Origin of the sequence: Cellvibrio sp. PSBB006 (genome assembly GCF_002162135.1) — a bacterium.
Lineage (GTDB): Bacteria > Pseudomonadota > Gammaproteobacteria > Pseudomonadales > Cellvibrionaceae > Cellvibrio.
In genome coordinates this window covers 4,131,228-4,246,570 of the sequence record NZ_CP021382.1, presented here as the reverse complement: position 1 = coordinate 4,246,570, position 115,343 = coordinate 4,131,228, and the positions used below count along the sequence as shown (strand labels likewise).

Sequence of the window (115,343 nt, the reverse complement as noted above, 5' to 3'; positions counted from 1 at the left end):
CGGCCTGATCGCACAGAATTATTTTGCGGATCTGGTGCTGTTCAACATCGACCGCATCAAAGACACGGCGACCTTTGAACGGCCACAACAAAGCGCTGCCGGTATTGAAAAAGTATGGGTTAATGGTCACTTGTCTTACAGCAGTGGCCAACTCAGTGCGCAACGTGCCGGCAAATTTCTCGCGCGCGCCGTGCAATCTCCGTCAACATCATCGTTAGTTTTATGTGAGGAAACCTTATGAGCATTACTCGTTTCGGTGCCGCAGGCGGCGTTGGCACCGGTGGTCAGCATTTGCCTTTTTCCAGCGCGGTAGCCGCCGGTGGTTGGTTGTATGTATCCGGTCAGACTCCCATGACCGATGGTGAAGTCGTGGAAGGCGGTATCGTTGAGCAATCGCGTCTCGCCATCAACAATTGCCTGAAAATTATGGAAAGTGCCGGTTACGGTTTGGCCGATGTGGTTCACGTTACCGTGATCCTCACCGATGCACGTTATTTTCAATCCTTTAACAAAGTTTTTCGTGAAGTCTTCGGCGAGCACCCGCCCGCTCGCATCTGCTCCGTTTGTGATCTGGTAGTAGACTGTAAAGTAGAGGTCGGCGTGGTTTGCTACAAAGATCCTGCAAAATAATGCACATCTCCCGGCGGCAATCCCCTGTCGCCGCGCAATAACATTCCCGTAAAAATAATTATGAGATTCCTATGAACAGCCAGGCTTTCTTAATTGCATTCACAGTATATGTATTGTTTTTAATTTGGCTGGGCTGGGCTGTTTCGCGCAAGCAAAAAGACGGTGATGATTTTTTATTGGCAGGCCGCAGTTTGCCGCTGCTGCTGACCATGGGGACCACGGTGGCCACCATGGTCGGCACCGGTTCTTCCATGGGTGCGGTGGGTTTTGGTTATGCCAATGGTTGGGCCGGCGCGCTCTATGGTATCGGTGGGGCCATCGGCATTTTGTTAACCGCCTGGTGGTTTGCGCCCACGCGCGATCTGCAATTTATGACCATGAGTGAAGAACTTTCGTATTATGTGGGAGCAAATCGCGCGGTAAAAAATATTGTCGGTGTGCTGATTTTTCTCGCGTGCATTGGCTGGCTGGGCGCCCATATTCTCGGCGGTGGCATGTACCTGGCGTGGATTGCCGATATTGATGCAACCACCGCCAAGATTATTATTGCCGTGGGTTTCAGTATTTATGTGGTGATCGGCGGTTACAGCGCCGTGGTCTGGACCGATACGATTCAGGCCATTATTTTATTTTTCGGTTTTATCCTGATGGCTTTGTTCGCCATCGACAAAGTCGGCAGTTGGGATGCCATGATGACCGCGCAACCCGCCGCCAATATCAGCTTTCTCGCGATTGATAAAGTCGGTGCATTACACGCGCTGTCACTGATGATGGTGGTCGCGGTCGGTGTACTCGCTACACCGTCATTTCGCCAACGGATTTATTCCGGCGCCAGCGTCAGTTCGGTGCGGAAATCTTTTATTATGTCCGGCGGTTTGTATTTGTTTTTTTCGTTTATCCCCGCGTTGATCGGCATGGCCGCCTTTGCACTCAATCCGGAATTGGATAATCGCAACTTTGCGTTTCCATTTCTCGCACTGGAAGTGCTGCCGTTGTATATCGGCATTATTGTATTGATTGCCGGCTTGTCCGCCACCATGTCCAGCGCCAGCTCGGATGCAATCGCAGGTGTAGCGATTTTATTACGTGATATTTTTATTATCGTGACCGGGCGTTCGCCAGCCAAAGAAAAGATGATTGGTTATTCGCGTATCGGTGTCGTGTTTGTCACCGGGCTTGCATTAAGTTTTGCCCTGGCGTCGGACGATATTATTACCTACATCACCAATATGATTTCTACAGTGATGTCCGGTATGTTTGCCTGCGGTGTATTGGGAAAATTCTGGCCGCGTTATACCTGGCAGGGTGCAATAGCGTCACTGGTGGGTGCGTCGGGAACATCATTTGCCATCATGCTGACGCCGGCGGCGATGAGCGCATTAGGCAATCCTATCCTGCCGTCGGTCAGTGTTGCCTTGTTAGCTGGCATCATCGCCAGCTTGATCACGCCGCGCAACACGACTTCACCGAGCGAAGCATTAGCCCTGCTCGCTGAACAGCGCGATAAAACCAACAAACAACCCGCCGGCAATCCCGCCACAGAATCCTGAAGATTTCGTAGGTCGGATTAGCGCAGCGTAATCCGACAAAACTCTTTCCGAATGAGATCGCGTCGGATTACGCTGCGCTAATCCGACCTACAAAAATTACCAGTCCAAATCAGCGCGCAAACGATTAATCAAGGCTTGTGCGGAACGTTGTTGCGTAATGGTGTTGGGGTGGTAATCGCAACCGTAACCATCAGCCTGTTCAATTTTTCCCAGATCCAGCATATGCACATGCTGTTCTTCCATGGCTGTTAACCGGGCTTTTTGATCATCGCGCGCGGCACCGGTCAACATGGGGCTGACGATTAGATAGATTGGCGTGTCGGGATAATCGCGCTGAATCCGATCAATCAAACTGATCATACTCAGTTGATATTCATCCGTGACCGACCCCTGCCAATAATCGTTGGTGCCGATGGCAATGGTGATTGCGTCAGGTTGATAACGGGTGATGTCCCATTGCGATTCAGGATCGTCAGCGAGCGTGCGGGAATAACGTTCAAGTATCGTGGGGTTAGCCGGCTTCTCCTCGCCGTATGAGCGCCAGGCGCCGATCCCCGACCAGGCAATGGTGTGCAGATCTGCATTCAACTCTTCCGCCGCCAACGCCGCGTAGGTTAATTGTTGATTGCTGGTCTCCGGCGCGTAAGGACAGGCTTGGCTATCACCTTCTACACCGTAACCGGCGGTAATGGAATCACCCACCGCGAGTATACGGCGCGAGGGTGCCGCCGGTGGCAGCAACAATTTTCCATCGGTGTGTGGATCAGTGGTAAAGCGAGTCACCACCGAAAAAGATTCCGTCAAGCGCGTAAGGCGCAACTGATGAACGCCGGGTTCCAAACCGGATGCGAGCGTGTAGTACGCTTCACCGTCCTTAACCCATAAATCTGAAACAACACCATCAACATCCACTTCAAAACGGGTGCGGCCATTGCTGGCGATAGTAATACCGGCTTCCGTTCCCTCAAAGCGAAATTCCAGAGCCGAACCCGGCCAGGTGAAAGCAGCTTCGCCATCGTTATGTTGCGCGAAACGCCCGATCATTCGAACCTGCTCGCCGGAAAAAACATCAGCAGGAGCGGAATTTGACGAGTGATGTGCACAACCCGCCACGGCATAGAGAGCCAGAATTAACAATGCGCTTTTAAACATAGAAACCTCAATACTCATTTATTTTTAGCGAACAATCACAGGCTCATCTTACTCACTTCATTTTTAATCGCATCGTGCTCAGCTTCCTGTTTACGCACCAGTTCCCGTCGCCGTTTTGCCTCTTCAAAGCGTCGTTTTTCTTCTTCGGTTTCCGGTATCAGCGGTTCTATGGAGATGGGCTTGCCATCATCGTCCAACGCAACCATGGTGAAATAACAGCTGTTGGTATGACGCACCACTTTCGAGCGAATATCTTCAGTAATGACTTTAATGCCCACTTCCATCGACGTGTTGCCGGTGTAATTTACTGATGCCAGAAAAGTCACCAGTTCACCCACATTAATCGCCTGGCGAAAGATGACCCGATCCACTGACAAGGTCACCACATAGCGCCCGGCATACCGGCTCGCGCAGGCGTAGGCGACTTTATCGAGCCAGGATAATAATTCGCCGCCGTGTACCTTGCCGGAAAAATTGGCCATGTCCGGAGTCATCAGCACACTCATGCTGAGGCGATGTTCATTGGATTCCATAAAGCAAACCTTTTATCTGCATGGTGTGTCGATCGATTCTATTGAAATGAACTGCAATTACCACACCATGCCGTGTGAAATTAACGTCGCCGCTTTATGGTTTTTTCGCCCACTTTCCATTGACCTGAATATAGTGGCCCGTCTGGGTTTTTTCGATGGCCTTTAAACCAGCCATAGCTTCAACATCCGGCAGTGCAAGATTATTGTCTTTGGCCAAACGCTGATACTGCTCGCGCCGTGCGCTGTTAATCAATTTCACAATCTCGGCAGCATCACCGGACGCACTCACCACGCCCAGATAACCATCCGGCTGCTCACCAACCAGCCCCTGTTCTTTGGCGGTACCCAGGTTGCTCATCGCCTGTTGCAGGTTCATGGCCATCAGCGGCAGAGACACGAGTAACAAACCACATAAGCTCAGTTTTATTAAAGATACTATTTTCATCGTAAACTCCTTGCGCTCTTCGATGGGTTAAAACAAACCGCTGGAATCACTGAACAGTTCATCCAGCTGTTTGTCCACCTTGATATAAATTTCGTGCTGAATCTTGACGTTAAGATTGATATTGATCGGCTCATTCGGCACCGCTACCTGCACGGTGGGCGTACAAGCCACCAGTGCGAGAAGCAATGTGAAAAAACCACTGCGGATGATGAACATAATGTCGTCCTTTGTTGAGCGTAATCGTTAACGGGTGGATCGTTTCTGTAGATGTTCCTGCAAACGCTTTTTTACCACATCGCTGATCTGACTGCTTAACTGAATACTGGTGATCATCGCGGGTAAATCTTCTTCCAGAGTAATATTGAAATGAACCGGCCGGCCATTCTCCAGCGCCGGGTTTCGGCCCTCAAGGCGTAAACCCAACAACAGTTTTCCCTCTTCATCGTAACTGACCTCACTGGCCAGGACAGTGTAATGGAAATCCTCCAGGGCATCGGTGATCAATTTCATGCTCGGTTGCGATTTGGCCAGTGCCTCTGCGCGGTCGGAATGAAGTTGCAATTGCCCACCCGGCGGGCGGGCCGCCACCATGCCTTTGGGTATGCTTACGCCGGTGGCGGTAATCTCGATCGGTACAGTGCCTGAGATTCTGCCACTGCCAGAGAGTTCAGTGGAAGGATGCTGCTGCAACAGCAAGCCCAGGTCAATATTATCCAGCGTTAACATCAGGTATTGTTTGCTTTGGGAAAGATCAAACACCTGTGCTGGTGTGGTGACGCTACCGCCAATAACATCCATATGAAAACCTTGCAGTGAAAGTTTCCCGCCGACTGGCTTTTGCCATTCGGATGTATAACCACCGGAAGCCGTGAGTGGACCCAACACAAAACCTTTATTAATCTGTTTAACGCGCAGTTCATCAGTATTCAAGGTGAACACTTGCGGCCCGGCAGATAGCGACAGGTTTGTCGTTAGTCCCTGAAAGGTCGTCGTATCGTAGATGCCGGAAATGTCATTCATCACCAATGATGCGCTCGCTTTTTTCAGGATATTTTTCTCAAGGTCAAAACCGATTCGGCCCTCGCCCTTAACTTTACCCTGCGTAAGGGATAACAAGGGTGGCCATGCTTTGATGAGATCGGCAAATGAATTGCCAGCCAGCAGAAAACTATCCTGCAACTGCCAGTCAATCTGAACCTCATCAGGGTTACGTTTCAACTGATGAGAAATGATCAGTGCATTATTAATGGTTAATTCACCGTCTGCGGAAAATTTTTCCCAGCCACCTTGCATACTCCCCTGCCATTGCCAGGGCTTGGTATGTAATTGCGGGTGCTGCACGTGCGCGTTCATTTTTATTTCAGGTAAACGCACGGTTTTAGCAAGAGTATTTACCGATCCAGCCATAGTGATGTTTATGTGTGACTCGCCGACCGTTTTAATGGCAAGCTCTACCGGCAAATCAGCAAAGCTGACATGGGTAGATTGGGATTGCGTGTGAATATCCAGGCGTTCTATGTCCAGCCCCAAGGGCTGCAAAGCGGCCGGCAAGACAGGTTCTATCACCGTTACATCTGCGGACATATCGTAAGCTTCCAGCGTGCCGTTAACAGCATTGATGCGTAATGCGGCATCGCCAGAAAATTTGCCGACTCCCTCCACAGCAATGGGTGATTTAACCTCAACATCCAGTTCGGCGTAACCGTTTATTAGCTTATGCCAGGGTGATGTATCAATACGCAATAAAGGCTCAACATCCAACTGCCACTGCGCGCGAAGAGCCATGGGCTGGTTGATTGTCTGCCATTGATTATCGAAGCTGATATGCCAATCTGCCAACGCCGTCAACAACCAGGCATCCGGATAACGGGCTGTCGCAGTTAACCGGCTCGACCAGCTCAGCGCTCCAGCATTCATTAATTGTGTCTGTAGCAGTGCGTGAATACCGTCTCCGGCAGCCATGTGCAAATTCAATGTGGGCAATTGTTGGTTCAGTTGGTAATCAGCGGTTATATCAATATAGTGCTGATGAAAACTTTTTCCCGGTGAAAATTTCCCGTGTGCATTTACCTTATTGTCTTCGCGCTGAACATCAAGATTGCCCGTCAGATAACATTCACCAACCGGGCAAGGCAAAACCAGATGCGCGCTTCGAATATGCGTACTTGCAGGAAGAACATCCGGAATTGACCAATCTGCGGGTAAGGTGAAGGGTGAGCTCGCCGTGGCAACCGGTATGTCGTCATCCCGCTGCATGTGCCAATGCAGGCGCTCAATATCAAGAGATAATACCTGCGGTGTAAACGCGGCTGGCCATTCCCACTGAAGTGCGAGGTCTTCTGCGCTTACCTGATGATGAATATTTGCCGCGTCGTATCGAAAAGAGAGCCGGGAGAATTGCACTGAATAAAAGGTAAGCGTTGCAATGCGATAATCCAGTGACTGCACGCCTAACCCGGTTGCCAATCGATGGATTTGCCACATGCAAACCAGACCGATAAGCGCCAGCAGTAAAGCAGCGTAGGTCAACACGGCAAGGATTTTTTGTAACAGGGATTTCATCACAGATCTTTCTTCTCAGGTTTTTTCACACAGCTTCCGAGTCAACCGATATGAAAATAGGATCTGCAAATAGTCGGGCAGTTCAATCGCTATGGCAATGCCTTCCGGCATTGATTTAAACCCTGCTGCAACCAGACAACCAATTCATCGGCCGGTAAGGGACGCGAAAAGTAAAAGCCTTGTACCTGATCGACACCCAACTCGCTCAGCACCAGAAAATCCTCCAGGGTCTCTACACCTTCCGCCACCGTAGAGAGTTTCAGGTTGCGGGCAAGATCCACCGTACTGGCCAGGATGGTCCGCTGTTGCGGACGAGATGCTACACGGTCGACGAGGGATCGATCCAGTTTTAATTCAGTTGCCGGCACACGCGATAACTGCTGGGCGTTGGCGAACCCGGTGCCATAGTCATCAATGGCAATATTGAAACCTTTCAAGCGCAAGCGCGCCAGGGTTTGAATGGCGCAAGCCAACTCACCGAGCAATGCATTTTCTGTCACTTCCAGCGTGAGATCCGCAGGATGAATATCATGATCCACAGCCAGTTGCGTCATCCAGTCTGCCATGTGCGGGTCCGCCAATGACAGCGGTGATAAGTTAAACGCAAGGTGAAAACGCAAACCATGCTGCTGCCACATCTGTTTCTGTTTTAATGCTTTTAACAACAAGTGGCGAGTCAATACATCAATAATGCCATGACGCTCCGCCAGGGGAATGAAATGACCGGGAGAGATAGCGCCTTTTTCCGGATGATGCCAACGCGCCAGGGCTTCAACGCCGCGCAACAACAACCCTTGTACCGTTAATTTCGGTTGATAAGCCAAACTCAACTCATTGCGCTCCAACGCCTGACTTAATTCTACTGCCGTCACCTCTGGTAACGCCGTGTCCTGTACCGCTTTTTGTTGCGTGCGACTATCCTGCAAAAAGCGCAACAAACTGCACTTCAATAATTCAGACTGCATCGGTTTATGAAAAGTACCCAGCACGTATAAGCCATCGGCTTCTGCCATGGTACCGACACTGGAGATCAGTACGGGATCTTTTGAACTGAGAATGATGACGCTTTTGGCTAACTGTTGTTGTGCGATAGAGCGAATTAATTCCACTCCATCCATGACCGGCATTTCCAGATCAATAACCGCCACATCAACTTGCTCTTGCTGCAGCACCCTTAACGCATCCGCACCATCAGACGCACCGAGTATCGCCGTCACGCCCAATTGTTGCGCGAGACCTTGTGCATGTTGCCGCTGCACATTGCTGTCATCGACCACCAGCAAGCGAATATCTTCAATGTGTTCTATCATTTTCAGCTCTCCAGCACGGTGGGGATTTTCCACAGCGGTAATATATCTTTGGCAGCGCCCATCTGAATCGCCTCTTTCGGCATACCAAACACCACACAGGTCGCTTCATCCTGTGCAACGGTGCGCGCGCCTGCGTTGCGCAATTCCAACAAGCCACGGGCACCGTCATCGCCCATGCCGGTCAATAACACGCCCGTAGCATTGCGTCCCGCTGCACGGGCTGCGGAACGAAACAGCACATCAACCGAAGGACAGTGGCGATTCACGGCCGGGCCACGAAACACTTTGGTAATGTATTGCGCACCGGAACGTTGCACTTCCATATGAAAACCACCCGGCGCAATCAGCACCCGACCGGCAATTAAACGGTCACCAGTTTCAGCTTCTTTTACCTCAACCTCACATAACCCATCAAGCCGTCGGGCAAATGCCGCCGTAAATTTCTCGGGCATATGTTGCACCACAGCAATACCGGGACAGGTGCGCGGAATCGCCGACAATATTTGTTCAAGCGCCTGGGTGCCACCGGTCGACGTACCCACCACCGTAATTCTGTCTGTGGTTGCCGTCATCTTGACCAAATCAACGACGGCCGGTGCTGGCGAAGATGGCAGGTTTTCATGGCGTCGCCGTGAAATGCGTGCGCCGGCTGCGCCGCGAATCAATTGCCACAAACGCTGTTTGGTTTCCAGCAAAAAATCTTTTACGCCTAATTGCGGTTTGGTCACAATATCGATAGCGCCGGCGGACAAAGCCTGCAAGGAAAGTTCCGCGCCCTTCTCCGCTAACGAAGAACAAATAATTACCGGCGTCGGCTTCTCGGCCATTAATTTGCGCAGGAATGTCAGCCCATCCATTCGCGGCATTTCAATATCCAGCACAATGACATCCGGCCAACGTTTTTGCATTTGCATTTGCGCAAAGATAGGATCAGAGGCCGTGGCATAGACGTTGATGTCCGGCGCCTCATTCAGGACTGCCGTCAACACTTGTCGCACGACGGCAGAATCATCGACAACCAGCACCGCTATTGCCATAACAACCTCATCAAAAAAGCGATTTTCAACAACATGCCTCAGGCTCTGTTGGCCGGGCGGGTGTTGTATTGTTTTATATGAATTTCGCCGGTTTGCAGGTAAAACGTCAGCGAGCGCGACACCGTTCCGCCCACATCTGTCCGCTGTACGGCCAACCGCTCCCGCGCCAGCCATTGCTGAGCATAATCAATATTTTTTTCGCCAATCGCAGAAGGCCCGGAAGGCGTAAACATGTCACCACCACCGAACAGGCCAATTAAAAAATGACGCAACTCACCGTAGCGCAGCATGGATTGCTTCATGGTTAACAATGCAGATTCAGCATAGCGGCAATCCAGCACAGCGGTTTGAGGTCGCGTCGGTGGTGTCGGCAATAAAAAATGGCACATCCCCCCCAACTTAAGTGTCGGATGCCAAACCGTGAGTGCAACACAAGAACCCAGCACGGTACGCAGGCGGCTGTATTCGTTACCGAAATACCAGTCTCCCGGGTGAATACTTAACAATTTGCCCGCAGGCATAGGTCATACCTTCGGATTACTCCGTTGAGGTTCGAGGTTACGGTGTCCGACAATCGCACCATATCTTTTCTGTTCCTGTGTAAATTCTGTCTGGCCTACTTTGCCCGACGGTAAATGGCCGGCTTTACCGGCAAGAAACGCTCCGTAATTCCGTGCAAACTTTCTGAATGCCCCACGAATAACACACCGTCCGGTTTGAGTTTACCGGCTATACGTTCCAGCACCTTCTGTTTGGTTTCATTCTCAAAATAGATCAGCACGTTGCGTAAAAAAATCAAATCAAATTGGCCAATGTCAGCAAATGTTTCATGCAGGTTGAGCGTAAAAAAATCAACTCGATCACGCAGCTCTGCCACCACGCGAATGTTGCCTTGCTCCGGACCAACCCCCTTGCGGCAAAACCGCCGTAAATAGCCTTCAGGAATACTGCGCGCGCGCATCTCCGGGTAGATACCGGTTTTGGCCTGTTCGATAACAGTTGCGTTTACATCGGAGCACAACAGTTCCCACTCCGTCGGGCAGCGGTCGCGCAGAACCATCGCAATACTGTAGGGTTCTTCGCCCGTCGATGCCGCCGCACTCCACACCCGGAAAACCTCGCCCTTTCGGCAGCGCGGCAATATGTCATCACGCAAATAATCAAAGTGCTTGGGCTCGCGAAAAAAATAAGTTTCATTGGTGGTGATCAATTCCAGTGCTTTATTTAATTCTTCGCGCCCCTGGGGACTGATGATGAAACGATAGTAATCTTCAAACCGTTCAAGCTGGCACGCGAGCAACCGCTTCCACAAGCGGTTGCTGAGCAAGGCTTTTTTTTGTACGGGCAGATGAATCCCCAAACGCTGGAAGATCAACTGCTGAAACAAATAAAATTCCTTATCATTGGGTATCTGATTCATAGATAACGCACATTCACCACATCAATCAAAGCGAACAAAATTCTTGTCGAGTTCGTCATTGCTCAAGGATGCTTTGTTGGGGGTATTGCCAGATCGGCTTGACTCCTGGGTGTATTCCCTACGAGGAGAAAAATTCTGGTAACTGCCACCCTTGTTATCCCCGGAGAGGCGGAAATAAGTCATGGACTCCTGCAACCGCAACGCCTGCGCACTCATTTCTTCAGCCGTCGAGCTCAACTCTTCCGATGCGGCTGCGTTTTGCTGCATGGTTTGGCTGACCTGGCCGATTGCGCCATTGATTTGATTTACGCCCGATGTTTGCTCGGAAGATGCGGCTGCAATTTCCTGCACCAGATCTGCTGTCTTACGAATGGACGGCACCATTTCCTGTAACAGATTACCGGCCAGGTCAGCGCGCTTGACACTTTCCGTCGCCAGGGCACCAATTTCCTGAGCCGCGACCTGACTGCGCTCAGCCAATTTACGCACTTCCGATGCGACGACGGCAAAACCGCGCCCGTGTTCGCCGGCACGTCCGGCTTCGATAGCGGCGTTCAATGCGAGCAAATTGGTTTGGTAGGCGATGTCATCAATCACGCTGATGCGCTCGGCAATTTTTTGCATCGCATCAACGGTTGCCGACACCGCTTCACCACCACTGACCGCATCTTTTGCAGCTTTTTGGGCAATCCCATCCGTGACGCTGGCGTTCTCGTTATTCTGTGCGATGGAGGCTGACATTTCCTCCATGGATGCAGAGGTTTCTTCCACACTGGCAGCTTGCACCGACGCGCCTTTTGCCAGCGATTGTGCCGTTGCATTGACTTCTTCCGACGCAGAAGACAGTGCATCTGCCGAGCTACGTACCTCGGCAATAATTTGTGATAGCTGTTGCCGCATTTGTGCGATGGTAGCGAGCAATGATGCCTTATCGTTATGTTTTAACTGAATGTCGACCGCCAGGTTACCCTGCGCCACTTCGCTGACAACGTCAGCGGTATAGGCCGGCTCGCCACCCAGCATGCGGAACAGATCGTAAAAAATCAGGACCATGATAGTGAGGATAATCAACAGAGCCACAACAATAATGATGATCATCTCTCTCAGAGCTTCGCTGTAAAGTGATTCAACATGGCTGTCTGTTTCCTTGATAAAGGTGGCAAAATTTTCAGCCATTGTTTCTGCCAACTCCAGCATATGCTGACTGGCTGCACGGTCCATCCCGGCCACCAGGTTGTCCACTTTTTTACCCGCTTCCGGGTCGGCATGATCAAACGACTTTAAGGCTTCACGATAGTTAGCCCCCATTTCGCGATGATCATTAAGCAATACCTCAAAGTCAGCGTACTCGTGATTGTCTTCTTTCTGTCGACGAATACCGCTTTGCAGATATTCCTGTACCGCTTTTTCCTGTTCAGCGAAACTCTGGTAATAGCGGTCATACAAAGCCTCATCGTTGCCGCGCAGGAGAATGTTTTTCCATTCCTGTACTTGCATGCGAAAGCTGACGCTGGCTTTTTCAACATCTGCCAACGCGTCTGAGCGCCGTTGAATTTTTATCAGGCTGTCATCCACAATCGCGTTGTAAGCTTGCATCTGCGTGATAGCGGCTAAACCCAGCCCAAGTAGACCTGCGACGATCAGCGCACTCAGTACGATGATCTTCAGTTTCAATGAAAGGTTGCGTAACATATTTTTCTCCCTACCGTTTAACCGCTACTGTAATTGTGCTTCAACCAGATGAGCCAACTCCCGGATAGAGAGCGTGTTATCGGCATTCAACAGCACAATAAATTGTTCACCTTGCTTGGCGATGCCCAGAATAAATTCCGCGCGAATATTTGCACCGAATGACGGCGCTTCTTCAATACTGGTTTCATCCAGCTCAATCACTTCACTGACCGCATCGGCGAGCAGACCCAGTACGTGGTTCTGTTCCTGACTGGTCAACTCAACCACAATGATGCAAGTCCGCCGCTGTACGCTGATGGGTTTTCTGCCAAGGCGTACCGCAAGATCAATCACCGGCACAACGTCGCCGCGCAAATTAATGACCCCGCGCAGGAAGTTGGGCATTAATGGAATTTCAGTAATACCACCGTACTCAATAATTTCACGCGTCTGCGACAGCTCCAGACCATAGTTTTCATGACCAATCCGAAAGGTGAGGAATTGTTTGGCTACAATGCCCGGACTGCTTTTTTTTTGCCTGAGTAAATCATTCATCATTAAACTCCTGAATATCCTTTGCTGCGGCTCGATTTACAGGTTGCCCGCAGGGCCGAGCGAGAGGACATTGTTACGTCGATGCTCCACATTCACGGCAAAACCGATCAGCTGCGGCACGTCCAGAATCAGTGCTACCGCCCCGGTGCCCAACAAACTGGAACCACCAATACCTTTCAAGGCATGAAAGATCGGTCCCATAGGTTTTACCACGGTTTGAATTTCACCATGCAGATCGTCCACCACAATGCCCGCACGGTTTTCACCGAACTGGACCACCACCAATTTTTCGCGCACGTCATTTTTTCTTGCTAAGTGAAATAATTCCTGCAAGCGAATATAAGGTACCTGCTCACCGCGCAAGTTGACGCAATGCTGGCCTTCAACCTGGGGGAGTGACGGCAAATCAACACACTCAAGGATAGTATTTTGCGGCACGATAAAATCGATTCCACCGGCATCAACATGAAAGCCATCGATGATAGCCAGCGTCAACGGCAGACGTATGGTGAACCGGGTACCGATTCCCAATTCGCTGTCTATTTCAATTCCGCCTTGCAAGGCTTCGATATTGCGTTTGACAACATCCATACCCACGCCGCGACCGGACAAGTTAGTCACCTGCTCCGCCGTCGATAAACCGGGGTGAAAGATCAGCTGATAAAGTTCCTGGGTGGTGAAGGTGTCCGCTTCTTCAATGACGCCATTGGCAATCGCTTTTTTTCGAATTTTTTCCAGATCCAATCCGCCACCATCATCAGCAATGCGAATGACAATATTGCCGGCGTCATGATAGGCCGACAGGGAAATAACACCGGCTTCGGGTTTGTTACGCTCGCGTCGCACGGCAATAGGTTCTATGCCATGGTCCATGGCATTACGGACAATATGCGTCAAGGGATCGGTAAGTTTCTCGACCATGGAGCGATCCAACTCAGTCTCAGCACCGCTGATATCAAGCTGAATGTCTTTTCCCAACTCCTTGGCGGTATCGCGCACGACACGCTTGAAGCGTTGAAAGGTGTCGCCGATCGGCACCATGCGCAGTGTCAAAGCCGCATCGCGAATCTGCTCGGTAAAATTGCCCATGGAATTAACAGCTTCGATCAAACTGCTGTTGCCCAGTTTCCCGGCCAGCAAATCGACGCGCTGGCGATTGATAACCAACTCACCGATCAAGTTGATCAAATGATCCAGGCGCTCGGCATCCACGCGAATAAATTTATTTTCCTGGCTGCCGGCTTTTTCGGCATTTTTTTTCTGTTTATCCAACGCGGCGTTGACCAGTGCGGGCGCTACCGCCTGGTCGCGCACTAAAATATCACCCAATAACGCGACCGGCTCCAATTCCTTGGCTTGTTGTTTTTGGGTCGATAAAGCCTGTTCCAATTCCTGATACGTCACCGCGTGACTCTTCACCAGAATTTCACCGAGACGATGGGTATTCTCCGGCAGACTTTTGATCAGATTAATGTAGGCATCAGTATGACTGCGCGGCGGAATTATCTGAATCCTGGAGTCTTCGCGCACAAACATAAATGCATCTTCAATCGCACCTTGGTCTGCATCGCTGTACAAGGTGATTTCAAAACCCAGATACAGGGTTTCCGGATCAAAGGCCTCCAATGGCGGCAGGTTATCCGTCAGGGTGGTGATATGCGTGATGTCGCCCAAGGTGCGCAGATAACGCAGGATTGATAGCGGGTCCATTCCGTTGCGCAACAAATCCGGACCCAGGCGCACAGAAATATGCCAGGCACTTTTATCAAATGTCGGTGTTGCTTCGGCGGCATTTCCCGGTAATGCGGTTGCGGCTGGTTTTTGTTTTATGCTGTCATCCAACCAGGGCTCAAGCGCCGCCAATAATTCCTTACCTTTGGCCAGGCACGTTGCGTCAGTGTCGCGCTGATTCATCACATCATCCACCAATGTGGCAATGTGATCGCGACAGGGCAGCAGCGCGCTCAATAACGCGCTATTGATTTCAACCTTGCCGTCGCGGACACGATCCAGCACATTCTCAAGAATATGCGTAAAACTGACGATGTTATCCAGGCCGAATAAACCAGCAGAACCTTTAATAGTATGGGCGGCACGAAATACGGCGTTTAATGTTTCGGCGTCCGTATTACCTTCTTCCATGCTCAACAGGCCGGACTCCATAGCCTGTAGCAGTTCCTCTGCTTCGGCAAAAAATGTTTGTAGAGCTCCATCGAGATTCATGGCCGGGGTCCATTGGTCAGTCGGCTAGGCCGACAGGTTATACATCAAAGGCAAAGTAGCCATTCAGGTCGAGCGCCTGGAAAATCTGCTCGACGTCGTCATTCATTCGCGCGATATAAACAACCACGGAACGTTCCGCCAGTGTCTTCTGCAGCAACAATAAAATCTGTAACCCGGCGGTATCTATTTCAGTAACGGCGTATAAATCCAGAACCACTTTTGCGGGAAAATTTTCGTGGTCGGTGAAGAGATCGTGTTTAAGTTGTGCGGCGTTATAAATTGTCATTTCACCGATCAGCTTGATCAGCGTATGATCTTTATTTTTTTTGCGGCTGATATTCATGATCAGATCAACATAGAAACGGCTTGCAGCATTTGTTCCGGCTTGAAGGGTTTAACCACCCAGGCTTTGGCACCTGCCGCCTGACCTTCCTTTTTCTTTTCGTCAGAACCTTCTGTTGTCAACATAATCACCGGCGTAAATTTGTAATTAGCTTTTTGCTTCATTTCTTTTACAAAACTGATCCCATCCATATTTGGCATATTGACGTCGGAGATGACCAGGTTAACTTTTTGTCCATCCAGTTTCGTTAAAGCATCTTTTCCGTCTACGGCTTCGATAACGCTGTAACCGGCACTTTTCAAGGTGATGCTGACCACCTGACGGATACTGGCAGAATCATCGACAACCAGGATCGTTTTAGACATGTATAACTCCTAGAAAAAAGTAATTTGTGATTCTTCGGGTTTCTTGACGTTGGCTTGTCCCTGGTGGACAGCAACCTGTTCGAGGGTGGTATATGACTTGCGCACATCGTTAAGCCAGGCGTTGACATCAATGGCCTGGATATTGTCACCGCGCGCCAGGCTGGCCTGCTGTTCGCGGAGCATGCTGACAAACTTTTCCATATCTGCCGTAACGTGACTCAGAATCTGATTGACCCGATCCTGGAATTGCAGGTTAACCATGACTTCTTCCACATTATGCTGAACGACGGCGCTCTCTTCTTCCAGCGCGCGGGCCGAATCCATAATGCGTTCACCGGAATGGCGGAATTGATTTAATACTTCCTGAACGGCACTTTCGGACTGCGCCAAACGTGCATCATCCTGCTTGGCAAATTCAGCGGTTCGATCAAGGGTTTTTTGCAGCGTAGCGTTCGCTTGTTCGATGCGTTTGCCAATACGCGAACCGGTTTCGCCGGAGCGACTTGATAAGGTGCGCACTTCGTCGGCAACGACGGCAAAACCGCGACCGTATTCACCGGCACGAGCGGCTTCGATGGCGGCATTCAGGGCGAGTAGATTTGTCTGCGATGCAATACCTGCCACCTCGGAACCCATGCTGCGCAACTCATCGGTAATTTTTGAAAGTTCGGTGATTTCGCGCAGCAGTTCGTCGCGATGTTGAATAGCCTTGCTCAAGGTTTGCAGCATTTGCCCCAGTTCACTATCCGCAAACTGAATCACACCACCCAAGCCACCACTCCCCTGCATATCTCCAGCCGTCGCGCGCGATGCACCTACAGCATTTTGCAGGCGCTCGTGAATGCTGGAAAAACGATTTACCAGTTCATTAACACTCTCTTCCAGTTGATGTGTCGCCAGCTCAGTCTGGCGACGCCAGAGCGGCAACAATTCCTGTAGTAATTGCTGGTAATTATTGTTAACCAGGGTCAACCGGCTGATGTGTTCACGCTCGGATTGTTGTACCACCAGTTGCTGTTCCAGATGCTGCCGAACCTGCACATGCTTGCGTACCTGGATAATGCCAACCACCAGCAATGCAACAGCAACCAGACTCGCCAACCAGCGCCACAATTGAGATTCAAGTGCAGCAAAAGCAACAACAATAGCCAGGAAAGCCAACAGAAGCTGCACACCGACAGCAATCAACAAGAAGTTTTTGGAGTCAGCATCAGCGGACCCAAAGGAGGTTTTGTTGCGGGAAAAATCCGAATCCATACCCAGGCTACTCAGTCCAACACACGTAATATGCTGTGCTGCGTGCAGCACCTTGGCCCCAGCGTATTTCAGGGGTTCTTAACTTATAGACGTGGTTTAAATAAGTGTCAAAGATGTGGCGGTGAAATACTGGTTGTGCAGGAATCTGGTGCGAATAAACGAATCAGGTAAAACAAATCCCGGTTGCACAAGGCAACCGGGATGCAAAACATCAACCGGTATTGCGCATGCCCGCCGCAATACCCGCCATGGTCACTTTCAACGCCCGTTCCAGGTCGGGGCTGATGGCATCACTGCTGCGGTAACGCTTCAGCAACTCGGCCTGCAAGTAGTTCAAGGGATCAACATAAGGTTTGCGCACGCTGAGCGATTGCCGCAACAGGGGTTCGTCGCTGAGTAAATCCTTTTGTTGCTTGATGCGATTCATCAACACTTCCAGCGCAGCCAGGTCAGCGCGCAACTGTTGACCCAAACCGTGATATTCCGCCGGCACCAACTGCTGTTCGTAGTAGGCGCAAATCGGGCCGTCCGCTTTACCGATGACCATCTCCAGCAAGTCGAGGAAACTGGAGAAGAACGGCCAGTTGCTGACCATGTCAGCCAGTATGGTCGGGTGGTCGTTCAGCGCATATTCGAGCGCCTGACGAGTACCTAACCACGCGGGAAGATTCAAGCGCACTTGCGTCCAGGCGAAAACCCAGGGAATAGCGCGCAGACTTTCCACACCCCCGGTCGCCTTACGTTTGGCAGGACGGCTGCCCAATGCGAGCAAGCCCAATTCCTGTTCCGGCGTCAGGCTGCGGAAGTAAGGCACAAAGTGCGGATGGCCGCGCACCACACTGCGGTAGGCTTCGAGGCTCTGGAAGGCCATGCGCTCGATCATGTCACGCCACTCTTGCGCTGGTGCCGCATGGGGCGACAAGGTCGAGCGCAAGGTTGCCGCCACATAAATGGACAGATTATTGAATGCCTGACGTGGCAATCCGAACTTGTAACGGATCATCTCGCCCTGTTCAGTCACGCGGATTTTGCCTTTGACCGAACCCGGTGGTTGGGATGCCATGGCTTTTTCTACCGGGCCGCCGCCACGGCCGATGGTGCCGCCACGGCCATGGAACAACACCAGTTTGGTTTCGTATTTTTCAGCCAGGGCGACCAGTTTTTCCTGGGCTTTGTATTGCGCCCAGGTCGCCGACAATTTACCGGCATCCTTGGCAGAGTCGGAGTAACCGATCATGACGGTTTGCTTGTTGCCGCAATATTCACGGTACCAGGGCAATTGCCAGAGTTGCTCCATTACGACCGGCGCACGATCCAGGTCGTCGAGGGTTTCAAACAAGGGCACGATGGGCATGGCCCACTGCATGCCACATTCTTTTAGTAACAAGGCCACCACCAACACATCCGATGGCTGCTGTGCCATGGAGATCACGTAGTGAGACAGGATCTCTTCCGGCTCATTGGCCACCACACGGCAGGTGGCAAGCACTTCGGCCGTTTCGTCGCTCATCGGCCATTTGGCTGGCAATAGCGGGCGCTTGCTGGTCAGTTGCTCCAACAGGAAAGTCTGACGCTGCTCTTCAGACCATTCGCGATAGCTGCCCAGGTCCAGGTACTGTGTGAGTTCATCGATGGCTTTTACGTGGCGCTCGCCATCCTGACGAATATCCAGCGGCACCAGGTTAATACCAAAGGCATGGATGCGGCGGATGGTGTCCATCACCGGCCCATTGGCGATGTGCGGCAAGCCCACATCTTTCAGTGAGCGGTAGCAAAGCAATAAAGGTTCGAGCAAGTCGTTGCGGCTGACGATCAGATCCGCTGGCGCCTCCACCGAACGGCCTTGAAAGCGGGCCTGCGCCCATTCACCAGTGGCGAGGATGCGCTTGCGCAGGTCAGCCATCAGGTCGCGGTAGGGGGTTACGCTGTCGGGGTAACGGCTGCGCAGCTCGTCATTGGCTTCGTACATGCTCAGGTCGCCGCCCAGACTCTGGGTGTCGCGCGCGTACAGTTCTGCGGCCATGGAACGGCCCAGCAGCAGGACTTCGCGGGTAACCTTGTGCGTGACGTTGGGGTTGCCGTCGCGGTCGCCGCCCATCCAGGAGTAAAAGCGGAACGGCTGCAAGTCGATGGGCAGACATTGATCCAGGTGACGACAGCAGAGGCGATCCAGGTGACGAATAAAATCCGGCAGCGCCTGCCATAAACTGTTTTCAATCACCGCGAAGCCCCACTTGGCTTCATCGATCGCCGTGGGGCGCTCGGTACGGATTTCGTCAGTGCTCCAGATCTCTTCCACCAGCCGGTGCAGACGGCCGCGCAACTTATCCTGCTCAAAAGTCAGCAGGTTGCCGCGCTGACGGTCAGCCAGAGTGTTAACGATCTGGTCGTATTTACGGATAAGGGTACGGCGGGTAACTTCGGTAGGGTGAGCGGTGAGTACCAATTCAATGCGCAGGTCACGGATAACATCGGCCAGGCGATCTTTGCCGTGGCTGGCGGAAAACTCCAGGAGCATGGCCTTGAGGCCGTCCTCGCGTTCGGATTCCGCGCTGGAGAAATACTCCAGGTCAGCGATATTGGCGAGGTTCAGGAACTGGTTAAAACCGCGCACAATCGGCAGGATATCTTTATCGTCCAATTCGCCCAGCATGGTCACCAACGGAGCAGAATCACCGTTTTGCGCACTGTTAATCGCCTTGCCCAATTGGCGGATGCTCTCTACCTTGGCAAAGACTTCCGGCCCTTCGTGGTCATGAATGGTTTCGCCCAGTAATTCGCCCAACAGGCGCACATTCTCGCGCAGGGTTTCTGGCAGCTTTGACATCGGGTCCCCCCAAGTGAATCTATGTGAAACAACAGCCGACCGCTTTTTAGCGACGCAATGAGGCGGCTATTCTACGTCATGAAGGTAGAAATGTGACCCGGCAGGCTCGAATAAAAACCGCCAGCGGTTCAGGCGGGGGAGGTTTTGAACTGAACCGCAACCGGTATTGATCATCGCAGCAGGAAGGTGGGGTCCACCACCGCCTGGTCGCGAGTGACTTCAAAATGGAGGTGATCCGTGCGCGGTGTTGCGCCCACACTGGCAAAGGGTTGGCCAGCACGGATCTGGTCGCCTTTGCGCACCCAGACTTCATCTAGGCGGGCGTAGGCAGACACAAAACCGCCGGCGTGTTTAATGCGCACCAGCTTGCCAACATAAGCTGGCAGCGTTGTCACACTGATAACCCGACCATCGACAAACGCCACCACGGGCGCACTGCCACCGAGGGGTTGCAGGTCAATACCGCTATGATATTGATCGCGATGAGGCATGAAGCATCCCATCGGCCTGAGTATGTCGACACCACTGATCAACACACCATCAGGCAGAGGCGACACCGGTTGAAGATGCACCAGCGCCGCGCGCGCCTGCTGCATCTCAGTGATGTGCGCGGGCGTCTGGTTTATACCGCCAAAGACTGTGCTCACGCCAGTCAGCCCCAACAGCGTCAATGCGATTGGCAACCAGCTTTTGCGTTTGCCCGGCAACTGCACCAATGACCGGATACGCACATGGATATCGCGTGACAGGAACCCGGCAACCGGTGCAGCAACCAGCGCCGGCTGCCGAAAATATTCCACAACCCTGAGCAGGGCATGGCCGTAATCACGGGGTGGGATGCGGCATTGGTTAACGGCCATATGATCGCAACACATCTCGCGAGACTCCGACAACTGGCGATCGGCATAGCGAATCAACGGATTGAAAAAAAATATCGCGCCGAAAATATGTTGCAAAAGAATATACAGATCATCGCGTCGCTTGATGTGTGCCAACTCATGGGCAAGTACTACCATCAAGGTGCTGCGATCCAGCTGGTTGAGCATGGTTTGCGGTAAAAATATTACCGGACGCCAAAAACCTATGGTGAAAGGCGCGGGGTATTCATCCGAAGAGACCAGCCGAACATTTCTCGTCAAGCCGTAGGCTGCTCGCTGGGCCAGCAATAAAGATTGCAGGTCAGTCGTCGTCAGCGTGCAGGCACGGTGTATCAAACGAACAAATTCCCAGCGCTTAAGCGCAAGGCGCAGCAATAGAAAACTGGCTATGGCAAACCACAATAGAAACAATGTGACCTTGGTATTAAAGAAAGGCGCAAAAGGCAGGATGGTGTTTCCCAGTCGCTCAATCGGCAAGGCCGCACAGGGATCACTTAAGCTGAAATCCTGCAAGCCCATATGGGCGAGCCACCCCTGGGGCAGAGACGGCATTAACGGTGCTGAAGCGGGAATCAGCCACACCAGATACAACAGCCAGATAAATGCCATCCGGTGCGGATGCAGACGAAAGGTTCTGGCAATCAACAACACCAACAACAAACCGGCTGCGGAAAATAAAATAAATCGTTGCGCAACTGACAACACCAGAAAACTGTAATCAACCAGCAGATAACCCAGGTATTCAGGCACGATTTATTCCCCGATAAAAAGGAAGCATTATTCCTTGCGGGATTTTTCATCCTCAGCCAAGAGCGCTCGCAGCTCGGCAATTTCTTCATCATTGTAGGTCTTGCGTTTTGCAAACAGATTAACCACTTCAGCGGGCTCCAGTTCAAATACCTTGTCGGCAATAAAGCGCACCCAATGGGCCAGCCCCGCTGCACGTCCGATAGCCGGACGATACACATTCACACCGTGCATTGCTTCGCGGTGCAACATGTTTTTGCTCACCAGACGATCCAGTACTGTCTTGGTTGTGGTGTAAGCCCAATCGTTATCCAGGCGCTCATGAATCTCACGCACGGAAAGCGGTTGCTTCTTCCATAACACATGCAGCAAGGAAAACTCCGCTTTGGATAATTCAGGTAACTTGGTATTTGCCACACATCCTCCGACGTCTTACCGCACTCAAAAGCGACAGATTACGAGCCGTGTATGACATTTTTGTAACAAGTTAGTGACAACTCAATGAATCTTCTACAAAAGCATTTACGTGTTACTTGTTAATAAAATTACTACAAAATAGTAACTCACTTGTCACATTTTTCTTCTAGGTTGTAGCCCAACATTGAGTCAGGTTATTCCTTGAGGATTATTGGTAATGTGTTCAGTTTTCTATCAGAAAAAAATTTTCAACCGCAATTTATTAGCGCTGTGTTGTGCCAGCTTACCCACGCTCGCTGCAGCACAAACTATTCAGGCACCGACGCTGGAAGAGATGTTGGTGACTGGTACGCCCATCAAGGACAGCCAGGCCGAATCCATCCTGCGTCAGCGCAATGCCACGAATGTGGTGAACGTTATCGCCGCCGATGACATAGGTCGCTTCCCCGATCAAACCGCTGCGGCGGCGCTGGCCCGTTTACCGGCTGTGGCCGTGCAACGCGACCAGGGGCAAGAACGTTATATCCAGGTGCGCGGCGCACCCGCGCGCTGGACCAGCGTGGCCTTTGATGGCATCAATGTATTAGGTGCAGAAGAGCGCATCTTCCGCTTTGATTCAGTGCCGGCGGCGGTGATGAACTCCGTTGAAATCAGCAAAACCCTCACGCCGGACATGCCCGCCGAAGCACTCGCCGGACGCGTGGATATCCAAACCTATTCACCTTTATCCAAAGCCGGCTTCAGCGCGGATCTTGACTTGGGTTTAGGCACGATGGAATTGGGCGATGGCGATCAGGAACGTTACGCCGCACGCCTGGCCTGGGGTGGTGAGACCTTTGGTGCGGTAGTGGCGGTGTCGAGCTTTTCCATGGAGCAGGTCACTGACAACAATGAAATGGACTACAACGAAAATAATGCGCCGACGCTGTTTGATTTTCGCAGCTATCAATTAACACGCGAAACCAATTCCGCTATGGCGAAGTTTGAATTCAAACCGAGCGAAGATCATCTTTATACTTTCTCATCGCTGTACACCGAATTCCTCGATCACGAATTGCGCAACATGTATCAACTGCATCTGGAAGATGCAATCTCCGGCACTCGCGGCACTGACAGTGGTGAGCTGGTCGGCGTACCGGTACAGGGTTGGTTGCAGGATGGTGATTATGAAAACTCCACCTTCACCAACACCCTCGGTGGCGATCATCAGTTGACCCATTGGAAAATTGATTGGCGATTAAATTACACCAAGACTGAATCATCCACCGAGCTGCCGATTATTCTCAGCAGCCAGACAGATCCATTGCAATTTCATTCGCTCAGCTACGACACGAGCGATCGCAATTTACCGCGCGTGCAATTGTACTCCACCATCGAAGACGCAACGGCAGGTTACACCCGTGGCGCCGCCACGGATATGCTTAACCAAACCGGTTTCGGTTTTGATGGCCTGGTGAATTACCTGATGAAATCGGAAACTGAATCCTACACCGCTAAAGTGGATGTAAGCCGCGACTGGCAAGTGGGCAACACCGATATGAACATTAAATTCGGTGTGCAATACGATGACCGCGAAGCGAATTCACCCGGCAGCAGCTCGGCCTTCGTTGCCGTCGGCCCCATGGCGCAAGCCATAGGTGCAGAATGGACACCTGCCGAATTTGTTACCGACAATGCCTGGGACACAAATTTTTCGCGCGGCTTTACCGCCACCTATGTCGACAACGGCGGTCTGCGCCGACAGCTCGACAACGCCATGGATGATTTGATTGCTGCCGATCTGGTTGATCCCGCTGATTTTTTTCCGCCCGAAACCCGCTACACCATCACCGAAGAAGTCACCAGTGCTTACGCTATGAATACCTGGACCTGGGATAAGCAACAATTATTGCTCGGCGTGCGCCTCGAACACGTGGCATTGGTGAGCAATGGATTTATTAACCAGGGTGTCGATGAAACCAGCGGTGATGCCATGATTGTGCCAGCCAGTGTCGATAGCAGTGAAACCGAATTTTTCCCCAGCATCCACTGGAACATGGACCTGCGTAATGATGTGAAATTACGCCTCGCCGCCGTCACCGGCACCAGTCGACCCAACTTTACGCAAATGCGCGCCGGCGCCAATGTCAGTGATGCGGGCCAAACGGTGTCCGGTGGTAACCCGGAAGTAAAAGCGGAAATGGCCCAAGGTTTTGATGCATCGCTGGAGTGGTATTTCACCGAAGCCGCATTGGCTTCCATCAGCACCTTCTATCGCGATGTCGATGATGTGTTGTTCGATTCAGTGACCACGGTTGAGGATGATCGTTTTGACAGCCCGGATTTTGATCGCACCGGTTATGACTATGCCACCACACTGAACGGCAGCGACGGAAAATTATCCGGCGTGGAGCTGGCCTATCTGCACCAATGGGATTTTTTGCCCACGGCCCTGCAAGGTTTCGGTATGCAAACCAACGTGGCATTTCTGGATGGCGAATTCACTACCCCCGATGGCCGCACCACTGCATTCCCCGGCACCTCGGATCAAGTCATCAACGCCTCATTGTTTTATGAAAATTTCGGTTGGTCGGTGCGCCTGAATTGGCAGTGGCGCGACGCCTGGCTGGACGATATCTCACCGGATTCCAGCGGCGATTATTATTGGCAGGAAACTGAACGCCTGGATTTATCGGTGCGTTACCAGCTTACCGAAACCATTGGCTTTTACTTCGATGCTAATAACCTGACTGACGAAATGGGTGTGCGCTACCAGGGCACCACCGAACGCCCCGTTGAAGTGGAAGGTTTTGGCAGCCGTTATCTTGTCGGCGTACGCGCCAGTTTCTAAGGAAAAAAAATGATGAAAAATATTATTCAGAGTTACAAAACTATCGCGCTGTCATCGCTGCTTTTTATCAGCGCCTGCAACTCACCCCTGGAGCAGACGCAGCAACAGACACAACAACAGCCGGCGTCACTGAGTGAGTTGACACTGGTTGCGCAGGAACAACCTTTTCTTCAGGATTCGTTATTAGTCTCCTGGTCATTTGCTGAAGGCAACACCCCGGTAGATATTTTTATCGCAGATGCGCCGGATGCCAGTGCTAAAAAATTAATCGCACGCGGTATAACCGGCAACAGTTATTTGTTAGCACGCGATACAGACCAACGCCAATATGTATTTGTGCAACCGCAACAGGGCGAAGGCCATTGGGTCGGCGAGCGAGTATTGCCCTTGCAAGGCGGATTTAACTTTCGCGACCTCGGTGGTTACGCCACCACTGACGGCAAGCACGTGAAGTGGGGCAAGATTTATCGCAGCGGCACCATGGTGGATTTGACCACTGACGATTACGCCTACCTTGGTAAACTTAACCTGAGCGTGATGTGTGATTTTCGTTCTCGCGAAGAACTGCAACACGAACCGACTGCCTGGCAATCCTTCGCACCACAAGCTAAATATCTGGTAGTGGATTATTCCATGCGCGATTTGATTTCCGCCGAGGGCGCCCTGCGTTTTGATCAGGTAAAAACAACGGCGGACGCGCAAGCCATGTTCAAGGAATTTTATCGCCAGGGCCCATACCGCTTTAAAGGACAGTTAAGTGAAATGTTCGACGACCTCGCCGCCGGCAAAGCGCCCTTGGCCTTTAATTGTTCCGCAGGAAAAGACCGCACCGGCATGGCCGCTGCATTGATTCTTACCGCCCTGGATGTGCCGCGCAACGTCGTGGTAGAGGACTATGCCCTCACTGAAAAAGTGGCAGACTTCGGTGCGCGGGAGCAAATGCGCAACGCGCGCAACAAACCCAACATCAGTGATGACAAACAAGCCCCCCACGCTGGTATAGCTGCCATGCCGGTTGAAGCCCGCCAGGTATTTATGGGCTCGGACCCGATGTTTATTGAGGCCATGTTTGCCGAACTGGAAAAAAATCACGGCTCCGCGATGAATTTTATTCGCGAAGAACTGGCAGTGAGTGAAACAGAATTGCAGCGCTTGCGTGAGTTGTATGTAACGAATTAATCCGTGTTGAAAAGTGGTGTCGGATTACGCCTGTGGCTAATCCGACCTACGCCATATCCTACTGATACTACCGCTTATAGATTACAGATCGTTCTTTTTATGACGCTTAAAATGCTCAATGGCTTTTTCAGAAAAATATACCTTGCTACTCACCAGACCCAAGCCGTGTCCTTCAGATTTCAAAATAGTGACAGGAATAGTTAATTTTTTCTTCTCTACCATTTTTTTAAACGCTTCAGGCTGATCCTTGGGGATGATGGTATCCAACTCTCCGTGAAAAACTAATAAAGGCACCTTAATTTCTTCCATTCGATGAAGCGGAGATAGAGATTTAATGTGGTCTTTACCTTTCGTTTTTAAGCCGATGACGTCACTCCAGAACTCATAGGCAAACCAATGATCTTCTTTCTTGTGATACTTAAGCTGGGCGACCAGATCAAGAGGGGCAGAATAGGATACTGCAGCACTGTACAGATCAGGATATTTGAGCGCACTCATAATGGCTGCATAACCGCCATAACTAAAACCAAGGATATAAACTTGACCTGGGTCTATTGTTCCTTGCGCTATTAAAGCACGCGCACCATCTGCCATATCACTTAACATCAGGTTCGCGATTTCATGCTTTCCAGAAACCAGATGCGTTTTCCCCAACCCCACCGACCCCCGATAATTGGGTTCAATTACCGCGAAGCCACGACTTGAGAAATACTGCACGAAACCATCATATGTATATTCGCTCCGTACAAAAGGCCCGCCGTGAGGCAGCACAATGAGCGGAAGCTTGCCTTTTTTATCTTTTTCCGGAAGGGTTAGATAAGACCGAATAACAGTACCGTCTTGTGCTGGATAGGTATAAATTTCTTTATCAGCTAATGCATACTGATCAAGATCAGTGGAAAAGTGACTTTGCAGGATAAAGCGATTGGACTCAGGTTCAAATATGATGATCTTGCCTCTGGATCTTGCACTCCAACTATACACAAGAAGTCGGTCAGCATTTTCACTCCAATCAAAGATCTCGTTAATGCGCCCCACATATTGCGCATCCAGACGCCGCTGGTACTCCTTAAATCGCTCATCAAACCAGATTGTTTTAGGTTTGTCCGCTTGGTAGGAAATGCCGACAAGCTTCTTTTCCTTGTGGAAAAACATGAGGTCTACATGTTCATTAACAGTTCCTACATCATAAATTTCATCATTGGCAATGACGTCATGTTGATTGGTAACATAGTTATATTTTACTAATCTGAACCGATCCCCGGTAACATTCTCCGACAGGTAGATAACATCCTTCTCATAACCAAAGCCGTTAACAATCACCTGCCTGGCCAGATAAGATTTGGCGTCATAACTGAGATCATATACCTGATTGGCAATATCGATACTGGCAAGCATAGGCTTGTCATTCTTGCTAGTAGTGAGTTTGTAAAATTCACGAACCTCTTTTTTAACTTTCTCAGCCAATAAAACATTGCCATTTCTATCGGTATAAAGGCGACCAGCCTTGAGTTCCCTGGCCACATATAGATCTTCTTTGTCTCCCGTAAAGACATTAATACGATGAATGTTGGCGTAACCATTTTTATCATATGAAGAAACCAGTATTTCGTCAGGATTGTCGGCCAGTGAATCCATTAGCGACCAATAACGAAAATTGTTAACCAAAGATCTATAACTATTTATATTCTCGGGCTCGTAGAGATGACTGATAAGAACTCGAAGATCGGTTCCATCAAGATTGACTGAATTGATGGCGCCATTAACGCCAAAGATCAGCCGACGGTTACTAATCCATGTGAGATTGCTTGGCGATTTATAGCTAATAGCGAAGTTGTGGATGACCTCCAGCTTTTCAAGATCCGTTATTGTCAGCGTGTACGCATTAGTTGTTTCATTGAAAAATGCTAGATATTTTCCATCAGGTGATAAACGAAAATTTCTTTCATTAATAGGGGTAAAAAAATCCTCTGCCAGAATAGCTGCCGGATCTCTTTTTTCTTTCGCTATTTTTGTTGGTGTTTCAGCGTTTGTCGCATTTGCAAAAAGGAGTACAACGGCCAAGCAAAATCGTCCCAGCATAATCATCTATCCCGCAATAATGTTAATCTCAAATAACAGTATTAAATAATGACTGTCAGAATATCCGCCATCTACTGTTCGTAAAATCAGCTATCTTTAATTAGCCGCTCAGTACAGCTGTCCCGGAGAACGCCCTATGCACCAGCTTAAAAATAATTGCCTTTGATGACAATAATTTAATAATTCAAGTTTTGGGAGCAAACATAATAATTGCCATCCCCGTTAACGCGACCATTGACCCCACCACATCCCACACGCCGGGGCGAATGCCATCTACGCCCCACAGCCAGAGAATGGCGACAAAGATATAGACTCCCCCGTAAGCAGCATATACACGACCTGCTGCTGTGGGATGCAAGGACAATAACCAGGCAAATAATCCCAGGGAAACCGCCGCCGGTAATAACAGCCAGATGCTTTTGCCCTGCTTCAACCACAAATACGGCAAGTAGCACCCGACAATTTCAGCAATGGCCGTCAGCACAAACAAACCAAACGTCTTCAATATATCCACAATCACCCATCCATCCGTTCAATCAATCAATCAATCAAAAAATATTCTTCAGTTTTCCCTAAAACCCCAACGGATACACCAACAACACAAAGTGCAAACTATTCACCGCCATATGCGTCAACACCGCGGATTCAACGCGCCCACCTTGCCGATAAACCCAGGCGTATGCCACACCCGCTGCCGCGATCACCGTGAACGGCCGCCACAATTCCACACTCACCGGTACCACATGAGCCAAGGCAAATAGCAGGCCCACCACTAACAAAATCCACCAGGCTTTACCAAACCGCTGCTCCAATGGCTGTTGAAAAAATGTGCGGAAAAATGCTTCTTCCGGCAGTACGGTAAACAGGGTATTAAAAAGAATAAACAACGGTGTCCACCACAGGTATTTCACATCCACCGCGAGCCCCAATAACCAGGCAACCAGTATCACGATAACGGCTGGCGGCAACCACTGTTGCCAACGCAAAGCCAGGCGCCCTACCGCAGACCATGATGGGCAACGCGATGCGAGCCAACCGAGCACCAACAAACCGGCGATGGGTTTGGCCAGGCCGATGCGCAAACCGTATGGCGTTGCTCCGTTCCCGATCAACATCGGTTCAATCAAGGTGACGCGCGCAAACCCAGGCAGTACCCCTAATCCCATAGCAAACAGATAAACCGCCAATGGAATCATTACCCAGGGCGCGTGCCGCTGCGCCCAATAACAACCCGCCACGCCTATGCTTATCCACACCAATGCCAGGGGTGTTAATAAGTGCGCGGGCAAAGCCAGAAGCACGGTAAAGATCAGCAGCCAGAACCACAGTGGCTGGCGATAAAAACGCCAGGGCGACCAGACCGCGATAAAAGACAATGCCATGCATACGCAGGCGAGGTAGGTAAACCAGATAGACATGCCGGAGAGTCCTTGTCGGTGTGCAGAAAGTCAGCAGAATGATCAAGTAAAGGTCGCTGTTGATCAAGTCATCAACAGTGATTATCCACAGAAGCTGTGCATAAAGTTGTGTATGAACTTTTGGTAACTGCATCACAGTGAGTGCTGGTGCGGGTTTGCTTCAGGTGTTTAATTGCTGGACAGCGTCATTAGTCGCCGGAACCTTCAGGGTTAGTTTTTTACTAACCCTGAAGTATCTACCAAGCAGGTTGCACTCAAAAAAAACGAATAAAAATCGCGCAGATCAAAAGTCATTATTGAAGCGAAATTTCTCTAACTCTTTCGCCAGCATCTTTTGATAGATCGGAATACCAAACCAGGAATACAGTACCAGCCCAAGCCAACCGAAGGTAACCATGCTGCCGAGCGCCGGGTAACCCATATGGCTTAAAAACACAGAGCCAAGGTTAAATAATAAATAACCAAGAATTAATATCCACCCCGCACGCAAATGACTCATGCCGGACAGTGCGGAATTAAAGCGCCACCACAATCCCATTAACCAATTCTCACGCATCTTGATGTTGCACATCAGCAACAATGCATTTTCGTTATCCGGGTTATAGCGAATCACGTAGCCTGCATGATAGTGCGCTTCTCTGGTGTCTTTTGCTTTCAAGGCGAGTTCGCCAGCCAGCAGATGCGCAGACTCATCTTCCGGGCTGATGGCCAATGCTTGCTGCACATAATCCTGCGCCGCTGGCAGGTTGTTAGCTGCCAGATGATATTCTCCATAAGCTACCAGCGTTTCAACCGATTCCGGATCGAGTTGCAAGGCTTTATCCAACAAGGCCTGATGTGCTTTTTTATCACCCAGCGCGTTGTGAATGCGCGCGCACAACAGGATGGCAGAAAGATATTCAGGATTGATCTGTAAGGCCGTCAAGCACGCGGCGAGCGCTTTTTTGGGTTGGTTGCGATTAAGTAAAACCGCCGCCGAGACGTAATGCGAATACGCACTGGCCGGATCGAGACGCAAGGCTTCAGCAGATTCAATCTCTGCCGCATAAATTCTTTTTGCATCCATCAGGCACAAGGCAAGCGTCGCGTGATAGAGGGATTGATTGGGATCATTGCCCAATAATTCCCGCAGACCTTCGATAGCCAGTTTAATCTGGCCATGATGCAGATAGCGCAGAACCTGTTCGTAACGGTGTTGGTTGGAAACGTTTGTTATATCGGACATGACGTGAATCCCTGTTAATCCTGTTCGGTTTGCCAATATTTAAAGATCGCGTAAGACTGACTCTGCACGAAGATCGCCCAGTACAAAAAGAAGTAGCAAATACCGCGATAGATGATGGAAAAATAACGCGGCGCCTCTTCAACACCCGCAAAATATCCGGCACCCAATAACGACCCCAGACCGACGAGGTAACCGTATGCCAGTGCAGAACCCAATGCGAGGATGCCAACCTCTTTCCATAAGGTGCGCGAGCCGAGCAGGACGCTATTAACAATTAACCACAGCACCGCCCAATAGGGGTTAAGGAAAAATGCCACCAACAGGATAACGATCGGCGGCACAATTAAATAAGAAAGCGCTTTCGGTTTTGGTTCATCAACAATCTGGTACATAGTTTTCATTTTCCATGCTTCCGCAAAAAGGCCACAACGTCGTCATAGCGACCGCCATCGTTGGCGTAACGCGCATAATTACGCGCGGTGGTTAACCACTCCAGGGTCGTCGCACGGGATTCCGACAGTGCTTGCACCAAATGTTGCTGGTTAATATTTTTTTCTTCACCACTCGCCAGCGAATCATCAATCGCCTCATCGGCGGCCATATCAATAATATTGGCAAGGTCGGCTCCGGAATAACCGGAGGTCTTCGCGGCGATGGCTTCCAGGTTCAGATGATTATCGATCGGTCGATCTTTTAAATGGTGCTGGAGTATTTCAAGTCGCGCTTCTTTATCCGGCGGCGGAATAAAGAACATGCGATCAAAACGACCGGGGCGCAGGAAGGCGGGATCAATCGCCCAAGGCACGTTGGTGGATGCAAGGATCAACACTCCCTGGTTATTCTGCGAGAAGCCATCCAGCTCTGACAAAAATTGGCTTACCAGTTTCGCCGATGAATTGTCGCGGGCATGTTCGCGCTTACCGGCCAATGCTTCAATTTCGTCAAAAAATATTACCGACGGCGTTTGCTCGCGGGCTTTCTCGAAAATCGCGTGCAATTTGTTTTCTGATTCGCCGATATACATATCCAGCACATCAGAGATCGCTACATTGTAAAACTGGGCATTGCATTCGCCTGCCGTTGCGCGCGCGATCAACGTCTTGCCACAACCCGGCGGACCATACAGCAAAACGCCCCCACCGATTTTTTTGCGGAATTTCTGAAATAGCGACGGCTTTTGAAACGGCATGATGATACGTTTGTTAACCTGCTTCTTTACGTCTTCCAGACCCACCACATCGGCAAAATTGGTGGTTTTTTCACGGTAGGCAATGATCTCACTCAGGTCGTGAACCTTGGCTTTTTCAACAACCTTCAACAAGGGCCGTCGATCCTGTTGCTGCGCATTGAGATCCTGCTCCGCGTCCAATGCAAAATCCTGATTGAGTTCACGGGTTTCCAACTCAGGCTGTAACGCTAACGCCTGCAAATACAGGCTTTTCCCTTCGGCGGTACGCCCCTGCTTCAGACGCCAGCGAGCGAGCGTTATCAATTGCGCGGGGGATTCTCGGTCAATAAGGCTGGCCAGCCACTCATCGCCATCGGTTTGCGGTGCATGGGTAGCGAGCTCACGAATTTGCTCATCGTCAAGGGAATGCGCCAGCGCCTGTAGGTAAATCCCGGCTCCTGCAAGATCGTTTTTCCTGACCAATGTTTGCAGAAGAATAAAAGCCAGTTCTTTGGAGGGCGCCGCTTGATAGGCCTTTTTAAGGTTGTCGAGAGCACTTTCATCAAACATGAAGCTTGTCCTTATTCCATAAATGCACAAAAATTAAAAAAGCTTACTGAGTTAACGCGTATGCAGCATACCCGAAACGATCTGCATAATAGCAGTATTAATAGCTATGCCAGTAGCCGCTCGCTAGCCACACTAAAAAATTGCTTGAAAAAACGTGCAACGCTAGCGATAGTTAGCCTCCTTTACGCCTATCGCAGTGGATCGCGCACGCTATGCTGATTATCCCCATCGAAAATAAACCGGAATGGTCCAAACCGCCGGTTATTACTATCGCCCTTATCCTGCTGAATCTGCTGATCTTTCTGTTATACCAGGGCAACGACAATGCGATTGCCCAGGAAGCAGCGCGTATCTATCAGCAACATAAATTGCTGGAACGGGAACGGGAATATTTTCTCGATTACAGCAGAACCGCCTACCCCGAGTTGCAGGATGAGCTGGCCGAACTGAAGAGCGCTGCCGAGCGCGACGCTTACGTGATGCAAGGGATTTTCTTTGATCGTGGTTTTGATCATTACCTGCATGAAGGCTGGCGGGATTTTCGCATCACCATACCGGAAGAGCATGCAGATTGGCCGGAACATCGGCGGGCATTTGAAGAGCAGCGCAACCGTCTGAGCAGCATTGAAGGTGGTATGACGCCAGCGGAAGCCAAACCCTTTACGTTTATCTCCAGCCAATTTTTACACGGCGGCTGGGACCATTTGTTTGGTAATATGGTGTTCCTGTTTTTATTCGGCTTTACCTTGGAAACCGTGTTGCGACCCCATGTGTATTTGGGTATGTATCTCGCGTCCGGGTTAGCCGCTAATGTTTTACATCTTGCTTTTAATCATGATTCCTATGTTCCTGTGGTAGGCGCCTCCGGAGCTATCTCCGGGCTGATGGGCATGTACCTCGCGCTCTATCGCCTGCGTAAGATTCGTTTCTTCTATACGGTATTTGTTTACTTCGGCGAATTCCGCGCACCGGCGTTATTTATTCTGCCGCTGTGGTTGGCCAAAGAGTTGTACGGACACTTTTTTACCGAAACCAATATTGCCTATTGGGCGCATATCGGGGGTTTGTTGGCCGGAGCAGGCATGATGCTATTGGCCCGTAAAACCCAGCAGGAATTTTCGGAAGTGCAGGAAGAAAAAATTCAGGATGATGTCAACGAACAAAAACTAAAACGTATCCAGCAAGCTATGACCGCGCTGGATTTTCCCAAGGCAAAGATGCTGGCACGGCAAGCCTGCGAACAGCAACCTCTCGACCCGCGCCCCTGGCGGTTGCGCTACGACCTGGCGAAAAGTCAGCCGCAAAGTAAGGAATTCCATGAAACGGTATTTGCGGTGTTGAAACAGTTTGTTGCCAAAGAAACACCCTATGCCGCATGGAAAGCGATGATTGATGAGGTTCTGCAACAATATCGCCAACTCCACGCGCAAACACCGGCGTTAACCGGCAACATCTCGCTGGCGCTGGCTTATAAATACTGGCAAGCCAACGCAATCAAACCCGCCGAAACATTTTTGCTGCGCGCCCAACAGCAAGGTGTAAACAACCCGGCACTGACCAAACTGCTTCAGCAAATGGCTCAATACTACCAACGAAACCAGCAACTGGAAAAAGCCAAAACCTTCGCTGACATGACCCGTAGGTCGGATTAGCGCCAGCGTAATCCGACCTACAGAAGCACTCTACCTAACCTGGCAACGCCGTCTTATCAATCGATTCAAGAATCTGCAACAACTGCGCTTTCTGCGCAGCGTGGGGATACTTCTTCAACAAAAATTCCACCAGCGCTTTTGCCTTGGCATCATCGTTTAAATATTCATGAAAAATCTTCGCCACAATTAAATAGGCCGCGGGCAGATGCGGGTCTTCGCCTTTGGTTTTATGCAGGTTATGAAACAACCGCACCACCGCGCGGTGCTTACCCTGTTGCTGCAGCAAGCGCGCCAGATCCAATCCCAGCTTGGTACTTTCCAATTGAAAACCCGGCACACGGGTTTGTATATCCAGCACTATCGGCACAGCCTTGCTTAACATATTTTTCCGCTGCGTCAGCTCGATAAAAAATTGGGCGTGATTGGTTAAGGCATTATCGTCGTCCAGCAGCATCAATAATTTGTGATAGCTTTGGTGCAGCTCGATATCATCGCGCACCACATCCAGCGCTTTACGCAGACTGGTACGCGCGCGAATGTAATCGCCCTCTTTGATCAATACCGCCACTTCGCCCAGGGCTTTGGCTTTTTCAAATTCATCGGCTTCCATCGGCTCTTCATCCACTGCCGATTCAAAGCCCAATTCATGTTGGTATTCAAACAAGACATAACCCAACATGGTGTACAACACAAAGGTGAAGTACACACTGATCGCCACCAGCAGCGGCATTAACAAAATATCCGGCAAACTGCCGCTCAGCAATTCAAAACCGTAATAGGGCCCGGCAGAAATAATCTGCACGCAAAACCATAACAATAAATAGGGCCAACCCACAGCGGTCATCAATGACAATTGGGCGAGAGGATTCAAGGCGCGCCCAACCGACTTCTCCACCGCCAACAACATGGTGCTGGCGGGCATCGCCAACGTAATAAATCCGCCTACCAAAATCCCCACTAACTCTCCAACCTGATACGCCAGACCGACGATGACACCCATCAAAAACAGCACCGCCATCTGTTTTAAAAACAGGTGATCCTGATCGCTGCTCAACACTTCTCCCACACCCGGCGGGGTGGAGGCACCGCTGCCGCGCTGTTCGATGATGGCAAAGCTGTATTTGATCATCACCGCTAACCCGAAGAGCACCAGAAACAGCGTAAACAATCCACCCCCGAGTAACAGGCTGCCCAGCGCCAGTCCGACAATCACAATCAGGCTATTCATATGCAGCGGATAATGAAAAAAGTGCGGCAGCATTTGCCAAAAGGGCTTGGCGCCGGTGGCGCTACCAAGATAACGCAGTTCGGTGTTACACAGGATACAGCGCGGGCCTCTTCGCCCCCAGTGCGCACTGTGGCCGGCGGGAATGCAGCGCTCGCTGTATTGCGCATGGCAGTGGTTACACAGCCAACTCGCGGGCAGGTCGGGGAAATAATTACAGTACAGCTTTGCCATGAGGGCTCCTTGCTAGATGAAGGCAGGTCGGGAGATGGCTCATTCTGCCCCAATGATTGGTGCGACACCAGTGCAGCCATTCCAAACCTGCATCCGCCGGCATTGGCTGCTACACTGCACAAGTCGTTTTTTCAAAAAACGACTGAGAGAGCTGGAGCGCGATCCATGACGCACTCCTGATAACAAGCCGCCACAATATCAACCATCGATCGGGCCTCGCACCGCCGAGGCGGCAAAAAAACCAAAGGTACACATCCATGAAAAAACTCCCGTTGTTTCTGGCCGGGCTGCTTAGCCTCGCCGGTGTTTACGCTTGCACATCATCCTCCCCATCCGCTACCGATGCCGCCCAAGGTCAGCTCGACATGAGCGAGTACCGCGCGCGCTCCGCACACTGGAAGAAAGTGGATGACAAATTTATACAGGCCGAGTTGGCCGCGCAGGGATTAGAAGAACCCAAAACCCCGGCTTATACCAAAGAATTCGGTTTCGATCCGAAGCAATCCGTGGACTGGTTCAAGACAGCCGAAGGCCAACGCATTGCCGACATTCTGGTGTCCTTCCAGACGCCCTCTGGCGGTTGGTCCAAGCGCACCGATATGAGCCAGCAACCGCGTCAGCCCGGTGAAGCGTTTGGCGTTGAAGCGCATTACATTCCCACCTTTGATAACGCAGCCACCAGCACGCAACTGGATTTACTGGCCAAGGCTTACACTGCCACCGGAAAACCAACATATGCCGATGCGTTTTATAAAGGCATCAATTTGATACTGGATGCGCAATACCCTAACGGCGGCTGGCCACAAAATTATCCGCTGGTGGGCGGCTATCACGATCACATCACCTATAACGATGCCTTGATGCGCGACATCATGGTGTTATTGGACCATGTGAATAAGGGCGAAGGCGCCTTCGCGTTTGTGTCGCCTGACGTGAAGGAAAAAACCACGGCAGCGCTCGACAAGGCCATCGATTGCGTATTGAAAACACAGGTACGTCAAGGGGAAAAACTGAGCATCTGGGGCGCACAACACGATGCGGTAACTTTGGAGCCGGCCCAGGCCCGCGCTTATGAAATGGCTGCGCTGTCCACAGCGGAAAGCGTCGCCATGTTGGAATTTTTAATGGGAGTTGAAAACCCCTCGGCAGAATTGGTTAACGCTATTCATTCCGCTGCGGCCTGGTATAAAGCGAACGACATTATTGGCTACACCTGGAAGCGCGGCGACAAAGTGCTGACCGCCGATGCCAACGCCGAACCCATGTGGTCACGCTTTGTCGATCTCGAATCCAATCGCCCGGTTTTCGGTGATCGCGACGGGTCCGTGTATTACGACATCGGGCAGGTTTCGCAAGAGCGCCTCGACGGCTACGCCTGGTTTACCACCGCGCCCAACAAAGTGTTAAAGAAATACGCGAAGTGGGCAAAAAAGCACCCACAATAACCCAAACCACATTTCACTTGTAGGTCGGATTAGCCGCAAGGCGTAATCCGACAATACACTCGCAAGTACAGAAAATTTTCGCATGGAAAGGGCGTGGTGTCGGATTACGCCTTTGGCTAATCCGACCTACGTGTGCTGATGGTTTTGGCGGTGTCGTTGGCGTAGATTTGTAAAATTAATTCTGTGGTTAATCGCGCGGATTCTGCGCTGGCCAGTGGTTCACTGCCCGTACGTGCAGCCATTTCAAAATCCCGGATAATTGTTTCGTGTGCCGTTGTATCGGTAACAGCAGCGCTGGTTGCACCATCGTGCGCGTAACTGAATTGTGTATCGGCGGGATTACTGATACCGGTGATATCCCAAAAAGTAATGCGATCATCAGTCAGGGTAAAACTGCCTTTCTCACAATGCACCTCCAGGCGAGCAGCAAAGCCGGGCCGCGCGGCGGTAGACGCGATGATAGTCCCGATCATGCCGTTACTGTGCTGCAAGATCGCCGCACCGTGATCTTCCGCTTCCATCTCATGGGCAAAGCGCCCGAGTACGCTACTCACCTTCGCCGGTAAACCAAAAAACCAGGTGTAGATATCGATGTTATGACACGCCTGCTGCATAAACGGACCACCGCCATCCACTGCCCAGGTACCGCGATAAGCGCCGCTATCGTAATAAGCCTGATCGCGAAAAAATTTCGCCGATAAATCAGCCGCAAAGATTTTGCCGAACGCGTTTTGCGCGAGCAATTTTTTAATGGTTTGATTATCCGGGCTGGTACGTCGCTGGTAGCACACCGCTAATATCACACCGGCTGAGGCGCATGCGGCGATCATCTCGTCCATGGCTGCGCGGGAGATATCCAGAGGTTTTTCCGTCAGCACATGTTTGCCTAAAGCCGCCGCCTGCAATGCGCCTTGGTGATGCAAGCCGTTGGGCGTAGCAAGAATTACCGCATCAAATGCCTGATCCACGTCCGCCAGACTTTTCCATATCGGTAACCCAGGCGCCGTGCGTAAGGGTCGCTCCGAGCGGGAGACGGCGCCGATCAATTCGCTACCGGATAATTTTTGCAGCGCCGCCACATAGGTATTGCTGATATTACCCGTGCCCACAATGATGTATCGCATAAGGCTTCCTCTCCGCTTCTCGTCCGCTTATTCAATCTTGCCCGCGTTCTCACTGCTCCAGACTTTCATGGTCTGGACCGACAGCAATTTGCATTGGTCTTTTACCGCAACATAGGTGCGCATAAAACGGTAGCGAGAGGTGCGGAAGGTTTTGCCATCGGGATTGTATTTATCAACAGAACTCAGGCCGCTCAATACCACCGTGTCGGCCAAACCATGCAAGGTAATGTCGTGACTGTTGCGCGCTTTGGCAATGTCCTGCTCGGCTTTCAGACGCGTGAGCAGGCCGGATTTATTTTCGATATCCGCCTCCAGGTTATGCACCCACACAAAATCATCAGCCAGTAACGTATTCAGGAATTTGACATCACCGACGCGCACAGCTTCTTCATATTGCGCATCCAGAGCCTTCAAGCGAGACGGCTGCAAGCATTCGGCAGCCAACAGATTTGCAGAGGAAAACCAGCACAGCAAAATACACAGACGAAACAACATACTCTCACTCTCCACATGATCCGCACCCGTGTCTTTTAATAAACCAGTGTGCGGTTATTTTTGATGTGGCGTGATTATATGCTGGAATGGAAGTCGCGCGAAGTGAAGAGTTGTAGGAAAAAGCGAAGCGGCTATAACCGAAATATCGGCTATAGCCCACAATTAATCCAGTTTACGGCGTTTGCCAGTCACCATAGACAAGGGCAAATTTTCTTTCAGGCGATAGCTTTCAAACAAGGCCGCGAATACATGGATAATCACCAGAGCAAGCAGGCTGTTAGCGATCCACCCATGCAGCTCCTCAACCCAATCCTCACCCCAGAAATAATCTATCTCCTGCATCATATAACCGGTGATCCCCAAACTCAGGATACACAGCATCATGAGGATCATCACCAGCCCGCCAAGCGGCGAGTGGCCCATGCGGTGATAAGCTTCGCCGCGTACCAGAGCGCGAATATGAATTGAAAGACGCGCGGGCGTCGGAAAAAAATCCGCCCAACGCGCCGCACCGCGACCGAAAAATCCCCAGACAAATCGCACCACCAACCACGCGACCGCCGCATAGCCCAGCCACTGGTGCCAATCATCTCCCTCTTCATTAAAGAAATAATTGGCAAAAAAGATAAATACCAATGACCAGTGAAACAAACGGACCAAAGGGTCCCAGAGTTTTTCGGTTGCTGCGTTCATCAGTCTTCGATTTCCTCTTTAACTACCGCACCGGTTACCGGGTTGTAGTAAATCTCAACCTTTTGCTTGTCCTTATTCCAGCCGTAAATCTCGTAACAGTTACCTGAGGTAACCTTGAACTTCTTGATATCGTAACCTTGAGCCTTGAGATTCTCCTGGAATTGATCCTTATCCTGCCACTCCGCCTTATCGGCAGTCGTACACTCAGGACCAGCAAACGCCACAGGACTCAGGGCAATCAAAGCAGTTAACAGCAACTTACGCATAAAAACCTCCATTAAAGTTAATACATTATTGTTGACCGAGGAGTGATTAAAAATTAATCGCGGGGAATATACAAGGTGGGGAGGGTTAAGAAAATTAAATGGTGCGCATTTTGATGATTCTTGCACATTCAGTGTTGTTCGTATTTTTACTGATAATAAGCGGCATCATCAATCCCGAGGGCTGACAAGGGTTAGCCGCCCAGGTATAGTCCATCGCCATACCTGCCCGTAAACCCTGAATTTCTCAAGAGAAAGACAAATGGATATTGAACTCACCACAACGCCATCGCCCGAAGATGACGCCGCGCTACTGAAGAGACTGATAGATTACAACAACGCGCAAAATCCTGAGCTACAAAAAGAACCCAGCACCAAACTGTTTTTATTTGTGCGCAATACCACAAAAGAGATCATCGGCGGCCTGCGCGCTTCCGGTTACTGGAATACGCTGCATGTTGAAATAGTATGGTTGGATGAGACGCACCGAAAACAGGGGATAGGGACAGAACTCATGAAGAAAGCAGAAGCCTTTGCAATTGAAAAGCGCTACAGCAACATCTTTTTGGACACCACCAGCTGGCAAGCCAAAGGCTTTTATGAAAAGCTGGGTTACGAGCTTATGGCGACTATCCCTGACAGGCCCAAGGGGTGTGCGACTTATTATTTTAGTAAAAGGCTTTAAATCTCGTTTAAAAGATTCAGAAGAGCGGCAAGAATCGGACTATGTGAAGCAGATTTAACTTTTAGATTTATTGTGCGGTAAAGTAAATCCTTATAAAAGTCACTCAATGGATGATGATATGAACTCTATGTCTCGCGCTCATAGACAGGATCTGAAAACCTGCAAGACTGAAACAATTTCCAATTGCGGCCTAACCGTAGCCCAACTTGAAAATTTGGTTGGCAAACCCGCAGGCATCACGAAACCAGATACAGCCAACCCTGCCTTTAAGAATAAGGTGGTTTTTTCGAACGGCAAATTGACGATAAGCCTAGCCTACATTCTCACTGGCAATATCTACCGAGCAGAGATTGGACTAAAAAATATTAAAGAGGTCTACGCAAAGACTGGCATAACAATTAACTTCTCTCCGAATGCTTCAAAATTTGATATCAGAATTCATGGCGCCACGCTGGCAGAAATAGTCCAAGGCTTGAAGCTATGCTCATGTGAGGCGGGACTATACATAGGCGGCTGGGCACCAGCGCCAACACATTACAAATGGGGCAATGCCTTACTGCTCGGTTCCACACCACCTCGGAGCACTTGGAAACTAACCGATGCACATGAATTTGGGCATAAACTGGGACTAAAACATCGTTCAGATTTAGGAATTATGGATTACCCACCAAAGCCAGGAAAGAGGGATCGGCGCAAGTTTACTGCCAGTGATCGCCAGCGGATTATCGATCTGTACAAATAGGTATCCATGCAATCTCTGGTTATAGGAATATATATGAACGCAATACCGCGCACAGCAATTTTCATTGCACTACTCACAGCCTGCTCGACAACCACAGTAAAAGAGCCTGACACCTCGCCATGGGATGCTTTTGGTTATCGCGGCATGGCAGGGGAAGTAAATCGTCTGGCGGGCGAAGGATCATTAAATTGCGGCATACATAACCATCTTGATGTGAACGACCCAGTCAATAATCACATGACCATCGCGGATTCCCGAGCCTGCATTAAAAGTGCTATCGGCACTCAAACTCCCTTCAGATACGGATCTGTTCGTATACCGGTAGATTCCTATTTATTTGACGCATTGGTTTTAACTGCCTCAGGCGAATACTGGAGCATCAAATATGACTCCATGCTGGATGGATCAGATGCTCAACGTTTTGTCGAGCGTTGTGACGACGTAAAAATTGATTACAAATCACTGCAGTATGAGGGGATTGGTTGCGAGATTATTAAAGAGGATGAGTGGCAAGATGCCGTAAAAAACATATGAATAAGTAAGGTTATCAGAAATACCGCACCCTTTATTTAGGCGTTTTTTGAAATACACACGGGAGTAGTTACATGAAGAACACAGGGAAGATATTAATGATTTTGATGGGGTTTTCGGGCCTGCTATTTTTATTTTGGGCCGGTTCCGATCTGGTTATCGAAAGGCGGCACGGAGGCGATATTTATTTCGGTGAAAATCCCACCGCGTTTATTTTTTGGTTTATAGGCCCAGGATTGGTTTCCCTCGGTGTTATCGTGTTGGGATTGTGGGGCATGCTTAATAACAATAAAGCTTCAGCCCATGCCAAACATATCAACGATATAGAAAAGAAACTCCTTAACGAAATCGCACTGTCGAACCAAGCGCTGGAATCCATGGAGAAGGAACTGCTCAAAGCCAAGCCTTCAAGCAAAAGCTCCTCCCCGAGAGAAGTCCCCACAACAACAAAAAGCCCCTGACCATCCAACGGACAATCAGGGGCTTTTGCGGGATTCTGGTCGGAGCGAGAGGATTCGAACCCCTTTTGATCATGCCACATTAGTCCGCTATGCTTCCCAAAGGCCCAAATTACGGGCCTCTATATCACCTTCCTTGCCTCATTGATCCACTATTGGCCGCATTGATTTCGACATATTTTCGACATTTTTGCCTTTTCCTCCTCCGGGACAATTAACTCCTCGCTATTAATAGGACATTTCAGTCCATTGGATTTCTGGCGTCTTGCTGATTCCGCATCTATACTTTGACGCCATGGGCTATGCTCTAATGATATTTAACTATGGTTAAAGCCCCTGTTTAAGGCTTATAAGTTTATCGTGTTAACTATGGCTTTCGATCGAAATTAAAGGATTGCAAATGGCAGATAAGAAAATTAAATGCGTTGCCGACTTAATTAAAAATCTTAATGTCGATAAGGTTCAAAATGGAGGGGCTGTTTGGTATCGGGGTCATGCCGACTCCTCCTGGAAGCTTGAATCAGCTTATGAACGCTTGAAAAAACCTCCCAAAGAGACATCATTAGTTAATGAGTTTCGGCAAAATGCTAATTATCTCTTAGATAAACATACCCCTAAGACTGATTTTGACTGGTTAATTTTAATGCAGCATTATGGCGTTCCTACCAGACTTTTAGACTGGTCCGAAAGTCCATTGGTAGCATTGTATTTTGCTGTAGATCCAGGTGAGGCCAAATTAAATAGGAAGAAGGAAGGGGCGCTTTGGGTTCTTGACCCTGGAAAACTCAATACCAATACGAATGTTAAACGGGACTCATATATTCCTGCTTTTGAAGAAGGTGATTATATGAGTGACTTCGAAACAATAAAATTTGATATGCAAAATAGTGCTGGATTGATGCCTATTGCAGCAATAGCAACTAGAAATAACCCGAGGATACAGGCCCAACTCGGTGCTTTCACGATTAGCAGAAGTAAAACGCCAATCGAGGAGGTCGGAGACAGGTCTCATGTGCGCAAATATATTATTCCTGCAGACTCTAAATCCGTGATTGCAGAAGAATTAAAGCTTCTTGGGCTGGGAAGGTTTCAAATATTTCCGGAGCTTGCGAGCATTGGTCAAAAAATCAGAGGGAGTTATAGATGAGTCATTTTGAGGTCAATCATCTTACATACGGCAACTCGGTATATTCTAGTTATACAATTAGAGACGAAATAGATGTCGCTCCCGAGTACCAGAGAAATGGGGATGTATGGAGTTTATCTAAAAAGCAGTTGTTAATGGATTCCCTTATCAATAGATATGATCTTCCGAAAATATACTTTCATAAACTGAGAAATGATGCTGAGGGTCGTGACTACGCCATCATTGATGGAAGGCAAAGATTAGAAGCAATTTGGCAATTTATAGATGGTGATTACTCTCTTGGCGAGGATATTGACTATCTTAAGGATAAATCAATTGACCTCCGGGGGATGACCTACAATGATTTAGCAAAAAATCATCCTAAAATTAAGAATCAATTTGATGGAACTTTGCTACCAATAATGGTTGTGGACACAGATGACTTAGACCTTATTGAAGATATGTTTAGTCGACTCAATGAGGCTGTGCCACTTAATGCTGCAGAAAAGCGTAATGCGATTAGGGGTCATTGTATAGAAGCGGTTACTAAGCTATCTAAGCAGAACCTATTCACGAAGAAGGTTAGATTTTCCAACAGAAGATATCAACATAGAGAAGCCGCTATAAAACTATTGTATCTGGAACATTGCTTATCTACGGATGGAAAAATCATCGACATTAAAAAGGTTTATTTAGATGGTTTTGCTAAGAAATTTAAAAAATCAAATAGATCTCATATAGAAACTATTCTGCATTCGGTAGGTGGCATCACCAAATATTTAGCCTCCATATTTACAGATAAAGATAAGCTTTTGACAGCACAGGCGTCGTTGCCAGTTTATTTTTTAGTGGCTAGGCATCAGCTTCATTCTGATGGCCAGATAACCTTAACAAGAAAGCAGATTGAAGATTTTCAAGATAGAAGACGCGACAATAGGATTGTGGCTGAAGATAGCATTGAGAGCGCTGAGTTTGAGCTGCTTGAATATGATCGTATGTCTCAGCAGGGCACCAATGATGCAAGCTCTCTTAAGGAGAGAACCAGAATCATGTTAGATTACATTTGATCAAATGTAAGAGTTTTTAGTTGTGGGCAGATAATCGCTATTTGGGCTTTTCTTTTTAAGCTTATTCAAGTTGAGCCGCGCAAAGCGCACGGCTCTTCCCTTTTTTTTTATTCTTCCAGTTCGCCTCGCACTATTTCCACATCATCAGGTGCGGTGATTCCGATTTTTACCTGATTATCATGAATTCTGGTTACCATAATTTCTATATCGCCATCGCTGGTATAGATGTTTATGGTTTCCTGTTCGCGCCTGCCTAGTACTAGCATTTTAAGCTCCTTCTTTGGTTGGTATTTTAGAACACTGTAAATTTATCCGGCCCTTCATTCGCCCTCTTCAACATGCCTAAAAGTCAAATTAATTCGAGGCCCGCACTTGACATTCTCTTTATTAATTCCGTGAACCCAATTTTTTTGGGTATCCCCTTTCATTAGCAGCAAGCTTCCTGATGAAAGTTTTAATGAAATATTTTTTATCTTTTTATTCTTCTTGCTCTTGAAGATAAAAGTTCTAATTTCTCCGTAGCTAACAGATGCAATTACTGGTGCATTTCCTAACTCCTTTTCATCATCACTATGAAATCCTATGCTATCTTTCTCGCTTCTATAATAATTAAGAAGCACGCTATTGAATTCGTAATTGCATAGCTTTTCGACATGAAGTTTTATTTCCTTAAGAAGCTCTGTCCAAGGATTAGGGTTTAGTTTTATTCCAGAGTAAGAATAGTTTTTTTTATCATCGTCGCCGTACCAAGCTATCAGCCGAGGTTGCTTGTGTCTTTTTCCATATAAGAATATTTCTTCATCTTTCCATTTGGTTTCGTCAATCAGCCTTCGCATTACTACATCATCCGGAATATCGAAACCCATATTTTGCATATAAAAAACTTCAGCATCCGGAATGTTTAGCCTATCAAATTTCTTAGGGGTTGAGAAAAGGTCCATATTTTTATAGCTTTCTAATTGCACGGATGGATAGCTTTCCTTTTAACTTTGCATTTTGATTAAATTTTTCTTTGTATTTTTTTAGTATATCCACTTGTTCGCTTAACCTAGGGGTGAACCAATCGTTGGTGCGCTCGAAGATTACTTCAAACTCACTCTCATCATACAGAGAGTCGAATTTCTCATTGAAATAGTCGCTTCCATTATCTATATATATAAATAATGATCCGGATTTTGCATCATTTAATATGCTTTTAATTGATGTGTTAACGACATCGCCGAGCCCTTGAACTTCAGAGTAAAAATAACTCATGATAAATAAATCCGCGTTCAAAAATTTTCTTACATATTTCCAGGTTGTTGTATTAGTTATATCTAAATTTTGGAAAACGAAATTTACATCAAAGCCTTCTATTTGTTGTCTTATATCAGTCCAGGTATCGCTCCATGCCTGCTCTTTATCTAATAGATGAAACAATATTTCCCCTACCCTCTCTTCTTCACTTTCCTCTAAATATTTTAGAACGCCTATTATTTCAGATCCGGGACCTCCTCCGATACATGCGACGGAGACCCTTTCTTTGTTGAATATAGGCCCACGCAATAGGCTATTAACTCTTTCCATCACCTGCACCAAATAATCTCCATGAGTTGCCACATATTTGTATACGTAAGCAAATCTTGTTACAGGACTGCTGTAGTCTATTGGGGCTCTAGATGAGTCCGCCAATTCTCTATAGGAATTTGAAAGATAATTTAATTGATTAATTATCTCTTCATCTAGTTTTTCTCCAAGCTCCTTTTCCCCTTGTTTATATAGATCGGTCAATACTCCATTAACAATTTCAAATAAAGTCATTTTTTCATTCTCCTTTTAATATTACGTTAATTTTCCTGTCTCTAAGATTCTATCAGCGATAATTTTTTATCCTCTGAATTTTGTATTTACCATGATTTCTCTATCCGACCATTCAAACATTCCTGAACATCATTATCAATAACGTTATTCGGCTTGATGCAGTCTTTTAAGGGGATTGTTTGGCGAGGGCTTGCATCGAATTTTTCGCGTTGCAATTGTTCTATCTTTTTGTCGTAAGAGCTTGGTATTTGTTTCCCACCTATTTTTATATCTTTTAATAACCAATCCGCTTTTTTGCGATTGAGCAAAATAATTTGCTGTTCCGCCGTCAGATCTAAATCTGTATCTTCTAGCGTGATTACAGGCGGTATTGCATCGGGGTTTGTTTTGGCTTTTTCCAATTCTTCCGCCTGGCTATTGCAGGTTGCCGTCAAGCATAGAATTCCTGCGATTATTATTTTCTTTCTCATTGTTCTTCCTTCCATTTTTTCCAAGCCTTAAATCAGGCTTCCTTTAATACACCTAAGTCCGGCTGATTAGCTACTGCCGGTTTGAAAGTTTCTTCTGTGGGCTTCCAGAATCTACTTCGTATTGCTTCTACTGTTGGAAGTGGTTTTGCTGGCCAGCGGATTACTTCTATTCCTGCTGATTTCAAAGCTTTGTCTTTTTTCTTATCTTGTTCGATTCGGTCCGCTCTTTGGTGGGTTTTATCATCTACTTCTATGACGGCTATCGTGTTCATGCTTTTATCCGTTACGACAAAATCCGCACTCATTCTGTTAATGCGATTAAACCATTGCTTAAAATCATGGCCTTTTCTGACGCGGACTAATTGGGAAAGCTGGACCTGGGAGAAGATACAATAATCTGGTAAGGCTTCGCGAAGGCGAAAATACATAACTTGTTCTGGGTGACTCATCAGCCTTTGCTTTTCGAAAGGCCATTCTTCGTCGGGGTTATATTTAAACCGTCTTTTTCCGCCATTCTTAATAGCGCCTGCAAACACAATCAAAATGGTGACGAAAAATATTACGTATATTAAGTCCATCATGCTTCCTTCCTCGACGTTCAGGCAACCTTGCTTGGTAACATCATGCGTTACATAGCCTCGCAAAACCCAATAACTATAGTTAAGCGCCACCCAAAGATCAAAAAGATAGCCCCTTTAAAAAAGGCCCAAAAGCAAAAAGCCCCTGACCATCCAACGGACAATCAAGGGCTTATTGGCGGGATTCTGGTCGGAGCGAGAGGATTCGAACCTCCGACCCCCTCGTCCCGAACGAGGTGCGCTACCGGACTGCGCTACGCTCCGACATTGGCCTTGCAGGGCCAGCGCGAAATTATAATGATCGCGGCTGCGCTGTAAATGCTTTGGGCATAAATATTTCGGGCATAAAAAAACCGGCGCTATTAGAAGCGCCGGAGAAGACCATACTAGAGTACAAATAAAGGGAGTTCCAACTGGCTTAGATCACTCCAACCGGTGCGACTACGCATCGCTGGATGCAACCACCAGTTACTCTAAGTATTGTTGGGCGGGGGCATTACGCCAGTTTTTAGGGCGTCATGTTTAAATTGATTGGCAATAAGCAAGATGGGGTGATGAGGTTCGGCTATATATTGATCACTTCTGTGCCGTTCGCCACGTTTTTGGCGTGATCTTACGCAGCTTTGCCCATGATGGCGCAATCTCCATTTCTGCAAAATCAGCGTTAACGCGATGACAAAAAAACCGTTTCGCCGATAAGGGCTTCCAGGCGGGAGGCTGTGCGGGAACGGAGGACGTAGTCGTCGAGCATCTTGCGCAATTTGCCGAGCTTGATGCGTGCGGTGCGGAATTCGATGGTGATGGGCTCGTAATCGAGGTGATGATCCTGCACGCTGAGCTTGGCCAGCTCTGATAGTTCGCCGTGGATGGCACTGATGATGTCGTAGAAAAAATCTTTGTTTTCGATGGTGGCGGATTCCCAGTAGGCTTCATCCAGCCCGACCAACAACTCCTCCAGAACCTTGACTGCTTCGGCAATACTACTGTGGCTCATACCAATACCTGCGGGTGCGATGGGGTTTCTGGTTTGAGTATAGACTACACTAGCACGCCTTTTAGTAAGCCTTCCTATCATGCCGCTTGATCAACTCCTGTTATTTATCACCGTGACACTGTTTGTTTCCGCCAGCCCCGGTCCGGTGATGTTGTCGTGCCTGGCCAATGGTGGCCAATATGGCGTGCGCAAATCGCTTTACGGAATGGCTGGTGCGAGCGTGGGCAACTTGTTGTTGATGTTGCTTTCGGTGTTAGGGCTTGGCCTGGTGCTGAGTCGGGCCGACTGGCTGTTCGACCTGATCAAATGGATCGGTGCGGCGTATCTGGCGTTTCTGGGTTGGCAATTGTTTGTGAAGCCGGTATCTGTATCCACCGATCCGAACACACGCTTTACTACGTCAGCCTGGGTATTGTTTGTCCAATCGGTCGGCATCGCCGCGAGCAACCCCAAAGGTGTTATTTATTTCGGTGCGCTGTTTCCGCAATTTATTGCGCCCGACCGCCCTCTGGTGCCGCAATTTGCGTTGCTTACCGTCATCTTCTTGCTGATGGATCTGGTGTGGATGCTGGCCTATGCCGTTGGCGGCCGTGAGATTCTGCGTTGGCTGAAGACGCCGCGCCATCACCGCTGGTTCAACCGGTTATCCGGCAGCGCTCTGATTGTGGCGGGCGTGTTCTTACTTCTGGTCGACAACCAACATTAATCGGCCTGTGGGCATCCGAACGGACAAGACCGACGTAGTGAGTAAAAATCCCGAACGCTTCCTTTAGCAGCCATTTAGGCTATGATGCACGCAATCATCCTGCAAAAGACACCATGAAAGATAAAAAGCCCAAGCAATCACGCAACCCTCAAAAGGCCCACAAGAAAGCGCCCACCTTGATTGATGTGGCCAAGGTGGCTGGCGTTTCGCCGATCAGCGTATCGCGCACACTGAACCAGCCGGAATTGGTGTCAGAGGAGATCCAGCAAAAAGTCCGCGATGCCATTACCCGCACGGGCTATGTGCCCAACATGTTGGCGGGCAGCCTGGCTACGCGCAGCAGCCGGCTGGTGGCGTTGATTGTGCCGACGATCGCGAACTCGATTTTTGCGGATACGGTTCAGGCCATTACTGACACCCTGGCGCAAGCGGGCTACCAAACGCTGCTCGGTTTGTCGGCTTATGACAAAGGTCGGGAGGAAGACCTGCTCAAAGCGATTCTGGGCAATCGGCCTGACGGGATTATCCTGACCGGCACCTCCCACGCGGATGGCATTCATGAACGTTTGATCAACACGCGTATTCCGGTGGTGGAAACCTGGGATCTAGCGCCCAATCCTATCGATACATTAGTCGGCTTCTCCCATACAGATGTGGGTCGTGCAGTGGGTGAATACTTACTCGCAAAAGGCTATCGTCGTTTTGCTTCCGTCTCCGCCAACGATCAGCGCGCGGTGCGCCGCTTCGCCGGTTTTACCGCTGCATTGCGCGATGCAGGTATCGATAACCTGGCCAGTCGTACGGTGCCGACGCCGGCCCGCTTTCGCCAGGGCCGGGAAAACCTGGCGGCATTACTGGATAGCGGCGAAACCTTTGATGCGGTGTATTGCAGTTCGGATACCCTGGCTCACGGGGTGATTGCCGAGGCTTTGCATCGCAATATCCGGGTCCCGGAAGATCTGGCAGTCATGGGCTTCGGCAACCTGGATTTTTCGGCCCACACCTATCCGGCGATCAGCACGGTGGGCATCAAGGGTGCCGAAATCGGACGGCTCGCGGCGGAGGCCCTGATCGCCAAGATGGATGATCCAGCCCCCACCGATAGCAGCTCACCGCGCATAATTGACGTAGGCTTCAATATCCTTGAGCGCGAAAGCGCCTGATTTCGCGTATTTTCTTCCTGTATTTCCTCATTTTTTCTTCGCATGATCCTGACGGCGATCTTCGCCGAACAGGCTGCTATCTGTGTAGCGAACGTGTCGACATCTTCATCACTTAAACCAAATGATAAGCGCAATCATTAATTAAAATTCTTTTTTCTGCTTGAAAAGCGCAACTGATTACGCAATCATGCCCAATATCAACCGAGCAGAAGCTGACATTCTGCCAAAAATAACAGCGTGATCATCCACCCTATTGAGCGCCCTACTGCGCCCGCCATCCAGCTAGACTGGAGATCACGCCCTGAGAGAGAACGCAGCACCATGGGCGCATCCAAAAAATCCACTTACAAAAAATCGGCCGAAGAGCTGCGCAGCCATCGCTGGTATGGCGTGAAAGATTTGCGTTCTTTCGGCCACCGCTCCCGCACCGCCCAAATGGGGTTTACCCAGGAGGACTACACTGGCAAACCGGTGGTGGCGATCATCAATACCTGGAGCGACATCAACCCCTGCCATACCCATTTCAAACAGCGGGTGGAGGAGGTCAAACGCGGCATCTGGCAGGCCGGCGGATTTCCCATCGAGCTGCCTGCGTCAACCTTATCCGAACCTTTTCAAAAGCCCACCGCCATGCTCTACCGCAATTTATTGGCGATGGAAACCGAAGAGTTATTGCGCGCGTACCCGGCGGACGGCGCGGTATTGATGGGTGGCTGCGACAAAACCACACCGGCCATGTTAATGGGTGCGATCAGCATGAATCTGCCGGTGATCTTTGTGCCCGCCGGGCCTATGCTGCGCGGCAACTGGCAGGGCGCAACTCTCGGTAGCGGTTCGGATACCTGGAAATATTGGGCGGAATTGCGCGCGGGCAATATCACTGAACAGGACTGGCAGGGTGTTGAAAATGGCATCGCGCGCTCGCCCGGCCACTGCATGACCATGGGCACCGCGTCGACCATGACCAGTGTGGCGGAGACCTTAGGTTTTTCCTTGCCGGGCGCCGCGTCTATCCCCGCGCCCGATTCACGTCACGCACAAATGGCCTCTCAATCGGGGCGCCGCATTGTGGAGATGATCTGGGAAGACCTGAAGCCGTCAGACATCATCACCCCCGTCGCCTTTGATAACGCCATTCGGGTTGCGCTGGCACTATCCGGCTCCACCAATTCCATTGTGCACATTGTCGCGCTGGCGCGCCGCGCCGGTATCGATCTGACGCTGGACCGCTTCGATGAACTCGCGCGCGATACGCCGATACTCGCCAACCTGCGTCCCGCTGGACATTATTTGATGGAAGATTTTTATTACGCCGGTGGCCTGCCCGCCTTATTAAACAACCTGCGCGATTTGCTCGACCTGCAACAAAAAACCATCACCGGCAAAACCCTCGGTGAAAATATTGAAGGCGCAAAAGTGTTTAACGAGGATGTGATTCGCACACGTGAAAACCCTCTCGCAACCAGCGATGGCATTGCCGTGCTGCGCGGCAATATCGCGCCCAACGGTGCGGTGATCAAACCGCCCGCCGCCGAACCGCATTTGTTAAAACATACCGGCAAAGCCGTGGTGTTTGAAAGTTACGCCGATATGGCTGCACGTATTGATGCACCGGATCTGGATATTGATGAACACTCCATCATCGTTTTAAAAAATGCCGGCCCGCAGGGCGCACCGGGTATGCCCGAGTGGGGCCAGTTACCGATTCCACAAAAATTATTAGCGCGCGGTGTGCGCGACATGGTGCGCATCTCTGACGCGCGCATGAGCGGTACCAGTTACGGCGCCTGTGTATTGCACGTCGCACCCGAATCTTATATTGGCGGACCTTTTGCATTTGTACAAAACGGCGACCTGATTGAACTGGATGTTCCGGCAAGAAAATTAAATGTACTAATCAGCGATGCCGAGATGGCCGCGCGCCAAGCGCGCTGGGTTGCGCCGGAGCCGAAGTTCGAACGTGGCTACGGCAAGCTGTATCAACGCCATGTGAGTCAGGCGGATAAAGGTTGTGATTTTGATTTCCTGGAAACCATTCCGGTTAAACACCTGGATGCCGGTGAGCCGGAAATTCACTGAACAGAGTGAGAGAAAATAATGAACAGCATTCAAACGGCGCTCGCCGGTATATCCGGTGTTCACGTCACACCCTTTGGTGACGACGGTGAAATTCATGAGGCGCAATTACGCAAGGTTGTCGATGGGATTGCCAGCGCTGGCATTCACAACATTGTCACCGGTGGCAACACCGGTGAATTTTATGCACAGGACCTGGCAGAAATCTGCCGGGTTTACGAACTCGCCGTGGAAGCCAACGCGGGGCGCGCGTTTATTACCGCCGGTGTCGGGCGCAGTGCGCGGGAAGCCATTAAACTGGCGGCAGCCGCTAAAGATGTCGGTGTCGATGCATTGATGATTCACCAACCGCCCGACCCTTTTTGCTCACCGCGGTTGGTGGTGGACTATATAAAACAAATCGCGGATGCTACTGACCTTCCCATCATCGCTTATGCGCGCAGTCCGGGTTTGATGCCGGAACATTTTGTACGCATGGGCGAGATTGAAAATGTGGTTGCTATTAAATATGCCGTGCCTGATCCTTTGCGTCTGGCGGAATGTATTCGTGCCACTCGCGGACAGGCCTTGCAGTGGATCTGCGGCTTGGCGGAAAGTTGGGCGCTGCCGTTTTATGCCTGCGGCGCACGGGGTTTTACCTCCGGGCTGGTGAATGTTAATCCGGAATTATCGCTCCGTATTTATGCCGCACTGGAGGAAAATGATCTGGCGAAAGCGCGGCTTCTGATTGATGCCATTGCGGACTTTGAACAGATGCGCACCCTCGAAAGTAACGGTGCCAATGTTACCGTTGTTAAAGAAGCCATGAACCAGATAGGTATTGCTGTCGGTGCTGTGCGAGCGCCCGGCGTTATCGCCTTGAATCCAGGCCAGCGTGAGAGACTGGCCGTTTTGTTAGACGATTGGCGAAAATTATCTGTTTGATTTTTATTTTATAGCTTAACGATTGTTCGCGCAGGGATGCACCTTTTCTATCGCACGCCATAACGATAACACCAAGAATAATAGATAAAAAATGGAGACGTCATTATGCTCACCGATGATTCGGGGTTAAAGCTAGCGGCCGCCACGACACCGCCAACCAAAACCCGCTATCTGATGCTGGCGCTGATTTTTTTCGCGACAGTGATCAATTATGTTGATCGCACCAACCTCGCCGTTGTTGCACCAATCTTGTCAAAAGACCTGGACCTATCCCCTGTACAGATGGGTTTATTGTTTTCTGCTTTTGCCTGGACTTATGCATTCGCCAATTTGCCCGGCGGTTATCTCGTCGATCGATTGGGGTCGCGGGTGGCTTACGGCTGGTCGTTATTTTTATGGTCGGCCGCGACCTTTGTGCAAGGTGCCGCCGGCAGTTTTGCAGCGCTCTTTGGTTTGCGTTTAGCGGTGGGCGCGGCAGAAGCACCAGCGTTCCCATCTAACAACCGCGTGGTCACCATGTGGTTTCCCAAAAGCGAACGCGGGTCTGCCACCAGTTTTTATGTCGTAGGCCAGTACATCGGCACTGCTATGTTTACGCCGTTATTGTTCTGGATTGCGTCGCATTATGGTTGGCGGGAAGTGTTTTATGTCACTGGTGGCTTGGGTATTTTATTTGCCAGTGTGTGGTTCAAATTGTATCGCGACCCGAAAGACAGCAAGCGGGTTAATGCAGAAGAGTTGCGCTACATTGAGTCGGGCGGTGCTTTGACTGGCGGCATAGCGCAGGCAAATTTTAAATGGTCGCTGGTATGGCAATTATTTGAGCATCGCCAAATCTGGGCGATTTGTATTGGCAAGTTCGCCATCTCCTCGACGTTATTTTTCTTCCTGACCTGGTTCCCAACTTATCTGGTGGAAGCGCGCGGCATGACCATGTTAAAAGCGGGCTTCTTTGCCGTCTTGCCTTATATTGCCGCCAGTTTGGGTGTGTTGTTGGGTGGCTATTGGTCCGACACTTTATTGAAACGTGGTTACTCCATGTCAGTGGCGCGCAAGCTGCCGATTGTGACCGGTTTTTTGCTCGCTTCTTCAATTTTCCTTGCCAACTTCACCACCTCCAACATGATTGCCATTGCCATTTTATCCTTTGCGTTTTTTGCGCAAGGTATTTCCTCCATGTCCTGGGCGATAATCTCGGAAGTTGCACCGAAAGAATTAATCGGCATGACCGGTGGCGTATGCAATTTTGCGGGCAATTTAGCAGGCATCGCCATGCCCATTGCCATTGGTTATATCCTCGCGCATACCGGCTCATTTAACTGGGCTTTGGGATTGGTGGGCATAGCCGCGATAACCGGCGCACTGTCTTACACGTTTTTATTGGGCCCGGTAAAACGCATTCAGTTGCGTCACGCGGCGGAGGCGTAAACCATGATACTAACGGGAGAAATGTTGCTGGGCGCAAAAACCATTAAAGGTTCCGGTCCTGTTATCTACGCGGTTGATCCAGCCACCGGCACACAATTGCAACCGGCCTACCCTGGCGGTACCAAAACCGAGGTAGATAAAGCCTGCAAACTTGCAGCGGCCGCATTCAATCACTATCGCCACACAGGCTTGCATAATCGCGCGCGTTTTCTCGAAACCATTGCCGAACAAATCTTTGAACTGGGCGATGCCTTGATCGAGCGCGCCATGGCCGAAACCGGTTTGCCCCGCGCCCGACTTGAAGGTGAGCGGATGCGCACCGTGAATCAACTTAAATTATTTGCCAACGTAGTGCGCGAAGGTCATTGGCTGGATGTGCGCATTGATCGCGCCATACCAGAACGCCAACCGCCGCGCTCGGACATTCGCATGCATTATATTCCGCTCGGTCCGGTTGCCGTGTTTGGCGCAAGTAATTTTCCGCTGGCATTTTCTGTTGCCGGTGGTGATACCGCTTCCGCATTGGCCGCTGGTGCGCCGGTGGTCGTGAAAGCACATCCGGCACATCCCGGCACATCGGAACTGGTCGGTCGCGCCATTCGTGTCGCTGTGAATTTATGTGGATTACCGGAGGGTACTTTTTCATTGCTGTATCTCAACGACAATGAAACGGCGCAAGCTCTGGTGCGCCACTCACACATTAAAGCGGTGGGTTTTACCGGCTCCCGTGCCGGTGGACTAGCACTACAGCAAGTCGCCGCGCAACGCGCTGAACCCATTCCCGTGTATGCGGAGATGAGCAGTATCAATCCAGTATTTTTATTGCAGGCCACCCTGGCGGAGCAAGCTGAAACGATTGCAGAAAATTTTGTTAGTTCGCTGACGATGGGTGCTGGGCAATTCTGTACCAATCCCGGATTGGTGATCGGTGTTAGAAGTGAAGCGCTGGATCGTTTTATTCAAACGGCGGGCCGGTGTATTGCACAGTCACCTAATCAGACCATGCTGTCATGTGGTATTTATGAAAACTACAACGCGCACGTGAACACACTCGCGCAACGCCCGCGAGTTAAATTGATCGCTCAGGGTCAACAGGCAACGCATGCGAATCAAGCCCGACCAACATTATTCAGTACCAGCGCCAAAGCCTTTTTAGCTGATGAAGCTATGAGCCAGGAAGTTTTCGGTGCATGCAGTTTGATTGTGCAGTGCAAGGATGAAACAGAAATGCTGCATTTGGCTGCACACCTGGAAGGTCAATTAACCGCAACCATTCATGCGCGCTCCCCACAAGATAACGCGCTGGCCAAAACGTTATTGATAGAACTCGAACGTAAAGCCGGGCGAATTTTATTTAACGGTTTTCCGACTGGTGTCGAAGTGTGTCATGCCATGGTTCATGGCGGACCCTTCCCCGCCACCACGGACAGCCGCACAACATCAGTGGGTTCCGCTGCAATTCAGCGGTTTTTACGGCCCGTGTGTTATCAGGATGTACCGCCCGCGTTATTGCCAGATGCGTTATTGGACAGCAATCCTTTGCATATCCGGCAATCTATCAGCTGATGTGAAAAGCGTCTCAAGCTTTGCGCGCGCCCAGCACGCCTTCGGCATAGGTTTGGGCGCGCTGGAAGGCAAGGTAATCGTTCAGGTTTGCATACTGTTTGTTGATGCAAAATGGCTCAGGCAGTTGATCAATATAATCCAGCATGGGAATCAAATACGCATCACACAAGGTAAATTGCCCCGCGATAAAATATTGTGCACTCCCGACAGAATCGGCAATCCAGCGCATTGCATTTTGTGCAGCGGGTAGATTGTCTTTAACCACATCAATCCGCACATTGCCCTGATCGCCTTTGGGAAAGGCAAATTCGAGCAGCAAATTCTTAACCAGGTGTTGATGTGCATACAACGAAACAATCCCCGCCTGCGCCAGGATTTTTGCTTTCCCTTCTATCGAACCTGGCAGAAAACTGGGCCCCGACTTGCTCTCCAGATAAAATGCAATGGCCATGGTTTCCGGCAGAACCAAGTCTCCATCAATCAATACAGGTAATTTTCTGAAAGGATGCAAACTGGCATGTTCATCGCCAAAAATCGGTATCTCCTTGCCATAAGGCGCGCGAGTCACCTCATAAGCCAAACCTTTAAATTGACACAATAGCCGAACCGAGCGCAAAAAATATGAAAATTCCGGGCCGTACAGTTTCAATGTGGACATGGTGCTCTCCCAGCAAAAAAAGACAGGTGACGAGGCATCCATTTAAGAGGCACAATAAAATATGTTCAAGAACATATTGTAAACCCTTGCCATACTGCCGCCTGTTACCGCTTTGGAGTTCATACCATGCCCTGGAATGCCGAACATAAAACCCAATCCCGCGACCGCATCCTGTCATCCGCCGCACAACTCTTCAGCCACCAGGGTTTCGACGCTGTCTCCATCGACGATGTCATGGCGCACGCCGGATTAACGCGGGGAGCTTTTTATGCACACTTCACATCCAAGTCGGATATGTATCACCAATCCATGGTGGCCGGCGCGCTCCTGTCCCGCGACAGGATTTGCCATGGCAACCCGGCTAAAGCATCAGAACTGGCTGAGCGATACCTGGAGATCGGCCGCCACGCACGCGCCGACCGCTACTGCCCGCTCGCGTTTCTAGTGACGGATATCGGACATCGTGAGCCCAAGGTGAAGGCCACCTATACACACATCCTTACCAGGTATCAGGCGATGTTGGTTGGACTGGGGCTCTCGGAAGAAAACGCGATTAAAGCCAGCGTGATGTTGATCGGTGGATTGGCGCTTTCACGCGCGGTGGTTGATGATGAATTGAAGAATAAAATTTTGGATGTTTGTCTTGAGCAAGTAAAGGATTTAGAGAATGAAACTTAATTATTTGCAAAAGCGCTTAACAGTTCAGAAGCTGCACTTTTTGAGAACACTTGAATTCTGCACAATGTGAGTTTGGCGTTGGGCCCTTTGTTTCGAAACCCTCAAGTCATGGATGACTTGCGGGAGCTACAGGGACGATTCATTCACCACATCCATGTGGTTCACCCTTCGGGCAGCTTCGCTGTGCAAATTTGCTTCCTGCCAATTTGTCATGCGTTTTCGAAACAAAGGGCCCAATGACAAACGGGCTACGAAGCACTCTGAACCATGCTACTTCCAATCCAACCGCCCATTCACACGCTGGCCGTTGATCTGCACATTATCAAACACCAGATTGTCGACATTATCGATCACGAATAATTCATCCGCTTTTTTAATAGTAATGTTTCTCAAGGTCACATCTTGTAGCGGAAACCCTTTAGGAGCATTTGCTTTAAATACCAACCCCGTCTCACCGACGGTAATATCTTCAAACACGATGTCACGATAAATAGACGGAAAATTACCACCCATGGCGCCAGCAGCGTAGGTCAATTCAAACCAGAAAAGCTGCCCGGTTTTTTCAATGTCCATGTTGCGTACCCGCACATGCTCGACCACGCCGCCACGGTCCAGGTTAGCTTTAAAACGTATCGCCGCGGAACCGTTGCGGTAAATGTTATCGGAGAAAAACACATGGCGAATACCACCGGACATTTCACTGCCTAACGCAATACCATCCTCACCCGCCATTTCATTATTGCGCACCACAATATTTTCACTGGGCCGCGCGATCTTGCGCCCATCGTAATCGCGCCCGGATTTCACCACCACGGCATCATCACCGGTTTTGAAGCGGTTGTTTTCGATTAATACATAACGACTCGAATCCACATCAACACCGTCGTTGTTGGGAAACATACTGTCCACTTTAACCCCGCGCATAATCGCGTGGTCGGTGTACACCAGATGATTCACCCAGAACGGCGAATTGGTAACAGTGTAATCCTGCAACAACACCCGCTGCGCGTCGATAAACTGAATCATACTCGGCCGCAGAAAATGGTCCTTATGAAACTGCCGCTTCTCTAACGGCACACCATCAATCCCCATCCGCCGCAACGCGGTCATATCATCGCCCTGCCGCTTATGCCACGCGTGAAAATCGCTGTTTTTATTACCATCGATTACACCTGTTCCGGTAATCGCCACATCCGTTACTTTATGGGCATAAATCAGCGGCGAATAACCATACATCTCCGTTCCCTCCCACCGCGTAAACACCGCCGGCAGGTAATCCTCATGATCCGCACTGAACAACAAAGTCGCCCCTTCCGCCACATGCAAATTAACATGGCTCTTCAAATGAATCGGCCCTTTACTCAACCAGGTCCCCTTCGGAATCACCACGCGCCCACCGCCTTTCGCGCTCGCCTGATTAATCGCCTCAAGAATCGCCGGCCGCGTATCCTTCCTTCCACCACTCGCCGCCCCGAAATCAGTAATCAGATAATCATCACCCCCAATCACTGGTAGCTCAATCGCCTGCACAATCGCCGCCGCCATATTCCAGTCTGCCTGCGTATCGACAGCGCTTGATGTTTCCACAGCTGATACAGCGACAAAAAACAGGAAAATTTTTATTGGACCCAGGAAAGTTGATTTCATATTGGTTTCTCTCGTTTTTTTAATTTATTTCGACGCAGTTTTAAACTTTACTATTCGCAAAATGGCACGGAGGCGTGTACCGCGAGAGAGTCTGAAACCCTCAAGTCAGGGACGACTTGAGGGAGCTACAGGGACGTATCTATGCGTTTTCAGACTCTCTCGCGGTACACGCCGTTCTCACTTAAATTTCATCAAACTACCGCCCCAACTCCAACGCCGCCAATATAAACGGCCCCACCCCATGCGCATCATCCACCCGAATCGCCTCACCCACATAATACGCAAACGTCCCCGGCCGATAAGGATCACCACCCAAACCCGCACTCCCGCAAATCTGCGTCAAATGAACCTGCTTCTGCTTATCCACCACCACTAAGTTTTTCAACAATCCATCAAAAGTTTTATCCGCAACTTTTTTAAACCGCGCCGGCAAATAACCTTTACGCGCGCCCTTGGCAAACGCATACGCGAACATCGCCGACCCGGACGCCTCCAGATAATTACCGTAACGATCCCCCTGATCCGTCACCTGATACCATAACCCGGATTTATGCTGCACCTTCACCAAGGCATCCGCCAGACGATTTAAAATCACAATCAGCTCTTTCCGATCTTTATGCTCCTCCGGAAAATAATCCAGCACATCCACCAACGCCATCGCATACCAACCCATAGCGCGCGACCAGAAATGCGGAGACAAACCGGTTTTATCATCGGCCCACAATTGCAAGGTACTTTCATCCCAGGCGTGATACAGCAAACCGGATTGCGCATCGCGAGTTTTGCTTTCAATCAGGATAAATTGATGCGCGATATCATCAAAGGCTTTATCGCCCTCATTAAATTGCTGCGCATATTGCGCGTAATAAGGCGCGCCCATATAGAGTCCATCAAGCCACATCTGCCAGGGATAAATTAATTTATGCCACAAGCCACCACTGCGCGTACGCGGTTGCCATTCGAGTTGCTGACGCAGGTTTTGCATAGCCGTCAGGTAACGCGGATCTTTATATTGGTCGTGCAATAAAAATAATAATTTTCCGCTGTTGATGGAATCAATATTGAAATCAGCGATGTTGTAACCTTTGATCTTGCCCTGCTCATCAATCAATTGATCAACATAAGCCTTGGCATAATCAAGATACTGTTGCTCGCCCGTTTTTTCATATAAACGTTGAAAACCCAGCAAGACCAAACCATAGGTATAAGCCCACTGGGGTTTTTCCATCAGTTTATAGTCACGCATGGCCCAGGCTTCGGGGCTGCGTTGTATGACAGATAAAGCTGTGCGCTCTGCCCAGCTTTTATTGACAGGGATCGGTTTATCATCAGCCAGGCTGTTGCCGGTTAATACCAAAAGAATGCTGAAACAAAAAGCAGAAAAGAATGGCTTGCCACACATAGGAAAATTCTCTTGTGAAAAGCGAAAAGGAAAAAAGAAGATTACCGCCAGTGCATTCATTGCAGATAAAAAAGGCGCCACCGGAAAACAACTCCGGTGACGCAAGATGTGGGAAAAACAACTAGCGGTAGAACAGGTCAAGCGATTAGAAAGTTGCCCTCACACCGAGATAAACTTCGCGCCCGGTAGAGTTATACTCACGCACGAAATTGAAGTCACCGGTAGGACCACTGGTATAGTTGCGCTCTTCCTCTTCATTGAGGTTGATCACTTCCAGACGCACGGTGATGTTATCCGTCACGTTGTAAAACGCGGACGCATCCAGGCGAGTCGGGCCGGTGTTGAACTCACGGGCATTGCCATTGGAACCGGAGGTCGCGGTGACATAATCATCGCGATTATTCCAGGATAAACGCGCACCCCATTGCGGGGTTTCATAATAGGCCGTGAAGTTGTAGCTGTCTTCCGAAAGGCCCGGCAGGCTGCTTTTCACTTCACCAAACAATGCTTCGGATTCCACGTGCGTGTAGTTGGCGGTTACACCGAAATTACTCCAGAAGCCGGGCAGGAACGTAAAGGGTTGTTGATAGGCCAGCTCAAAACCTTCCAGGTCAGCGTCCTGCGCGTTTTCCGGGCGACTAACGTTCCAGGTACCGTCGGGTTGAGTTACGCCGGGATCATAAAGCGGATCGTTGGGGTCATATTCCGGACGTAAGGAAACTGCAGCAGCAATGCCCGGATTAAGCGTACCGTTAACCGTTTCGTCCGCAATAAACCCTTCGATTTTCTTATGGAATACGGTAAAGGCCAGCAAAGACTCATCAGTGAAATACCACTCAATGCCCGCATCAAATGAATCCGCCGTAATCGCTTCCAGATCCGGGTTACCGGTAGAAATGTTGCCATTAACTGGCGTGATCGCGGTGATGGATGGAACAAGATCACCCAAGCTTGGACGAGTAATATTTTTAGCCGCACTGAAACGCAACACCAAATCGTCACGCAGCTCCCAAGACAAGTTCAACGAGGGCAAGGTATCCGTATAATTACTTTCAGCCATCACAGGTTCTGGTGTGCCGGTGATAGCGGTGTAAGCGGACGCACTAGTATCTGTCTCTACCACTCGTACACCGGCATTCACATACAACGGGCGACCAGCCAGTTCGAGATCAAAATCCAATTGGCCGTATACACCAAGCGTCTCTTCTTCAACATTCCAACTCAGTGAGTTGGTTAATGCTGGCTCGAACTCACCGGCGTTATGCACCTGAATCGCAACATCAAAATCCTGCACCATCCAGTTCTGCGGGAAACCAGCCGGCGGATTCAATGCCGATGCAAAGTCTCCACCGACCTGCGACTGGAATGTCACCGCCATACCGGGGAAATTATCTACTGGCGTATCGGTGGTCGGCGTGGTTAAACCAACAGGCGTGTAATTTAATGAATCCACTTCACGGCTATTAGATATCAAACCCAACTTGGTATTAAACAAGTCACCATCGATCTCCAGGTCCAGACGATAGGTTTCATTAGTCCGCTCTACCACATCCTTACGAATGGTTAAGCCGCCGCCAGTGGTGTAGTTGGCGGTATCGAGCATATCGAAACCGTAGGACATTTCGGCAATATTGGGGTTGGTGGAATCAAAGGTGAAGGTACTGCCACCCACCGGCCCATCAATATTGAAACGGTATTGTTCTTCATCGTGCTCGGAGGTGGCGCGCCCAGCCAAGGCTTTCAAACGCACATTCTCGGTGAATTCATAGCTACCAGTTAATACTGTTTGCAGGAATTCGGATTCCGAATACTGCGCCCGACTTTCAGAGCGAGGGCGCACACCGGAGAAAGTGCCCGCGACGATATAGCGACCGGTGGGGTCCAGGGTGATTTCTTCGGGCGTGATACCAGGCCATGAATTGCGGAATTGCGCCGCGTAGTTGTAAGAAATCCGATCATTTTCCAGGCTCGAACTCACCACATCCAGTCCCAATTCCAGCTTATCGGTGGGGCGGAATTGGAACGCGGCGGTCATACCCGTGCGGTCGACCGTGTTGCTGAAAAAGTCCATGCGCGGCAGGCGCGGCATCCACATGTAACGCAGGCCGTCCGGATCTTCGGGATCATAGTTGCTTGAAGCAGGATCGGTAGGATCTTCTCCATCCGGGTCAGCAATATTGGCGAAGGGATTCGGCGTGCCATTCACCACCGTATCACTGACATCCGCCCAGGCGCGCCCTTCGGTTGCCGCCGCACTGTAACGCACCGTACCGTAACCTTCCTGCTGCACCGTGCGCTCGGATTTGGCGATAGAGAACTGCACACCTAAACGATCATCAAGAAAGGTGTTGCTGATTAATGCAGTAAAACGCGGGTCCAACTCATCCGCCACGTTATCCACCGTTGCCTGTGCACCGACGATGGCATGAAAGCCGGGGTTATCCAGCGGCTTGGCCGTGTGCAATTCAATGGTGCCGCCCAGACCACCTTCTTCAACCGAGGCGATGGGAGTTTTGTGAATATCAATTCGATTAAATAATTCAGATGCGAAGATATTGAAGTCCACCGCGCGGCCACGGTTAACACCGCCGGACGAATCCAGGCCGCCGCCGCTGGCGGGTACTTCCATACCATTCAAGGTAGTACGGCTGAAATCCGGACCCAAGCCACGCACACTCACCTGCCGCCCTTCGCCGCCTTCGCGGGTGATGGTGACACTGGGTACGCGTTGCAGGGATTCGGCCAGGTTAAGGTCAGGCATCTTGCCGATGTCTTCGGCCATGATGGTTTCTTTGGCATTGGGCGCATTGCGTTTCTGTTCAAGCGCGCTCGCCAGGCTGCCCCGATAACTGCCGCTGACCAGCACTTCTTCGATCATGCCGTCAGATTCGGCCTGCGCCATTGCCAGACCGGGCATCACGCCCAGCCCCAACAATAAGCTGGTGGCTGAAATACAAAGCGATAGGGGGTTTTTGTGCATAGGTTTGTTCATAGGGTTGCTCTCTCTATCATTATTATTTGCTGTTCCTCAGGACGAATCCCGGGACGGTTGATGGGTCGATGGGCGGTTGAGCAAAACACACCGTCCGCAGCCCGACGATAATCGCTGTATTAACCTGCCTGATTTATGGTTGTGTGGCCGGTCGTTTTCGGGAGATGCCAAGGCGAAAAGCCTTCTTCCCACGGTTTATCGTGGCCAGATGATTACGCAATCAGGCAGTTTGTGCAAGAAAAAATCGCCGTTAAGTGGGCAAAAATCCACAAAATTACAAAAACTGACAAAACGGCGCCAAAAGCCATAAATGTGGCAGAAAACGCGAAAAGAGGAGACTTGGAAGCGAAGTGGAACCCTGCCGCTGATAACGGCGGGGATCTGGTAAAACGGACACAAAGATTAGCTGAAAGAAGAGCGGAAGTAGGTTGGATTAGCGCAGCGTAATCCAACACAATCTTGCAGAAAAACCATAGATTGAAGAGCCAAGCCCTAATTCAAAACAGTGTTCGCCGAGCCTCAAAGCCAGAAGCGGAGCAACAGCCTCCAAAATATTAAAACCCTGAAGACACCGCATCCCTTACCCGCAACAATGCCTCGGCGACCGCTGAACCTGCCTGGCTATAGCGCAGCCCCTGTTGCACAAACTGCTCGGCACGCTGAGGCATCGCCAACTGCACATAACTCTGCGCAATGATCAGGTAAAGCTCCGGCGAACGACGGTCAATCCGCAAGCCGCGCTCGGCGGTGGCGATAGCGGTTTGATAATCACGGGTGTTGTATTGCGCACGCGCCTGATTGGTGAGACTGGTGACGGCAGGGTTGGTCGATGGGACCGGCTCGGGCGCCTGCACATCGGCTTCTTCACTGTCGATAGAGGGTGCCGGTTCACCGGCCGGGTAGGTTTGTGCTGGCTCGGGTTCGCCGGATGTATCGCTATCGGTGACCGGTGGCAAATCGTAGGTTGTGCTGGCACAGCCGATCATCAGGCTCAGCAGGCCGGCAATGAACACAAGTGAAAGCGACTTGTTTATGGAGAGCGGTTTGTTCATGGAGGGCTCCTTGCAGATTCGGGTCATTATCAGTCAGGCAGTTTAGTTTCCCGAAGCCCGTGTTTGGCGCGGGGGTCGGGTGCTTGTCGGATTACGCTGCGCTAATCCGACCTACGGGGTTCCTATTAATTCCGGGGCGTTAATTCCACAGGCGCTGCCACCAGTTGCGGCCACCTTCTTTCAGGCGGCAATCGCTTTGTTGTTCGGGACGCTGGCTATCGCGCAGGGGCAGCCAGACGGCGCCTTCGCAATGTTCGGCACTGAGCATACCGGTTGCCGCATCAATCCAGTCAAAGCTGACACCTTCCGGTGGTTGCAGGTTCACGCCCTGCGTCGGTAATTGCCGCATCAAATCCGCCCAGACCTGCAACGCCCCACCCGAACCGGTGAGTGGTGTTGCACTGTTATCGTCGCGGCCCAGCCAGACCACGGCAAGATGCTCACCGCTGAAACCCGCAAACCAGCTATCGCGCTGATCGTTGGTGGTGCCGGTCTTACCCGCCAAAGGCAGAGTCTCCGGGAATTGATTGTAGACACTGCGCCCGGTGCCTTCGCGCAACACCATCTGCAAGGCGTATTGCAACTGGAAGGTACTTTCGAGCGAGAAACGTTGTTCCAGCTCAAGCGGGTAGCGCCGCAACGGCTGGCCATCGGCCGTCAGCACTTCGCGGATCGAACGCAAAGGCGTGTAGACACCTTCTGCAGCCAGCGTGTGGTAGATGCCTGCGACTTCAAACGAAGACATATCCACAGAGCCGAGCAACATGGATGGAACGCCGGGGATACGCCCCTCAAAACCCGCCGCTTTCACGGTGTCGTACACGTTCTCCAAACCTAACTGCATGCCCAGGCGCGCCGTGGCCTGGTTATAGGAGTGGGTCAAGGCCATGTACATGGGCACCTCGCCGTGACTGACCGAATCGACATTGTTGGGCTCCCACAATTTGCCGTCGCCGCCTTTAATGGTGACCGGTTCATCACTGATAAGGGTGCCGAGATGGTAGGTATCCGGTTGCTCAAGGGCAGTGAGGTAGACGAATGGCTTCATCAACGAGCCGATAGGACGACGCGCATCCAGGGCGCGATTAAAGCCTTCGAAACGCGGATTTTTATCGCCGATCAGTGCCAACACTTCACCGCCGCCCACCGAGGTCACCACCATGCTGCCTTGCAGGTCTTTCACATTGTGTCGTTGCTCCAGCTGACGCAGGCGTTGATTCAGCGCTGCCTCGGCCTGGCGCTGCACCATCGGCGACAAGCTGGTGAAGATGCGCAAACCTTCGCTGCGCAGATCCTCTTCCTGATAGTCCTCCTGCAACTGGCGCTTCACCAAGGCCACAAAGGCCGGGTAAGTCACCATGCTGGTATCGCCTTGCTCCACCACACCCAGCGATGCTGCTTGTGCGCGCTTTAATTCCTTGTCATCAATCAGCCCCTGCTGATGCATGACGGTCAATACCAGATTGCGCCGCTTTTTAGCGCGCTCGGGATTGCGCCAGGGGTTGTAATAGGAAGCGCCTTTCACCAGACCGACAAGCAATGCCAGCTGTTCGGTATCCAGTTCGGTCAATGGCTGGCGGAAATAATGCTGCGACGCCAGTGCAAAACCGTGGATCGCACGCGGACCACTTTGCCCAAGGAAGACTTCGTTGATATAGGTTTCGAGGATTTCAGACTTGGTGTAGTGGATCTCCAGCAACACCGCCATGATGGCTTCCTGCACCTTGCGCCGCAGATGGCGCTCGCGGGTCAGGTAAAAATTCTTCACCAATTGCTGGGTCAGGGTGCTGCCACCCTGCACCACTTCGCCTTCGCGCACATTCACCATAGCCGCCCGCAGGATGGCCAGGGGTGATACGCCGTAGTGATCGAGAAAGTGCTGATCTTCCACCGCCAGCAAGGTTTCACCCAGTAACGGCGGTAAATCGGACAAGCGCACCAGCAGTCGGTCTTCGGCTTCGGCGGGATAAATGCCGCCAATTTCTTCTGGCTCCAGCCGCATCAGCGGCATATCGGCGCCGGCCAGATCGCGCAAATGCAGTACATGTCCATCCGCAATCGTGATACCGAAACGCCGCGCCTCTTCACGCTTATCCCAAAAATCAAAACCGCGACTGTGCACCTGGTAGCTGGCCTGCACGCTACTGACCGGGCGCTTCACGTATTGGCCCGGCGCATTCAGGCTGCCAACTGCGCGATAACCCAATGCCTGCAATTCCTGCTCAAACAACGGCGGCGTCAGCGCCAGCCCTTCATACAACTCCAGCGGACGGGAATACACCCGCGCCGGCAGCGCCCACTTTTTACCGTCGAATTTCGCGCGCACCACCACATCAAGGTACAAAGTCCAGATAGCAAGCAATACCAGGATGGCAATAACACTGTAAAACAACCAGAGGCGAAACAGCGCCCAACCATGACGCGGGGGTTTACTGGGTGGTGGAGACTTTTTAGTGCGGGAAATGGAACGGCGTTTGGTCATCAGAAATTCTTAAAGTACGGGTTAAAAAACAGGGCGCTAGTTTACGCCGATTGAGATCTACAATCATCGGTTTTGCATCTGTAACATGCGTTTTGCATAATGCGCAGCCATCCAACGATAAACTGCACGAGGCACGCATGACTCATTACCATATCTACGGCATAGGCGCCGCGCTGGTCGATACCGAAATAACCGTCAGCGATAGCGACCTGACCGCCATGGCGGTCGCCAAGGGTGTGATGACACTGGTGGATGAGCCGCGCCAATCACAACTGATCAGCTATTTATCCGAGCACCAGATCGCCCACAAAGTCAGCGGCGGCTCCGGCGCCAACACCATCATCGCCGCCAACTACTTTGGCTGCGACAACTTTTACTCCTGTAAAGTTGCCGACGACGACAACGGCCGATTTTATTTGCAGGATATTAAAGACGCTGGCGTGGCGTACCCGAACCATCTGCCTGCCGCCGAAGGGATCACCGGCAAATGCCTGGTGATGATAACCCCCGACGCTGAACGCAGTATGAATACCTTCCTCGGCATCAGTGAAACCGTGTCGGTTAACGAATTGCAACGCGATGCGATTGCCACCGCCGAGTATGTTTATATTGAAGGTTATCTGGTGTCTTCCACCACTGGGCGTGCTGCCGCCATTGAGCTGCGTAAATTGGCACAAGCCAACAACACGCGCACCTCACTCAGCCTGTCCGACCCGGCCATGGTGCAATTCTTCCGCGATGGCTTGGTGGACATGATTGGCGACGGCGTGGATTTATTATTTTGCAATCGCGACGAAGCCTTGGGCTTTACCCAAACCCATTCGTTGGATCATGCAGTAGAAGCGCTAAAGAAATATTGCAAAACGTTTGCAATTACTTGTGGTGCCGAAGGGGCGTTGGTATTTGATGGTAATGCACTACTGAAAACCAATGCCTACCCAACCAAAGCCATCGACACCAACGGTGCGGGTGATATGTTCGCCGGGGCGTTTTTGTATGCACTGACGCACGGTTACGATTACAAAACCGCGGGCGATTTCGCCAATTTTGCCTCCGCCAAAGTCGTTGCCCAATTTGGACCGCGCCTGAAAGCGGCGCAGCATCGTGAGCTGAAAGACGCGTTTTTTAAATAACTGGACTTGCAGGTCGAATTAGAGACGAGCGCAGCTCGTCTCTAATTCGACAAATAAACTATCATTTTTTATTAGCTGGATGTCGGATTACGCGGCGCTAATCCGACCTACGAGGGAATTAAGGATAGGAATCAGGAACAGACGGGGCAGTGGGGATCTTTGGGTAATTTGATGGTGCGCCATTGTGCGTGGCGGGCGTCGAATAATTGCAAACTGCCCTTGAGCGTTGTGCCGATGCCGGCAATAAGCTTGATGGTTTCCAGCGCTTGCAACGAACCAATCACCCCCACCAAAGGTGCCAATACGCCGTTGGCCGCACAAGTTAAATCTTCTTCACTTTCTTCGTACAAACAGCGATAGCAAGGGCTGTTTTCATCGCGCGCATCGAATACCGCGACCTGACCCTCCAGACGAATCGCCGCACCGGACACCAGCGGTACTTTTGCTTTAACACAGGCCGCATTGATTGCAAAACGCGTAGCAAAGTTATCGGTGCAATCCGCCACGACATCGACTTGCTTGACCTGGTCGTTCATCGACTCAAGATCGAGCGGTTTTTCAACGCAGGTGATGTGTACCTCAGGATTTAATTCGCGCAGTGTTTGCACCGCAGAAATTGCTTTATTAACACCAATGCGCGCCTGGGTATGGACAATTTGCCGTTGCAAATTGGATAAATCCACATGATCAAAATCTGCCAACACAAGATGACCGACACCGGCCGCAGCGAGGTACATGGCTACCGGTGAACCCAAGCCACCCAGACCAACAATCAACACCCGCGCCGCCAGTAATTTTTCCTGCCCTTCGATATCGATATCGTCAAGCATAATCTGGCGTGAGTAGCGCAGTAATTGCTGATCGTTCATCATCGGCTTAGCCCGTTTTTTTACCCATCGTAACGCGTTCGTTATCACTCAGGTCGCGTAGCGTTGTTATCGCAACGTAACCGGATTGTTCAAACAATTGACGCACCGTCTGACCTTGCTGATAGCCATGCTCGATCAACAACCAACCATTGGGCCGCATATAATGGCGCGCTTGCTGCACGATGTTTTCGATATCGCGCAGACCCTGATTATCGGCAACCAGCGCGCTCATAGGTTCAAAGCGCACGTCACCCTGTTGCAGATGCGGATCATCGGCGGCGATATAAGGCGGGTTGCTGACAATGACATCAAAGTCAGTTTCTTCTACTGCCGAAAACCAATCGCTTTGTCTGATCTCTACATTCTGAATGTGCAGATGCTGGCAATTTTTTTGCGCCAGCAACACAGCTTCCGGCTGATTATCCACACCGAGGCAATGCCAATATTTTTTCTCATGCGCCAGCGCTAATACAATCGCACCAGTACCCGTACCCAAATCCAATACATGGCGCGGTTGGTTGTGTATATCCGACGCAAATAAATTCAGCACGGTTTCCACCACCAGTTCGGTATCGGGGCGCGGAATCAAGGTAGTGCTATTGACAAACAAGGGCAGCGACCAGAATTCGCGCTGACCGATAATATGCGCGACCGGCTCACCGCGTAAACGCCGATCAAACAGCGCAATGAAATTATCTTCCTGCTCCACGGTTAACGCGGTTTCGGGCCAGGCAAATAAAAAAGTGCGATCTTTTTGCAGGACATGTGCCAGTAATATTTCAACATCCAGGCGGGGTGAATCACTTACCTTGGCCAGCTGGTTCGCCATCCGTATACAACTGGCGATGGTGAAGGCTTCACTCATGCATGCATTACTCCGCCAATGCGGCCAGTTGGTCCGCCTGATATTCATTCACCAGCGGTTGGATCACGCTGTCCAGCTCGCCTTCCATCACCGCATCCAATGAATATAGCGTGAGATTAATACGGTGATCCGTTACACGCCCTTGCGGATAATTATAAGTACGGATGCGCTCGGAACGATCACCGGTTCCCACCAGGTTACGCCGCTCATCAGATAGAGATTTGTGCGCAGCATCTTCCTGCATGGTTTTTAATTTGGTTGCCAACAATGACATGGCACGCGCACGGTTTTTGTGTTGCGAGCGTTCATCCTGACACTCCACCACAATGCCGGTGGGAATGTGCGTAATGCGAATAGCAGAATCGGTTTTGTTAACGTGCTGACCACCAGCACCGGAGGAACGATAAGTATCAACACGCAAATCCGCTTTATTGATATTCACCTCTTCCAATTCATCCGCTTCCGGCATCACCGCCACCGTACAGGCCGATGTATGAATTCGCCCCTGGGATTCCGTCTCCGGTACGCGCTGTACACGGTGTGCACCGGATTCGAATTTCATCTTGGAATACACACCCTGACCGGTCACCAGGGTGATAATTTCTTTGTAGCCACCGTGTTCGCCTTCACTCTCGCTCAACACCTCCACACGCCAACCCTGACGCTCGGCATATTTGGAATACATACGAAATAAATCGCCGGAAAAAATCGCCGCTTCATCACCGCCGGTACCGGCGCGAATTTCCAGGTAACAGTTCTTTTCATCGTTGGGATCTTTGGGCAATAACAGGCGCTGCAATTCCAGCGTCATCGGCTCCAGTTGTTCTTCACAGGAAGCCAATTCTTCTTCCGCCATGGCCTTCATGTCGGGGTCGTTACCGGTCAACCATTGTTTGGCTTCAGCCATGTTGTCGAGCAATTGTTGATAACGCTGGTAACCCTGAACAATTGGCTCCAGCTCAGCATATTCTTTCGATAGCTCACGAAATTTATTCTGGTTGTTGATGATATCTGCTTCGGACAACAGCGCGCTGACCTCTTCGTAGCGTTCGCTCAGGCGTTGCAGTTTTTCCAGGATCGATGCTTTCATTCAGACTCGCTTTTTTCGATATCGTCAGTAGATAAATCAAATAATTCCTGCGCCACCTGAATCATCTCAGTGCGCCCTCCGGCGCTGGCGTCTTTCAGGACGGTCGTCGGCGTATGGATTAATTTATTGGTCAGGTTGCGTGCAAACTGCTGCAGCACTTGCTCTGCATCGACACCGCTTTCCAGTAGACGCTGCGCTTTCAGTAATTCGTTATCGCGCAAGCTTTCCGCCTTGCGCCGATAGGCTTTGATGGTGGCAACGGCATTCAGTGCCCGTGCGTGGCGGCGATATTGTTCAACGCCTTCGTCGATAATATCTTCAGCTTTGTCTGCGGCAGCCACGCGGGATTTTTTATTTTCATCAATCACCGCGTGCAAGTCGTCGACGGTGTAAAGGTATACGTCGTCCAGCTCGCCGACCTGCTCTTCAATATCGCGTGGCACGGCAATATCGAGCATAAACATGGGTTTGTGTTTACGTTTTTTCAGTGCGGATTCCACCGCACCTTTACCCAACAGCGGCAGTTGGCTGGCGGTGGATGAGATCACAATATCGGCGCGGTGGAGATACTCGGGAATATCCGATAGCAGTATCGCTTCACCGAGAAATTCCCGCGCGAGCCGCTGGGCGCGATCCAGGGTGCGATTGGCCACGATCATCTTCTTGATGCCCTGCTCCGCCAGATGCCGGGCAACCAGCTCAATGGTTTCGCCGGCACCGATCAACAGCGCCGTGTCCTGCTTTAAGTTGGAGAAAATTTGCTGCGCCAGACTCACCGCCGCATAGGCCACGGAGACCGGGTTTTCGCCGATGGCGGTTTCCGTGCGCACCCGCTTGGCAATGCTGAACACCTGCTGGAACGTGCCGTGCAATTCGCCGCCGATGGTGCCCGCGTCCCGTGCTACGGCAAAGGCGGACTTCATTTGCCCGAGGATCTGCGGTTCGCCTAATACCAACGAATCCAGCCCGCCGGCCACCTTCATCATATGGCGCACAGCGTCTTCATCGCGGTGACAATAGAAACACTGCTCCAGATCGGCGGCGCTGATGGCGGTATGTTCCACCAGCCAATTAAACAGTGCCTGAGGCTCGCCGAGGCTGCTGGCATAGATCTCTGTGCGGTTGCAGGTCGAGAGAATGGTCACTTCCGCCAGCCCCGCTTGCGCCCGCGCTTGATGCAGGGCTTCAGCGACCTGCTCCGGCGCAAAAGCCACCCGCTCGCGGATCGCGAGAGGCGCAGAGTTGTGATTGATACCGAAGGCCAATAGGGTCATGCAGAACCGGGCGGTCAAATGAAAGGGCGTCATTGTCCGGCCAGCGGGGTCCGCTGACAAGGGGGAGATGAGTTTCACCGCAAAAGCCTGCTCGACAAGCATGTAGCGTAGTGCTACATTTGATTCATCTTGCTACTCAATATCAGCTAACCCGGATTCCCTACGGAGGCTCCCATGGCTGTTTCATCTCCCTTAAGGCTTGATCACAAACTGGTGGAAGCCGCTGCGGCAATGGCCCACCTGTTTAAACGCACCACCCCCCGCCAAATTGAATATTGGGCCGAATTAGGCCGCGCGGTAGAACGCGAACTGGATGCCGAAACGGTGATTGCGCTGCGGGAAGGCTTGGCCCAACTGCGTGTCGAACCCATCCAGTCAGTACCCCTGGAGGCAGATGATGTCTTTGCCGGGCTGGAGGTTGCGCGGGATAGCGGCTTACTCAGCGAACACATCAGCGGCGCCAAACTGCGTTATCAGGCTAGTCAGGCTGCGCCTGGTTTACTTGAACAAATTCATCCCGACGGACGCGTGGTGGTGGGCCAATTCCGCAACGGTCAATTTATTCCGCAGATCGGGTAAAGGATTTCCCATTTAGTGCCAACTTCTCTTATTCCCCGCAAACAACTCTGGCTGTTAGCCGGCGGCAACGGTGCCGGCAAAAGCACTTTCTATCGAACCGCCCTGCAACCACGCGGCATGGCCTTGGTAAATGCTGACAATATCGCCCGCGATATGGCCCCGGACAGCACCGAAGAAGCCAGCTACGCTGCCGCCCAACTGGCGGAGCACCTGCGCTACGACCTGCTCAACAAAGGCGTAAGCTTTTGTTTTGAAACCGTATTTTCCCACCCCTCCAAGATCGATTTTATTGCCCAGGCCAAGGCCCTGGGATATGAGGTGGTACTGGTGTTTATCCACCTCGACAACAGCGATCTCAACAAGGCGCGCGTGGCCCAACGGGTCAGCGAAGGAGGCCATAATGTGCCGGAAGAAAAGATTGAAAGCCGGATTCCCCGCACCCTGAACCATATCAAGACGGCGCTACCGCTGGCAGATGAAGTGTATTTGCTGGATAACAGCCGCTGGGATATGCCGTTACGGCGGATTGCGGCGTTGAAAGCGGGTACGCCGGTTATCTATGCGGACACCTTGCCGGCGTGGGCGCGGGAATTGTTGCGGGATTATTTATAAAGGCACAAGTTATAGAGGCACAAGCTGCAAAAGCACAAGCTCTACACTGGATCACAACGCCTCAGACGCCAAACGCGTATGCTAGACGGCATTTTCGGTGGTTCATCTTTAAACATGGGACGTATAACAAGATTATGAAATCCTTATTTCCTCTATGTGCGTTATTCGCTTTGGCAACCCTGCCGCAATGGGCTTGTGCCCACGCCGAGCATGACAAGCCGCGTTATGTCGCCGAAAACGGTGAAGATAAGGGCCGCTGTGACAAGCCGTCGGCGCCCTGCAAGACCATCGGTTACGCCGCCCAGCAAGCCAGCAAAGGCGACAACATTCTCGTCGCCGCCGGCAGTTACGCTATCGAAGACGTTAACACGCTCTTCTATCTGATCAGCAACGTCGTCCCGGTAAAAGGCGGTTACTCCACCAAACAATATAAGCGCGATACCAACCAAAACCCGACGCGTCTCGTGGGGGTGCCACCGGAATATGCCAATGAGCTGGCAGAGAAAGGTTTCACCATCATCGTGGATCGCAAAGGCATGGACGAAGCCACCAGCATGCAACTGTCCACCAAGATGGACGCCGTGGAAGAGATGCGCCGCAAGCAACTGAATGTGAACTGCACCAACGGCGTCGCTGGGCAGTTTGCCTGTAGCAATATTGATCTGATTGCCCACGTCCCCTTAAACGAGCTTGGTGGTAATACCCAAGGCAACGATATCTGGGGTCACTACGACCTAAACGATGGGCGTGAATACGCCTTGATGGGATTGCGTAACGGTACAGCAGTAGTGGATATCACCACCCCTGATGACCCACAGGTTATTTCCCGCATTCCCGGCCAGGACACCACCTGGCGCGACATCAAGGTGTTACAACAGTTTTCCGCCAGCGAGGGCGTGTGGAAGTCCTACGCCTATGTAACCGCCGACAATGCTTCCGTGGGCTTGCAGATTATCGACCTCAATGAATTACCGGTACGCGCCACCCTGGCCAGCACCGACACCACCGATATCAGCGCGCACAATATTTATCTGAGCAACGTCGATTACAGCACCGGCGTTCCACTGCCCGGCCTGCAACCTTTTTTACACCTGGCCGGCAGCAACCGTAATGGCGGTTCCTTCAACACCTTTGCCTTGACCAATCCGATTGACCCGGAACCGGTTTACCGCAATGCCAGCAACGCACGCGCCAACTACAGCCATGACGTGGCTTCCATGGCCGTCTTCGATGAGCGCAAGGATTCCCAATGCACCAACGCCAGCGATTACTGCGAGATCCTGTTTGATTTCAATGAGAATGACGTGCGCCTGTGGGACAAGACCAACAATCAGGCGCCGATAGAACTGTCGCGTACCAGCTACCCGCTGGCGAGTTATGTGCATTCCGGCTGGTGGAGCGAAGATAAGCTGGTGATGTCGGTCCACGATGAGCTGGATGAGCAGAGCTATGGCATTAACACCACCCTGCGTTTTTTTGATATCTCCGATTTCACCCAACCGGTTTTATTGAGCACCTACACCGGCCCAACCCGCGCTATCGACCACAACGGCTTTGTGCGCGGCAATCGCTATTACATGTCCAACTATGAACGCGGGCTCACGGTGCTGGACATCAGTAACCCCGTCACACCGACGGATGCCGGTTTTTTTGATACTTACCCTGTCAGCAACCTACCCGCCTTTAACGGCGCCTGGGGTACTTATCCGTTCCTGCCCAGCGGCCTGATCCTGGTCAGCGACATCAACAGCGGACTCTACGTGGTGCGCGACAACACCCTCACCGTGGCACAAGGCAGCTTGTCATTCAGCGCCACTGAATATCGCACCGATGAAGGCAGCACATTGACGGTGACAGTCTCCCGCATCCAGGGTACCAGCGGCGCCATCAGTGTCGGCTACGAGACCCGGACCGGCTCCGCCGATAGCGCCGACTTTGCCATGACTTCCGGGCGCCTGACCTGGGCCGATGGCGAAAGCGAGAGCAAGAGCTTTTCCATTGCTATCAATAACGACGCTTTCGATAACGAAACGCATGAACTGTTGTTTGTCCGACTGTTTGACCCGCAGGGTGGAGCCACCCTTATCAGCCCCAGCATGGCGTCGGTTGTTATCAACGGAACCGCTAGCCCCGGCAACATAGGATTCACCACTACCGCTATCACGCTGACAGAAGACATGCCCCAAGGAGAGGTGGTCCTGAAACGCGCGGGTGGTAACGAAGGAAGTGTATCGGTAGAACTGGTTTTGAACGATGCGGCGAGCCAGGCCATTACCCTGGAACCAACTACCCTTACCTGGGGCGATCAGGAAAGCGGCAACAAAGCCGTAACCGTTACCCGGCGCAGCGGTACCAGCAACAATCGCAGTGTCAGCCTGAACCTGGCCGGCGACCATTTGGGGACAAACACCCAGGTCAGCGTTACCCTTGAAGGCGCGAGTGGCAATGAACCAACACGCAATGCCAGTGGTGGCGGTGGTGGAGCAGCAGGATTACTGCTGATGTTAGCGCTGACGGGACTGCTCTGGCATCGCAGCAGAAAAGCACCCGGTACGGCTGAGCGGGGTAGCGAATAACCCCATGTACAGTTTTTTACCCGCTTATTCCCAAGCGTCTATAGAGATAAAGTGCCACTATGTTTATGATGGCTGGCCGCGTCGCAAGCCCCTGATTCCGGATTTGTCTGAAGCATGAGAGTAGGTTCCCTGTTTTTTCCTGCCAGCCTGTTGAGTTGCTGGCTCGTCTGCGGTTGCGCCTTGCAAGCCACCGACCAAGCCCCCGAGCCAGCACCCGCCGCGGTTGTGGAGCCTGCACCTGTTCCCCCGACACCCGAACGCCCCTTTTCCCGTGAAACCCTGTATTCCCTATTGGCCGCCGAGATTGCGGGAAGCCGCCAGCAATTTGATATCGCGCTGAGCAACTACGCACAACAAGCCAAGGAAACACGTGACCCGCAAGTTGCCGAACGGGCCACCATGATTGCGCGCTTTTTACGGGAAGATGAAATCGCCATGGAGTCGGCCGTCATCTGGGCCGAGGCAGCACCGAACAACAGCGAAGCCCTCGCCAATGCGTCCATGACACTGATGCAAAACGGACGTCACTTTGAAGCCTTTGAAATGTCGCGCCGCCTGCTGGATAAAGGCGAAGAAACCCTGTTCCAGAATATTGCCGCCAACGCCACCAATCTGACGGACGAGGAACGGGTCGCCTTGCTGCAAAAGTATCTGGATCAGTTAGCCACTCATCCAACCGATGAGCAGTTATTGGTAGGCGCAGGCATTTTGTTGCAACAGCAGGAAAAACTCGACGAGGCATTGGGTTACGCACAGGCTGCCCTGAAGCAAAATGCCAGCAGTATTCCCGCCGCCATCCTTGAAGCCAATTTGCTCCATCAACTCAAGCGCGATGAAGAAGCTATTGCCCGGATGACGGCTTTGCTGGAGCAATACCCGGATAACATCCGCTTGCGCCTGCAATATGCCCGCATCCTTACCCACCACGACCTCGGACTCGCGCAGGAACAATTTGAGATTCTGGTAGAACAATCGCCCAACGATGGTGATTTATTGTTATCCCTCGGCATCATCGCCCTGGAGCGCAAGGATACCGAAACAGCCATCGTCGCTTTTGAGAAGCTGCTGGACCGCGATCAGCATATCTCTACCGCGCATTATTATCTGGGCCGTTTAGCTGAGGAACGCAAGGATACAGAAACGGCGCTGATTCATTATTTGCAAGTTGAACAGGGCAATGACTTTGTGCCGGCCACAGTCAATCTGCTGAATATCATGATCCGCAGCGGTGATCTGTTAAGCGCAACAGAACACATGAAGCGGACCCTGAACCGCTTCCCAGACCAAGCCAGCGGACTCAACCTGATTCACGCGCAGACACTCGTCAAATACGGGTATCTGGATGCCGCCGAAACCGTACTGAACCGCACCTTGAAAACCACACCTGCAGCGGAACAAAGCAACCTGTTGTTCGCGCGCGCCATGCTCTATGACCAGCGCAACCAGCTCGCAGCAGCGGAAAAAGATCTGCGCACAGTCCTGGCGCAGGAACCGGACAATGCGGCCGCACTCAATGCACTGGGCTATATCCTGACCGACAAAACCACGCGTTTTGATGAAGCCCGCGAACTCCTCGTTAAAGCCTATACACTTAACCCGGCTGACCCCGCCATCATCGACAGCGTGGGCTGGCTGCACTACCGCACCGGCAATTACCCGGAAGCCCTGGCTTACTTGCGCCGCGCTTATGACGCCTATCAGGATGCCGAAATTGCGGCGCACCTGGGCGAGGTTTTGTGGGTTATTGGTGAAAAAGATGAAGCGCGTCAAATCTGGAAAGATGCACTAAAACTTACCCCGGACAGCGAAGTCATAACCTCCACCATACAACGGCTCAAGGCTGACCAGGAATGATTGTCCCTCAACACAAATTCGCACGCATTTCTCCTCTGGCGATTTTGTTGTTTGTGTTAATCAGCGGCTGCGCCCATCGCCTGCCCCAACCGATTGACGATTGGCCAAGCCATGAGGCGCGGGTACAAAAAGTGTCCCACTGGCAGATCACCGGCAAACTGGGTGTGCGTATTCCAGACGAGAATGGCAGCGCCAACCTGCGCTGGCAAAATAACAAGCGTCATTATTCACTGGACCTCAGTGGTCCTTTAGGACAGGGCCGATTGCTGATCAGCGGCAAGCCCGGTCGCGTTACCTTGCAGCAGCCCGGCGAAGCCCCCCTGACGGCTGACTCTGCTGAAACCCTGATTTATCAAACAACCGGTTGGACCTTACCCGTTATGCAGCTCGCCTATTGGGTGCGCGGTGTACCGGCGCCGCACCAACCGGTCGTTCGCATGGAGCAAAATGAAGCCGGGCTCCTCACGCAATTGGAGCAGGCTGGCTGGCAAATCCAATACCAGAATTACCAGTCAGTACCCACAGGCACATACTCGTTACCATTACCGGGCCGCGTCACCGCCACCTATGGCGACATCCGCCTGACGCTGATCATCCGTCAATGGCAACTGGACTGATAAGGGTTCACCTATGAGCACACCCGATTCAATCACCCTGCTTTCCCCCGCCAAACTCAATCTGTTCCTGCATATCACCGGCCGCCGAGCTGATGGCTATCACAACTTGCAGACATTGTTTCAATTGCTCAACTATGGCGACACCATCATCTTTGAGCGGCGCGACGACCAGGAAATTACCCTTAGCCCGGCCATGCCTGAAGTACCCTTTTACGACAACCTGATTGTGCGTGCTGCGCGACTATTGCAATCCTATTGCAGCACCGAAGTAGGGGTGGATATCCAACTGGAAAAACGCTTGCCTATGGGCGGCGGCATCGGCGGCGGCAGTAGCAACGCAGCCACCACGCTGGTCGCGCTGAATTATCTGTGGGAATGTGATTTGACGATGATGGAATTGCACGCGCTCGGATTGAAACTGGGAGCGGATATTCCGGTCTTTATCGGCGCTCAAACCGCATGGGCCGAAGGCGTCGGCGAGCGCCTGCAAGCGATTGAATTACCTCAAAAATGGTTCGTGGTTTTGCATCCGAATTGCCACGTTTCTACCGCTGAAATTTTTTCCCACAAAGATTTGACAAGAGACACGCCGAACATTACAGTAGCGGCCTTTCTTGAGCAGGGTGGTCGAAACGACTGCCAGACACTGGTGCGAAGACTTTATCCCCCTGTGGATGAAGCGCTGAATTGGCTAAGCCAACACACCGAAAATGCTCGAATGACTGGAACAGGAGCTTGCGTGTTCGCCGCGTTTGATTCCGCAGAAGAAGCACAACATGTGCTGGCCCAAGCGCCAAAAAATCTGCCGGGATTTATCGCACAAGGCATCAACCGCTCGCCACTTTATAATCTGCTTCCAGTCGCGCACTAAAGCGCAAGAATTACTTCTCCAGGGGCGTCGCCAAGTGGTAAGGCAGCGGGTTTTGATCCCGCCATTCGTAGGTTCGAGTCCTTCCGCCCCTGCCATTTTCTCGCGTCATTGTGACTTCACCAGACAGTGACCGCACCTTCCTCAATGTGGATCATACGGTCTGAAGCTAGCAACCCTCCGGCAGAGGGTGTGTGAATGGCATAGGGTAAAAACCTGTAGTTTTAGACGCAGTATCATCGACAGCAAATCGAAAACGCTATCGGTTTACACATTTAGCAGCTTTATTATCGGCTTTATATTTTATTATCGGCTTTATATAAAGGTACATGACGTGACTGACTTGATGGTCTTTACCGGCAACGCCAACCCTGAACTTGCACAAAAGATTGTCGACCATCTCGGCATGCAACTGGGTGAGGTTTCAGTCTCGCAGTTTTCTGATGGTGAAGTTGCCGTTGAGTTGCTGACCAACGTGCGCGGTCGCGATGTGTTTGTGGTGCAATCCACCTGTGCGCCAACTAACGATAACCTGATCGAATTGATTGTGATGGTAGATGCGTTGCGACGCGCCTCCGCCGGTCGCATCACTGCGGTCGTTCCCTACTTTGGTTATGCACGGCAGGATCGACGCGTGCGTTCAGCGCGGGTACCGATTACCGCCAAGGTAGTAGCCGACATGATGGTCGGTGTTGGTGTAGATCGTGTCCTGACTGTCGACCTGCACGCGGAACAGATTCAGGGTTTCTTCGATGTGCCAGTGGACAATGTCTACGGTTCTCCCGTGTTACTCGAAGATATCGAGAAGCAAAGCTTCCAGGATCTGATTGTGGTTTCCCCGGATATCGGCGGTGTGGTTCGCGCACGCGCGGTAGCTAAACAACTGGGTATTGATCTGGCGATTATCGACAAACGTCGCCCCCAGGCTGGCGTTGCGGAGGTGATGAACATCATCGGTGATGTCAATGATCGCACTTGTTTGCTGGTTGATGACATGGTGGATACTGCCGGCACCCTGTGCAATGCTGCCAAGGCGCTGAAAGAACACGGCGCCAAGCGCGTCATTGCTTACTGTACGCACCCGGTCTTGTCCGGCAACGCGATACAAAACCTGAATAACTCTGTCCTGGATGAGTTGGTTGTGACCGACTCCATCCCCTTGCGTCAGGAAGCCAAAGATTGCCCACGCATTCGCCAGCTTACCCTGTCGAGAATGCTCGCTGAGGCTATGCGACGCCTGAGCAATGAAGAATCCCTGAGTGCGATGTTCCGCTAGACCTGAACAACGTACTCGGATCACCACCAATGCCACAGCATTGGTTTTTTTAACTCTGCAAACGGTTCTGGTCGCGGACCCTTGCAGTCAAACATGAGTACTGAAAAATGTCTGAAGACTTTGTATTAGATGCCCAAGCCCGTGACGATCTGGGGAAAGGTGCGAGCCGCCGCCTGCGTCGTCTGGAAGGTCTTGTTCCCGGCATCGTGTATGGCGGAAGCAAAAATCCGGTAAATATCAGCATCAACCATAAAGATCTGATCAAGCACCTGGAAAACGAAGCGTTTTACTCGCACATCATCAGCCTGAACATCGCCGGCAAAGCCGAAGATGTGATCCTGAAAGATCTGCAACGCCACCCGTCCAAGACCCAGGTTCTGCACGCAGACTTCCTGCGCGTTTCCAAGTCCACCAAGCTGCACACCAACGTACCGCTGCACTTCATTAATGAAGCCACCTCCAAAGGTGTGAAACTGCAAGGCGGTAAAGTGGTACACAACCTGGTGCAATTGGAAGTCAGCTGTTTGCCAGCCAACTTGCCGGAGTTCATCGAAGTTGATCTGGGCGAGATGGAAGTGGGCCAGATCCTGCACATCTCCGACCTGAAACTGCCCAAAGGTGTAACTTCCGTTGCATTGAGTCACGGTGCTGATCACGACCTGGCTGTTGTGACCATGCTGAAGCCGAAAGGCGGTGCTGACGAAGAAGCTGCTGAAGACGGCGCTACTGCTTAATCGGCTCTCAACGGTATTGTGATGGACACTCCCCTGCAATTAATCGTGGGCCTGGGCAATCCGGGCGCTGAATATGACAGGACCCGTCACAATGCCGGTGCTGATTTCGTTACCGAGCTGGCGCGCCGTGAGGGCGCCAGCCTGGTTCCGGAAAATAAATTCTACGGACTAACTGCTCGCCTTCATTTCCACGGCCGCGACCTGCGCCTGTTGATTCCCACCACGTTTATGAACCGCAGCGGGCAAGCTATTAATGCTCTCGCCCAGTTCTACAAAATTCCTCCCGAAGCCATCCTTATCGCACATGATGAACTGGACCTTGCCCCAGGCGTTGCACGTTTCAAACACGGCGGCGGACACGGCGGACACAATGGTTTACGCGATACCATCAGCGCACTGGGCAACAATCAAAACTTCAATCGCTTGCGCCTCGGCATTGGTCATCCCGGCTCTGCTGCACAAGTGGTGGGCTTTGTATTAAAGAAGGCTCCGGCAAGCGAACAAGCCCTGATTGATGATGCAATTGATCGCGCCATTCGCGCCCTGCCTGAAGCTGCAAAAGGCAACTGGGCTGCGGCAATGCAAGATCTGCATACGACAAAATAAGCTTCGTATTTTTTTAAAATTTTATTCCCTTCTCAAAAAAACTTTTTTAAATACTCATGGTTATGTAAGTAAAACGACTACATATTTAGTTTCGTTGGTGCTGGCACATCGCTCATCTCCCACATGTAAAAAATTGTCTTATTCTCCAGTTTAAATTGCTTTTAAAAATTTCATTCACTAGGCTCTTAGAGCGATAAGAATTCCCGTTCCTGTTTTTGTCATGCATGTTCATCGTCAGAGTTAATGACGGAAACCACCAAATCCCCAATGGGGTGGAGAACCATCATGAATAAAAATAAACACACTGCTGATTACCGTAACCCCGCCAAGTATTTTATTTTTTTATTAACACCACTGGCGACTGCGCTGATGCCTTCGGCACATGCACAAGAACCCTTGCCGGCCATTGAAGAAATGATCGTTACGGGTACGCCGGGTGGCGCTTCATTGCGCAAGTTTGATGCGAGCTTTGCTATCTCTACCGTCAGCGAAGAAGAAATTAATCAGGTCGCCCCCGCCAGCACCGCCGATTTACTTAAAACCATACCGGGTGTGTGGGTGGAAAGTTCGGGCGGTGTCTCCGGGGCCAACATTTTTGTGCGCGGCTTCCCCAGTGGCGGCGATGCAGATTTTGTGACGGTGGCGATCAATGGCCTGGCGGTTTATCCCGCGCCAACTTTATCGTTTATGGAAAACTCCACGCTCTTTCGTATCGATGAAACCATTGCGCGCATGGAAGGTTTGCGCGGCGGGCCAAACCCGGTGTATGCCAATGGCCAAGTGGGTTTAACCACTAACTTTATTCTTAAAGAGGGCGGAGAAGATACGGCTGGCACCGTGAAATACTCCACGTCGGATTACGACCTGCAACGTATCGACGGTGTCGTAAGCGGCAAACTGGACGATGATCTTTATTACATGATCGGCGGTTATATCAGCTCCTCTCCCGGTGTGCGCGATGCCGGTTTTAATGCGGAAGAAGGCCATCAGTTCACCATCAATATCACCAAGATCCTCGACAACGGTAAAGCCAATATTTTTCATCGACTGACCAATGATCACGGCACCTGGTATTTGCCGGTGGCACTGGACGTGAATGGCGTGGAAACTGGACTGGATGCTGAGTACACCCAGGTCGGCCCGCGCAACCGCCATGTTCTGGTTCCTGTCAGCGGCCCCGATGGTGAAGGCGGCTCGGCCATTACCTGGGAAGAATTTGATATAGGCAAAGGGCGCGGCTGGGACGGCAGTGTCACCGGCGGCGCCATTGAATTGGATTTGGGTAACGACTGGACGTTTATCGATCGCTTTAGTCTGACCAAAGGCGCCGCCAATACCCACGGTTTTGTTCCACAGAGTGCGGCGGTTACCCTCGGCAGTTTGAATGGTGGTGTCGCCGGCGAAACGGTTTCCGGCACTGACGTTGCTGCTGACGATCTGGTACAGATGTTTGGACCCTGGGTGGTTCACAAAGATGTAAAAACGTTTAACAACGATTTGAGTTTAAGCAAACGTTGGCAGGATTTTAAAGTGACACTCGGTTATTACACATCGTCATGGGAAGTGGATGAATGGTGGTCCATCGGCAATCAGAAATGGTATGTATTGGGTCATAACGGCGAGCAACTTACCGCTGATAGCATTACAGATGATTGCCAGGAAGCGGATGAGCCTACGTGTGGATTTAAATACGATGTAAGCGCACTGGGTGATGCGCGGGAAAATGCGTTTTATATTGCAGGGGAAACTTACATCGGCGCTCTGACGTTGGATGCCGGTGTCCGCATCGTCAATCGCGAAACCAGTTATTCAGTAGATGATGGTCTGCGCGATGGCCGCGACGATTTCTTTGTCGAAACGGATGAAGACAAAGTTTCCTACACCGCCGCCGCCAACTGGAATTTCACCGATGACATGGGTGTGTTCGTGCGCATCAACGATGGTCATAAATATCCCGATTTTGATGCTTACCGCGATTTTCGTGGTGATTTCAACCTCGGCTCTGATTTAATCATTGATGTCACCCAATATGAATTGGGTTATAAATTAGCAAGGGATTTTTACTCGCTTTACGCCACCGGTTTTGCCAACGAAACCAAGGGACAACCGTTCTGCGATGTCGGTGGAGCAACCTGTGAGCGTTTGGAGACCGAGGCGATTGGTGTAGAGATCGACGGTAATTTATTGTTAGGCAATTTAACGCTGGACCTCAACGCGACTATTCAGGAACCGGAAATTACCAGCGCCGGACCCGACGATGGTAATCAGGTGCAGCGCCAACCGACGCATCAATTGCGCTTTACTCCCAGTTATTCTATGGAGTTTGCCAATGATGTCAGTGCGACAATTTACGGCACCTGGACGTTGGTCAGCGATCGCTATGGTGACAATGCCAACACCAATGAACTGGATGGCTATGACAAGTTTGATATCGGGGTATTGGTCGATATCAGTGACCTCAGCGTGCAATTATCCGTTGATAACCTGACAGATGAATTGGCGTTGACAGAAAGCGATCCGCGCGCAGTCGGTGCATCGGCGAATGGTCGATATATCCTGCCACGGAGTGTGAAGCTGACTCTCGGCTATAATTTTTAAAAGAAATGGGTGCGGGTATATAGCAGCTATATGCCCGCGCGCGACGGCATATTAATCAATAACAGAGCGGTCCCATGAACAGTGTTATCAGGATATTTTTCATTATTTTCCTTCCGATTTTCAGCAGCGCTTGCTCAACACCACCAGCAGAGCGGCTGCAAGATCCCACCAGCCACCTGAGTCCGGATGAACGTTTCGGTGAGTTGTTTGAAAAAGTCCAGCTATCGGGCATCTTCAATGACTCCAAGACATTTGTAGACAGCACGCCCAAAACATCCGCTGAAAATATCCTGCAAAAATATCGTGCGCAACGAGAGCGGCCCGATTTCAACTTGCCGATATTTATTGAAGAAAATTTCTATCTGCCACCCTCAGTAGCCTCGGATTTTAAAAGCGATAAAAGTAAAAATGCGGCGGAGCATATTGAATCGCTTTGGCCCGTGCTCACTCGCGAACCGGATGCGTTGTCTGATGGCTCACTCATTCCGTTGCCACATCAATATGTGGTGCCAGGCGGGCGTTTTCGGGAAATTTATTATTGGGATAGTTACTTCACCATGCTCGGTTTGCGTGAATCCAACCGCTGGGATTTGATTGAAGACATGGTGGATAATTTTTCTCACTTGATAGACACTATGGGCTTTATCCCCAACGGCAATCGAACCTACTATCAAACCCGCTCTCAACCGCCGTTTTATGCCTTGATGGTTACCTTGTTGGCCGAAAAGCAAGGTAAAGGAACCCTGACGCGTTATCGCCCCTACCTCTTAAAGGAATATCAATTCTGGATGAACGGCAGAGATACCTTATCGGCAAGCGCGCGCGCGACGCGGCGTGTCGTGTTACTGCCCGACAACAGCATCATGAATCGCTATTGGGACAGTTCTGCCACACCGCGACCGGAATCATATAAAGAAGATGTGGAGTTGGTACACGCCGACAACCCCGAAACCTATCGTCATATTCGTGCGGCGGCGGAGTCCGGTTGGGACTTCAGCAGCCGTTGGTTCAAGGACGGCGCCACCCTGGACTCCATCCACACCACCGATATTATTCCTGTCGACCTGAATGCGTTGCTGTACCACCTTGAATGGGTATTGGCTGATGCCTTTGCAGAAACCGGTGATGCAACACAAGCGAAAACATTCCGCGATCTGGCGCAACAGCGTAAAGAAGCGTTGTTGCGCTACGGCTGGAATGCGCAGGACGGTTTTTTTTATGACTATGATTTTGTAGCACAACAACAAACAAAAGTCCGCTCACTGGCGGCTATGTTTCCGTTGTTCTTTAACATGGTCGAGCCGGAACAAGCCCGTCGGGTAGCGCAACACATCGAGCGGGATTTCCTGCAAGGCGGCGGTGTTACCACCACGCTGAAAGATACCGGGCAGCAATGGGACGCACCCAACGGCTGGGCGCCCCTGCAATGGATCACCGTTCAGGGGCTGCGTAACTACCAGCAACATCACCTCGCCGACACGATCAAACAGCGCTGGGTTAAGTTGAACACCGACGTTTACCAACGCACCGGCAAGATGGTGGAGAAATACAACGTCTATCAACCCGGCCTGGAAGGTGGTGGCGGCGAATACCCGGTGCAGGATGGCTTCGGCTGGACCAACGGCGTGTTGTTGAAGCTCCTCAACGAAACCACCCAAACCCCTCATAAAACCCGTAGGTCGCATTAGGCGCGAAGCGCCGTAATCCGACAACTGTGCCAGAGAGAATGTCGGATTACGCTGCGCTAATCCGACCTACCTGACGATGCAAACCTAGTGACACGCCGCCTGCGCCTGTATAATCCCGCCCCTGTCATTCTTGCGGCGCACTTCGCGCGGCCCTTATCTTCATACACGGAATCACACCATGGGTTTTAACTGCGGCATCGTCGGCCTACCCAACGTCGGCAAATCCACCCTGTTTAACGCGCTGACCAACGCCGGTATCGGCGCCGAAAACTTCCCTTTCTGCACCATTGAACCCAACGCTGGCGTGGTAGCAGTGCCCGACCCGCGCCAGGACAAATTGGCCGAGATCGTCAATCCTGAGCGGGTCGTGGCCACCACCATGGAGTTCGTGGATATCGCCGGCCTGGTGGCGGGCGCCTCCAAAGGTGAAGGCCTCGGCAATAAATTCCTCGCCAACATTCGCGAAACCGACGCTATCGCCCACGTCGTGCGTTGCTTTGACGATGACAATGTTATCCACGTCGCCAACGGCGTGAATCCGGCGGCGGATATCGAGGTGATCAACACCGAACTGGCTCTGGCCGACCTGGAAGCCGTGGACAAAGCCCTTAACCGCTACGCCAAAGCCGCCAAAGGCCAGGACAAGCACGCTATGGCCATGAAAGCCGTGCTGGAAAAAATCCAGCCGCATCTCAACGAAGCCAAGCCGCTGCGCTCGTTTGACCTGGACAAAGAAGAACTGGCGCTGCTGAAAGAAATCAACCTGCTCACCCTGAAACCCACCATGTACATCGCCAACGTGGCTGAAGACGGGCTTGAAAACAACCCGCACCTGGACCTGGTGCGCAAGATCGCTGCCGAAGAAAAAGCGGTAGTGGTGCCGATTTGTAACAAACTGGAAGCCGACATCGCCGAACTGGATGGCGAAGATAAAGCTGAATTCCTCGCCGAGATGGGCATGGAAGAACCCGGTCTCAACCGCGTGATTCGTGCCGGCTATCAATTACTGGGCTTACAAACCTACTTCACCGCCGGCGTTAAAGAAGTACGCGCCTGGACCATCCCCATCGGCGCTACCGCACCGCAAGCCGCCGGTGTGATTCACACCGACTTTGAAAAAGGCTTTATCCGCGCCGAAACTATTTCCTACAATGATTTTGTGGAATACAAGGGCGAACAGGGTGCAAAAAATGCCGGTAAGGCGCGCAAGGAAGGTAAGGATTATGTGGTGCAGGATGGGGATGTTATGCACTTTTTGTTTAACGTGTAGTATAAAAATCCATCTCATACGATTACCAAGCTTCAACATCACCAGAAAACCATCAAGCCACTAATTTTAGTGGCTTTTTTGTTTCCGTATTAATACTTGTAGAAATCAATTGCGCTTTATTTTTCCAACCAATCATAGAGGTGATGGAAGGACATTATCTCAATGAAATCCACAATTTGAATGGCGATTATTTAATCGCCACATCAGCAGTGTCCAGCACATTCCATATCTTGCTAAACATCGGTGTTAAAAGCCGGCTACCGTATTCGCTCAGATGATTGTCATCGTAATACAGGGGACGGTTCTTAATAGAACCCAAACACGTTTTTTCATCGCACAGATAGGGAACAGGATCGATCGTTTCCGCGCCGCATATTTTTGCTGTATCTTCATTTAAATGGCGAATAGCCTTATTTTTATCATTGTAGATGTTGCGACTCACACTCACATCAATCTCTCGCCCTCCGTATAGTTTTGCGCGTGTAATCGTTTGCGGCACATGCACGCCCATATCAGGGATAGGTTGCATAATAAAAACCCTTCTAGTTTCAGCGATGCCACAAATATTATCTGTGTACTGCTGTAAAAAAGCGGGCGCAAAATCCGCATGGGTATTAGGCTTACCATCAAGATAAACTGCTCTGTTTGCCGCAATATTGCCCGGGTTCAGCAATTTTTCAGTCATGTGGTTCACCACGATGACCGGCACACCGGATAAATTGTCGCGCAGATATGTCAGGATTTTCTGATTGTATAAACCGCAGCTGGCAAAATAGGGGGTAGCGATATTGACCGGGGAAATACAACCATCCGCCCCGAGAAAAAGCGCCCCACCTTGTTCATCTGGAATAGCGTCAGCAATCGCATTAATAGCCGTATTGGAATGACTATCACCAATCACGATGACAGCAATCTTCTTGGTGTTTTTACCAAATATACACATGGGTGAGCTTGGATCACTACTGGGCACCACCATACATTCCACCCGAGGATTGCGATTGCGTTGCTCCCCATCCGCTATCGCAATGTACGTATCCACACGCGCCGGTATACCTTGATACCGGAAGATAACAAATCCCGCAGCGGCAATAACCATTAACACACTGGCGTAAACGCTGAGTGGGCGCAAGGGATGTAGCTTGCGCGGTGGCGCTCGCCAATACTGTTCGATAAACCGATATGACAGATGCGCAAATATCATCGATAACAAAATGCCTACACATATCCACATTGGACTTTGTATAACATCAAGCAGGCTTAAAGCCACAACAACCGGCCAATGCCACAAATACAATGAATATGAGGTTGCGCCGAGGTATTGAGCCACCCTGTTTTGTGTCACCCACGAATCATCTCGTGCAGCAACAAGAATCAGAACGGCGCCAGCGACCGGCAGTATTGCCATCCAACCCGGCCACTTCACCGAAGCATCTAAAAATAGTGTGCTGGCTATAATCAATGCGAGGCCGGCAAATTCCATCAAAGGCGCCATCTTTTTGGATGACTTTAATGCAAATAGAAATACCAACCCACCAAGCATCATCTCCCATGCGCGTGTAGGCAATAAATAGAAACCGGCAACGGCCCATCGATCGGGCAGGAACGCAGAGAGTAAAAAGGAACCAAGTGCAAAACTCAGGAGCATCCACGGAATTAATGTCATCGAAAACATTTTCCGTAATACCAGGATCAACACCGGATAGATAATATAGAACTGCCACTCGACAGATAACGACCAGGTATGCAAGAGCCATTTTTCATGGGAGCTTGCGTCAAAATAACCAGATTCCTTAAAGAAAACGATGTTGGATAAAAAGGTCGCGGCACCAATAATATGTTTTCCTAGTCGATCATATTCGTAGGGCGGCAATAAAAACCACGCCAGAAACAACAGGATGAGACACAAGGCAGCCAGCGCCGGAATAATTCTCCTTGCCCTGGCCAAATAAAATTCCAGCACTGAAAACTGATTCTTTTGCAGTTTGGCAAAGATTATACCGGTCATTAAAAAACCGGAGATAACAAAGAATACATCAACACCGACAAAACCACCGCTAAAACCGGGAAGACCAAAATGAAACAGGACCACTATCACAACGGCTATCGCGCGCAACCCATTAATGTCGTGCCTGAAAATCATAGTCACCTCAATCTTAAAAAATTATTATGCGGGAAGGGCAGAATTAAAACCTGCGTACATGACAGGTTTGCGTTAGTGGAAGTGATGTTTTTTTAACTAGCAGCCAGCGTTCCTTTTTGTAGAAGCTTCGAAGCTGTAGAAGCTTTCGAGGCGCAGTGCTCGATGTAACGGAGGCAGAGGATTCTAGCTAAAAGAAGTCTGAGCAAACTGTGTGCCGTTCTCATTTGTGCAGCATTTATTTATGCGGGCTCCGAATTACCAGCAGAAGTGGCGCTGCTAAAATGTCGCTTTTTATTTGTTTAATTGGCTAAGATTTTTAACTGAGCCTAAAAATAGATAGCTATTCTTTCTGCTGTCGCGAAATTCAATAATGTGGTTCAATCTTTCATCGCATCATGTGAAATCAGTTGTTGATGAAAATAGCGACGCCACATCTGATTTTTGCACCACAAAGCTTTACCTCAGTAGAGCTTTGCTTCAAAAAGAGGCTGCATCAACCGATGCACTTACCGCAGCCAATGTGTAATCACAACAGAGCGCAACCAGCGCCTTGGCTATACTGCGGGTAACTTCATTCACCCACGGAGCAGGACATGATTTCCAAATGGCGCTGGATCATTGTGCAGTTCAGCCGCAAGTTATGGGTACGCGCGCTGCTTTTTGCGGTCCTGGCCGTTATCACTGCACTGGCGGCAATTTTTCTTAAACATCTGATTCCCGATGATCTGTCGACCAAGATCGGGGCGGATGCGGTCGACAATATCCTGAATATCCTGGCCTCCAGCATGCTGGCGGTCACCACATTTTCCCTTAGCGTGATGGTCGCGGCCTATACCGCCGCTACCAGTAGTGTTTCGCCGCGTGCAACTCGCCTGTTGATGGAAGACACCACCACCCAAAATGTGCTGGGAACGTTTGTCGGTTCTTTTCTTTTCAGCCTCGTGGGCATTACCGCGTTGAGCACCGGCGTCTACGGTAACGAAGGTCGGGTGATTTTGTTCGTGGTTACGCTCGGCGTTATTGCGCTGATTGTCGCTACCGTGTTGCTGTGGATTGAGCACTTGTCGCATCTGGGGCGCGTTGGCGAAACCAGTGACCGTGTCGAGCAAGCAACGTTGAAAGCGGTACAGCAGCGCATTCAATACCCATGGCTCGGCGGTGCGCCGCTGACAGACGCGCAGCAAATACCCTCCGATGCATTGCCCTTGTATGCAGAGAAAATTGGTTACATCCAGCATATTGATGTGGCTGCTATTTCCCATTGGGCAGAAAAAGCGGAGGCCAGGGTTTACATCACCAGTTTACCCGGTGCCTTTGTTCATCCTAAACGGATGCTGGCTCGGGTGGTGGGCACGCACGAACTCGATCAGGAAAAACTGCAATCCGCATTCTCCATTGCCAACGAACGCTCCTTTGACCAGGACCCTCGTTTTGGATTATCGGTGTTAAGTGAAATTGCTTCGCGCGCCCTATCGCCGGCGGTTAATGATCCGGGTACGGCTATTGAAATTATCGGGCGGGGCTTGCGTATTTTGTGTCATTGGAAAGAGCCGAACACGGGGGACAGCGAATGCATCATTGAGTATCCGCAGGTATTGGTACCGCCGTTAAAGCTTGAAGAATTTTTTGATGATTTTTTTACGCCCATTGCGCGCGATGGCGTCAACATGCTTGAAGTGCAGATTCGTTTGCAAAAGGCGTTGGATGCACTGGCACAACTGGGCGAACCTTTTTATCGGATTGCACGTGACCATGCACAGCAGACATTGCAGCGTACCAATGCCGTGATGGAATTTGATGGGGACAAGCAGGTGTTGCAGGAGTTGGTTGATGACCTGACGCACCAATCAGGTCATCAACCATAAACATAGACGTGGTTATTCTTCTTTTTTATCGCCACCCAAACGATCGCGCAAACTGTCTTTCAACCGATCTTTAGCGCTGTCTTTTACGCTGGCCAACTTTGCGTTAAGCATATTATCAATGCTACCTTGCAACGCATTTGCTTCGCCATCCTGTTGATTCAGCATGGCCAGCCATTCGGATTGCGCGCCCAGCTCTTCCTGCAGTTTGCTGTCCAGTTGGTTGCGCAATTTGGTTTCCAGTTCGGCGATTTTTGCTTTGGCTTCGCCCAACAGTGCATCACCGAGTAAACGATCCAGAGGTGAACGCACGCTGACTTGCGGATCGCTTAGTAAACCTGTCGCGCCCAGGGTCAAGGGAATTTGCGCTTGCTGATTCAATAAACCTGCAAGTTGTTGAATATATTTATTGCCGCTGCTACTGAATTCCGGCTGTTGCAACACAACCTGCGCCTGTTGCTCGATTTTATTATCCACCAATTTCAATGAGCCGGTTGAGTTAAGCAAACTCGCGGCGAGGTTTAATGCACTATCGCCACCGCCAATTTCCATGCTGTCGAGCGCAAAGCCATCCATATCCCATTTCACATTGGTGACCATTTGTTCGCGAATGGCAAAATCACCATTCAATGCAAACGCGGCCAATTTCGGTAGGCCTTGTACATCCAGGTTAAAGCGTGTGGCGTTGTTGATAATATCATGTTGCGCGGTGATGTCCTGCGCACTGATAGTGGCTTCACCGCCGCCGATTAACCAATTGATGCGTGCATTCCGGACCAGAAAATCCGGGTAAGGCTGGCTGGGTAAAGGCAGAATGCGATTAGGCAAGGTAGGTCCCGCTTCAGCCGCAGCAGCATCACCTTTGCCAAAATCTTCAGGGATGTAGGGTTTTACCAAGCGATAAATACTTTCCAATTGCGCGATTCGATCACCCCAGACATCGCCAAGTAAAATCTGGCTGATCGGCGCCAGGCCACCTTCACCAATATTGGCTAATTGTTGCAGTTGTTGCCAATCCGCCGCACTGGCATCGCGCAATGCAGTGACCGCATTCTCTAATTGATCGCGACTCTCGGTTAATTGTTGCTTCACTTGCCGCACTTTATCGCGCTCAGCTTTTAATGTGTCTTGCAGTTTTCTCAGTTGTTCGGTCTTGGCCGCCAGGTCTGCCGCATTTTCGATCTTGCTCTCGGTGAGCGCTTTGATGTCGGCCTGGATTTTTTCCAGATTGTCTTTATTCGGCAATTGCGATTTCAAGGATTCCAGTTGCTTTTTCTGCGCGCTGGCCTGCTCCTGTAACGCTTCACCCTTGGCTTCGGTTTGCAAATTCGCGCGCGCCATTAATTCATCGGCATCAGGCAAATCCAACTGCAAGACTTCCGCCAGATCTACCCTTTCGCTCTCTTCGGCCAGCTCACCGCGATACACTTTTCCTGGCGAGCGACGTTCAGTGCCGTAAGCCAGACCGTCAATTGATAAATCGTTAATCACGTAATAACCCAACAACGCAGGCCAGACTTCCAATGCGGCATTGGCTTGCGCAAAACTGATGGTGTTGTGAGTGGGTTTGTCCTTGTTGGTGATTTGCAAATCTTCAATGGTGAGCGCCAAGGGTGACAGGCTCAGTGACACATCATCGATATTAACTTCTGCACCCACCGCTTTTTCCAACGTGTACACCATACCAATGCGAATGGCCGTACCGGCGAAAACATAGACCAGCAATAAAACCGTCGCCAGCAGCGCAAGAAAAACTAACCATCCCGATTTCCGGATCATCTGCGGCTCCTTAATTTAATTTCTGATACAGCTGAACTAATTTGGTGGCGTTGAGCATTTGCACAATCCGTAATTTTTGCAATTTGCTCATCACTCGTAATCGGTATTGGGTAACCAGCAACGAACCAAGCCAGGCTATCGGCAAGAGCAAGAGCAAACCCAACACAAACGCACCCAGCACCAAGGTGTGATGCAAATGCAAAAGCTGCAGCGTTTCTGTAGAAGCTAATAACTGCAATAAACCCGGCTGTTGCGCGTATTGCCAGGTGAGGGCTTCCAATGCGTCGCCGAAGATAAACATCAAACCGCTACACACGCCCCACACCAATAAAAAAGTCGAGAGGTTGATGGTAAACAAACAGACAATCAGCAGAATCAATAATGTGAGGAAACCAAAGGGCAACAAGCCGGCCAGCAGACCGAGGCCGATGGCCCAGCCGATCTGCCAGGGAGAGGCTTCCGAATTCAGAACCTTAAGAATTTTGGCGAACAGGGTCAGCATAACGTCTCACTCCAGTGAATTCATGTCCTAACTATTTTTCACTCACCACGTCGGCAAACACATCAAAATACGTGGGGAATGTTTTTGCCGTGCATTTGGGGTCATTGATACGCACCGGCACACCGCCGAAGGTTGCCAATGAAAAACACATGGCCATACGATGGTCGTCATAGGTATCGATCGCTGCGTTGGGAATAAGTTTTTCGACCGGCGTCACACGCAGCCAATCTTCTCCCTCTTCCACTATCGCACCCAGCTTGCGCAATTCAGTCGCCATCGCGGCGATGCGATCCGTTTCCTTTACTCGCCAGCTGGCAATGTTGGTCAGGCGCGATGGGCCATCACAGAAGAGTGCAACCACCGCCAGTGTCATGGCCGCATCGGGAATATGATTGAAGTCCCGGTCAAAAGCTTTTAACGGCAAGGCCGGTGCTGAAGCTTCAATCCAGTTCTCGCCTTTGGTGATCTTCACACCAATTGCTTCCAGTGCATCTGCAAACGCGACATCGCCCTGGATACTGTTCTGGCCCACGCCCTGTACCCGCACGGGGCCACGACCCAACGCGCCCGCTGCCAGAAAATAGGACGCAGAGGACGCATCGCCCTCAACAAACATCGTACCCGGCGAGGTGTAGCCCTTCGCCACCGGCACAGTGAAACGCTCCCAGCCATCGCGCTCCACCACCACACCGAATTGCGCCATCAGCTTCAGGGTAATCTCAATGTAGGGCTTGGAGATCAATTCGCTGATCAGCTCGATGCGGGTTTCCTTGCCGGTCATGGGCAGCGCCATCAGCAGCGCCGTCAGGAACTGGCTGGACACATCGCCGCGAATCCTGATGGTGCCTTGTGCAGCAATCTCAGCAGGTTTGATCAACAGGGGCGGAAAACCCTCTTGCCCGAGGTAAGTAATATCCGCACCGATCTGACGCAAGGCATCCACCAGGTCGCCGATGGGCCGCTCGTGCATACGCGGCACACCGTGCAGCTTATAAGTCCCACCGCTTAACGCCAGCGCCGCCGTCAGCGGGCGAAACGCCGTGCCCGCATTACCGAGGAACAGATCGGCTTCTTTATTGGGAAAACCGCCAGTGCCTTCCACACGATAATCATTTTCCCCGATCTGGGTCACACCCACGCCGAGGCTGCGCAAGGCTTCCAGCATCCGGTCAGTATCATCCGACTTCAGCAGGTCGCGAATCTCGGTCGTGCCCTGCGCCAGAGCGGCCAGCAGCAAGGTGCGGTTGGAGATACTTTTGGAGCCAGGGAGCTGTACAACACCCTGCGCGCGGGTAGCGGGTTGCAGATCGAGGAATTCCATTGTGAACCTTTCTTTTGGTGTTTTGTGTCTTGTGATCTTTGGGTAATCACCGGGGATGGCGGGCATCCGCTGGCAATTAGCATGAAAATGAAGTGTGCATGATAACTGGCCCAGCGACAGATGGCATTAGCCAGAAAATTGGTTACTGCGTTTTATGACAAACAACCCCCCACCATTATCCTTTTTGCTCACTCATCGGATGCTCCCAAATGTTCTAACCCGCCCGATTGACGTCCCCATAACCCTCTGCACTATACTGTATATAAATACAGTTATCTTGTGCCAATCATGTGTGATGTACCCTCCGACAAACCAGCCACCGCTTCGCTTGAGCAGTTATTGCTCAGGGATGATATGTGGCTGGGCCATTCGCAGCGCTTTACCGATCGGACAGCGCTGGCCACTGGCCATGCGCTGCTGGATGAGCGGTTATTGCATCAGGGGTGGCCTTTAGGGACGTTGATCGAGGTGTGCCAGCCGGGTATTCAGGGGGAGTGGCTGTTGTTTACGCCGGCGCTGTTACAGGTAACCGGGCTGATTGTGTTGCTTAACCCGCCGGCCATTCCCTTTGCGCAAGCGTTTATCCAGGCCGGTTTTGATCTTGATCGTTTGTTGGTGGTCGATGCGGCGGAGAAAAAACATTTTATTGGCTGCTTTACCGAACTGGCGCGCGCCAGCGTCGGCGCGGTGCTCGCCTGGCAACCGCGGGAGAACATCAGTTATACCGAATTGCGCAAATGTTTACTCTCGGCCTCTGACGGTACCGGCTTGTGTGTGATGTTTCGCCCCTCTGCGGCGCAGCAACAAAGCTCACCGGCCCGTTTACGTTTATTTGCCCGTTTGCTGGCTGATGGGCTGGAAATTACATTGTTCAAACAAACGGGCTATCTGCAAAAACAACAACCACAACCTTTGTTGTTACCGCTGCCGGATTACTGGAAACCGACGCAAGCTTATGCCGCCCTCGACGAAAAAACGGCGGCAACCAAGCAGGACATTGTTCCCCAACGGTTGGCCAGTGTTACACCATTACGAGGTCAGTAATGCGCCCAACTTCTGCACGTTTATGGTTGGCGATTCGGCTGCCTGACTTGCCTTTAACCGCCATCAAATCCGATGCAATTGCGACACCGGTAGTGATTGCCGATAGAAAACGCGTGGTGTTTGCCAACCAACCCGCGCAGCACGCCGGGGTGCAACTGGACATGGATATCACCACCGCGCAATTGCTCAGCGGCTGCGAGATCCTTGAACGAGATCCCGCGCAGGAGCAACAGGCTCTGCACCAATTATCCGAACAGCTCTATCACTTTACGCCGTACATTGATCGCTATTGCAGCCCCACCAGAGCGCAATCCGGTTTATTACTGGAGATATCCAGTTGCCTGCAATTATTTTCCGGTGTTGCGGGCATTGTTCATCGGATTACTGAATGCCTGAATCAAACGCCCCACGGATTTTTATTCGGGCTTGCGCATTCTGCCAAAGCGGCCTGGATACTTTCCTTTGCTGAACATGCCATTACCGGAGAGGAAACCAGGCCGGAATTTCTCCAGCGGCTGAATGCGTTGCCCATTGATGTTTTATTTGATTTTCCCGCCGCACAAGCCTCGTTAACCCGCATGGGGTTTTTCACTCTGGGTGATATTACCCGGCAAATTACGCACAAATCCATACGCAGCTTCAAGAAACGCCTTGGGCATGAATTCGCCGATGTCCTGGCCGAGATTTTTGATATTGATCAGGATTTTTCGCAAGGCGCTTTGTTTGATAAACCCAGAGATATTTATCGGCCCGATGAATGGTTCGAGGAAGCCATTCATTTTGAATACCCGATTACGCTTGTGGATCAGCTGAAGCCGACGTTTGAACATTTATTAAGTTCGCTGGAAAATTATCTGCGCAAGCGGCAACAACAATGCCACGCCATTGAGTGGCACCTGACGGATATTTATCGACGCAAGGCGCATATGACCGTCAACAGTGATTTGCCGCAAAGCCAATGGCAATTACTCTATGACCTCACGCTGATCCAGTTTGAAAATAAAGCACTGCCGTTTGAAGTGGATTCGATCACACTGCTTTGCGAATACACACTGCCCGTACAAAGTGGCAACCAGATACTCGACCTGGATCAAAGCCGTCGCCGCAAGACGTCATCTTCAGATTTCGCTGTCACCATTGCCAAACTGAAGGCACGTCTGGGCGATGCAGCCGTTTATAAACTCAGCTATCACGACAGCCGTGTACCGGAACTCACGCAAGCTGTGTTGACGCTTGCAGAAAAGTCCTTTCAAGCGCTGCCTGATATTCATAAACGCAGCTTACGCCCCACCTGGTTACTGGAGAATCCAGAGCCTATTGAAGATCGGTACCAGCGGCTGTACTGGCACGGTTACCTTGCGCCGCTGATCGGGCCGGAACGCATCATCGGTGATTGGTGGGATAAACCTGTTGCGCGGGACTACTATCTGGCGAAACGTCAGGACAATCTATCGCTATGGATTTTTTTCAATCTTTACGATAAGCAATGGTATGTGCAGGGAGTGTTCGCCTGATGCGCTACGCTCATTTACACACCATCACCAACTTTACTTTTTTGACTGGCGCGTCGCATCCCGACGAATACGTTTATCGCGCCCACGAATTAGGTTATGACGCACTTGCCATCACCGACGAATGTTCTTTGGCCGGCATCGTAAAAGCTTTTGTGGCCGCAGAACAACTGAAGATGAAGCTGATTATCGGCAGCCGTTTTACGTTATCCAACGACATGCGATTAATTGCCATTGCACCGTCAAAAATTGCTTATGCAGAACTGTCCGGTTTTATCACCCTGGCGCGTCGGCGTGCGGAAAAGGGCTCCTATGAAGCGCACTTTGAAGACCTGCGCTTTCGCCTGCGTCATTGCCTGGTGATTTGGTTGGCGGACCTCAACGACACCATTACCGATGCAACCGCGACGGAATTAAGTAACGCTTTTAAAAATCGATTATGGATCGGCATTAACCATCAATTTTATGGCGGCGAGCAACAGGATTTTGAACGCTGGCATCAGCTCAGCCTAAACAAGAATATTCCTTTGGTGGCCTGCGGTAGCGCTCTGATGCACAGCAACGAACGCAAACCACTACAAGATGTGGTGACGGCTATTCGTCACAATACGTCCGTGCAGGAAATGGGCACCCGGTTGGAACTCAATGGCGAGGCCTATTTAAAATCATTTCACCAGCTGGCCAGGTTGTACCCCGCCGCATTATTGAATGAAACCTGTGTGATTGCAGACCGCTGCAATTTTTCTATGGACGAGTTGCGCTACCAATATCCACGGGAATTAGTTCCGGACAATTTTTCCCCTACGGAGTATTTACGCCATTTGGTTGATGAAGGAAAACGCAAACGCTGGCCCGAAGGTGTATCTCCCGCCAATGAAAATCTGATAGAAAATGAATTAACGATAATCGAAAAACTTGAATACGAATATTATTTTCTAACCGTGCATGACATTGTCCGATTTGCTCGCCAACAGCGGATTCTTTGCCAAGGCAGAGGCTCGGCAGCTAATTCTATCGTGTGTTATTGCTTATTTATTACCGAGATTGAACCGGGCCAAATCAATGTCCTGTTTGAACGTTTTATCTCACTGGAGCGCGATGAGCCGCCCGATATTGACGTGGACTTTGAACATCAACGACGCGAGGAAGTGATCCAATATATTTACCAAAAATATGGTCGCGAGCGCGCCGCCATTGCCGCCACGGTCATTACCTATCGCAGCCGTAGCGCGGTGCGTGATGTTGGCAAGGCGTTAGGCATGGATGAAACACTGATTGATCACCTGGCAAAAAATATTGCCTGGTGGGATAGAAGCACAGATTTGCAAAAGCAGGTGGAATCCCTCAACACCGATGTCAACCATACGCTCCTGATGCACTTCTTTAACCTCGTGCAACAGATACGTGGCTTCCCCCGGCACCTGAGCCAGCATGTGGGTGGCTTTGTGATTTCCGAGACTAAAATCAGCGACCTGGTGCCGCTGGAAAATGCGAGCATGCCGGACAGGACCATTATTCAATGGGACAAGGAAGATCTTGAAGCCATGCGTTTACTGAAGGTGGATGTCCTGGCGCTGGGCATGCTCTCAGCCTTGCGCCGTGCGCTGGATTACATCACGACTTACGAACCGACTATTCGCTCGATACAGGATATTCCTAAAGATGATCCCGCCACCTATAACATGCTTTGTCGTGGCGACAGTGTAGGTGTATTTCAAGTGGAATCGCGCGCGCAAATGGCGATGCTGCCACGCTTAAAACCCGTATGCTTTTACGATCTGGTGATTCAAATCGCCATTGTGCGACCAGGTCCGATTCAAGGTGATATGGTCCACCCCTATTTGCGTCGCCGCGCTGGTAAGGAAGACATCACTTATCCGAGCGACACAGTGAAAAGTGTGCTTGAACGTACTCTGGGTATTCCCATTTTTCAGGAACAGGTGATGCGCTTATCCATGGTAGCCGCTGGCTTCAGCGGCGGCAAAGCAGATCAATTACGCCGGGCCATGGCAAACTGGGGGAAAAATTCCAAACTCTTATCGTTTGAACAAGATTTTAAAGATGGCCTGTTGAACAATGGCTACACGCAAGAATTTGCCGACCGATTGTTTGAACAAATCAAAGGCTTCGGCGGCTATGGATTTCCCGAAAGCCACTCCGCCTCTTTCGCCATTCTGTGTTACTTGTCCAGTTGGATTAAACGACACCATCCGGCGGCGTTTTATTGCGCACTGCTGAACAGTCAACCCATGGGATTCTACAGCCCCTCACAATTAATTCAGGATGCCCGCAAACACGGCCTCACAATTTTTCCCATCGATATCAATCAAAGCCGATACGAATACACACTCGAACCAGACCACCGGGGTAAGTGGGGAATTCGCTTGGGATTTATTGCCGTGGGATCGCTCAATGCAGAAAAAGCGGAAGCCATTGAAGTGTTCCGCGCGCAAAAACCTTTCACCTCCTTGCACGACATCATCAAACGCACCAACCTTAGCGATAGCGACCTCGAATGCCTCGCCTCTGCCGATGCTTTGCTCAACATCGCCGGCGACCGCTACCGCGCCCGCTGGCAGGCATCCGCCTTATTGCCCCATTCAGAACTGTTGGAAGACAGCGAAGTCGATGACGATCCATTATTAATGAATGGCCCCACGCTGGAAGAAAATGTGATGGACGATTATGCCTCCATCGGTTTGACACTGCGTGCACACCCGATGGAAATACTCAGACAGGAATACCCCTTTAACCGCTGCAAGCGCCACGCCGAGTTAATTCACTTGCCACACAAAGGCTTCGTCCGCATCGCTGGCATCGTCACCGGACGACAACGTCCCGGCACCACCACCGGCGTCATGTTTGTCTCCCTGGAAGACGAAACCGGCACCAATAATGTGGTTGTCTGGAGCACAACGCAGGAACAGTTCCGAAAAGAATTATTGACAGGGAAATTGCTGATCATCAAAGGCACCGTCGACATACTGACAGATGACGTCGGCGCCCCTATTGTTCATGTGCTCGCTGGTCATATTGAGGATGTGACGGATCGACTGCAAAGCCTTGCGTTAAAATCGCGGGATTTTCATTAAAAGTGAGCGCTAAAGAAAGTCGGCATTAATATCGATATTTAGATTTATCAAAATCGAGAAGCGATGACTCCACTTAAAAAAGGGAGGTAGATCGTGAACATCTGAACAAATAAATATTTACCGAGGTTATTCGGCAAGAAGGCCTTCAGCATACGATGTGCTGCGATAGCTTAATGAATAAGCTCATGGGCTCGCGCATCAACCTCATAAGGTGCATCATAATAGCCATACTGAAATATTTGCTGAATGTATTCAACAATAAAAGCCTGAACAGAACCGGCAACTTCGTATTGCTGAACATGCCGAAATTCATGGGAAAGCAGCCTGTCAGTGATATAACCTTCGCGCAAATAAATACCATAACCAAGCGTCAGCCCTATAGTATCCGGACCAAGAAAATTCATTTCCTCAGCGACTTTTCGCAACAAAGGGTCATCCGGAGGTGAAATTTTAGCAACCGACAATATGCGAATTTTCTCTGGCCGCAGAACACCTACTTGAGAGGCTATCACAATTTGCTCTGAAGTTAGTGAGACTCCAGACCCAAGGATAATTTCTTGCTGTTGACTGACCCAGTTAGCAGCATGATCAAATATTTCCAATTTTATCGATCCCTTATCGCTCGACTCGAACAAAACTTGGTGTCCTGCAAAGTCCAAAGCGGCGAAGTTTATCCGCATAGATATAAAAAACGTGAAAACAGGAGAGCTTTTTTATCCAAAGTGGATTGATTTGATGTTCACCATAATACGCGCCAGCCAATTGACCATAAACAGCAGCCACCGTATCGGCATCATCGCCAAGATTGGCCGCTAAAATAGCGCCCTCTTCAAATGTGTCTGTGTTATGAAAAGCCCATATTGCCGCTTCCAAGGTATGGACCACATATCCTGACGATCTAATTTTATCTCTGGACTTTCTACATGCCTCCATAGCGACATTTTGTATCGCCAAGCTTAACGGGTTATCGTTCCAAAAATTTGGGTAGGGCTCATAGAGCCCCTGTGTAAGCTCCGCCTTGCTTACACCTTTGATTGCACCATGTAAAAGAGCTCCAAGATACCGACAGGCATCCACAGCCTCCTTTGCACCATGGGTAGTTTTGGAACTTTCTGCGCACCACTCGACACAACTGTCCGGATCAGAAAAATAAAAAAGAACTACCGGAGCAAGCCGCATCAAAGACCCATTACCTGCAGCCATTGGGTCTGTCGAACCTGAATATGCATCGCCGGTTTCCATGTATCTATTAAGCGCATCCACAACGGTATTACCAATATCGAAACACCTACCATTCGAGCTAAATATTCCTTTTTTCCACCATAAGCAATATAAATCAAGTTGATCTTGATAGTTAAATGACTCCTTTCTAATTAAACTATGAGCAAGACAAAGAGCCATACTTGTATCATCAGTCCACTCACCGGGACGAAGACCAAAAGGACCACCACCAATTATTGATGTTACCTCTGGTAAGGAATCCCTCTGCGAAAACTCAAGGGTTGTACCTAATGCATCCCCCAATGCCAAACCGAGCAGAGCCCCGCGAAACCGCGAGGCAAACTCAGATGAATTTTGCCCAGCAGCGTCCAGGTATGCTTTAGTTTCCATTATGTCGCTATTTACTGCGCAACGATGATCAAGGTAGGGCAAAAGCCATACGGAGATAGATCTGCAACCTTCTTTAATTCGATCATGAAGAGGGGGAAATGCCAGTGGATCGTCTAAAGTGGATGCACGTTTTTCAATAAGATCCAAGCACACTTTCATCTAAAGCACCCAAGCGATACATATAATTTTATATTTTACGAATGACAATATTTTGGACCTAATCATGCAATTGTTATTTTCGAGTGACCTTAAAATCTCATCCGGTTCCAACAAGGTTTTTCCCTCTACCTGAGAACTCCTCCGACGTCTTTCGCATATAGCTTATGCCATGCAAACATAGCAACACTTAAAGCACACCCATGCGAATTTAAACTACGCCACCTTCTTTGAACGCTCTAAATATTCACGAAAGCATTTATCGCAAACACCGCCGCCATTCATTACTGGACCAAACAGTACATCTAGTTTTTTCTCATCTTCATCAGATATAACCTCATATGAATCAGCTGCTGATAAAAAGTCGAATGCCTCTTTACTCATCCAATATTGAATATCAAAGATTTCCCCACCGCTCTCTTCGTCAAAAAACTTAATATCAACACGCTTTATTTCCGATGGGATCAGCAAAATATTGTTTGAGATTTTATCTACAAGCTCATTTGATACATAAGGATTAAACCCTGACTCTCCATGCACATCACATAATATTATGCCCATTTATACCTCCAAGGACGGAGCGTCCTCTATTCGCCCAAAGCCATTACCCCTCATAAACTTAAAAAATCCCTTTTTGCTTCTTTGTATGGGCGCATGCCCTCCAGCTTCAAGAACGTCAAAAACGTGAGAATAACAGCTATTTTCTATTAGATCGTACTTACCAATTTCCGAATTTAATATTTCTTTCTGATACCGAAAGGCAGCCTCAGCATTGGGGAGCGCTATTCTTGCTTCATGAGCTACAGTACAGTTTTTTATAGCATCTGAATTAATACTACTCGCACGTCTAATTGATGTTGATGATTTATCAGATGATGTAATCACCTGATGAGTTGAATAGCTCAACTCATCCCACACAATTTCTATAGTTAAATGTCCTTCTGCATATCCATTCTCAAGTTGACGAACTACCGCATACCCTTCCTTACACGTCAGCCCCAACGGATCAACCCACCCCACCGGGTTGGGCGCATACTGATAATTATTCACCCCACCCAATAACCCAATCGGGTCTTGCGTCGTAAACTGCCCCAGGCTCGGGTCGTAATAGCGGTGCCGGTTGTAGTGCAATCCGGTTTCTTCATCAAAATACTGACCCTGAAACCGTAGATTGTTTTCAACTTCCTCAATGTCTTTTTCCGCGACATTCCCGTAGGTTTTGTAGCGCGCTTTCCAGACAAGTTTGCCTTGTTGGCTGGTGAGTTCGCGGGGCGTGCCGAGGTGGTCGAGGTGGTAGTGGTAGATCTCGCCGTCCTGGACCATGGCGAGAGGTTTGAAGCTTTCCGGTTCGTAGACGTAGGTCTTCTTAAGGTTGTTGCGGGTTTCCTGGGCGAGCTGATCGCCGGCCCAGAGGTAGTGAGTTGCTCCGAAGTTGTCTTGTTTGCGGATACGACGACCAATGGGGTCGTAGGCGTATTCGGTTGTTTGCCCTTCTTTAACCACTTTCACTAATTGATTATTGAAGTTGTATTCAAAAACCGTTTCGAGTTTGCCGCCTTTGCCGCGCGCTTCGCGGATCAGGTTACCACGTGCGTCGTAGTCGAATTTGCGGTCGCCTTGCATCTGCAAACGATTGCCGCGCGTGGTTTTTCCGGTGTCGCTTTTTTGTTGGCCGAGCAGGTTGCCGGCAGGGTCGAAGACGAAGTGTTCGTTTAAATCGCCTTCGGTGCGTTTGAGTTTGTCCACCATGTCGTAGACGTAACGTACTTCCCAGCTACCGTCTTTAAAGCTACTTAAATTACCGAACGGATCGTATTGGTATTCGCGGTTGATCAGATCATTTTTTTGCTGGCGATGGATGGCGTGCTGTTTCGCCAGGCGTCCCATGGGATCGTAATCGCTGTGGGTAATGATGTCGCCCTGGATTCGATTCAACTCGCGCCCAACATCATCGCGTTGGATTTGGGTAATTGCTGCCCCGTTAAATAAGACTTGTTGCAAACGATCAAAATGATCGTAGGCGTAATCAATAGCCTCACGGCCCGGCAGCTGCAATTTTTTCAGTTGCCCGTTGGCAGCGCGCTGGTAGTTAATGTCCACCATGCTGCCGCTGATACGCTGGCGTTTTTCATTAAGGTCGCTGTGGTGCTCTTTGATCAAAAAGCCCAAACGATCATATTGAAATGCGAGATATTGATGGCTGTTGTAGGTTTCCGTCAAACGGCCAACCGGGTCGTACATATAACGGCTGTATTCCGCTGTCGCATCCGGGTTTTTCAGCGCGCGGCTTGTTTTGGACAGCATGCGCCCGAGCGGATCGCGTTCAAATTCGGTGACGACCTCGCCGGCATCCAGGTGTTTAATCAAGTGGCCGGCGTTGTTGTATTTGTAGTGCTGGATGCGCCCGTCGAAGCCCACTTCTTTAATCAGGCGTTCATTGCCGTCGTAAACGAATTGGTAGTCGTCACCATTTTCGTTAATCAGACGCGTCAGGTTGCGTTCGTTGTCGTATTCATAGCGGAGGCTGTTGCCTTCCGGATCGGTGCGGCGCACTACCTGGCTTAAGCCATCGTATTCATATTTTGTGACGCGCCCGCGCCGGTCGCTGATGCGTTCGACCTGGCCATTGGCGTTGTATTGGATATCGACTTTTTCGCCGCCGGGATAAGTCACCCGCTCCAGTTCGCCGCTGTCGTTATAAAAATAACGCGTCGTGCCACCGTGGTGGCGACTGGCGAGCCACACATCCATTTGTACGATCTGGCCCAAGGCGTTGTATTTAAAACTTTGCTTGTGGCCCGCCGGGTTAATCACCGCCGTCAGTTCGCCAGCCGCATTCCATTCGTAACGGGTAACGCGTTCGCGCGCATCCAGTTGCTGGCTGAGCAAACCCTGCGCGTTGTAACGGTAGCGCGTGATCTGGCCGTCTGGTGCAGTGAGGGTATCGAGCAAGCCACGCGCGTTGTAACTGCGGCGCCAGAGTGCACCGTCTTTATCGGTGGACGTGAGCAGCTTGCCGTGAAAAAAATAACGCGTCTGACGCTGATCGAGTGCGTCAATGACACCGATTAAATTGCACGCACCGTCGTAGGCATAACGGGTGGCATTGCCTTCGGGATCGGTGTAGCTGGCGAGCAGGCCATTGTCGTAAGTGTAACGATGGGTATTGCCTTCGTTATCAATCTCTTCAGTGATTAAACCGAATTCGTTGTAGGTGTAATAAGACGTGTAGCCGCGACTGTCGGTGGCCTGGCTGCGATTGTTGTCCGGGTCCCACTGGAAGCGATAATCGTAGATGCCCTTGTCGCCCCAGGCGCGCAAACACCGCGCTTGCGTATATTCACCGTCCCACTCGTAGTAATAACTGAAACCGGTAGCCAGGGTGCGACGGCTGAATAGGTGATGGTTGTAGGCGTAGCTTTCGCCGCGCCCGGCAGCATCACGATGCGCGATCAAATCCCCGTCGTCGCTGTAGTCGTATTCAGCTAGCACCCGACTTTGTTGCGAGGCACTGTCTTGCAGGGTGATGCGACTCACGCGGCCATGGGCATCGCGGGTAAATTGCAAGGCTTTACCCCAGTTTCCCGTCACGCGGATTAACGCGTTGTAAGCGTCGTAATGCAGGTTAAGCACAAAACCCTGCTCGGCCTCGCCGGATGCCTGGCGGGCTTGATACGCAGGATGTTGTATCTGGGTCAGGCGGAAGGCACCGGTTTGACCGAGGCGCGTGAAGACTTTGTGCGGCTGGCCCTGTTTGCGCAACACGTAGGCATCATAGGAGATAGCGTCCAGATCCATCTGTTCGTTCAGTAATTTGCTGCGCTGATACGGGCGTGGGCGTTTAAACGTCAGAATGCGACCTTCGTCATCGCTCAGCTCGACCGTATGGTGGCCTTCGTACAAACGCTCGCAACCGCTGTGGGTCCAGCCATGGCCCAGGCCGATATCGCGGCTGTGGCCGGTGCGATAAGTACGTCTCCAGGTGAAGGGCAACGGGCCGGGCAATGTAAAGTCTGTCAGGCTCAGCAATTCCTCGCCGGAGATCATGCTGATGGGGCAGCCGTTGGTGCAGGTGTTGGCAACGGCGGCAGTGCCTTCGTTGGCAGTGTTGGATACCTTGCCGGGCTGGACGCTGGTCACGGCATTTTGGTCAGAGCAGGTCTCGCTGGACTCCGCCGTTACCGCATGGGCTTTGACGTCTTCTTTGGGCGGCGGCAATGCGTCAGAGGCACTGCTCTTGCCCCCGCCTTTGGCGCTGCGATGCCCGCGAAATTCGGTACCCGCCGTTGCGTCAGGCTGGGCCGTTACGGGCACTAACTGCAGCTTTTTGCTGTTCAGGGCGCTGCCAACTTCCTGCTGGATTTTCTCCTGCGAGGGCGGCACGGGCTGCTTGGGAAACAATAATTTCCACACTTCCGCCCAGGTCGCCGGCTGAATCAGGCGGGCGGACTGCAATATCTGCCGGGAATCTTTGGTGGGAGTCCCACCGGTGGTGGGGGTATTAACGGGGGAGAGTTGAAACTCGGCGCCGGTGGTGTTCTTAAACAGTATTTTCATACATCCCTGCTGCTACATAGATATTCCGCAATGCGGGCAACAATAAAACAGGTCGTGCAGTATTCGCAAACCCAATTCAAACGAAGACTCATGCTATCACAGCAAAATGGCCGCGAAACCGGGCGCGGATAACGTTTTTGACGAAAGGTTTACATCTTCATACAAGCCATCAGAAAAGTGGATGCTAAACTCGCCCCATCTATATCAATAATCATCGTGAGGACGCCGTGACTGACGCAAACCGGCATATGCAGCAAACCCTGGAGACGATTTATCGCACCGAATCCCGCCGGGTACTGGCGACACTGATTCGCTTGCTGGGCGATTTTGACCTGGCTGAAGAAGCCTTGCATGATGCCTTCAGTGCTGCCATGGACCAATGGCCCCGCGACGGCCTGCCGGATAATCCCCGCGCCTGGCTGGTATCCACCGGTCGCTTCAAAGCGATTGACCAACTGCGCCGCCGGGCGCGCTTTGATACCTCACTGGAAGATGTCGCCGACCGGCTGGATGAAGAAGCAGAGGAGATGGATAACGAGAATATCGAGGATGATCGCTTGCGCCTGGTGTTTACCTGCTGCCACCCCAGCCTGTCGCCCGATGCCCAGGTGGCGCTGACCCTGCGTGAAGTCTGCGACCTGACAACTGAGGAAATTGCCCGCGCTTTTCTGACTTCCGCACCGACTGTGGCCCAACGCATCGTGCGCGCCAAAGCCAAGATCCGCGATGCCCGCATCCCCTATGAAGTCCCCGCGCCAGCCCAATTACCCGAGCGGCTAGATTCCGTATTGCACGTCATCTACCTGGTGTTTAACGAAGGCTACTCCGCCTCTACCGGCAACGCCGTAACCCGCCACGACCTCTCTGCCGAAGCCATTCGCCTGGGCCGTCTGCTGGTGGAATTACTGCCGGAATCCGAAGCCATGGGTTTGCTGGCCTTGATGTTATTGCATGATTCCCGCCGCCACGCGCGCATGTCGGCCGATGGCGACTTGATCCTGCTGGACGAGCAGGATCGCTCACTCTGGGATCGTCAGCTTATCGCCGAAGGCAGCGAATTGATCACCCGCTCATTGAGTTCGCGCCGTTTTGGTCCCTACACCATCCAGGCCGCGATTGTCGGCGTTCACGCCGAAGCAACGACGCCAGCGGAGACGGATTGGCATGAAATTGTTGGACTTTACGACCTGTTGTTACGCGTTGCGCCCTCACCGGTGGTAGAGCTTAATCGCGCCGTAGCTGTCGCCATGCGCGACGGCCCAGAAGCCGGACTGACCATCATTGACGACATGATCGGCAAGGGTGAACTCAAGGATTATCATTTGCTCTACTCCGCCCGCGCCGACCTGTGCCGCCGACTTGGCCGCCATCAAGACGCAAAAACCGCTTATGAGCAGGCGCTGAAACTGACCAAACAGGAGCCGGAGCGACGCTTTTTAGAACGGCGCATTGCCGCGTTATAAAAAAATTTTAACTCCTGTCGATTCTGTAGTGTGCCAAACGACTATTAAGAAAAACCGCCACTCAGCAGGATCGACACCATGAAATACCTCTGCCTTATTTATCTCGACGAAGAAGCGATGAATGCACTGCCACCCAGTGAGTGGAACGCGCTGATAAGGGAGTGCATCGCCTATTCGGACCAACTGCAAGCCAGCCACTATTACCTCGCCGGCGATGCTCTGGAGTCCGTTCATACCGCCACCACCGTGCGCTGGCGCAATGGCAAATTGTCGGCAACCGACGGTCCCTTTGCTGAAACCAAAGAACAGCTTGCCGGTTATTGCTTGCTTGAAGCGCGGGATTTGAACGAAGCCATTCAGCTAGCGAGCAAATTGCCGCCAGCGCGCTATGGCGGTGTAGAAGTACGGCCCATCCGTGAGCTGGAAGAATCACTTGTTCAAACTGTCAGTTAAAAAATCCCATCAAGGAAACATTATGAAGACCAAGAGATCCATCACCATGACCATTGTTCTGATTATCATTGCGCTGATTGCCATCCTGCTGATTCTGGCCGCGACCAAACCCGATCATTTTCGGGTTGAACGCACGATTACCATCAACACATCGCCTGAACAGATTTTCCCACTGATCAATAATTTTCATCAGTGGACACATTGGTCGCCATGGGAGAAAAAAGACCCGCAGATGCAACGCCATTACAGTGACGGCCCCAGCGGAACAGGCGCGACCTATGCGTGGGAGGGCGACAATAACGTTGGCCACGGACGCATGGAAATTACGGAATCCACGCCCTACACAAAAGTTGGTATTGCGTTGCATTTCATCAAGCCTTTTACCGCACATAACACCGCCACGTTTACGCTCACACCGACAGACAATGGCACCAGAGTCGAATGGATAATGGAGGGCCCGAATTCCTTCATCAGCAAACTTATGCATGTCTTTATCAATATGGACAAGATGGTGGGGAAAGATTTTGAGGCTGGATTGCAGCAGATGAAAACAGTCGCCGAAGCGCCAGAGAGAGCGTCGGTACGTTAATCAACACTGTCAGCAGAATGACAGGGATTGAGCAGCAGGACGAATCGCCATAGCATGAAAAAAACATCTTGTGTCGATACGACCAGCTCTTAATCGACTAATGACTAATGACTAATGACGCATCAACGATTAAAGGAGAACCAATATGTCCACGTCCAACGAAGAAATCGAAATCCGCGCCAGCATTGAACAATGGGAAGCCGCCATGCGCACCGGCAAGGTCGACGAGATCGTCAAACACTACGCCGACAACCTCGTCGCTTATGATGCGGTAATGAAGCTGCAATTCGTCGGCAAGAAAGCCTATACCGACCACTGGCATGCCTGCATGGAATTTGCACCACACGGCATGATTTACGAAGCACGCGATCTGGTTATCCATACCGAAGGCAGTATCGCATTCAGCTACAATCTGGCCCGGTGCGGCGGCTACGATGATCAGGGCAACGAGCAATTTTCCTGGATGCGCGTAACGCGTGGCTATCGCAAAATGAATGGTCAATGGCTCGTGATCCACGAACACTTTTCCAGTCCGTTTGATATGGAAAGCGGCAAAGTGTTGTTTGATGCAACACCTTGAACAACGGGATAAAAGGCATTCCAGAAAATCAGGCTTATGTTTTTTAAGCCATGCACATTGATATTGATTCAAAACAAACTACCAGCCTGCAATGGCTATCGATCAAATTACAGGACATTTTATGAAATACCTTTGTCTCGTTTACTACGATGAAAATGTTATCAATGCCATGTCTCCGCAAGAATGGGAGTCACTCAACAAGGAATGTATTGCCTGCGGTGACAATCTGCGTAGCACAGGCCACTTTCTTGGAGGTAATGCGCTGCAACCAGTCAATACAGCGGCCACCTTACGTGTTCGCGATGGCAGGCCACATGTTACCGATGGTCCCTTCGCCGAGACAAAAGAGCAATTGGCTGGCTTTTATTTATTGGAAGCCGAGAATCTCGACCAGGTGATTCAGCTAGCAGGCAAGATTCCACCTGCACGGCTCGGCAGCATTGAGATTCGACCCATTCGCGAATTGCAGCCTGATTAATCAGGCTGTTACAAGCTCAGGAATACGATATGACAATGCCTTCAGCGACGTCCATAAAACCTGCACGCTTTGAACAGAAAAGCACTATGCGTATTGCGGGCTTACGTCTTCGGCTTGATGATAAGGCCGCGCAAAAAATACCCGAACTGTGGCAACAACTTGCACCGCATCTGGGTAAAGTGTCATCACAAGTTGGCAACGCAGATTATGGCTTATGTATCCGTGTCGATGACAGTAATAGCTGTTTTGATTATCTGGCCGGCATGGAAATTGGAGATCGATCCGGTGTGCCAACAGAATGGTCTGAGGTAATGCTACCGGAGCAACAATACGCCATATTTACTCATCATCAACATGTGTCGCAATTGCGCCAAACTATCCATAACATTTTTGATCAATGGCTGCCTGCATCGGGTTATGTCCACGCAGCTGGCGGCCCAGGCATGGTGCATTTTATTGAGCGTTACGGTGACACGTTTAATCCGCAGACAGGTACCGGTGATATTGAACTCTGGTTACCCGTTAAAACCAGGTAATGTTTCAGCAATTCATTTTCAGCAGGAGAATGATCATGACCGACAACATCAAACATCCGCAAGTGGTATCCCGTGAAGCATGGTTAGTCGCGCGTAAAGCGCATCTGCAAAAGGAAAAAGAATTTACACATTTTCGCGATCAGTTGAGCGCCGAGCGACGGGCCTTGCCTTGGGTAAAGGTTGACAAGGAATACATATTCGAGAGCTCACAAGGCAAGGAAACCCTGAGCGATTTGTTCAACGGGCGCAGCCAATTAATTGTGTACCATTTTATGTTTGCCCCCGGCTGGGAGCAGGGGTGTGATGGCTGCTCGTTTTTAGCTGACCATTTTGACGGGCCCAACTTGCATCTCCCCCATCACGATGTCACCTTGCTCGCGGTATCACGTGCGCCCTGGCAGGAATTTCAGGCATTTAAGCAACGCATGGGCTGGCAATTCAAATGGGTTTCCTCTTTCGGCAGTGACTTTAACTACGATTACCATGTCAGCCCCAGTGAAGCCGACATAACCGCGGGTAAGATGTATTACAACTATGAAGAGCAAGAGGGCGAACCCGGTGAGGGGCCTGGTGTCAGCGTGTTTTATAAAGATAATGAAGGCAATATTTTTCACACCTATTCCGCTTACGCGCGCGGCGGTGACATTCTGATTAATACGTATAATTTTCTGGATCTCACGCCAAAGGGCCGCAATGAGGATGAGATTATGGACTGGATGCGGCTTCACGATGAATATGAAGATGCTCAACCGACTAAGGATGCCTGTTGTCATTGAGTTGGCAAAACAGGCGCCTGTTAACTAAACAGACGCCTGGGTTTGCGATCAAGCCATCTCGGCACGAATCGTATCAAGTAATTTTTTAGTTGCGCGAATACCGGCCTCTTCACTTAATTTATTGCCTTCGTATTCGATGCCAACGTATCCCTGATAATTAGCCGCCTTCACCAGCTTTAACATGGCCCGAAAGTCGATACTGCTTTCATTGCCTTGCTCATCAAAGTCAAAACTTTTGGCACTCACAGCGCCGGCATAAGGCATCAATTCCGCCACGCCTTTGTAGATATCATATTGTTCAACGCAAGGGGATTCCCACATATCACCATCGCGACGACGAACACAAAAATTACCGAAGTCCGGCATGGTACCGCACCGCGAGTGATCAACGGCGCGCATCACATCGGTCAGTAATTTTGCATCGGAAGAAAAACCACCATGGTTTTCTACCAGAATATTGATATTGAAATCGTCCGAGAACTCACACAAGGCGCGCAGTGTTTCGGTGGAGTGCTTTTTCCATTCAGCTTCTGTTCCCTCACCATGCAAGTTGATACGTATGGCAGTGCAGTCAAGATATCTTGCCGCTTCAATCCATTTCTTATGCCCCTCAATAGCGGCAGCACGAATTTGTTTATCGGCAGATGCCATCTCTGGCTCACCGTCAATCATAATCAGGGAGTTCACCACACCATTATCTTCGGCGCGTTGTTTGAGTTGTCGCAAAAACGTTTGGTCTTTGGCTTTGTCCATAAAAAATTGGTTGACGTATTCCACCGCGCCTATGTCATAGGTTTTGCGCGCAACAACCGGAAAATCCAGCGCCTTGATCTCGCCGGCAAATAACGCCTTGTGCAAGGACCACTGCGCCAGGGAAATCTCAAAATCAAAGGCCGGTGCAGCAACCGCGTCCAGGGTAGCGATACCCAGAGATGCACTACCAATAAGCCCCGCTGATGCAACAAGAAAGTGTCGGCGGGAGAGGGAAAAGTCTGACGAAGAGGACATAGGCAGTGACCTTGTGATTGTTATTGACACAAGGATTCTACTGGGGGGATGGACGACAGGACAATGACTTTACGTTAGCTTACAGAAGGGGGTAAAAAACCGGTGATGCGCATTTGCCATCACACAAAGCAACCCGTAAACATCGAGCGAAACCGGGACTACTGCCAGTTGCGCCGCGTACTGAATTGCGGACGCAAGAACTCCATCTGGTCGCCGCGAATCCGCTCGCTGTTGATCAGCGCCAGATACTCCGCCGTATTGGGGCAAAAAGGCAAAGCCAGCAATTCCATATTCACTTCGGTCAATAACCGATTGCCTTTATGCTGATTACAGCGTTTGCATGCGGCTACCACATTATTCCACTTGTCTTTGCCACCACGACTCAAGGGGTGCACATGGTCACGGGACAGCTGTCCATAGGTAAAGGAACGCCCGCAGTACAGACATTGATAATGATCGCGCGCAAACAAGGCTGCATTGGTCAACGGGGGAATTAAACGCATACGCGCAAGACGATTGCCGCCACAGGCAATAATGGCTGGCAAATCCATGTAGGTCTGCAAACCTGTCAGCCGGGAATGCCCGCCGTGAACACGGCGAACAAAACCACCCAGGCTCCAGGCCACCAGGTCGCGCGCATAAAGACACACAGCTTCTTGCCAATGCAGCCACTCGATCGGTTGACCCGCCGTATTGAGCCGCAATATTCGTGCTTCCATCGACACCTCCATCGTAGAGAACCGGACAAAACCAGAAACTACCACTCGAACATCGATACGCTACTACTGCTTTTACTACGTTTTTATGACAAACGCTATCGCCCTTGAGCGGTTTTATGATCTTTTAGCTATACATTGATGAGATTGTCACATTTGACTTGATAAAAGAATACTGGAGAAAGCAGAAAAAAGCTCTCTCCAGTTAACTGGCGGGATAAAAATTTTTGCGCGAAAAAGTTACCACCCTTTATTCATTTGGAGGGTGGCAAAACAGCTTCGTCGCCGACGGGAGTCCGAACCGGCAATTCATCCGTTTTACGACTGACCAGCCCTTTGACCTTATCGCGAAAATATTTTTCCACGTAGAGGTAGGTAAAACGTGAAATCAGAACGGTTAATAGAATCAAGGCAATATTAATCAACACGGCCCAGACCCCAAGATTTTTGGGGGCGGCCTTAAACACGATTTCATACAGGTTGGAAAAGAACGAGAGAATGATGTCATGAGTCATGTAGATGGAATAGGACCACAATCCGATACTGCGCAACGGCGCCGTGTCCAATAGCCGCCCGACAAGACCATGAATAGGGCTGGCAAATACCATCAGCAACAAACAGAAAGATGCCAATGTCATCGCAAGATAACCGTCGCCGCGATGCGCAAGACACACCGCAGCCACCGTCAATGCAACGGCGACGATTTCCAGTGCATGAATATTGAAACGCGCCAACCCCTGCGCAATCTCATCCTTCCAACGATACAAGAGCACGCCGCAATAAAATGCTGACATACAGCGAATAAAGCCGTAATCATAGGTTCCATCCATCTGTCCCGCCGGGTTAACACTGAAGAGGAAGGCGTAACCGGGAATAATAATCAGCAAGGGAAAGATTCTGCTGCCGCTGCGATCAAGGGTTAACAACAAAATGAAGAACGCAATGTAGGTAAAAAACTCTACACTGATACTCCAACTGGGATGATTCCACGACAAATAATCGTGCACCCCCATGGCGTGCACCAAAAACAGATTACTGACAAAGCTGTAGGCGTTGTTATGTTCGAACTGATCTACGCCGCCATAACCCGCACTGATAAAGTACTGCTTGCCCAAAATATAAGGCACCCATACCAGGAGCATAAACAAGTGTAAGGGGTAAATTCGGCCGAGCCGCAGGCTGATGTATTCACGAAATGCCAAACCCTGGCGGATTTTATCGGCATAGGCGAGCGTCAAAACAAACCCGGATAAAATAAAAAAGAAATCCACAAACAGATAACTGTTTTTAACAAAATCGAGGCTTTTGGTTCCAACAATAAAATGAGAATGGAAAAGTAAGACAAGACACGCCGCAACACCGCGCAACGATTCCAGCTTGCTGTACATAGCAACCCCCTTTGCATTGTGAAGACTTCAGCTTTAGCAGCTAAACTGCCGCAGCCTAATCCGGAGATGGAGAAAGAACAATGACAAACGGGCGGAATAAAGTGGAAAAAGCTTTCTATTTATCACAAAAAACATAATTGCTGTCGCGCAAATAATTTCATGCGCACTTATTCAACACAAAACAGACAGCAGCGCAAACCGATAATAGAGGTGAAGGGATGGATTGGCAAACCGGTGATAAAAATAAACCCCCGCTGCGGGGGGCAGCGAGGGTTTGTGTCTTACAGGATGGGAGCCCTACCTTAGGCTGATATATGGCGCAACTCCTGTTGATCCTTGCCACACAGGTCCGTGTGTATGCGTCCGTAACAGGTGCCATTATTGTTGAACGGCACGTCAGGCGCCAGTGGGCATTGGCGGAGAGTTTTGTAGGATATGTCTCACACGGCAGCGGATTTTCGCCAGCCAGGAGACGGCACCAGAAACTCCTGCCATGTTGTCCTGACCGGGTTTATAATCGCG

The 115,343-nt window shown here is 50.7% G+C and carries 101 protein-coding genes, 2 tRNA genes and 1 pseudogene (1 of these 104 only partly in view); 47 read left to right on the top strand and 57 right to left on the bottom strand.

From position 1 onward, the window contains the following. The 3 genes from CBR65_RS17635 to CBR65_RS17625 all read left to right on the top strand — a co-directional run. Window positions 1–241, top strand: partial view of an amidohydrolase family protein gene (locus tag CBR65_RS17635; RefSeq protein WP_087468075.1) — the end only. 1,238 nt of this gene lie to the left of the window's left edge; 241 of the gene's 1,479 nt are visible here — the last part of the coding sequence; its start codon lies beyond the left edge, outside the window; its stop codon occupies window positions 239–241. Then, on the top strand, window positions 238–630 hold the full coding sequence (locus CBR65_RS17630; protein ID WP_087468074.1) for a RidA family protein: 393 nt from the start codon (window positions 238–240) through the stop codon (window positions 628–630). The genes CBR65_RS17635 and CBR65_RS17630 overlap by 4 nt, the downstream gene beginning before the upstream one ends. Before the next feature lie 71 nt (window positions 631–701). Beyond that, complete coding sequence (locus CBR65_RS17625; RefSeq protein WP_087468073.1) at window positions 702–2,180, top strand: sodium:solute symporter family protein; 1,479 nt, start codon at window positions 702–704, stop codon at window positions 2,178–2,180. A gap of 96 nt (window positions 2,181–2,276) precedes the next feature. On the opposite strand, the gene CBR65_RS17620 is transcribed toward CBR65_RS17625, so the two are convergent. The 18 genes and pseudogenes from CBR65_RS17620 to CBR65_RS17535 form a co-directional block, all read right to left on the bottom strand. Further along, a complete protein-coding gene (locus CBR65_RS17620; RefSeq protein WP_157672136.1) occupies window positions 2,277–3,332 on the bottom strand; it encodes an SGNH/GDSL hydrolase family protein in 1,056 nt (351 codons plus the stop codon). 35 nt (window positions 3,333–3,367) lie between these two features. Continuing rightward, window positions 3,368–3,865 carry an acyl-CoA thioesterase gene (locus tag CBR65_RS17615; protein ID WP_087468071.1) on the bottom strand — a complete coding sequence of 166 codons (498 nt, stop codon included), beginning with the start codon at window positions 3,863–3,865 and terminating at the stop codon, window positions 3,368–3,370. A 94-nt stretch (window positions 3,866–3,959) separates the two neighbouring features. Then, window positions 3,960–4,310, bottom strand: a complete 351-nt coding sequence (locus CBR65_RS17610) for a YdbL family protein (RefSeq protein ID WP_087468070.1) — start codon at window positions 4,308–4,310, stop codon at window positions 3,960–3,962. A 27-nt stretch (window positions 4,311–4,337) separates the two neighbouring features. Beyond that, window positions 4,338–4,526 carry a YnbE family lipoprotein gene (locus CBR65_RS17605; protein WP_087468069.1) on the bottom strand — a complete coding sequence of 63 codons (189 nt, stop codon included), beginning with the start codon at window positions 4,524–4,526 and terminating at the stop codon, window positions 4,338–4,340. 27 nt (window positions 4,527–4,553) lie between these two features. Continuing rightward, entirely contained in the window at window positions 4,554–6,872 is a 2,319-nt protein-coding gene (locus CBR65_RS17600; RefSeq protein ID WP_087468068.1) for a YdbH domain-containing protein, read from the bottom strand. Window positions 6,873–6,961: 89 nt separating this feature from the next. After that, complete coding sequence (locus CBR65_RS17595; RefSeq protein WP_087468067.1) at window positions 6,962–8,182, bottom strand: EAL domain-containing protein; 1,221 nt, start codon at window positions 8,180–8,182, stop codon at window positions 6,962–6,964. Window positions 8,183–8,184: 2 nt separating this feature from the next. Then, a complete protein-coding gene (locus CBR65_RS17590; protein WP_087468066.1) occupies window positions 8,185–9,219 on the bottom strand; it encodes a chemotaxis response regulator protein-glutamate methylesterase in 1,035 nt (344 codons plus the stop codon). A 38-nt stretch (window positions 9,220–9,257) separates the two neighbouring features. Beyond that, entirely contained in the window at window positions 9,258–9,740 is a 483-nt protein-coding gene (locus tag CBR65_RS17585; protein WP_087468065.1) for a chemotaxis protein CheD, read from the bottom strand. Between the two features lie 95 nt (window positions 9,741–9,835). After that, entirely contained in the window at window positions 9,836–10,639 is an 804-nt protein-coding gene (locus tag CBR65_RS17580; RefSeq protein WP_087468064.1) for a protein-glutamate O-methyltransferase CheR, read from the bottom strand. A gap of 21 nt (window positions 10,640–10,660) precedes the next feature. Continuing rightward, window positions 10,661–12,331 (bottom strand): methyl-accepting chemotaxis protein, encoded by a 1,671-nt coding sequence (locus CBR65_RS17575; RefSeq protein WP_087468063.1) that lies wholly within the window; start codon window positions 12,329–12,331, stop codon window positions 10,661–10,663. A 24-nt stretch (window positions 12,332–12,355) separates the two neighbouring features. Continuing rightward, window positions 12,356–12,868, bottom strand: coding sequence for a chemotaxis protein CheW (locus CBR65_RS17570; RefSeq protein WP_232461242.1), 513 nt, complete (start codon window positions 12,866–12,868; stop codon window positions 12,356–12,358). Window positions 12,869–12,901: 33 nt separating this feature from the next. Next, window positions 12,902–15,088, bottom strand: a complete 2,187-nt coding sequence (locus tag CBR65_RS17565; protein WP_087468061.1) for a chemotaxis protein CheA — start codon at window positions 15,086–15,088, stop codon at window positions 12,902–12,904. 37 nt (window positions 15,089–15,125) lie between these two features. Beyond that, entirely contained in the window at window positions 15,126–15,431 is a 306-nt protein-coding gene (locus CBR65_RS17560; protein ID WP_087468060.1) for an STAS domain-containing protein, read from the bottom strand. Window positions 15,432–15,433: 2 nt separating this feature from the next. Further along, window positions 15,434–15,796 (bottom strand): response regulator, encoded by a 363-nt coding sequence (locus CBR65_RS17555; RefSeq protein ID WP_087468059.1) that lies wholly within the window; start codon window positions 15,794–15,796, stop codon window positions 15,434–15,436. Between the two features lie 339 nt (window positions 15,797–16,135). Beyond that, a pseudogene (locus tag CBR65_RS22745) lies at window positions 16,136–16,432 on the bottom strand (methyl-accepting chemotaxis protein); the annotation flags it as partial. An 832-nt stretch (window positions 16,433–17,264) separates the two neighbouring features. After that, complete coding sequence (gene ppc / locus CBR65_RS17545) at window positions 17,265–19,880, bottom strand: phosphoenolpyruvate carboxylase (protein WP_087468057.1); 2,616 nt, start codon at window positions 19,878–19,880, stop codon at window positions 17,265–17,267. A gap of 170 nt (window positions 19,881–20,050) precedes the next feature. Beyond that, entirely contained in the window at window positions 20,051–21,508 is a 1,458-nt protein-coding gene (locus tag CBR65_RS17540; RefSeq protein ID WP_087468056.1) for a M56 family metallopeptidase, read from the bottom strand. 27 nt (window positions 21,509–21,535) lie between these two features. Continuing rightward, a complete protein-coding gene (locus CBR65_RS17535) occupies window positions 21,536–21,922 on the bottom strand; it encodes a BlaI/MecI/CopY family transcriptional regulator (protein WP_087468055.1) in 387 nt (128 codons plus the stop codon). A 217-nt stretch (window positions 21,923–22,139) separates the two neighbouring features. Between CBR65_RS17535 and CBR65_RS17530 the strand changes: the two genes are divergently transcribed. Next, on the top strand, window positions 22,140–24,752 hold the full coding sequence (locus CBR65_RS17530) for a TonB-dependent receptor (protein ID WP_087468054.1): 2,613 nt from the start codon (window positions 22,140–22,142) through the stop codon (window positions 24,750–24,752). A gap of 9 nt (window positions 24,753–24,761) precedes the next feature. Then, the gene (locus CBR65_RS17525) at window positions 24,762–25,931 is read left to right on the top strand and encodes a tyrosine-protein phosphatase (protein WP_087468053.1); all 1,170 of its coding nucleotides are present in this window, start codon (window positions 24,762–24,764) and stop codon (window positions 25,929–25,931) included. 81 nt (window positions 25,932–26,012) lie between these two features. On the opposite strand, the gene CBR65_RS17520 is transcribed toward CBR65_RS17525, so the two are convergent. From CBR65_RS17520 to CBR65_RS17495, 6 genes are all read right to left on the bottom strand, one after another. Beyond that, on the bottom strand, window positions 26,013–28,013 hold the full coding sequence (locus tag CBR65_RS17520; RefSeq protein ID WP_157672134.1) for a S9 family peptidase: 2,001 nt from the start codon (window positions 28,011–28,013) through the stop codon (window positions 26,013–26,015). 184 nt (window positions 28,014–28,197) lie between these two features. Then, the gene (locus CBR65_RS17515) at window positions 28,198–28,527 is read right to left on the bottom strand and encodes a YnfA family protein (protein WP_087469143.1); all 330 of its coding nucleotides are present in this window, start codon (window positions 28,525–28,527) and stop codon (window positions 28,198–28,200) included. Window positions 28,528–28,585: 58 nt separating this feature from the next. After that, a complete protein-coding gene (locus CBR65_RS17510) occupies window positions 28,586–29,431 on the bottom strand; it encodes a CPBP family intramembrane glutamic endopeptidase (protein WP_087468051.1) in 846 nt (281 codons plus the stop codon). A 283-nt stretch (window positions 29,432–29,714) separates the two neighbouring features. Next, window positions 29,715–30,656 (bottom strand): lipopolysaccharide assembly protein LapB, encoded by a 942-nt coding sequence (locus CBR65_RS17505; protein WP_087468050.1) that lies wholly within the window; start codon window positions 30,654–30,656, stop codon window positions 29,715–29,717. A gap of 14 nt (window positions 30,657–30,670) precedes the next feature. After that, the gene (locus CBR65_RS17500) at window positions 30,671–31,057 is read right to left on the bottom strand and encodes a hypothetical protein (protein ID WP_087468049.1); all 387 of its coding nucleotides are present in this window, start codon (window positions 31,055–31,057) and stop codon (window positions 30,671–30,673) included. Beyond that, a complete protein-coding gene (locus tag CBR65_RS17495) occupies window positions 31,054–32,394 on the bottom strand; it encodes a 26S protease regulatory subunit (RefSeq protein WP_087468048.1) in 1,341 nt (446 codons plus the stop codon). The genes CBR65_RS17500 and CBR65_RS17495 overlap by 4 nt, the downstream gene beginning before the upstream one ends. A gap of 212 nt (window positions 32,395–32,606) precedes the next feature. On the opposite strand from CBR65_RS17495, the gene CBR65_RS17490 reads away from it, so the two are divergent. Continuing rightward, window positions 32,607–34,046, top strand: a complete 1,440-nt coding sequence (locus tag CBR65_RS17490) for a rhomboid family intramembrane serine protease (RefSeq protein ID WP_087468047.1) — start codon at window positions 32,607–32,609, stop codon at window positions 34,044–34,046. A 34-nt stretch (window positions 34,047–34,080) separates the two neighbouring features. Here CBR65_RS17490 and CBR65_RS17485 read toward each other — a convergent pair whose 3' ends face one another. Further along, complete coding sequence (locus CBR65_RS17485) at window positions 34,081–35,505, bottom strand: hypothetical protein (protein ID WP_087468046.1); 1,425 nt, start codon at window positions 35,503–35,505, stop codon at window positions 34,081–34,083. A gap of 257 nt (window positions 35,506–35,762) precedes the next feature. On the opposite strand from CBR65_RS17485, the gene pelA reads away from it, so the two are divergent. Continuing rightward, the gene (gene pelA / locus CBR65_RS17480) at window positions 35,763–36,950 is read left to right on the top strand and encodes a pectate lyase (RefSeq protein ID WP_087468045.1); all 1,188 of its coding nucleotides are present in this window, start codon (window positions 35,763–35,765) and stop codon (window positions 36,948–36,950) included. Window positions 36,951–37,066: 116 nt separating this feature from the next. On the opposite strand, the gene CBR65_RS17475 is transcribed toward pelA, so the two are convergent. The 4 genes from CBR65_RS17475 to CBR65_RS17460 all read right to left on the bottom strand — a co-directional run bounded on the left by CBR65_RS17475 (window position 37,067) and on the right by CBR65_RS17460 (window position 39,528). Continuing rightward, window positions 37,067–38,074, bottom strand: a complete 1,008-nt coding sequence (locus CBR65_RS17475; protein ID WP_087468044.1) for a Gfo/Idh/MocA family protein — start codon at window positions 38,072–38,074, stop codon at window positions 37,067–37,069. A 27-nt stretch (window positions 38,075–38,101) separates the two neighbouring features. Further along, the gene (locus CBR65_RS17470) at window positions 38,102–38,569 is read right to left on the bottom strand and encodes a nuclear transport factor 2 family protein (protein ID WP_087468043.1); all 468 of its coding nucleotides are present in this window, start codon (window positions 38,567–38,569) and stop codon (window positions 38,102–38,104) included. Between the two features lie 162 nt (window positions 38,570–38,731). Then, window positions 38,732–39,262 carry a cytochrome b/b6 domain-containing protein gene (locus tag CBR65_RS17465; RefSeq protein ID WP_087468042.1) on the bottom strand — a complete coding sequence of 177 codons (531 nt, stop codon included), beginning with the start codon at window positions 39,260–39,262 and terminating at the stop codon, window positions 38,732–38,734. Beyond that, a complete protein-coding gene (locus CBR65_RS17460) occupies window positions 39,262–39,528 on the bottom strand; it encodes a PepSY domain-containing protein (RefSeq protein ID WP_087468041.1) in 267 nt (88 codons plus the stop codon). Before CBR65_RS17460 ends, CBR65_RS17465 begins: the two co-directional genes overlap by 1 nt. A 259-nt stretch (window positions 39,529–39,787) precedes the next feature. Between CBR65_RS17460 and CBR65_RS17455 the strand changes: the two genes are divergently transcribed. The 6 genes from CBR65_RS17455 (at window position 39,788) to CBR65_RS17430 (ending at window position 44,134) form a co-directional block, all read left to right on the top strand. Next, window positions 39,788–40,210 carry a GNAT family N-acetyltransferase gene (locus CBR65_RS17455; RefSeq protein WP_087468040.1) on the top strand — a complete coding sequence of 141 codons (423 nt, stop codon included), beginning with the start codon at window positions 39,788–39,790 and terminating at the stop codon, window positions 40,208–40,210. A 118-nt stretch (window positions 40,211–40,328) separates the two neighbouring features. Beyond that, window positions 40,329–40,952, top strand: a complete 624-nt coding sequence (locus CBR65_RS17450; protein WP_087468039.1) for a hypothetical protein — start codon at window positions 40,329–40,331, stop codon at window positions 40,950–40,952. 33 nt (window positions 40,953–40,985) lie between these two features. Continuing rightward, window positions 40,986–41,486, top strand: a complete 501-nt coding sequence (locus CBR65_RS17445; RefSeq protein ID WP_087468038.1) for a hypothetical protein — start codon at window positions 40,986–40,988, stop codon at window positions 41,484–41,486. Between the two features lie 71 nt (window positions 41,487–41,557). Beyond that, on the top strand, window positions 41,558–41,944 hold the full coding sequence (locus tag CBR65_RS17440; protein ID WP_087468037.1) for a hypothetical protein: 387 nt from the start codon (window positions 41,558–41,560) through the stop codon (window positions 41,942–41,944). 397 nt (window positions 41,945–42,341) lie between these two features. Next, a complete protein-coding gene (locus tag CBR65_RS17435; protein ID WP_087468036.1) occupies window positions 42,342–43,088 on the top strand; it encodes an FRG domain-containing protein in 747 nt (248 codons plus the stop codon). After that, complete coding sequence (locus CBR65_RS17430) at window positions 43,085–44,134, top strand: DUF262 domain-containing protein (protein ID WP_087468035.1); 1,050 nt, start codon at window positions 43,085–43,087, stop codon at window positions 44,132–44,134. Before CBR65_RS17435 ends, CBR65_RS17430 begins: the two co-directional genes overlap by 4 nt. A 107-nt stretch (window positions 44,135–44,241) precedes the next feature. Here the strand turns inward: CBR65_RS17430 and CBR65_RS17425 are convergent, their stop codons facing one another. The 7 genes from CBR65_RS17425 to CBR65_RS17395 all read right to left on the bottom strand — a co-directional run bounded on the left by CBR65_RS17425 (window position 44,242) and on the right by CBR65_RS17395 (window position 47,976). Then, the gene (locus tag CBR65_RS17425; protein ID WP_087468034.1) at window positions 44,242–44,400 is read right to left on the bottom strand and encodes a carbon storage regulator; all 159 of its coding nucleotides are present in this window, start codon (window positions 44,398–44,400) and stop codon (window positions 44,242–44,244) included. Between the two features lie 54 nt (window positions 44,401–44,454). Beyond that, entirely contained in the window at window positions 44,455–45,099 is a 645-nt protein-coding gene (locus CBR65_RS17420; protein WP_198300779.1) for an alpha-ketoglutarate-dependent dioxygenase AlkB, read from the bottom strand. Further along, window positions 45,080–45,934 (bottom strand): hypothetical protein, encoded by an 855-nt coding sequence (locus CBR65_RS17415; RefSeq protein ID WP_087468033.1) that lies wholly within the window; start codon window positions 45,932–45,934, stop codon window positions 45,080–45,082. The genes CBR65_RS17420 and CBR65_RS17415 overlap by 20 nt, the downstream gene beginning before the upstream one ends. An 86-nt stretch (window positions 45,935–46,020) precedes the next feature. Further along, window positions 46,021–46,404 carry a hypothetical protein gene (locus tag CBR65_RS17410; protein WP_087468032.1) on the bottom strand — a complete coding sequence of 128 codons (384 nt, stop codon included), beginning with the start codon at window positions 46,402–46,404 and terminating at the stop codon, window positions 46,021–46,023. 32 nt (window positions 46,405–46,436) lie between these two features. After that, entirely contained in the window at window positions 46,437–46,985 is a 549-nt protein-coding gene (locus CBR65_RS17405; RefSeq protein WP_157672133.1) for a DUF2726 domain-containing protein, read from the bottom strand. A gap of 184 nt (window positions 46,986–47,169) precedes the next feature. Continuing rightward, window positions 47,170–47,246 (bottom strand) — tRNA-Pro (locus CBR65_RS17400). A gap of 400 nt (window positions 47,247–47,646) precedes the next feature. Next, window positions 47,647–47,976, bottom strand: coding sequence for a hypothetical protein (locus CBR65_RS17395; RefSeq protein WP_087468031.1), 330 nt, complete (start codon window positions 47,974–47,976; stop codon window positions 47,647–47,649). A 79-nt stretch (window positions 47,977–48,055) separates the two neighbouring features. Between CBR65_RS17395 and CBR65_RS17390 the strand changes: the two genes are divergently transcribed. The 6 genes from CBR65_RS17390 to CBR65_RS17365 all read left to right on the top strand — a co-directional run bounded on the left by CBR65_RS17390 (window position 48,056) and on the right by CBR65_RS17365 (window position 55,839). Continuing rightward, window positions 48,056–48,682: a LysE family translocator gene (locus CBR65_RS17390; RefSeq protein WP_087468030.1), complete on the top strand. Its 627-nt coding sequence runs from the start codon at window positions 48,056–48,058 to the stop codon at window positions 48,680–48,682. A gap of 113 nt (window positions 48,683–48,795) precedes the next feature. Next, window positions 48,796–49,845, top strand: a complete 1,050-nt coding sequence (locus CBR65_RS17385) for a LacI family DNA-binding transcriptional regulator (RefSeq protein WP_087468029.1) — start codon at window positions 48,796–48,798, stop codon at window positions 49,843–49,845. 321 nt (window positions 49,846–50,166) lie between these two features. Continuing rightward, window positions 50,167–51,924, top strand: coding sequence for an L-arabinonate dehydratase (gene araD, locus CBR65_RS17380; RefSeq protein ID WP_087468028.1), 1,758 nt, complete (start codon window positions 50,167–50,169; stop codon window positions 51,922–51,924). A gap of 18 nt (window positions 51,925–51,942) precedes the next feature. Further along, on the top strand, window positions 51,943–52,845 hold the full coding sequence (locus CBR65_RS17375) for a dihydrodipicolinate synthase family protein (protein ID WP_087468027.1): 903 nt from the start codon (window positions 51,943–51,945) through the stop codon (window positions 52,843–52,845). Between the two features lie 105 nt (window positions 52,846–52,950). Next, on the top strand, window positions 52,951–54,273 hold the full coding sequence (locus CBR65_RS17370; protein ID WP_087468026.1) for an MFS transporter: 1,323 nt from the start codon (window positions 52,951–52,953) through the stop codon (window positions 54,271–54,273). A 3-nt stretch (window positions 54,274–54,276) separates the two neighbouring features. Next, window positions 54,277–55,839 (top strand): aldehyde dehydrogenase (NADP(+)), encoded by a 1,563-nt coding sequence (locus CBR65_RS17365; protein WP_087468025.1) that lies wholly within the window; start codon window positions 54,277–54,279, stop codon window positions 55,837–55,839. Window positions 55,840–55,852: 13 nt separating this feature from the next. Here CBR65_RS17365 and CBR65_RS17360 read toward each other — a convergent pair whose 3' ends face one another. Further along, entirely contained in the window at window positions 55,853–56,497 is a 645-nt protein-coding gene (locus CBR65_RS17360) for a glutathione S-transferase family protein (RefSeq protein WP_157672132.1), read from the bottom strand. Between the two features lie 126 nt (window positions 56,498–56,623). Between CBR65_RS17360 and CBR65_RS17355 the strand changes: the two genes are divergently transcribed. Next, on the top strand, window positions 56,624–57,175 hold the full coding sequence (locus tag CBR65_RS17355; protein ID WP_087468023.1) for a TetR/AcrR family transcriptional regulator: 552 nt from the start codon (window positions 56,624–56,626) through the stop codon (window positions 57,173–57,175). Window positions 57,176–57,445: 270 nt separating this feature from the next. Here the strand turns inward: CBR65_RS17355 and CBR65_RS17350 are convergent, their stop codons facing one another. After that, window positions 57,446–58,822 carry a glycoside hydrolase family 28 protein gene (locus tag CBR65_RS17350; RefSeq protein WP_087468022.1) on the bottom strand — a complete coding sequence of 459 codons (1,377 nt, stop codon included), beginning with the start codon at window positions 58,820–58,822 and terminating at the stop codon, window positions 57,446–57,448. A 196-nt stretch (window positions 58,823–59,018) separates the two neighbouring features. Beyond that, on the bottom strand, window positions 59,019–60,068 hold the full coding sequence (locus CBR65_RS17345) for a glycoside hydrolase family 105 protein (RefSeq protein ID WP_232461241.1): 1,050 nt from the start codon (window positions 60,066–60,068) through the stop codon (window positions 59,019–59,021). A gap of 25 nt (window positions 60,069–60,093) precedes the next feature. Between CBR65_RS17345 and CBR65_RS22535 the strand changes: the two genes are divergently transcribed. Continuing rightward, window positions 60,094–60,324 carry a hypothetical protein gene (locus CBR65_RS22535; RefSeq protein ID WP_232461240.1) on the top strand — a complete coding sequence of 77 codons (231 nt, stop codon included), beginning with the start codon at window positions 60,094–60,096 and terminating at the stop codon, window positions 60,322–60,324. Between the two features lie 45 nt (window positions 60,325–60,369). Here CBR65_RS22535 and CBR65_RS17340 read toward each other — a convergent pair whose 3' ends face one another. Then, a complete protein-coding gene (locus CBR65_RS17340) occupies window positions 60,370–63,216 on the bottom strand; it encodes a TonB-dependent receptor (RefSeq protein WP_087468021.1) in 2,847 nt (948 codons plus the stop codon). Between the two features lie 231 nt (window positions 63,217–63,447). Here CBR65_RS17340 and CBR65_RS17335 point away from each other — a divergent pair, with 231 nt between their 5' ends. After that, window positions 63,448–63,663 (top strand): hypothetical protein, encoded by a 216-nt coding sequence (locus CBR65_RS17335; RefSeq protein ID WP_157672131.1) that lies wholly within the window; start codon window positions 63,448–63,450, stop codon window positions 63,661–63,663. Between the two features lie 107 nt (window positions 63,664–63,770). Here the strand turns inward: CBR65_RS17335 and CBR65_RS17330 are convergent, their stop codons facing one another. Together CBR65_RS17330 and mrcB are read right to left on the bottom strand one after the other, a co-directional pair. After that, the gene (locus CBR65_RS17330; protein WP_232461239.1) at window positions 63,771–64,268 is read right to left on the bottom strand and encodes a hypothetical protein; all 498 of its coding nucleotides are present in this window, start codon (window positions 64,266–64,268) and stop codon (window positions 63,771–63,773) included. 139 nt (window positions 64,269–64,407) lie between these two features. Further along, on the bottom strand, window positions 64,408–66,750 hold the full coding sequence (mrcB, locus tag CBR65_RS17325) for a penicillin-binding protein 1B (protein ID WP_087468019.1): 2,343 nt from the start codon (window positions 66,748–66,750) through the stop codon (window positions 64,408–64,410). Window positions 66,751–66,887: 137 nt separating this feature from the next. On the opposite strand from mrcB, the gene CBR65_RS17320 reads away from it, so the two are divergent. Beyond that, the gene (locus tag CBR65_RS17320; RefSeq protein WP_087468018.1) at window positions 66,888–67,883 is read left to right on the top strand and encodes an adenosine kinase; all 996 of its coding nucleotides are present in this window, start codon (window positions 66,888–66,890) and stop codon (window positions 67,881–67,883) included. Between the two features lie 131 nt (window positions 67,884–68,014). On the opposite strand, the gene CBR65_RS17315 is transcribed toward CBR65_RS17320, so the two are convergent. Genes CBR65_RS17315 through hemA form a run of 4 tightly spaced genes read right to left on the bottom strand, consistent with a single transcriptional unit; the run spans window position 68,015 to window position 71,981 of the window. Next, on the bottom strand, window positions 68,015–68,752 hold the full coding sequence (locus tag CBR65_RS17315; protein ID WP_087469138.1) for a molybdopterin-synthase adenylyltransferase MoeB: 738 nt from the start codon (window positions 68,750–68,752) through the stop codon (window positions 68,015–68,017). 7 nt (window positions 68,753–68,759) lie between these two features. Beyond that, complete coding sequence (prmC, locus tag CBR65_RS17310) at window positions 68,760–69,617, bottom strand: peptide chain release factor N(5)-glutamine methyltransferase (protein ID WP_087468017.1); 858 nt, start codon at window positions 69,615–69,617, stop codon at window positions 68,760–68,762. Between the two features lie 7 nt (window positions 69,618–69,624). After that, complete coding sequence (prfA, locus tag CBR65_RS17305) at window positions 69,625–70,707, bottom strand: peptide chain release factor 1 (protein WP_087468016.1); 1,083 nt, start codon at window positions 70,705–70,707, stop codon at window positions 69,625–69,627. Further along, entirely contained in the window at window positions 70,704–71,981 is a 1,278-nt protein-coding gene (gene hemA, locus CBR65_RS17300; RefSeq protein ID WP_087468015.1) for a glutamyl-tRNA reductase, read from the bottom strand. The genes prfA and hemA overlap by 4 nt, the downstream gene beginning before the upstream one ends. Before the next feature lie 174 nt (window positions 71,982–72,155). Here hemA and CBR65_RS17295 point away from each other — a divergent pair, with 174 nt between their 5' ends. The 13 genes from CBR65_RS17295 (at window position 72,156) to ychF (ending at window position 87,259) form a co-directional block, all read left to right on the top strand. Then, on the top strand, window positions 72,156–72,560 hold the full coding sequence (locus CBR65_RS17295) for a hypothetical protein (RefSeq protein WP_087468014.1): 405 nt from the start codon (window positions 72,156–72,158) through the stop codon (window positions 72,558–72,560). A 15-nt stretch (window positions 72,561–72,575) separates the two neighbouring features. Beyond that, complete coding sequence (locus tag CBR65_RS17290; RefSeq protein WP_087468013.1) at window positions 72,576–73,172, top strand: AAA family ATPase; 597 nt, start codon at window positions 72,576–72,578, stop codon at window positions 73,170–73,172. A gap of 134 nt (window positions 73,173–73,306) precedes the next feature. Beyond that, the gene (locus CBR65_RS17285) at window positions 73,307–75,748 is read left to right on the top strand and encodes a choice-of-anchor B family protein (RefSeq protein ID WP_087468012.1); all 2,442 of its coding nucleotides are present in this window, start codon (window positions 73,307–73,309) and stop codon (window positions 75,746–75,748) included. A gap of 114 nt (window positions 75,749–75,862) precedes the next feature. Beyond that, complete coding sequence (locus CBR65_RS17280; RefSeq protein ID WP_087468011.1) at window positions 75,863–77,602, top strand: tetratricopeptide repeat protein; 1,740 nt, start codon at window positions 75,863–75,865, stop codon at window positions 77,600–77,602. Then, window positions 77,599–78,219, top strand: coding sequence for a lipoprotein insertase outer membrane protein LolB (lolB, locus tag CBR65_RS17275; RefSeq protein ID WP_087468010.1), 621 nt, complete (start codon window positions 77,599–77,601; stop codon window positions 78,217–78,219). The genes CBR65_RS17280 and lolB overlap by 4 nt, the downstream gene beginning before the upstream one ends. Window positions 78,220–78,232: 13 nt before the next feature. Continuing rightward, complete coding sequence (ispE, locus tag CBR65_RS17270; RefSeq protein WP_087468009.1) at window positions 78,233–79,090, top strand: 4-(cytidine 5'-diphospho)-2-C-methyl-D-erythritol kinase; 858 nt, start codon at window positions 78,233–78,235, stop codon at window positions 79,088–79,090. Window positions 79,091–79,110: 20 nt separating this feature from the next. Then, window positions 79,111–79,185, top strand: a tRNA-Gln gene (locus tag CBR65_RS17265). Window positions 79,186–79,421: 236 nt separating this feature from the next. Continuing rightward, the gene (locus CBR65_RS17260) at window positions 79,422–80,363 is read left to right on the top strand and encodes a ribose-phosphate pyrophosphokinase (protein ID WP_198300778.1); all 942 of its coding nucleotides are present in this window, start codon (window positions 79,422–79,424) and stop codon (window positions 80,361–80,363) included. Window positions 80,364–80,470: 107 nt separating this feature from the next. Further along, window positions 80,471–81,097, top strand: a complete 627-nt coding sequence (locus CBR65_RS17255) for a 50S ribosomal protein L25/general stress protein Ctc (RefSeq protein WP_087468008.1) — start codon at window positions 80,471–80,473, stop codon at window positions 81,095–81,097. Window positions 81,098–81,118: 21 nt separating this feature from the next. Then, the gene (pth, locus tag CBR65_RS17250) at window positions 81,119–81,703 is read left to right on the top strand and encodes an aminoacyl-tRNA hydrolase (protein ID WP_087468007.1); all 585 of its coding nucleotides are present in this window, start codon (window positions 81,119–81,121) and stop codon (window positions 81,701–81,703) included. Window positions 81,704–81,988: 285 nt separating this feature from the next. Next, the gene (locus tag CBR65_RS17245) at window positions 81,989–84,301 is read left to right on the top strand and encodes a TonB-dependent receptor (protein ID WP_087468006.1); all 2,313 of its coding nucleotides are present in this window, start codon (window positions 81,989–81,991) and stop codon (window positions 84,299–84,301) included. A 74-nt stretch (window positions 84,302–84,375) separates the two neighbouring features. After that, the gene (gene treF, locus CBR65_RS17240) at window positions 84,376–85,989 is read left to right on the top strand and encodes an alpha,alpha-trehalase TreF (protein WP_087468005.1); all 1,614 of its coding nucleotides are present in this window, start codon (window positions 84,376–84,378) and stop codon (window positions 85,987–85,989) included. A 178-nt stretch (window positions 85,990–86,167) separates the two neighbouring features. Next, a complete protein-coding gene (gene ychF, locus CBR65_RS17235) occupies window positions 86,168–87,259 on the top strand; it encodes a redox-regulated ATPase YchF (protein WP_087468004.1) in 1,092 nt (363 codons plus the stop codon). Between the two features lie 187 nt (window positions 87,260–87,446). Here the strand turns inward: ychF and CBR65_RS17230 are convergent, their stop codons facing one another. Beyond that, window positions 87,447–89,399 carry an acyltransferase family protein gene (locus CBR65_RS17230; RefSeq protein ID WP_087468003.1) on the bottom strand — a complete coding sequence of 651 codons (1,953 nt, stop codon included), beginning with the start codon at window positions 89,397–89,399 and terminating at the stop codon, window positions 87,447–87,449. A 593-nt stretch (window positions 89,400–89,992) separates the two neighbouring features. Here CBR65_RS17230 and CBR65_RS17225 point away from each other — a divergent pair. After that, window positions 89,993–91,264, top strand: coding sequence for a DUF2254 domain-containing protein (locus tag CBR65_RS17225; RefSeq protein ID WP_087468002.1), 1,272 nt, complete (start codon window positions 89,993–89,995; stop codon window positions 91,262–91,264). 12 nt (window positions 91,265–91,276) lie between these two features. Here CBR65_RS17225 and CBR65_RS17220 read toward each other — a convergent pair whose 3' ends face one another. Genes CBR65_RS17220 through aroA form a run of 3 tightly spaced genes read right to left on the bottom strand, consistent with a single transcriptional unit; the run spans window position 91,277 to window position 94,863 of the window. Continuing rightward, window positions 91,277–93,040, bottom strand: coding sequence for a TIGR03545 family protein (locus CBR65_RS17220; RefSeq protein WP_198300777.1), 1,764 nt, complete (start codon window positions 93,038–93,040; stop codon window positions 91,277–91,279). Window positions 93,041–93,050: 10 nt separating this feature from the next. Further along, complete coding sequence (locus CBR65_RS17215) at window positions 93,051–93,542, bottom strand: TIGR03546 family protein (RefSeq protein ID WP_087468001.1); 492 nt, start codon at window positions 93,540–93,542, stop codon at window positions 93,051–93,053. 31 nt (window positions 93,543–93,573) lie between these two features. Continuing rightward, entirely contained in the window at window positions 93,574–94,863 is a 1,290-nt protein-coding gene (gene aroA / locus CBR65_RS17210) for a 3-phosphoshikimate 1-carboxyvinyltransferase (protein ID WP_087468000.1), read from the bottom strand. A 288-nt stretch (window positions 94,864–95,151) separates the two neighbouring features. Between aroA and CBR65_RS17205 the strand changes: the two genes are divergently transcribed. The 3 genes from CBR65_RS17205 to CBR65_RS17195 are packed head-to-tail and all read left to right on the top strand — an operon-like array spanning window position 95,152 to window position 100,510. Further along, window positions 95,152–95,907, top strand: coding sequence for a hypothetical protein (locus tag CBR65_RS17205; protein WP_087467999.1), 756 nt, complete (start codon window positions 95,152–95,154; stop codon window positions 95,905–95,907). After that, on the top strand, window positions 95,907–97,421 hold the full coding sequence (locus CBR65_RS17200) for a DNA polymerase Y family protein (RefSeq protein WP_087467998.1): 1,515 nt from the start codon (window positions 95,907–95,909) through the stop codon (window positions 97,419–97,421). Before CBR65_RS17205 ends, CBR65_RS17200 begins: the two co-directional genes overlap by 1 nt. After that, window positions 97,421–100,510: an error-prone DNA polymerase gene (locus CBR65_RS17195; RefSeq protein WP_087467997.1), complete on the top strand. Its 3,090-nt coding sequence runs from the start codon at window positions 97,421–97,423 to the stop codon at window positions 100,508–100,510. The genes CBR65_RS17200 and CBR65_RS17195 overlap by 1 nt, the downstream gene beginning before the upstream one ends. 170 nt (window positions 100,511–100,680) lie before the next feature. Here CBR65_RS17195 and CBR65_RS22175 read toward each other — a convergent pair whose 3' ends face one another. The 4 genes from CBR65_RS22175 to CBR65_RS17175 form a co-directional block, all read right to left on the bottom strand. Beyond that, window positions 100,681–101,112: a hypothetical protein gene (locus tag CBR65_RS22175; RefSeq protein ID WP_157672130.1), complete on the bottom strand. Its 432-nt coding sequence runs from the start codon at window positions 101,110–101,112 to the stop codon at window positions 100,681–100,683. 13 nt (window positions 101,113–101,125) lie between these two features. Then, window positions 101,126–102,268 (bottom strand): ADP-ribosylglycohydrolase family protein, encoded by a 1,143-nt coding sequence (locus CBR65_RS17185; protein ID WP_232461237.1) that lies wholly within the window; start codon window positions 102,266–102,268, stop codon window positions 101,126–101,128. A gap of 225 nt (window positions 102,269–102,493) precedes the next feature. Further along, window positions 102,494–102,838 carry a hypothetical protein gene (locus CBR65_RS17180; RefSeq protein WP_087467994.1) on the bottom strand — a complete coding sequence of 115 codons (345 nt, stop codon included), beginning with the start codon at window positions 102,836–102,838 and terminating at the stop codon, window positions 102,494–102,496. Next, window positions 102,839–106,834, bottom strand: coding sequence for an RHS repeat-associated core domain-containing protein (locus CBR65_RS17175; RefSeq protein ID WP_087467993.1), 3,996 nt, complete (start codon window positions 106,832–106,834; stop codon window positions 102,839–102,841). Between the two features lie 227 nt (window positions 106,835–107,061). Here CBR65_RS17175 and CBR65_RS17170 point away from each other — a divergent pair, with 227 nt between their 5' ends. The 7 genes from CBR65_RS17170 (at window position 107,062) to CBR65_RS17140 (ending at window position 111,709) form a co-directional block, all read left to right on the top strand. After that, window positions 107,062–108,297: an RNA polymerase sigma factor gene (locus CBR65_RS17170; RefSeq protein WP_232461236.1), complete on the top strand. Its 1,236-nt coding sequence runs from the start codon at window positions 107,062–107,064 to the stop codon at window positions 108,295–108,297. A 78-nt stretch (window positions 108,298–108,375) separates the two neighbouring features. Then, window positions 108,376–108,750 (top strand): YciI family protein, encoded by a 375-nt coding sequence (locus CBR65_RS17165; protein WP_087467991.1) that lies wholly within the window; start codon window positions 108,376–108,378, stop codon window positions 108,748–108,750. 22 nt (window positions 108,751–108,772) lie between these two features. Next, window positions 108,773–109,339, top strand: coding sequence for an SRPBCC family protein (locus CBR65_RS17160; protein ID WP_198300776.1), 567 nt, complete (start codon window positions 108,773–108,775; stop codon window positions 109,337–109,339). Between the two features lie 145 nt (window positions 109,340–109,484). Beyond that, on the top strand, window positions 109,485–109,919 hold the full coding sequence (locus CBR65_RS17155; RefSeq protein ID WP_087467990.1) for a nuclear transport factor 2 family protein: 435 nt from the start codon (window positions 109,485–109,487) through the stop codon (window positions 109,917–109,919). A gap of 121 nt (window positions 109,920–110,040) precedes the next feature. Further along, complete coding sequence (locus CBR65_RS17150) at window positions 110,041–110,397, top strand: YciI family protein (protein WP_087467989.1); 357 nt, start codon at window positions 110,041–110,043, stop codon at window positions 110,395–110,397. 29 nt (window positions 110,398–110,426) lie between these two features. Then, entirely contained in the window at window positions 110,427–110,933 is a 507-nt protein-coding gene (locus CBR65_RS17145) for a GyrI-like domain-containing protein (RefSeq protein WP_087467988.1), read from the top strand. 35 nt (window positions 110,934–110,968) lie between these two features. After that, window positions 110,969–111,709: a thioredoxin family protein gene (locus CBR65_RS17140; RefSeq protein WP_087467987.1), complete on the top strand. Its 741-nt coding sequence runs from the start codon at window positions 110,969–110,971 to the stop codon at window positions 111,707–111,709. Between the two features lie 48 nt (window positions 111,710–111,757). On the opposite strand, the gene CBR65_RS17135 is transcribed toward CBR65_RS17140, so the two are convergent. The 3 genes from CBR65_RS17135 to CBR65_RS17125 all read right to left on the bottom strand — a co-directional run bounded on the left by CBR65_RS17135 (window position 111,758) and on the right by CBR65_RS17125 (window position 114,821). Next, a complete protein-coding gene (locus tag CBR65_RS17135) occupies window positions 111,758–112,717 on the bottom strand; it encodes a sugar phosphate isomerase/epimerase (RefSeq protein WP_087467986.1) in 960 nt (319 codons plus the stop codon). 158 nt (window positions 112,718–112,875) lie between these two features. After that, window positions 112,876–113,436, bottom strand: coding sequence for an HNH endonuclease (locus CBR65_RS17130; RefSeq protein WP_087467985.1), 561 nt, complete (start codon window positions 113,434–113,436; stop codon window positions 112,876–112,878). 251 nt (window positions 113,437–113,687) lie between these two features. Next, window positions 113,688–114,821, bottom strand: a complete 1,134-nt coding sequence (locus tag CBR65_RS17125) for an acyltransferase (protein ID WP_087467984.1) — start codon at window positions 114,819–114,821, stop codon at window positions 113,688–113,690. Window positions 114,822–115,343 lie beyond the last annotated feature (522 nt).

What these genes read in the sequence shown, in the direction of transcription:
- CBR65_RS17375 (WP_087468027.1), top strand. Translation starts at nt 51,943, where the DNA reads ATGAACAGCATTCAAACGGCGCTCGCCGGTATATCCGGTGTTCACGTC.
- CBR65_RS17505 (WP_087468050.1), bottom strand. Translation starts at nt 30,656, where the DNA reads ATGTCCGATATAACAAACGTTTCCAACCAACACCGTTACGAACAGGTT.
- mrcB (WP_087468019.1), bottom strand. Translation starts at nt 66,750, where the DNA reads ATGACCAAACGCCGTTCCATTTCCCGCACTAAAAAGTCTCCACCACCC.
- CBR65_RS17220 (WP_198300777.1), bottom strand. Translation starts at nt 93,040, where the DNA reads ATGATCCGGAAATCGGGATGGTTAGTTTTTCTTGCGCTGCTGGCGACG.
- CBR65_RS17500 (WP_087468049.1), bottom strand. Translation starts at nt 31,057, where the DNA reads ATGAAAACTATGTACCAGATTGTTGATGAACCAAAACCGAAAGCGCTT.
- CBR65_RS17320 (WP_087468018.1), top strand. Translation starts at nt 66,888, where the DNA reads ATGACTCATTACCATATCTACGGCATAGGCGCCGCGCTGGTCGATACC.
- CBR65_RS17330 (WP_232461239.1), bottom strand. Translation starts at nt 64,268, where the DNA reads ATGAACAAACCGCTCTCCATAAACAAGTCGCTTTCACTTGTGTTCATT.
- prfA (WP_087468016.1), bottom strand. Translation starts at nt 70,707, where the DNA reads ATGAAAGCATCGATCCTGGAAAAACTGCAACGCCTGAGCGAACGCTAC.
- CBR65_RS17455 (WP_087468040.1), top strand. Translation starts at nt 39,788, where the DNA reads ATGGATATTGAACTCACCACAACGCCATCGCCCGAAGATGACGCCGCG.
- CBR65_RS17225 (WP_087468002.1), top strand. Translation starts at nt 89,993, where the DNA reads ATGATTTCCAAATGGCGCTGGATCATTGTGCAGTTCAGCCGCAAGTTA.
- CBR65_RS17135 (WP_087467986.1), bottom strand. Translation starts at nt 112,717, where the DNA reads ATGTCCTCTTCGTCAGACTTTTCCCTCTCCCGCCGACACTTTCTTGTT.
- CBR65_RS17340 (WP_087468021.1), bottom strand. Translation starts at nt 63,216, where the DNA reads ATGAACAAACCTATGCACAAAAACCCCCTATCGCTTTGTATTTCAGCC.
- CBR65_RS17625 (WP_087468073.1), top strand. Translation starts at nt 702, where the DNA reads ATGAACAGCCAGGCTTTCTTAATTGCATTCACAGTATATGTATTGTTT.
- CBR65_RS17580 (WP_087468064.1), bottom strand. Translation starts at nt 10,639, where the DNA reads ATGAATCAGATACCCAATGATAAGGAATTTTATTTGTTTCAGCAGTTG.
- CBR65_RS17560 (WP_087468060.1), bottom strand. Translation starts at nt 15,431, where the DNA reads ATGAATATCAGCCGCAAAAAAAATAAAGATCATACGCTGATCAAGCTG.
- CBR65_RS17425 (WP_087468034.1), bottom strand. Translation starts at nt 44,400, where the DNA reads ATGCTAGTACTAGGCAGGCGCGAACAGGAAACCATAAACATCTATACC.
- CBR65_RS17295 (WP_087468014.1), top strand. Translation starts at nt 72,156, where the DNA reads ATGGCTGTTTCATCTCCCTTAAGGCTTGATCACAAACTGGTGGAAGCC.
- aroA (WP_087468000.1), bottom strand. Translation starts at nt 94,863, where the DNA reads ATGGAATTCCTCGATCTGCAACCCGCTACCCGCGCGCAGGGTGTTGTA.
- CBR65_RS17445 (WP_087468038.1), top strand. Translation starts at nt 40,986, where the DNA reads ATGAACGCAATACCGCGCACAGCAATTTTCATTGCACTACTCACAGCC.
- CBR65_RS17575 (WP_087468063.1), bottom strand. Translation starts at nt 12,331, where the DNA reads ATGTTACGCAACCTTTCATTGAAACTGAAGATCATCGTACTGAGTGCG.
- CBR65_RS17410 (WP_087468032.1), bottom strand. Translation starts at nt 46,404, where the DNA reads ATGAGAAAGAAAATAATAATCGCAGGAATTCTATGCTTGACGGCAACC.
- CBR65_RS17485 (WP_087468046.1), bottom strand. Translation starts at nt 35,505, where the DNA reads ATGGCAAAGCTGTACTGTAATTATTTCCCCGACCTGCCCGCGAGTTGG.
- CBR65_RS17215 (WP_087468001.1), bottom strand. Translation starts at nt 93,542, where the DNA reads ATGCTGACCCTGTTCGCCAAAATTCTTAAGGTTCTGAATTCGGAAGCC.
- CBR65_RS17150 (WP_087467989.1), top strand. Translation starts at nt 110,041, where the DNA reads ATGAAATACCTTTGTCTCGTTTACTACGATGAAAATGTTATCAATGCC.
- CBR65_RS17175 (WP_087467993.1), bottom strand. Translation starts at nt 106,834, where the DNA reads ATGAAAATACTGTTTAAGAACACCACCGGCGCCGAGTTTCAACTCTCC.
- CBR65_RS17360 (WP_157672132.1), bottom strand. Translation starts at nt 56,497, where the DNA reads ATGTCCACATTGAAACTGTACGGCCCGGAATTTTCATATTTTTTGCGC.
- CBR65_RS17390 (WP_087468030.1), top strand. Translation starts at nt 48,056, where the DNA reads ATGCCGCTTGATCAACTCCTGTTATTTATCACCGTGACACTGTTTGTT.
- CBR65_RS17180 (WP_087467994.1), bottom strand. Translation starts at nt 102,838, where the DNA reads ATGGGCATAATATTATGTGATGTGCATGGAGAGTCAGGGTTTAATCCT.
- CBR65_RS17155 (WP_087467990.1), top strand. Translation starts at nt 109,485, where the DNA reads ATGTCCACGTCCAACGAAGAAATCGAAATCCGCGCCAGCATTGAACAA.
- CBR65_RS17280 (WP_087468011.1), top strand. Translation starts at nt 75,863, where the DNA reads ATGAGAGTAGGTTCCCTGTTTTTTCCTGCCAGCCTGTTGAGTTGCTGG.
- CBR65_RS17570 (WP_232461242.1), bottom strand. Translation starts at nt 12,868, where the DNA reads ATGATGAATGATTTACTCAGGCAAAAAAAAAGCAGTCCGGGCATTGTA.
- CBR65_RS17530 (WP_087468054.1), top strand. Translation starts at nt 22,140, where the DNA reads ATGTGTTCAGTTTTCTATCAGAAAAAAATTTTCAACCGCAATTTATTA.
- CBR65_RS17595 (WP_087468067.1), bottom strand. Translation starts at nt 8,182, where the DNA reads ATGATAGAACACATTGAAGATATTCGCTTGCTGGTGGTCGATGACAGC.
- CBR65_RS17255 (WP_087468008.1), top strand. Translation starts at nt 80,471, where the DNA reads ATGTCTGAAGACTTTGTATTAGATGCCCAAGCCCGTGACGATCTGGGG.
- CBR65_RS17350 (WP_087468022.1), bottom strand. Translation starts at nt 58,822, where the DNA reads ATGAAATCAACTTTCCTGGGTCCAATAAAAATTTTCCTGTTTTTTGTC.
- prmC (WP_087468017.1), bottom strand. Translation starts at nt 69,617, where the DNA reads ATGAGTGAAGCCTTCACCATCGCCAGTTGTATACGGATGGCGAACCAG.
- CBR65_RS17130 (WP_087467985.1), bottom strand. Translation starts at nt 113,436, where the DNA reads ATGGAAGCACGAATATTGCGGCTCAATACGGCGGGTCAACCGATCGAG.
- CBR65_RS17245 (WP_087468006.1), top strand. Translation starts at nt 81,989, where the DNA reads ATGAATAAAAATAAACACACTGCTGATTACCGTAACCCCGCCAAGTAT.
- CBR65_RS17495 (WP_087468048.1), bottom strand. Translation starts at nt 32,394, where the DNA reads ATGTTTGATGAAAGTGCTCTCGACAACCTTAAAAAGGCCTATCAAGCG.
- araD (WP_087468028.1), top strand. Translation starts at nt 50,167, where the DNA reads ATGGGCGCATCCAAAAAATCCACTTACAAAAAATCGGCCGAAGAGCTG.
- CBR65_RS17205 (WP_087467999.1), top strand. Translation starts at nt 95,152, where the DNA reads ATGTGTGATGTACCCTCCGACAAACCAGCCACCGCTTCGCTTGAGCAG.
- CBR65_RS22535 (WP_232461240.1), top strand. Translation starts at nt 60,094, where the DNA reads ATGACAGATAAAGCTGTGCGCTCTGCCCAGCTTTTATTGACAGGGATC.
- CBR65_RS17565 (WP_087468061.1), bottom strand. Translation starts at nt 15,088, where the DNA reads ATGAATCTCGATGGAGCTCTACAAACATTTTTTGCCGAAGCAGAGGAA.
- CBR65_RS17345 (WP_232461241.1), bottom strand. Translation starts at nt 60,068, where the DNA reads ATGCGTGACTATAAACTGATGGAAAAACCCCAGTGGGCTTATACCTAT.
- CBR65_RS17610 (WP_087468070.1), bottom strand. Translation starts at nt 4,310, where the DNA reads ATGAAAATAGTATCTTTAATAAAACTGAGCTTATGTGGTTTGTTACTC.
- ppc (WP_087468057.1), bottom strand. Translation starts at nt 19,880, where the DNA reads ATGTCAAAGCTGCCAGAAACCCTGCGCGAGAATGTGCGCCTGTTGGGC.
- CBR65_RS17615 (WP_087468071.1), bottom strand. Translation starts at nt 3,865, where the DNA reads ATGGAATCCAATGAACATCGCCTCAGCATGAGTGTGCTGATGACTCCG.
- CBR65_RS17475 (WP_087468044.1), bottom strand. Translation starts at nt 38,074, where the DNA reads ATGCGATACATCATTGTGGGCACGGGTAATATCAGCAATACCTATGTG.
- CBR65_RS17460 (WP_087468041.1), bottom strand. Translation starts at nt 39,528, where the DNA reads ATGCGTAAGTTGCTGTTAACTGCTTTGATTGCCCTGAGTCCTGTGGCG.
- CBR65_RS17385 (WP_087468029.1), top strand. Translation starts at nt 48,796, where the DNA reads ATGAAAGATAAAAAGCCCAAGCAATCACGCAACCCTCAAAAGGCCCAC.
- CBR65_RS17555 (WP_087468059.1), bottom strand. Translation starts at nt 15,796, where the DNA reads ATGTCTAAAACGATCCTGGTTGTCGATGATTCTGCCAGTATCCGTCAG.
- CBR65_RS17230 (WP_087468003.1), bottom strand. Translation starts at nt 89,399, where the DNA reads ATGATTTTCAGGCACGACATTAATGGGTTGCGCGCGATAGCCGTTGTG.
- CBR65_RS17145 (WP_087467988.1), top strand. Translation starts at nt 110,427, where the DNA reads ATGACAATGCCTTCAGCGACGTCCATAAAACCTGCACGCTTTGAACAG.
- CBR65_RS17125 (WP_087467984.1), bottom strand. Translation starts at nt 114,821, where the DNA reads ATGTACAGCAAGCTGGAATCGTTGCGCGGTGTTGCGGCGTGTCTTGTC.
- CBR65_RS17585 (WP_087468065.1), bottom strand. Translation starts at nt 9,740, where the DNA reads ATGCCTGCGGGCAAATTGTTAAGTATTCACCCGGGAGACTGGTATTTC.
- CBR65_RS17450 (WP_087468039.1), top strand. Translation starts at nt 40,329, where the DNA reads ATGAACTCTATGTCTCGCGCTCATAGACAGGATCTGAAAACCTGCAAG.
- pth (WP_087468007.1), top strand. Translation starts at nt 81,119, where the DNA reads ATGGACACTCCCCTGCAATTAATCGTGGGCCTGGGCAATCCGGGCGCT.
- CBR65_RS17465 (WP_087468042.1), bottom strand. Translation starts at nt 39,262, where the DNA reads ATGAACGCAGCAACCGAAAAACTCTGGGACCCTTTGGTCCGTTTGTTT.
- CBR65_RS17370 (WP_087468026.1), top strand. Translation starts at nt 52,951, where the DNA reads ATGCTCACCGATGATTCGGGGTTAAAGCTAGCGGCCGCCACGACACCG.
- CBR65_RS17415 (WP_087468033.1), bottom strand. Translation starts at nt 45,934, where the DNA reads ATGACTTTATTTGAAATTGTTAATGGAGTATTGACCGATCTATATAAA.
- CBR65_RS17600 (WP_087468068.1), bottom strand. Translation starts at nt 6,872, where the DNA reads ATGAAATCCCTGTTACAAAAAATCCTTGCCGTGTTGACCTACGCTGCT.
- CBR65_RS17490 (WP_087468047.1), top strand. Translation starts at nt 32,607, where the DNA reads ATGCTGATTATCCCCATCGAAAATAAACCGGAATGGTCCAAACCGCCG.
- CBR65_RS17430 (WP_087468035.1), top strand. Translation starts at nt 43,085, where the DNA reads ATGAGTCATTTTGAGGTCAATCATCTTACATACGGCAACTCGGTATAT.
- CBR65_RS17140 (WP_087467987.1), top strand. Translation starts at nt 110,969, where the DNA reads ATGACCGACAACATCAAACATCCGCAAGTGGTATCCCGTGAAGCATGG.
- CBR65_RS17395 (WP_087468031.1), bottom strand. Translation starts at nt 47,976, where the DNA reads ATGAGCCACAGTAGTATTGCCGAAGCAGTCAAGGTTCTGGAGGAGTTG.
- CBR65_RS17520 (WP_157672134.1), bottom strand. Translation starts at nt 28,013, where the DNA reads ATGCTGGGACGATTTTGCTTGGCCGTTGTACTCCTTTTTGCAAATGCG.
- CBR65_RS17405 (WP_157672133.1), bottom strand. Translation starts at nt 46,985, where the DNA reads ATGATGGACTTAATATACGTAATATTTTTCGTCACCATTTTGATTGTG.
- CBR65_RS17630 (WP_087468074.1), top strand. Translation starts at nt 238, where the DNA reads ATGAGCATTACTCGTTTCGGTGCCGCAGGCGGCGTTGGCACCGGTGGT.
- CBR65_RS17605 (WP_087468069.1), bottom strand. Translation starts at nt 4,526, where the DNA reads ATGTTCATCATCCGCAGTGGTTTTTTCACATTGCTTCTCGCACTGGTG.
- CBR65_RS17620 (WP_157672136.1), bottom strand. Translation starts at nt 3,332, where the DNA reads ATGTTTAAAAGCGCATTGTTAATTCTGGCTCTCTATGCCGTGGCGGGT.
- CBR65_RS17160 (WP_198300776.1), top strand. Translation starts at nt 108,773, where the DNA reads ATGAAGACCAAGAGATCCATCACCATGACCATTGTTCTGATTATCATT.
- CBR65_RS17285 (WP_087468012.1), top strand. Translation starts at nt 73,307, where the DNA reads ATGAAATCCTTATTTCCTCTATGTGCGTTATTCGCTTTGGCAACCCTG.
- CBR65_RS17435 (WP_087468036.1), top strand. Translation starts at nt 42,342, where the DNA reads ATGGCAGATAAGAAAATTAAATGCGTTGCCGACTTAATTAAAAATCTT.
- ispE (WP_087468009.1), top strand. Translation starts at nt 78,233, where the DNA reads ATGAGCACACCCGATTCAATCACCCTGCTTTCCCCCGCCAAACTCAAT.
- CBR65_RS17440 (WP_087468037.1), top strand. Translation starts at nt 41,558, where the DNA reads ATGAAGAACACAGGGAAGATATTAATGATTTTGATGGGGTTTTCGGGC.
- CBR65_RS17315 (WP_087469138.1), bottom strand. Translation starts at nt 68,752, where the DNA reads ATGAACGATCAGCAATTACTGCGCTACTCACGCCAGATTATGCTTGAC.
- lolB (WP_087468010.1), top strand. Translation starts at nt 77,599, where the DNA reads ATGATTGTCCCTCAACACAAATTCGCACGCATTTCTCCTCTGGCGATT.
- CBR65_RS17195 (WP_087467997.1), top strand. Translation starts at nt 97,421, where the DNA reads ATGCGCTACGCTCATTTACACACCATCACCAACTTTACTTTTTTGACT.
- CBR65_RS17470 (WP_087468043.1), bottom strand. Translation starts at nt 38,569, where the DNA reads ATGTTGTTTCGTCTGTGTATTTTGCTGTGCTGGTTTTCCTCTGCAAAT.
- CBR65_RS17365 (WP_087468025.1), top strand. Translation starts at nt 54,277, where the DNA reads ATGATACTAACGGGAGAAATGTTGCTGGGCGCAAAAACCATTAAAGGT.
- CBR65_RS17200 (WP_087467998.1), top strand. Translation starts at nt 95,907, where the DNA reads ATGCGCCCAACTTCTGCACGTTTATGGTTGGCGATTCGGCTGCCTGAC.
- hemA (WP_087468015.1), bottom strand. Translation starts at nt 71,981, where the DNA reads ATGACCCTATTGGCCTTCGGTATCAATCACAACTCTGCGCCTCTCGCG.
- treF (WP_087468005.1), top strand. Translation starts at nt 84,376, where the DNA reads ATGAACAGTGTTATCAGGATATTTTTCATTATTTTCCTTCCGATTTTC.
- CBR65_RS17525 (WP_087468053.1), top strand. Translation starts at nt 24,762, where the DNA reads ATGATGAAAAATATTATTCAGAGTTACAAAACTATCGCGCTGTCATCG.
- CBR65_RS17355 (WP_087468023.1), top strand. Translation starts at nt 56,624, where the DNA reads ATGCCCTGGAATGCCGAACATAAAACCCAATCCCGCGACCGCATCCTG.
- pelA (WP_087468045.1), top strand. Translation starts at nt 35,763, where the DNA reads ATGAAAAAACTCCCGTTGTTTCTGGCCGGGCTGCTTAGCCTCGCCGGT.
- CBR65_RS17510 (WP_087468051.1), bottom strand. Translation starts at nt 29,431, where the DNA reads ATGTCTATCTGGTTTACCTACCTCGCCTGCGTATGCATGGCATTGTCT.
- CBR65_RS17590 (WP_087468066.1), bottom strand. Translation starts at nt 9,219, where the DNA reads ATGGCAATAGCGGTGCTGGTTGTCGATGATTCTGCCGTCGTGCGACAA.
- ychF (WP_087468004.1), top strand. Translation starts at nt 86,168, where the DNA reads ATGGGTTTTAACTGCGGCATCGTCGGCCTACCCAACGTCGGCAAATCC.
- CBR65_RS17165 (WP_087467991.1), top strand. Translation starts at nt 108,376, where the DNA reads ATGAAATACCTCTGCCTTATTTATCTCGACGAAGAAGCGATGAATGCA.